This window comes from Streptococcus sp. Marseille-Q7087, from assembly GCF_965111935.1.
Window position 1 is genome coordinate 658260 of sequence record NZ_CBCOPJ010000001.1, and the last position, 109732, is coordinate 767991.

General features: G+C 37.1%; 141 protein-coding genes, 4 pseudogenes and 1 other annotated feature (1 of these 146 running past the window's edge). Of the genes and pseudogenes, 51 read left to right on the forward strand and 94 right to left on the reverse strand.

Annotated elements, in window-relative coordinates; genetic code table 11:
* The 16 genes from hemW to ACWPVF_RS03355 form a co-directional block, all read left to right on the forward strand.
* A protein-coding gene (gene hemW / locus ACWPVF_RS03280) for a radical SAM family heme chaperone HemW (protein WP_454384669.1) crosses the window boundary here: on the forward strand, positions 1–568 show its 3' portion. The gene continues 563 nt to the left of window position 1, outside the view; the window shows 568 of its 1131 coding nt (coding positions 564–1131); its start codon lies beyond the left edge, outside the window; it ends in the stop codon at positions 566–568.
* A 4-nt stretch (positions 569–572) separates the two neighbouring features.
* Positions 573–1310, forward strand: coding sequence for an acyl-ACP thioesterase domain-containing protein (locus ACWPVF_RS03285; protein WP_454384671.1), 738 nt, complete (start codon positions 573–575; stop codon positions 1308–1310).
* Positions 1311–1320: 10 nt separating this feature from the next.
* Complete coding sequence (locus tag ACWPVF_RS03290; RefSeq protein ID WP_454384673.1) at positions 1321–2094, forward strand: TIGR01457 family HAD-type hydrolase; 774 nt, start codon at positions 1321–1323, stop codon at positions 2092–2094.
* The gene (locus tag ACWPVF_RS03295; RefSeq protein WP_045615610.1) at positions 2084–2707 is read left to right on the forward strand and encodes a TIGR01906 family membrane protein; all 624 of its coding nucleotides are present in this window, start codon (positions 2084–2086) and stop codon (positions 2705–2707) included. Before ACWPVF_RS03290 ends, ACWPVF_RS03295 begins: the two co-directional genes overlap by 11 nt.
* Before the next feature lie 146 nt (positions 2708–2853).
* Complete coding sequence (locus ACWPVF_RS03300) at positions 2854–3255, forward strand: Spx/MgsR family RNA polymerase-binding regulatory protein (protein ID WP_016466013.1); 402 nt, start codon at positions 2854–2856, stop codon at positions 3253–3255.
* Positions 3256–3534, forward strand: coding sequence for a UPF0223 family protein (locus ACWPVF_RS03305; RefSeq protein ID WP_045615617.1), 279 nt, complete (start codon positions 3256–3258; stop codon positions 3532–3534).
* Positions 3524–4291 carry an inositol monophosphatase family protein gene (locus tag ACWPVF_RS03310; protein ID WP_454384676.1) on the forward strand — a complete coding sequence of 256 codons (768 nt, stop codon included), beginning with the start codon at positions 3524–3526 and terminating at the stop codon, positions 4289–4291. Before ACWPVF_RS03305 ends, ACWPVF_RS03310 begins: the two co-directional genes overlap by 11 nt.
* A gap of 6 nt (positions 4292–4297) precedes the next feature.
* A complete protein-coding gene (locus ACWPVF_RS03315; RefSeq protein WP_454384678.1) occupies positions 4298–5611 on the forward strand; it encodes an RsmF rRNA methyltransferase first C-terminal domain-containing protein in 1314 nt (437 codons plus the stop codon).
* 110 nt (positions 5612–5721) lie between these two features.
* Complete coding sequence (locus tag ACWPVF_RS03320) at positions 5722–6600, forward strand: phosphate ABC transporter substrate-binding protein PstS (protein WP_454384679.1); 879 nt, start codon at positions 5722–5724, stop codon at positions 6598–6600.
* On the forward strand, positions 6600–7517 hold the full coding sequence (gene pstC / locus ACWPVF_RS03325) for a phosphate ABC transporter permease subunit PstC (protein WP_254726118.1): 918 nt from the start codon (positions 6600–6602) through the stop codon (positions 7515–7517). Before ACWPVF_RS03320 ends, pstC begins: the two co-directional genes overlap by 1 nt.
* Positions 7507–8391 (forward strand): phosphate ABC transporter permease PstA, encoded by an 885-nt coding sequence (gene pstA / locus ACWPVF_RS03330; RefSeq protein ID WP_006153485.1) that lies wholly within the window; start codon positions 7507–7509, stop codon positions 8389–8391. The genes pstC and pstA overlap by 11 nt, the downstream gene beginning before the upstream one ends.
* 10 nt (positions 8392–8401) lie before the next feature.
* Positions 8402–9205 (forward strand): phosphate ABC transporter ATP-binding protein PstB, encoded by an 804-nt coding sequence (pstB, locus tag ACWPVF_RS03335; RefSeq protein ID WP_049495489.1) that lies wholly within the window; start codon positions 8402–8404, stop codon positions 9203–9205.
* Positions 9206–9217: 12 nt separating this feature from the next.
* Positions 9218–9976, forward strand: coding sequence for a phosphate ABC transporter ATP-binding protein PstB (gene pstB, locus ACWPVF_RS03340; protein ID WP_454384682.1), 759 nt, complete (start codon positions 9218–9220; stop codon positions 9974–9976).
* Between the two features lie 10 nt (positions 9977–9986).
* Positions 9987–10640: a phosphate signaling complex protein PhoU gene (gene phoU, locus ACWPVF_RS03345; protein ID WP_004252561.1), complete on the forward strand. Its 654-nt coding sequence runs from the start codon at positions 9987–9989 to the stop codon at positions 10638–10640.
* A gap of 92 nt (positions 10641–10732) precedes the next feature.
* Positions 10733–11200 (forward strand): NUDIX hydrolase, encoded by a 468-nt coding sequence (locus tag ACWPVF_RS03350; RefSeq protein WP_454384684.1) that lies wholly within the window; start codon positions 10733–10735, stop codon positions 11198–11200.
* Between the two features lie 117 nt (positions 11201–11317).
* Entirely contained in the window at positions 11318–12133 is an 816-nt protein-coding gene (locus ACWPVF_RS03355; RefSeq protein WP_454384686.1) for an ABC transporter substrate-binding protein, read from the forward strand.
* 19 nt (positions 12134–12152) lie between these two features.
* Here ACWPVF_RS03355 and ACWPVF_RS03360 read toward each other — a convergent pair whose 3' ends face one another.
* The gene (locus ACWPVF_RS03360; protein ID WP_454384688.1) at positions 12153–13427 is read right to left on the reverse strand and encodes an aminotransferase-like domain-containing protein; all 1275 of its coding nucleotides are present in this window, start codon (positions 13425–13427) and stop codon (positions 12153–12155) included.
* Between the two features lie 375 nt (positions 13428–13802).
* On the opposite strand from ACWPVF_RS03360, the gene budA reads away from it, so the two are divergent.
* The 10 genes from budA to alaS all read left to right on the forward strand — a co-directional run bounded on the left by budA (position 13803) and on the right by alaS (position 24022).
* The gene (budA, locus tag ACWPVF_RS03365) at positions 13803–14531 is read left to right on the forward strand and encodes an acetolactate decarboxylase (RefSeq protein ID WP_454384690.1); all 729 of its coding nucleotides are present in this window, start codon (positions 13803–13805) and stop codon (positions 14529–14531) included.
* A 12-nt stretch (positions 14532–14543) separates the two neighbouring features.
* A complete protein-coding gene (locus ACWPVF_RS03370; protein ID WP_454384692.1) occupies positions 14544–15293 on the forward strand; it encodes a YhfC family intramembrane metalloprotease in 750 nt (249 codons plus the stop codon).
* A 119-nt stretch (positions 15294–15412) separates the two neighbouring features.
* Positions 15413–16318, forward strand: a complete 906-nt coding sequence (gene murB, locus ACWPVF_RS03375; protein ID WP_414253506.1) for a UDP-N-acetylmuramate dehydrogenase — start codon at positions 15413–15415, stop codon at positions 16316–16318.
* A 134-nt stretch (positions 16319–16452) separates the two neighbouring features.
* On the forward strand, positions 16453–17610 hold the full coding sequence (locus tag ACWPVF_RS03380) for an ABC transporter ATP-binding protein (RefSeq protein ID WP_414261662.1): 1158 nt from the start codon (positions 16453–16455) through the stop codon (positions 17608–17610).
* On the forward strand, positions 17591–18397 hold the full coding sequence (locus tag ACWPVF_RS03385) for an ABC transporter permease (RefSeq protein ID WP_000754116.1): 807 nt from the start codon (positions 17591–17593) through the stop codon (positions 18395–18397). The genes ACWPVF_RS03380 and ACWPVF_RS03385 overlap by 20 nt, the downstream gene beginning before the upstream one ends.
* Positions 18394–19167, forward strand: coding sequence for an ABC transporter permease (locus tag ACWPVF_RS03390; RefSeq protein WP_454384695.1), 774 nt, complete (start codon positions 18394–18396; stop codon positions 19165–19167). The genes ACWPVF_RS03385 and ACWPVF_RS03390 overlap by 4 nt, the downstream gene beginning before the upstream one ends.
* Positions 19164–20234, forward strand: a complete 1071-nt coding sequence (locus ACWPVF_RS03395) for an ABC transporter substrate-binding protein (protein ID WP_414261664.1) — start codon at positions 19164–19166, stop codon at positions 20232–20234. Before ACWPVF_RS03390 ends, ACWPVF_RS03395 begins: the two co-directional genes overlap by 4 nt.
* A 142-nt stretch (positions 20235–20376) precedes the next feature.
* Positions 20377–20640: a hypothetical protein gene (locus ACWPVF_RS03400; RefSeq protein WP_025170558.1), complete on the forward strand. Its 264-nt coding sequence runs from the start codon at positions 20377–20379 to the stop codon at positions 20638–20640.
* A 261-nt stretch (positions 20641–20901) separates the two neighbouring features.
* A complete protein-coding gene (locus ACWPVF_RS03405; RefSeq protein WP_414259289.1) occupies positions 20902–21387 on the forward strand; it encodes an LURP-one-related/scramblase family protein in 486 nt (161 codons plus the stop codon).
* Between the two features lie 16 nt (positions 21388–21403).
* Entirely contained in the window at positions 21404–24022 is a 2619-nt protein-coding gene (alaS, locus tag ACWPVF_RS03410) for an alanine--tRNA ligase (RefSeq protein ID WP_414259288.1), read from the forward strand.
* Between the two features lie 94 nt (positions 24023–24116).
* Here the strand turns inward: alaS and gdhA are convergent, their stop codons facing one another.
* Positions 24117–25463 carry an NADP-specific glutamate dehydrogenase gene (gdhA, locus tag ACWPVF_RS03415; protein ID WP_454384698.1) on the reverse strand — a complete coding sequence of 449 codons (1347 nt, stop codon included), beginning with the start codon at positions 25461–25463 and terminating at the stop codon, positions 24117–24119.
* Between the two features lie 228 nt (positions 25464–25691).
* On the opposite strand from gdhA, the gene ACWPVF_RS03420 reads away from it, so the two are divergent.
* The 6 genes from ACWPVF_RS03420 (at position 25692) to ACWPVF_RS03445 (ending at position 30770) form a co-directional block, all read left to right on the forward strand.
* Positions 25692–26627, forward strand: coding sequence for a dihydroorotate oxidase (locus tag ACWPVF_RS03420; RefSeq protein ID WP_454384700.1), 936 nt, complete (start codon positions 25692–25694; stop codon positions 26625–26627).
* A gap of 32 nt (positions 26628–26659) precedes the next feature.
* A complete protein-coding gene (gene holA, locus ACWPVF_RS03425) occupies positions 26660–27697 on the forward strand; it encodes a DNA polymerase III subunit delta (RefSeq protein WP_454384702.1) in 1038 nt (345 codons plus the stop codon).
* Between the two features lie 69 nt (positions 27698–27766).
* Entirely contained in the window at positions 27767–28372 is a 606-nt protein-coding gene (gene sodA, locus ACWPVF_RS03430) for a superoxide dismutase SodA (protein ID WP_126419845.1), read from the forward strand.
* Between the two features lie 151 nt (positions 28373–28523).
* Entirely contained in the window at positions 28524–29432 is a 909-nt protein-coding gene (locus ACWPVF_RS03435; RefSeq protein ID WP_454384705.1) for a LysR family transcriptional regulator, read from the forward strand.
* Positions 29429–29890, forward strand: a complete 462-nt coding sequence (lspA, locus tag ACWPVF_RS03440) for a signal peptidase II (RefSeq protein WP_454384707.1) — start codon at positions 29429–29431, stop codon at positions 29888–29890. The genes ACWPVF_RS03435 and lspA overlap by 4 nt, the downstream gene beginning before the upstream one ends.
* A complete protein-coding gene (locus ACWPVF_RS03445) occupies positions 29880–30770 on the forward strand; it encodes an RluA family pseudouridine synthase (RefSeq protein ID WP_454384709.1) in 891 nt (296 codons plus the stop codon). The genes lspA and ACWPVF_RS03445 overlap by 11 nt, the downstream gene beginning before the upstream one ends.
* Before the next feature lie 27 nt (positions 30771–30797).
* Here ACWPVF_RS03445 and ffh read toward each other — a convergent pair whose 3' ends face one another.
* From ffh to ACWPVF_RS03460, 3 genes are read right to left on the reverse strand one after another with little or no spacing between them, the layout of a single operon-like run.
* Positions 30798–32363 (reverse strand): signal recognition particle protein, encoded by a 1566-nt coding sequence (gene ffh / locus ACWPVF_RS03450; protein ID WP_454384711.1) that lies wholly within the window; start codon positions 32361–32363, stop codon positions 30798–30800.
* A gap of 17 nt (positions 32364–32380) precedes the next feature.
* The gene (locus ACWPVF_RS03455) at positions 32381–32596 is read right to left on the reverse strand and encodes a 2-oxoglutarate:acceptor oxidoreductase (protein ID WP_454384713.1); all 216 of its coding nucleotides are present in this window, start codon (positions 32594–32596) and stop codon (positions 32381–32383) included.
* A 2-nt stretch (positions 32597–32598) separates the two neighbouring features.
* Positions 32599–32931, reverse strand: a complete 333-nt coding sequence (locus ACWPVF_RS03460; protein WP_263393722.1) for a putative DNA-binding protein — start codon at positions 32929–32931, stop codon at positions 32599–32601.
* Between the two features lie 153 nt (positions 32932–33084).
* Between ACWPVF_RS03460 and rnc the strand changes: the two genes are divergently transcribed.
* From rnc to ftsY, 6 genes are all read left to right on the forward strand, one after another.
* The gene (rnc, locus tag ACWPVF_RS03465; protein ID WP_454384715.1) at positions 33085–33783 is read left to right on the forward strand and encodes a ribonuclease III; all 699 of its coding nucleotides are present in this window, start codon (positions 33085–33087) and stop codon (positions 33781–33783) included.
* Positions 33774–37313, forward strand: coding sequence for a chromosome segregation protein SMC (smc, locus tag ACWPVF_RS03470; RefSeq protein ID WP_454384717.1), 3540 nt, complete (start codon positions 33774–33776; stop codon positions 37311–37313). Before rnc ends, smc begins: the two co-directional genes overlap by 10 nt.
* A gap of 88 nt (positions 37314–37401) precedes the next feature.
* Positions 37402–38061 (forward strand): trimeric intracellular cation channel family protein, encoded by a 660-nt coding sequence (locus ACWPVF_RS03475; protein WP_454384719.1) that lies wholly within the window; start codon positions 37402–37404, stop codon positions 38059–38061.
* Between the two features lie 114 nt (positions 38062–38175).
* A complete protein-coding gene (locus ACWPVF_RS03480) occupies positions 38176–38967 on the forward strand; it encodes a Cof-type HAD-IIB family hydrolase (protein WP_454384721.1) in 792 nt (263 codons plus the stop codon).
* A complete protein-coding gene (locus ACWPVF_RS03485) occupies positions 38967–39785 on the forward strand; it encodes a Cof-type HAD-IIB family hydrolase (RefSeq protein ID WP_454384723.1) in 819 nt (272 codons plus the stop codon). The genes ACWPVF_RS03480 and ACWPVF_RS03485 overlap by 1 nt, the downstream gene beginning before the upstream one ends.
* 3 nt (positions 39786–39788) lie before the next feature.
* Positions 39789–41240, forward strand: coding sequence for a signal recognition particle-docking protein FtsY (gene ftsY / locus ACWPVF_RS03490; protein WP_454384725.1), 1452 nt, complete (start codon positions 39789–39791; stop codon positions 41238–41240).
* A 397-nt stretch (positions 41241–41637) separates the two neighbouring features.
* Here the strand turns inward: ftsY and ACWPVF_RS03495 are convergent, their stop codons facing one another.
* From ACWPVF_RS03495 to ACWPVF_RS03900, 82 genes and pseudogenes are all read right to left on the reverse strand, one after another.
* A complete protein-coding gene (locus ACWPVF_RS03495; RefSeq protein ID WP_454384727.1) occupies positions 41638–42138 on the reverse strand; it encodes an SMI1/KNR4 family protein in 501 nt (166 codons plus the stop codon).
* A 52-nt stretch (positions 42139–42190) separates the two neighbouring features.
* Complete coding sequence (locus ACWPVF_RS03500) at positions 42191–42538, reverse strand: HNH endonuclease (protein ID WP_454384729.1); 348 nt, start codon at positions 42536–42538, stop codon at positions 42191–42193.
* Between the two features lie 7 nt (positions 42539–42545).
* Positions 42546–42809: an RHS repeat-associated core domain-containing protein gene (locus ACWPVF_RS03505; protein WP_454385787.1), complete on the reverse strand. Its 264-nt coding sequence runs from the start codon at positions 42807–42809 to the stop codon at positions 42546–42548.
* A 105-nt stretch (positions 42810–42914) separates the two neighbouring features.
* Positions 42915–43364, reverse strand: coding sequence for a hypothetical protein (locus ACWPVF_RS03510; protein WP_371443935.1), 450 nt, complete (start codon positions 43362–43364; stop codon positions 42915–42917).
* Positions 43365–43592: 228 nt separating this feature from the next.
* On the reverse strand, positions 43593–43916 hold the full coding sequence (locus tag ACWPVF_RS03515; RefSeq protein ID WP_454384731.1) for a hypothetical protein: 324 nt from the start codon (positions 43914–43916) through the stop codon (positions 43593–43595).
* Between the two features lie 294 nt (positions 43917–44210).
* Positions 44211–44636 (reverse strand): hypothetical protein, encoded by a 426-nt coding sequence (locus ACWPVF_RS03520; protein ID WP_454384733.1) that lies wholly within the window; start codon positions 44634–44636, stop codon positions 44211–44213.
* Positions 44637–44684: 48 nt separating this feature from the next.
* On the reverse strand, positions 44685–45002 hold the full coding sequence (locus tag ACWPVF_RS03525; protein WP_454384735.1) for a hypothetical protein: 318 nt from the start codon (positions 45000–45002) through the stop codon (positions 44685–44687).
* Between the two features lie 175 nt (positions 45003–45177).
* Positions 45178–45366 carry an RHS repeat-associated core domain-containing protein gene (locus ACWPVF_RS03530; RefSeq protein ID WP_454384737.1) on the reverse strand — a complete coding sequence of 63 codons (189 nt, stop codon included), beginning with the start codon at positions 45364–45366 and terminating at the stop codon, positions 45178–45180.
* A gap of 278 nt (positions 45367–45644) precedes the next feature.
* A complete protein-coding gene (locus ACWPVF_RS03535; RefSeq protein ID WP_454384739.1) occupies positions 45645–46160 on the reverse strand; it encodes an SMI1/KNR4 family protein in 516 nt (171 codons plus the stop codon).
* 212 nt (positions 46161–46372) lie between these two features.
* The gene (locus ACWPVF_RS03540; RefSeq protein WP_454384741.1) at positions 46373–47140 is read right to left on the reverse strand and encodes a hypothetical protein; all 768 of its coding nucleotides are present in this window, start codon (positions 47138–47140) and stop codon (positions 46373–46375) included.
* 57 nt (positions 47141–47197) lie between these two features.
* Entirely contained in the window at positions 47198–47584 is a 387-nt protein-coding gene (locus ACWPVF_RS03545; RefSeq protein ID WP_454384743.1) for an ankyrin repeat domain-containing protein, read from the reverse strand.
* Between the two features lie 506 nt (positions 47585–48090).
* Entirely contained in the window at positions 48091–48345 is a 255-nt protein-coding gene (locus ACWPVF_RS03550) for an Imm15 family immunity protein (RefSeq protein ID WP_454384745.1), read from the reverse strand.
* Positions 48345–48872, reverse strand: coding sequence for an RHS repeat domain-containing protein (locus tag ACWPVF_RS03555; RefSeq protein WP_454384747.1), 528 nt, complete (start codon positions 48870–48872; stop codon positions 48345–48347). The genes ACWPVF_RS03550 and ACWPVF_RS03555 overlap by 1 nt, the downstream gene beginning before the upstream one ends.
* A gap of 355 nt (positions 48873–49227) precedes the next feature.
* The gene (locus ACWPVF_RS03560; protein WP_125336293.1) at positions 49228–49809 is read right to left on the reverse strand and encodes an Imm26 family immunity protein; all 582 of its coding nucleotides are present in this window, start codon (positions 49807–49809) and stop codon (positions 49228–49230) included.
* A 493-nt stretch (positions 49810–50302) separates the two neighbouring features.
* Positions 50303–50620, reverse strand: coding sequence for a hypothetical protein (locus tag ACWPVF_RS03565; protein WP_454384749.1), 318 nt, complete (start codon positions 50618–50620; stop codon positions 50303–50305).
* A gap of 71 nt (positions 50621–50691) precedes the next feature.
* Entirely contained in the window at positions 50692–51168 is a 477-nt protein-coding gene (locus ACWPVF_RS03570) for a hypothetical protein (protein ID WP_454384751.1), read from the reverse strand.
* A gap of 343 nt (positions 51169–51511) precedes the next feature.
* Positions 51512–51901, reverse strand: coding sequence for an ankyrin repeat domain-containing protein (locus tag ACWPVF_RS03575; protein ID WP_454384753.1), 390 nt, complete (start codon positions 51899–51901; stop codon positions 51512–51514).
* A gap of 229 nt (positions 51902–52130) precedes the next feature.
* Positions 52131–52502 carry an RHS repeat domain-containing protein gene (locus ACWPVF_RS03580; RefSeq protein WP_454384755.1) on the reverse strand — a complete coding sequence of 124 codons (372 nt, stop codon included), beginning with the start codon at positions 52500–52502 and terminating at the stop codon, positions 52131–52133.
* A 144-nt stretch (positions 52503–52646) separates the two neighbouring features.
* Positions 52647–53147, reverse strand: a complete 501-nt coding sequence (locus ACWPVF_RS03585) for an SMI1/KNR4 family protein (protein WP_454384757.1) — start codon at positions 53145–53147, stop codon at positions 52647–52649.
* Positions 53148–53206: 59 nt separating this feature from the next.
* Positions 53207–53611 (reverse strand): NTF2 fold immunity protein, encoded by a 405-nt coding sequence (locus ACWPVF_RS03590; RefSeq protein ID WP_454384758.1) that lies wholly within the window; start codon positions 53609–53611, stop codon positions 53207–53209.
* 23 nt (positions 53612–53634) lie between these two features.
* Entirely contained in the window at positions 53635–54219 is a 585-nt protein-coding gene (locus ACWPVF_RS03595; protein ID WP_454384760.1) for a hypothetical protein, read from the reverse strand.
* Between the two features lie 133 nt (positions 54220–54352).
* Positions 54353–54676, reverse strand: a complete 324-nt coding sequence (locus ACWPVF_RS03600; RefSeq protein WP_454384762.1) for a sel1 repeat family protein — start codon at positions 54674–54676, stop codon at positions 54353–54355.
* Positions 54677–54700: 24 nt separating this feature from the next.
* Positions 54701–55000 (reverse strand): hypothetical protein, encoded by a 300-nt coding sequence (locus ACWPVF_RS03605; protein ID WP_454384764.1) that lies wholly within the window; start codon positions 54998–55000, stop codon positions 54701–54703.
* A gap of 83 nt (positions 55001–55083) precedes the next feature.
* Positions 55084–55473 (reverse strand): RHS repeat-associated core domain-containing protein, encoded by a 390-nt coding sequence (locus tag ACWPVF_RS03610; RefSeq protein WP_454384766.1) that lies wholly within the window; start codon positions 55471–55473, stop codon positions 55084–55086.
* Positions 55474–55698: 225 nt separating this feature from the next.
* The gene (locus ACWPVF_RS03615) at positions 55699–55998 is read right to left on the reverse strand and encodes a hypothetical protein (protein WP_045615733.1); all 300 of its coding nucleotides are present in this window, start codon (positions 55996–55998) and stop codon (positions 55699–55701) included.
* Between the two features lie 269 nt (positions 55999–56267).
* Positions 56268–56702, reverse strand: coding sequence for an SMI1/KNR4 family protein (locus ACWPVF_RS03620; RefSeq protein ID WP_045615735.1), 435 nt, complete (start codon positions 56700–56702; stop codon positions 56268–56270).
* Positions 56703–56734: 32 nt separating this feature from the next.
* Positions 56735–56860, reverse strand: coding sequence for an HNH/ENDO VII family nuclease (locus ACWPVF_RS03625; protein ID WP_414280115.1), 126 nt, complete (start codon positions 56858–56860; stop codon positions 56735–56737).
* Between the two features lie 213 nt (positions 56861–57073).
* The gene (locus ACWPVF_RS03630; RefSeq protein ID WP_347228230.1) at positions 57074–57334 is read right to left on the reverse strand and encodes an RHS repeat-associated core domain-containing protein; all 261 of its coding nucleotides are present in this window, start codon (positions 57332–57334) and stop codon (positions 57074–57076) included.
* 43 nt (positions 57335–57377) lie between these two features.
* A complete protein-coding gene (locus ACWPVF_RS03635) occupies positions 57378–57953 on the reverse strand; it encodes a hypothetical protein (protein WP_045615736.1) in 576 nt (191 codons plus the stop codon).
* A 2-nt stretch (positions 57954–57955) separates the two neighbouring features.
* Positions 57956–58129: a hypothetical protein gene (locus tag ACWPVF_RS03640; RefSeq protein WP_198921337.1), complete on the reverse strand. Its 174-nt coding sequence runs from the start codon at positions 58127–58129 to the stop codon at positions 57956–57958.
* Positions 58130–58359: 230 nt separating this feature from the next.
* Positions 58360–58842 (reverse strand): SMI1/KNR4 family protein, encoded by a 483-nt coding sequence (locus tag ACWPVF_RS03645; protein ID WP_454384770.1) that lies wholly within the window; start codon positions 58840–58842, stop codon positions 58360–58362.
* A 73-nt stretch (positions 58843–58915) separates the two neighbouring features.
* Positions 58916–59269, reverse strand: a complete 354-nt coding sequence (locus ACWPVF_RS03650) for a hypothetical protein (RefSeq protein ID WP_045615737.1) — start codon at positions 59267–59269, stop codon at positions 58916–58918.
* A 191-nt stretch (positions 59270–59460) separates the two neighbouring features.
* A pseudogene (locus ACWPVF_RS03655) lies at positions 59461–59813 on the reverse strand (type II toxin-antitoxin system RelE/ParE family toxin).
* Positions 59803–60086: pseudogene (relB, locus tag ACWPVF_RS03660) on the reverse strand (type II toxin-antitoxin system RelB/ParD family antitoxin). The pseudogenes ACWPVF_RS03655 and relB overlap by 11 nt, the downstream one beginning before the upstream one ends.
* 604 nt (positions 60087–60690) lie before the next feature.
* A complete protein-coding gene (locus ACWPVF_RS03665; protein ID WP_241767288.1) occupies positions 60691–61227 on the reverse strand; it encodes a hypothetical protein in 537 nt (178 codons plus the stop codon).
* 244 nt (positions 61228–61471) lie between these two features.
* On the reverse strand, positions 61472–62050 hold the full coding sequence (locus ACWPVF_RS03670; RefSeq protein ID WP_454384772.1) for an RHS repeat domain-containing protein: 579 nt from the start codon (positions 62048–62050) through the stop codon (positions 61472–61474).
* 210 nt (positions 62051–62260) lie between these two features.
* Positions 62261–62509, reverse strand: coding sequence for a hypothetical protein (locus tag ACWPVF_RS03675; protein ID WP_454384774.1), 249 nt, complete (start codon positions 62507–62509; stop codon positions 62261–62263).
* A 242-nt stretch (positions 62510–62751) separates the two neighbouring features.
* Entirely contained in the window at positions 62752–63045 is a 294-nt protein-coding gene (locus tag ACWPVF_RS03680) for a hypothetical protein (protein WP_454384776.1), read from the reverse strand.
* Positions 63046–63121: 76 nt separating this feature from the next.
* Positions 63122–63685, reverse strand: coding sequence for a DUF4303 domain-containing protein (locus ACWPVF_RS03685; protein ID WP_454384778.1), 564 nt, complete (start codon positions 63683–63685; stop codon positions 63122–63124).
* Positions 63686–63825: 140 nt separating this feature from the next.
* The gene (locus ACWPVF_RS03690; protein WP_454384780.1) at positions 63826–64233 is read right to left on the reverse strand and encodes a cytochrome C biogenesis protein; all 408 of its coding nucleotides are present in this window, start codon (positions 64231–64233) and stop codon (positions 63826–63828) included.
* Positions 64220–64918, reverse strand: coding sequence for a hypothetical protein (locus ACWPVF_RS03695; protein WP_454384782.1), 699 nt, complete (start codon positions 64916–64918; stop codon positions 64220–64222). Before ACWPVF_RS03695 ends, ACWPVF_RS03690 begins: the two co-directional genes overlap by 14 nt.
* Positions 64919–65103: 185 nt before the next feature.
* Positions 65104–65523: a DUF4304 domain-containing protein gene (locus tag ACWPVF_RS03700; protein ID WP_125336271.1), complete on the reverse strand. Its 420-nt coding sequence runs from the start codon at positions 65521–65523 to the stop codon at positions 65104–65106.
* Between the two features lie 46 nt (positions 65524–65569).
* A complete protein-coding gene (locus ACWPVF_RS03705) occupies positions 65570–66250 on the reverse strand; it encodes an RHS repeat-associated core domain-containing protein (RefSeq protein WP_454384784.1) in 681 nt (226 codons plus the stop codon).
* 56 nt (positions 66251–66306) lie between these two features.
* Entirely contained in the window at positions 66307–66735 is a 429-nt protein-coding gene (locus tag ACWPVF_RS03710; protein ID WP_049512641.1) for an SMI1/KNR4 family protein, read from the reverse strand.
* Positions 66736–66945: 210 nt separating this feature from the next.
* A complete protein-coding gene (locus ACWPVF_RS03715; RefSeq protein ID WP_221761793.1) occupies positions 66946–67089 on the reverse strand; it encodes an RHS domain-containing protein in 144 nt (47 codons plus the stop codon).
* 71 nt (positions 67090–67160) lie between these two features.
* Positions 67161–67742, reverse strand: a complete 582-nt coding sequence (locus ACWPVF_RS03720; RefSeq protein WP_125336269.1) for a hypothetical protein — start codon at positions 67740–67742, stop codon at positions 67161–67163.
* 25 nt (positions 67743–67767) lie between these two features.
* Positions 67768–67929 (reverse strand): hypothetical protein, encoded by a 162-nt coding sequence (locus ACWPVF_RS03725; RefSeq protein WP_414298008.1) that lies wholly within the window; start codon positions 67927–67929, stop codon positions 67768–67770.
* Positions 67930–67984: 55 nt separating this feature from the next.
* Positions 67985–68449 (reverse strand): hypothetical protein, encoded by a 465-nt coding sequence (locus ACWPVF_RS03730; RefSeq protein ID WP_454384787.1) that lies wholly within the window; start codon positions 68447–68449, stop codon positions 67985–67987.
* Positions 68450–68460: 11 nt separating this feature from the next.
* Positions 68461–68709: an RHS domain-containing protein gene (locus ACWPVF_RS03735; RefSeq protein ID WP_454384788.1), complete on the reverse strand. Its 249-nt coding sequence runs from the start codon at positions 68707–68709 to the stop codon at positions 68461–68463.
* Between the two features lie 313 nt (positions 68710–69022).
* Entirely contained in the window at positions 69023–69562 is a 540-nt protein-coding gene (locus ACWPVF_RS03740; RefSeq protein ID WP_454384790.1) for a hypothetical protein, read from the reverse strand.
* Positions 69563–69689: 127 nt separating this feature from the next.
* Positions 69690–70022, reverse strand: a complete 333-nt coding sequence (locus ACWPVF_RS03745; protein WP_454384792.1) for a DNA polymerase III — start codon at positions 70020–70022, stop codon at positions 69690–69692.
* 164 nt (positions 70023–70186) lie between these two features.
* The gene (locus ACWPVF_RS03750; RefSeq protein ID WP_454384794.1) at positions 70187–70642 is read right to left on the reverse strand and encodes a hypothetical protein; all 456 of its coding nucleotides are present in this window, start codon (positions 70640–70642) and stop codon (positions 70187–70189) included.
* Positions 70643–70656: 14 nt separating this feature from the next.
* Positions 70657–71124 carry an AHH domain-containing protein gene (locus ACWPVF_RS03755; RefSeq protein ID WP_454384796.1) on the reverse strand — a complete coding sequence of 156 codons (468 nt, stop codon included), beginning with the start codon at positions 71122–71124 and terminating at the stop codon, positions 70657–70659.
* Positions 71075–71233, reverse strand: a complete 159-nt coding sequence (locus ACWPVF_RS03760) for an RHS repeat-associated core domain-containing protein (protein ID WP_454385789.1) — start codon at positions 71231–71233, stop codon at positions 71075–71077. The genes ACWPVF_RS03755 and ACWPVF_RS03760 overlap by 50 nt, the downstream gene beginning before the upstream one ends.
* Before the next feature lie 204 nt (positions 71234–71437).
* Entirely contained in the window at positions 71438–71770 is a 333-nt protein-coding gene (locus ACWPVF_RS03765) for a hypothetical protein (RefSeq protein WP_045615764.1), read from the reverse strand.
* A 48-nt stretch (positions 71771–71818) separates the two neighbouring features.
* A complete protein-coding gene (locus ACWPVF_RS03770; RefSeq protein ID WP_454384798.1) occupies positions 71819–72364 on the reverse strand; it encodes a cation:proton antiporter in 546 nt (181 codons plus the stop codon).
* Positions 72365–72890: 526 nt separating this feature from the next.
* Positions 72891–73322 (reverse strand): glycohydrolase toxin TNT-related protein, encoded by a 432-nt coding sequence (locus ACWPVF_RS03775; RefSeq protein WP_454384800.1) that lies wholly within the window; start codon positions 73320–73322, stop codon positions 72891–72893.
* Positions 73323–73335: 13 nt separating this feature from the next.
* Positions 73336–73794, reverse strand: a complete 459-nt coding sequence (locus ACWPVF_RS03780; RefSeq protein ID WP_454384802.1) for an RHS repeat-associated core domain-containing protein — start codon at positions 73792–73794, stop codon at positions 73336–73338.
* Between the two features lie 162 nt (positions 73795–73956).
* Complete coding sequence (locus ACWPVF_RS03785; protein ID WP_454384804.1) at positions 73957–74409, reverse strand: hypothetical protein; 453 nt, start codon at positions 74407–74409, stop codon at positions 73957–73959.
* Between the two features lie 108 nt (positions 74410–74517).
* Positions 74518–74976 (reverse strand): RHS repeat-associated core domain-containing protein, encoded by a 459-nt coding sequence (locus tag ACWPVF_RS03790; protein ID WP_454384806.1) that lies wholly within the window; start codon positions 74974–74976, stop codon positions 74518–74520.
* Between the two features lie 344 nt (positions 74977–75320).
* Positions 75321–75749, reverse strand: a complete 429-nt coding sequence (locus ACWPVF_RS03795; protein ID WP_454384808.1) for a hypothetical protein — start codon at positions 75747–75749, stop codon at positions 75321–75323.
* 200 nt (positions 75750–75949) lie between these two features.
* Positions 75950–76135, reverse strand: a complete 186-nt coding sequence (locus ACWPVF_RS03800; protein WP_454384809.1) for a hypothetical protein — start codon at positions 76133–76135, stop codon at positions 75950–75952.
* 48 nt (positions 76136–76183) lie between these two features.
* Positions 76184–76288: a hypothetical protein gene (locus ACWPVF_RS03805; protein WP_454384811.1), complete on the reverse strand. Its 105-nt coding sequence runs from the start codon at positions 76286–76288 to the stop codon at positions 76184–76186.
* 154 nt (positions 76289–76442) lie between these two features.
* The gene (locus ACWPVF_RS03810) at positions 76443–77294 is read right to left on the reverse strand and encodes a hypothetical protein (RefSeq protein WP_414307847.1); all 852 of its coding nucleotides are present in this window, start codon (positions 77292–77294) and stop codon (positions 76443–76445) included.
* Positions 77295–77541: 247 nt separating this feature from the next.
* Positions 77542–77745, reverse strand: coding sequence for a DUF4926 domain-containing protein (locus tag ACWPVF_RS03815; protein WP_045615779.1), 204 nt, complete (start codon positions 77743–77745; stop codon positions 77542–77544).
* Between the two features lie 45 nt (positions 77746–77790).
* Positions 77791–78193 (reverse strand): annotated as a pseudogene (locus ACWPVF_RS03820) (DUF6883 domain-containing protein).
* Positions 78162–78326, reverse strand: coding sequence for an RHS repeat-associated core domain-containing protein (locus ACWPVF_RS03825; protein ID WP_454385791.1), 165 nt, complete (start codon positions 78324–78326; stop codon positions 78162–78164). Before ACWPVF_RS03825 ends, ACWPVF_RS03820 begins: the two are co-directional and overlap by 32 nt.
* Before the next feature lie 41 nt (positions 78327–78367).
* Positions 78368–79075 (reverse strand): DUF2750 domain-containing protein, encoded by a 708-nt coding sequence (locus ACWPVF_RS03830; protein ID WP_454384813.1) that lies wholly within the window; start codon positions 79073–79075, stop codon positions 78368–78370.
* 509 nt (positions 79076–79584) lie between these two features.
* Complete coding sequence (locus ACWPVF_RS03835) at positions 79585–80001, reverse strand: CTP synthase (RefSeq protein ID WP_454384815.1); 417 nt, start codon at positions 79999–80001, stop codon at positions 79585–79587.
* 312 nt (positions 80002–80313) lie between these two features.
* On the reverse strand, positions 80314–80985 hold the full coding sequence (locus ACWPVF_RS03840; RefSeq protein WP_454384817.1) for a growth inhibitor PemK: 672 nt from the start codon (positions 80983–80985) through the stop codon (positions 80314–80316).
* A 406-nt stretch (positions 80986–81391) separates the two neighbouring features.
* A complete protein-coding gene (locus ACWPVF_RS03845; protein WP_140814188.1) occupies positions 81392–81667 on the reverse strand; it encodes a hypothetical protein in 276 nt (91 codons plus the stop codon).
* Between the two features lie 2 nt (positions 81668–81669).
* Positions 81670–81798, reverse strand: a complete 129-nt coding sequence (locus tag ACWPVF_RS03850) for a hypothetical protein (RefSeq protein WP_454384820.1) — start codon at positions 81796–81798, stop codon at positions 81670–81672.
* Positions 81791–82129, reverse strand: coding sequence for an RHS domain-containing protein (locus ACWPVF_RS03855; protein WP_454384822.1), 339 nt, complete (start codon positions 82127–82129; stop codon positions 81791–81793). The genes ACWPVF_RS03850 and ACWPVF_RS03855 overlap by 8 nt, the downstream gene beginning before the upstream one ends.
* Before the next feature lie 102 nt (positions 82130–82231).
* Positions 82232–82717 carry an SMI1/KNR4 family protein gene (locus tag ACWPVF_RS03860; RefSeq protein WP_454384824.1) on the reverse strand — a complete coding sequence of 162 codons (486 nt, stop codon included), beginning with the start codon at positions 82715–82717 and terminating at the stop codon, positions 82232–82234.
* A gap of 44 nt (positions 82718–82761) precedes the next feature.
* The gene (locus tag ACWPVF_RS03865; protein WP_275112240.1) at positions 82762–83034 is read right to left on the reverse strand and encodes an HNH endonuclease; all 273 of its coding nucleotides are present in this window, start codon (positions 83032–83034) and stop codon (positions 82762–82764) included.
* A 44-nt stretch (positions 83035–83078) separates the two neighbouring features.
* Positions 83079–83297 (reverse strand): annotated as a pseudogene (locus ACWPVF_RS03870) (RHS repeat domain-containing protein); the annotation flags it as partial.
* Between the two features lie 105 nt (positions 83298–83402).
* Positions 83403–83807 (reverse strand): immunity 22 family protein, encoded by a 405-nt coding sequence (locus ACWPVF_RS03875; RefSeq protein WP_045615792.1) that lies wholly within the window; start codon positions 83805–83807, stop codon positions 83403–83405.
* Positions 83808–83983: 176 nt separating this feature from the next.
* Positions 83984–84667 (reverse strand): hypothetical protein, encoded by a 684-nt coding sequence (locus ACWPVF_RS03880; RefSeq protein WP_140814184.1) that lies wholly within the window; start codon positions 84665–84667, stop codon positions 83984–83986.
* Positions 84668–84683: 16 nt separating this feature from the next.
* A complete protein-coding gene (locus ACWPVF_RS03885; protein WP_454384826.1) occupies positions 84684–85328 on the reverse strand; it encodes an Imm43 family immunity protein in 645 nt (214 codons plus the stop codon).
* Between the two features lie 131 nt (positions 85329–85459).
* Positions 85460–86926 carry a glucose-6-phosphate dehydrogenase gene (gene zwf / locus ACWPVF_RS03890; RefSeq protein WP_414307833.1) on the reverse strand — a complete coding sequence of 489 codons (1467 nt, stop codon included), beginning with the start codon at positions 86924–86926 and terminating at the stop codon, positions 85460–85462.
* A 149-nt stretch (positions 86927–87075) separates the two neighbouring features.
* Positions 87076–87816 (reverse strand): amino acid ABC transporter ATP-binding protein, encoded by a 741-nt coding sequence (locus ACWPVF_RS03895; protein WP_454384829.1) that lies wholly within the window; start codon positions 87814–87816, stop codon positions 87076–87078.
* A complete protein-coding gene (locus ACWPVF_RS03900; protein WP_454384831.1) occupies positions 87816–89261 on the reverse strand; it encodes an amino acid ABC transporter substrate-binding protein/permease in 1446 nt (481 codons plus the stop codon). The genes ACWPVF_RS03895 and ACWPVF_RS03900 overlap by 1 nt, the downstream gene beginning before the upstream one ends.
* Before the next feature lie 177 nt (positions 89262–89438).
* Between ACWPVF_RS03900 and ACWPVF_RS03905 the strand changes: the two genes are divergently transcribed.
* The 5 genes from ACWPVF_RS03905 to ACWPVF_RS03925 all read left to right on the forward strand — a co-directional run bounded on the left by ACWPVF_RS03905 (position 89439) and on the right by ACWPVF_RS03925 (position 94804).
* Positions 89439–90065 (forward strand): hypothetical protein, encoded by a 627-nt coding sequence (locus ACWPVF_RS03905; RefSeq protein WP_454384833.1) that lies wholly within the window; start codon positions 89439–89441, stop codon positions 90063–90065.
* Positions 90055–92043 (forward strand): excinuclease ABC subunit UvrB, encoded by a 1989-nt coding sequence (gene uvrB / locus ACWPVF_RS03910; protein ID WP_414307830.1) that lies wholly within the window; start codon positions 90055–90057, stop codon positions 92041–92043. The genes ACWPVF_RS03905 and uvrB overlap by 11 nt, the downstream gene beginning before the upstream one ends.
* A 42-nt stretch (positions 92044–92085) precedes the next feature.
* Positions 92086–92955 carry a hypothetical protein gene (locus ACWPVF_RS03915; RefSeq protein ID WP_414307829.1) on the forward strand — a complete coding sequence of 290 codons (870 nt, stop codon included), beginning with the start codon at positions 92086–92088 and terminating at the stop codon, positions 92953–92955.
* Positions 92956–93882: 927 nt separating this feature from the next.
* Positions 93883–94317 carry a hypothetical protein gene (locus ACWPVF_RS03920; protein ID WP_414307828.1) on the forward strand — a complete coding sequence of 145 codons (435 nt, stop codon included), beginning with the start codon at positions 93883–93885 and terminating at the stop codon, positions 94315–94317.
* Between the two features lie 19 nt (positions 94318–94336).
* Positions 94337–94804 (forward strand): 8-oxo-dGTP diphosphatase, encoded by a 468-nt coding sequence (locus ACWPVF_RS03925; RefSeq protein WP_070889441.1) that lies wholly within the window; start codon positions 94337–94339, stop codon positions 94802–94804.
* On the opposite strand, the gene ACWPVF_RS03930 is transcribed toward ACWPVF_RS03925, so the two are convergent.
* Together ACWPVF_RS03930 and ACWPVF_RS03935 are read right to left on the reverse strand one after the other, a co-directional pair.
* Positions 94801–95316, reverse strand: coding sequence for a transcription repressor NadR (locus ACWPVF_RS03930; RefSeq protein ID WP_414307827.1), 516 nt, complete (start codon positions 95314–95316; stop codon positions 94801–94803). The two genes, ACWPVF_RS03925 and ACWPVF_RS03930, sit on opposite strands and share 4 nt — an antisense overlap.
* An 11-nt stretch (positions 95317–95327) precedes the next feature.
* Positions 95328–95855, reverse strand: coding sequence for an ECF transporter S component (locus ACWPVF_RS03935; protein WP_454384836.1), 528 nt, complete (start codon positions 95853–95855; stop codon positions 95328–95330).
* Between the two features lie 693 nt (positions 95856–96548).
* Positions 96549–96684, forward strand: a sequence feature (ribosomal protein L10 leader region).
* Between the two features lie 38 nt (positions 96685–96722).
* Here ACWPVF_RS03935 and rplJ point away from each other — a divergent pair.
* The 5 genes from rplJ (at position 96723) to ACWPVF_RS03960 (ending at position 101512) form a co-directional block, all read left to right on the forward strand.
* Positions 96723–97223 carry a 50S ribosomal protein L10 gene (gene rplJ, locus ACWPVF_RS03940; protein ID WP_001287271.1) on the forward strand — a complete coding sequence of 167 codons (501 nt, stop codon included), beginning with the start codon at positions 96723–96725 and terminating at the stop codon, positions 97221–97223.
* A 75-nt stretch (positions 97224–97298) separates the two neighbouring features.
* Positions 97299–97667 carry a 50S ribosomal protein L7/L12 gene (gene rplL, locus ACWPVF_RS03945; protein WP_048716072.1) on the forward strand — a complete coding sequence of 123 codons (369 nt, stop codon included), beginning with the start codon at positions 97299–97301 and terminating at the stop codon, positions 97665–97667.
* Positions 97668–98064: 397 nt separating this feature from the next.
* Positions 98065–98982, forward strand: coding sequence for a glycine--tRNA ligase subunit alpha (gene glyQ, locus ACWPVF_RS03950; protein ID WP_414307825.1), 918 nt, complete (start codon positions 98065–98067; stop codon positions 98980–98982).
* A gap of 206 nt (positions 98983–99188) precedes the next feature.
* Positions 99189–101225, forward strand: a complete 2037-nt coding sequence (glyS, locus tag ACWPVF_RS03955; protein WP_454384839.1) for a glycine--tRNA ligase subunit beta — start codon at positions 99189–99191, stop codon at positions 101223–101225.
* A 29-nt stretch (positions 101226–101254) separates the two neighbouring features.
* Positions 101255–101512 (forward strand): DUF896 family protein, encoded by a 258-nt coding sequence (locus tag ACWPVF_RS03960; RefSeq protein WP_016465955.1) that lies wholly within the window; start codon positions 101255–101257, stop codon positions 101510–101512.
* 85 nt (positions 101513–101597) lie between these two features.
* On the opposite strand, the gene ACWPVF_RS03965 is transcribed toward ACWPVF_RS03960, so the two are convergent.
* Genes ACWPVF_RS03965 through ACWPVF_RS03975 form a run of 3 tightly spaced genes read right to left on the reverse strand, consistent with a single transcriptional unit; the run spans position 101598 to position 104420 of the window.
* A complete protein-coding gene (locus ACWPVF_RS03965) occupies positions 101598–102842 on the reverse strand; it encodes an NAD(P)H-dependent oxidoreductase (protein WP_045615823.1) in 1245 nt (414 codons plus the stop codon).
* Between the two features lie 17 nt (positions 102843–102859).
* Positions 102860–103465, reverse strand: coding sequence for an NADPH-dependent FMN reductase (locus tag ACWPVF_RS03970; RefSeq protein ID WP_045615826.1), 606 nt, complete (start codon positions 103463–103465; stop codon positions 102860–102862).
* Positions 103466–103499: 34 nt separating this feature from the next.
* Positions 103500–104420, reverse strand: coding sequence for an FAD:protein FMN transferase (locus ACWPVF_RS03975; protein WP_414307823.1), 921 nt, complete (start codon positions 104418–104420; stop codon positions 103500–103502).
* A gap of 315 nt (positions 104421–104735) precedes the next feature.
* Here ACWPVF_RS03975 and nox point away from each other — a divergent pair, with 315 nt between their 5' ends.
* Positions 104736–106115: a H2O-forming NADH oxidase gene (nox, locus tag ACWPVF_RS03980; protein ID WP_414307822.1), complete on the forward strand. Its 1380-nt coding sequence runs from the start codon at positions 104736–104738 to the stop codon at positions 106113–106115.
* Positions 106116–106168: 53 nt separating this feature from the next.
* Here the strand turns inward: nox and ACWPVF_RS03985 are convergent, their stop codons facing one another.
* Both ACWPVF_RS03985 and ACWPVF_RS03990 read right to left on the reverse strand, forming a co-directional pair.
* Complete coding sequence (locus ACWPVF_RS03985) at positions 106169–107035, reverse strand: YitT family protein (RefSeq protein ID WP_414307821.1); 867 nt, start codon at positions 107033–107035, stop codon at positions 106169–106171.
* 62 nt (positions 107036–107097) lie between these two features.
* The gene (locus ACWPVF_RS03990) at positions 107098–108750 is read right to left on the reverse strand and encodes an Rqc2 family fibronectin-binding protein (RefSeq protein ID WP_414307820.1); all 1653 of its coding nucleotides are present in this window, start codon (positions 108748–108750) and stop codon (positions 107098–107100) included.
* Positions 108751–108854: 104 nt separating this feature from the next.
* On the opposite strand from ACWPVF_RS03990, the gene ybeY reads away from it, so the two are divergent.
* Together ybeY and ACWPVF_RS04000 are read left to right on the forward strand one after the other, a co-directional pair.
* Positions 108855–109352 (forward strand): rRNA maturation RNase YbeY, encoded by a 498-nt coding sequence (gene ybeY / locus ACWPVF_RS03995; protein WP_414307819.1) that lies wholly within the window; start codon positions 108855–108857, stop codon positions 109350–109352.
* Complete coding sequence (locus ACWPVF_RS04000) at positions 109333–109728, forward strand: diacylglycerol kinase family protein (RefSeq protein ID WP_045615840.1); 396 nt, start codon at positions 109333–109335, stop codon at positions 109726–109728. Before ybeY ends, ACWPVF_RS04000 begins: the two co-directional genes overlap by 20 nt.
* Positions 109729–109732 lie beyond the last annotated feature (4 nt).

The following is a 109732-nucleotide window of genomic DNA, read 5'->3' on the forward strand; positions in this document are numbered from 1 at the left end:
TAGTTTGATTTTGGAAAATCATACGGTCTTTATGAATCGCATGCGGCGTGGAAAGTTACCACTTCCTAAAGAAGAAGTAGAAGCTGAGATGTTCGAATATATCATTGCTGCATTAGAGCGTGCTGGTTTTGAGCATTATGAAATTTCAAATTTTTCAAAACCTGGCTTTGAAAGTCGTCACAATCTTATGTACTGGGACAATGCTGAGTATTATGGTATAGGTGCAGGTGCGTCTGGCTATATAAACGGTGTTCGCTATAAAAACCATGGGCCTATCCGCCATTATCTAAAGGCAGTAGAAGAAGGGAATGCTCGTTTTAACGAAGAACACCTGAGTCAAAGGGAGCAAATGGAAGAAGAGATGTTTCTTGGTCTTCGCAAGAAATCCGGAGTTTCCATTGCACGCTTTGAAGAAAAATTCGAACGGTCTTTCCAAGAACTTTATGGGGATATCGTCAAAGACTTGATTCAACAAGGTCTCATGCAGATTGATGGCGATCGTGTTCGGATGACTAAGAGAGGTCTCTTCTTAGGTGATACAGTAGCAGAACGATTTATATTGGAGTAAAATTATGGGCTTAACTTATCAAATGAAGATGAAAATTCCTTTTGATATGGCTGACATGAATGGTCATATCAAACTACCAGACGTTATCTTGTTGTCATTACAGGTATCAGGGATGCAGTCAATTGATCTGGGAGTGAGCGACAAGGATGTTTTAGAACAGTATAATCTAGTCTGGATTATCACAGATTATGATATCGATGTGGTACGCTTACCTCAATTTGCTGAGGAAATCACAATTGAAACGGAAGCCTTGACTTACAATCGTCTATTTTGTTACCGCCGCTTTACCATTTACGATGAAGCTGGTCAAGAAATTATTCACATGGTAGCTACCTTTGTCCTTATGGATCGTGAGAGTCGTAAGGTTCACCCTGTAGAACCAGAAATTGTCGCACCTTATCAATCTGAGTTTTCTAAGAAATTGGTCCGTGGACCAAAATACACAGAGTTACAAGACGCGATTAGCAAGGACTACCACGTTCGTTTTTATGACTTGGATATGAATGGTCACGTCAATAACAGCAAATATCTGGACTGGGTTTTTGAAGTTATGGGGGCAGATTTTCTGACCAATCATATTCCTAAAAAAATCAACCTCAAATATGTCAAGGAAGTTCGACCAGGTGGTATGATCAGCTCTAGTTATGAATTGAATGGACTGGAAAGCAATCACCAAGTTACAAGTGATGGCGACATCAATGCTCAGGCAAAAATAACTTGGCAAGAAATTAACAAAGATTAGAAGGAAATGTATGACTTATAAAGGCTATTTGATAGATTTAGACGGAACAATCTATAAGGGGAAAGATAGAATCCCAGCAGGTGAAGCTTTTGTTCATGAATTGCAAAAAAGAGAGATTCCTTATCTCTTTGTGACAAATAATACCACTCGTACACCTGAAAGTGTTCAGGAGATGTTAGCCAATCAGTTTAATATCGACACACCTGTATCGACAATTTATACTGCAACCTTAGCGACTATTGATTACATGAATGATTTGGGGCTTGAAAAGACAGTTTATGTGATTGGAGAAGCAGGGCTCAAGGAAGCGATACAAGCAGCTGGTTATGTTGAAGATAAAGAAAATCCTGCCTATGTGGTTGTAGGTTTGGACTGGCAAGTTGACTATGAAAAATTTGCTACTGCAACCCTAGCTATCCATAAAGGTGCTCATTTTATCGGCACCAATCCAGATTTAAATATTCCAACAGAACGTGGACTTTTACCTGGTGCTGGTTCACTGATTACTCTTCTTGAAGCAGCAACTCGCGTAAAACCAGTTTATATTGGAAAACCAAACGCGATTATTATGGATAAGGCTGTTGAACACCTAGGATTTGAACGCCAAGAAATTGTCATGGTGGGGGATAATTATCTTACTGATATTCGCGCTGGTATTGACAATGGGATCCCTAGCCTTTTGGTGACGACAGGATTTACAAAACCTGAAGAAGTAGCGGATTTACCAATCGCCCCAACCCATGTCCTCTCAAGTCTAGCGGAGTGGAATTTCGATGAAAACTAAGTTAACTTTTGGAGGAAGTCTCCTTTTCCTCCTTTCGCTTTCTATTTTATTGACCATTTATCTAGCTTGGTTGGTTTACCCTCTGGAAATTTCTTGGTTACACCTAACCAGTCGTGTTCCTTTCCAACCTCAGACAATCCAGCATAACTTTAATGTTTTGATGGATTATTTGACCAATCCATTGAATCAAGCATTGAAAATGCCAGATTTTCCTTCTTCTGCTTCAGGCATCCATCATTTTGCAGTTGTCAAGGGGCTCTTTCACCTAGCCCAAGGAGTAGCGATAGTTACCCTACCGATTTTCTATCTTTTTTGGAAGGAAGTCATTCAGAAAGGTTTTCTGTCTCTATATCGCAGAGGCCTCTTGATTATGCTGTCTCTACCTCTGGTTCTTGCTTTAGTTGGTATTTTCATTGGATTTGAACAATTCTTTACTTTATTTCATCAAATCCTTTTTGTGGGAGATGATACTTGGCTTTTTGATCCAGCAAAAGATCCAGTCATTCTCATCCTACCAGAGGACTTTTTTCTTCATGCCTTTCTTTTATTTTTCTGCTTGTATGAATTGATTTTTGGATTTATGTACCTTAAAAGTCGAAAAATAGGCAATTAAAAGAATAAATGCATAAAAATGTTTTAAAAGAATGTGCGAAAAACCTATTTTTCTTGAAAAAATAGGTTTTTTTACGGAAATAACTAGTCAAGCGCTTTAATTTTTTGTATAATAGAGTGAGAAAAGTATGCAAAGAAGAGAATAGCATGATTACACTATTTTTATCACCAAGTTGTACATCATGTCGTAAGGCAAAGGCTTGGCTAGATAATCATAAGGTGCCTTTCCAAGAGCACAATATTATGACCAGTCCTTTATCAAGAAAAGAGTTGCAACACATTCTTTCCTTGACCGAAAACGGTACCGATGACATCATTTCAACTCGTTCAAAAATTTTCCAAAAGTTAAATATCGATGTGGAAAGTATCTCGGTGACGGAGTTGCTTAGTTTAATTGAGCAGTACCCTAGTCTTTTGCGTCGTCCTATTATCATTGATGATAAACGTATGCAGATTGGCTTTAATGAAGATGAAATTCGTGCGTTTCTTCCTCGTAGTTATCGTAAGCAAGAATTGAAAGAAGCTACATTGAGAGCTGGTATTAATTAGATGAATAAACAGTATAGTTACCCACTAGATTTGTCGTGGAGCACTGAAGAACTTGCTTCAGTGCTTTCTTTTTTTAATGATGTTGAAGCTGCCTATGAAACTAAGGTAGAAGCAAAAAGACTTTTAGATTCCTACAAGGTATTCAAGTCAGTCGTTCCAAGTAAGAGTGAAGAAAAACGTTTGGGACGTGAATTTGAATCAGTGAGTGGATATTCTTTCTACCGTGCAGTCCAATTGGCAAAAGAAAAAGGAGAAGGGAAGATTTCACTTGGAAAATAAATTTACATTTGCCAAAGAAATTGTCAGGGAAGCTGGGGAATACATTCTCCAGCATATGAAAGAAGATCTCCATGTTGAGAGAAAGTCTTCCCCTACAGATTTGGTAACTAAGTTAGATAAAGAAGTTCAAGACTTACTTATTAAAAAAATCCGTTCTCGCTATCCAGATGATCTATTTTGTGCAGAAGAAGGCTGCATGCGTGCAGCAGTAGGACAAGATTCTGTATGGATTATTGATCCTATTGATGGAACAAACAACTTCGTAGCACAAGGTGAAGATTTTGCCGTTATGCTGGCCTATTTTGAGGAAGGTGTTGGTAAGTTTGGTATTATTTATGATGTCATGAAAGGTGATTGTTACCATGGTGGAGGAGACTTCCCGCCCTGTCGCAATGACGAACCTTTGCCACTCTTTAAAAAGAAACCCTTGAGAGAATTTTTGGTAGCTGGTAATTCTGGAATGTTAGCGACTAACGAATGGGGCTTAGCGGATTTGGGAAACGCTGCACTTGGGACACGAGTTTATGGCAGCGCCGCTATTAGTTTTGCCAAGGTGCTATCAGGTCGACTTTTAACCTATATCACTTATTTACAACCTTGGGATTATGCGGCTGCAAGTATCCTAGGTGAGAGTTTGGGTTATAAGGTTTTTACGATTGCTGGTGAGGAAGTCGATTTTCAAACACGACAGGCCGTTATGATGTTGCCAGTCGAGATGAAAGATGAGATTCAATCCTATATCTATGAAAGGAAATAAATCTACATGCAATTTCCAGATGGATTTGTAAAAAAATACGAAACAATATTGGGAGATGAGGCAAGAGCTTTTCTTGCCTCTTTTGATGATGAGGCTGTTTCTGCTTTTCGTGTCAATCCCTTAAAAGAAAGTCAAGTTTCTTTTTCAGACGCTATTACAAATACACCTTGGGGCTACTATGGTAAGGTTTCTGGAAAGTCTCCAGAGCATGTAACTGGTCTGGTCTATTCCCAAGAACCGGCTGCACAAATGGTGGCGCAAGTAGCTCAGCCAAGTCCTGGCATGAAGGTCTTGGATTTGGCAGCAGCACCTGGTGGTAAATCGACACAATTGGCAGCCTATCTAGCAGGTGAGGGGCTCCTCGTTTCCAATGAAATTTCAAGTAAGCGAGCAAAAATACTGGTTGAAAATATGGAACGTTTTGGTGCGACAAATGTTGTTATAACCAATGAATCTGCAGACCGTTTAGCCAAGGTTTTTAAAGGCTATTTTGACCTGATCGTTTTAGATGCACCTTGCTCAGGAGAAGGGATGTTTCGTAAACAACCTGATGCCATGGACTATTGGAGTGAAGAATACCCAAGACAGTGTGCTAGCCTACAACGTGAGATTTTAGAAGATGCGGTTACCATGTTGGCTGATGGTGGTCGTTTGGTTTATTCTACCTGTACATGGGCTCCAGAAGAAAATGAAGAAATCATTAGCTGGCTCATGGATAATTATGACTTTGAACTCATTCCAGTAGAACATATAAATGGTATGTCACAAGGAATCAACCAAGCTGAGACAGCTAGAATGTACCCTCATCACTTTAAGGGAGAAGGTCAGTTCGTGGCCCATCTTCAGTTTAAAGGTCAAAACAAGGCTGGGAAGTTCAAACCTTCTAAATCAAACCTATCTCATGAACAGATTTCCTTATGGCAGGATTTTGAGAAGAAACATCTGAAAGAAAAACTGACCGGTGTTCTACAAGTTTTCGGTGACCAGCTTTATCTCTTGCCAGAAGTCTTACCAGATTTGGGTAAGCTTAAGATTGCTCGTAATGGTCTTCATCTCGGGACTTTTAAGAAGAAACGTTTTGAACCAAGCTTTGCACTTGGATTAGCTTTAAAACCAAGCCAAGTCAAACAATCAATTGAAATTCATCAAGAAGACTTCGTTAAATACGTGGCCGGTGAGACAGTTCAATCGTCTGAAACTCTGCCAAATGGTTGGTACCAAGTTTTGGTTGGAGGGAATGGTCTGGGCTTTGCTAAAGTGACCGGAAATACTCTAAAGAATTATTTCCCTAAGGGCTTGAGGTTTAAGGTAAAAAACTAGTCAAAATCAGTATTCTATGTTATAGTGGAAGTATGGATTTTTCGTGAAAAACATTAGAAAATAAGGGCGAAAATCCGGGTTATTCATCATTATTTTCAAGGAGACAAATAGTGAAAAAATTTAAAAAACTCACCATTTCTCTTGCAACTCTTTTACTTGCTGGTTCGCTAGCAGGGTGTGCAAGTTGGATTGACCGTGGGGAGTCTATGACGGCTGTCGGGTCAACTGCCCTTCAACCTTTAGTTGAGGCAGCTGCTGATGAATTTTCGTCAGCTCACATCGGTAAAACAGTCAATGTTCAAGGTGGTGGATCTGGTACAGGTCTGTCTCAGGTTCAATCAGGAGCAGTAGATGTTGGGAACTCTGATGTATTTGCTGAGGAGAAAGACGGGATTGATGCTTCTGCCTTGGTGGATCATAAGGTTGCTGTTGCAGGCCTAGCTGTCATTATCAATAAAGAAGTAGATGTCGATAATCTAACGACAGACCAGCTCCGACAAATCTTTACAGGAGAAATTACCAACTGGAAAGAAGTTGGTGGGAAAGATCTAGCTATTTCAATTATCAACCGTGCGGCGAGTTCAGGTTCTCGTGCGACCTTTGACAGTGTGATTATGAATGGTCAGTCAGCGGTGCAAAGTCAGGAACAAGATTCAAACGGTATGGTCAAATCAATCGTTTCTCAAACACCTGGGGCTATTTCCTACCTAGCATTTGCATATGTTGATGATTCAGTTGGAACAATCAAACTCAATGGCTATGAACCGACTTCAGAGAATGTAACTACTAATAATTGGCCTTTGTGGTCTTATGAACACATGTATACACTTGGTGAGCCAAATGAATTGGTTGCCGAATTCTTAAACTTTGTCCTTTCAGACGAAGTTCAGAACGGAATCGTTAAAGGAATGGGCTATATTTCTGTTAAAGAAATGAAGGTCGAAAAAGATGCTGCAGGCACTGTGACAGTGCTAGAAGGGAGTCAATAATGAATCAAGAAGAATTATCTAAAAAATTGCTCTCTCCGTCAAAGAACTCTCGTCTTGAGAAATTAGGAAAAGGACTAACATTTGCCTGCCTTTCTTTGATTGTCATCATCGTTGCTATGATTTTGATCTTTGTAGCCCAAAAAGGCTTGTCCACTTTCTTTGTTAATGGTGTGAATATCTTTGATTTTCTTTTTGGTGCAACTTGGAATCCGTCAGGTAAACAATTTGGTGCCCTTCCAATGATTTTAGGTTCCTTTATTGTTACTATCCTGTCAGCTCTTATTGCAACACCATTTGCCATTGGTGCAGCAGTCTTTATGACAGAAGTATCACCAAAAGGGGCAAAGATTTTGCAACCTGCTATTGAACTCCTAGTTGGGATTCCTTCAGTAGTTTATGGATTTATCGGTTTGCAGGTCGTCGTACCTTTTGTACGTAGTGTCTTTGGTGGAACGGGTTTTGGTATTTTATCAGGAATTTTCGTTCTCTTTGTTATGATTTTGCCGACTGTAACCTTCATGACAACAGATAGCCTACGTGCGGTTCCTCGTCACTACCGTGAAGCAAGTTTAGCCATGGGAGCGACTCGCTGGCAAACCATCTGGCGTGTAACCTTGAAGGCTGCTCGTTCAGGTATTTTTACGGCAGTAGTATTTGGAATGGCGCGTGCCTTTGGTGAAGCCCTTGCGATTCAGATGGTTGTCGGAAACTCAGCAGTTATCCCAACTTCATTGACGACACCAGCAGCGACTTTGACATCTGTTTTGACCATGGGAATCGGAAATACAGTTATGGGAACTGTTGATAATAATGTTCTTTGGTCACTGGCTCTAGTGTTGCTCTTGATGAGTTTGGCCTTTAACAGTGTCATTAAATTGATTACGAAAGAAAGAGGAAAGAAAAACTATGCACGCTAAGAAATTAGATAAACTTGCAACAGCTGTCCTCTATACCATCGCAGGAATCATTGTGACCATTCTAGCTTCCTTGATTCTCTATATCTTGGTTCGAGGCTTACCTCATGTTTCTTGGTCCTTCTTGACTGGAAAATCATCTTCTTACCAAGCAGGTGGAGGTATTGGAATTCAGCTTTATAATTCCTTCTTCCTTTTGGTCATTACCTTATTCATTTCTGTACCATTATCCATGGGGGCTGGAATTTACTTGGCTGAGTATGCCAAAAAAGGTCGTGTTACCAACTTCGTACGTACCTGTATTGAGATCTTGTCTTCTCTACCATCCGTAGTTGTGGGACTCTTTGGTTACCTCATCTTTGTAGTCCAGTTCGAGTATGGATTTTCTATTATTTCAGGTGCCTTGGCTTTGACGGTCTTTAACCTTCCACAGATGACTCGTAATGTTGAAGACAGTTTGAAGCACGTTCACCATACGCAACGTGAAGCTGGTTTGGCGCTTGGACTCTCTCGTTGGGAAACTGTGCTTCATGTCGTTATCCCAGAAGCTCTTCCTGGTATTGTAACGGGTATCGTGCTTGCATCAGGTCGTATCTTTGGTGAAGCAGCTGCCCTTATCTATACGGCAGGTCAATCCGCACCAGCTCTTGATTGGTCTAACTGGAACGTCCTAAGTGTATCTAGTCCTATCTCTATCTTCCGTCAAGCAGAAACCTTGGCTGTTCATATCTGGAAAGTCAACAGTGAAGGAACTATTCCTGATGGAACTCTTGTTTCAGCAGGTTCTGCAGCGGTGCTCCTCATCTTTATTTTAATCTTTAACTTTGGAGCACGTAAACTCGGAAGCTATCTACATAAGAAATTAACCGCAGCCTAAAGGAGAAGCCATGTCAAAATATAATTGGGATGAAAGGCATATCATTACTTTTCCAGAAGAAAAAGTGGCCCTCTCTACGAAGGATTTACACGTTTACTACGGTAAGAATGAATCCATCAAGGGCGTGGATATGCAATTCGAAAAAAATAAAATTACGGCCTTGATCGGACCGTCAGGTTCTGGGAAATCAACCTACCTACGCAGTCTCAACCGTATGAATGATACCATTGATATTGCTAAGGTTACAGGACAAATTCTCTATCAGGGAATTGACGTTAACCGTCCTGAAATCAATGTTTATGAAATGCGTAAACATATCGGAATGGTGTTCCAACGTCCAAACCCATTTGCTAAATCAATCTACCGCAACATCACCTTTGCACACGAACGTGCAGGTGTTAAGGATAAGAAAGTCCTTGATGAAATTGTAGAAACCTCACTTCGTCAGGCTGCCCTCTGGGATCAGGTCAAAGATGACCTTCATAAGTCGGCCTTGACCCTTTCAGGTGGTCAACAGCAACGTCTCTGTATTGCTCGTGCTATTTCTGTAAAACCAGATATTCTCTTGATGGATGAGCCTGCCTCAGCCTTGGATCCGATTGCGACAGCTCAGCTTGAGGAAACTATGTTGGAGTTGAAGAAGGACTTTACCATCATCATCGTGACCCACAGTATGCAGCAGGCTGCGCGTGCAAGTGACTACACTGGATTTTTCTACTTGGGAGATTTAATTGAGTACGATAAAACGTCAAATATTTTCCAAAATGCCAAGCTACAGTCAACAAACGATTATGTAACTGGACACTTTGGTTAGAAAGGAAACAGTATGATAGAACCGATTTTACAGGTCAAAGACCTGTCTGTTTATTACAACAAAAAGAAGGCCTTGAATAGTGTTTCCTTATCTTTCCAACCCAAGGAAATTACAGCTCTTATCGGTCCCTCTGGATCTGGGAAATCAACACTTCTAAAGGCTATTAACCGAATGGGTGACCTTAATCCTGAAGTGACGACAACTGGATCAGTGGTTTACAACGGCCACAATATTTATAGCCCTCGTACCGATACAGTTGAATTACGTAAGGAAATCGGAATGGTTTTCCAACAACCCAATCCATTCCCCATGTCTATCTACGAAAATGTTGTCTATGGACTAAGGATTAATGGGGAGAAAGATAAGCAAGTCTTGGACGAAGCTGTAGAGAAAGCCTTAACCCGTGCTTCAATCTGGGATGAGGTCAAGGACCGCTTGCATGATTCTGCAATTGGTCTGTCTGGTGGACAACAACAACGTGTTTGTGTAGCCCGTGTTTTGGCGACTAGTCCAAAGATTATCCTCTTGGATGAGCCGACCTCAGCCTTAGACCCTATCTCGGCTGGAAAAATTGAAGAAACCCTATATAGCCTTAAGGACAAGTACACCATGCTATTGGTTACTCGTTCCATGCAGCAAGCATCTCGAATCTCTGATAAAACAGGCTTTTTCCTCAATGGAGATTTGATTGAATTTAACGATACCAAGGAAATGTTCCTCTATCCACAACATAAGGAAACAGAAGATTACATTTCAGGTAAATTTGGATAAGGAGAAAAAGATGTTACGATCTCAATTTGAAGAAGATTTAGAGAAATTGCACAACCAATTCTACGCCATGGGACAAGAAGTTCTTTCCCAAATCAATCGTACTGTACGTGCTTTTGTCACCCATGACCGTGACTTGGCTAAAGAAGTCATTGAGCAAGACGCAGAAGTCAATGAATACGAATTGAAACTTGAAAAGAAATCATTTGAAATTATTGCCCTTCAACAGCCGGTATCACAAGATTTACGTACAGTTCTAACAGTTCTAAAGGCTGTTTCAGACTTGGAACGTATGGGAGACCACGCTGTATCCATTGCTGAGGCAACCATTCGTATGAAGGGTGAACAACGCATCCCAGCAGTTGAAGAAGAAATCAAAAAGATGGGACGTGATGTTAAAGATTTCGTGGAAACAACCCTTGAACTTTACCTTAACGGATCAGTGGATAAGGCATACGAAGTTGCAACCATGGATGAAAAAATTAACCATTATTTCGAAAATATTCGTGACCTTGCAACTGAAGAAATCAGAAAAAATCCAGATGCTATTGTCACAGGACGTGATTACTTCCAAGTGATTTCATACTTGGAGCGCATCGGTGACTATGCAAAAAATATCTGTGAATGGGTCGTTTACTTTGAAACAGGTAAGATTGTCGAATTGTAAAATATTTAGAAGATAATAATTATTGTGAAAGCTTACTTTTTAATATAGTAAGCTTTCATTGTATCGATAGTTTTCTTTGCCAGGGGTGAATAATGAACTATATACAGAGTATAAGAAAAAAAGTTGGAAAAGATAAAATTATTTTAAATTTTACTTGTGGAATTTTAAGTCAGTCAGGAAAAATATTATTACAAAAACGAGCAGACAAAGGAACTTGGGGTTTACCAGGTGGTGCTATTGAATTAGGTGAATCGGCTGTAGAAGCATTAGTTCGAGAGTTTTATGAAGAAACTGGAATCGAAGTGAGAGCGGAAAAACTTTTAAATGTTTATACTAAATATTCAGATAGTTATCCAAATGGTGATGAGGCACAAGTTCTTACAATTTTGTATTTAGTTTCATCTGAAAATTCTATTTCTACAAATTTTTTTTCAAGTGATGAAACTTTAGAATTAGGATTTTTTGATCATATGGACATACAAAATATTGCAATTGTAAACCAGCAACATCAAGATATGATAAATGATTTTTTTGAAAATAGATTTCCAATAGATAGATAAATTAACCAATAAATTTTTATTTTTGTAAATACAATTTATAAAAATGCAAGAAAAAGTTTGACAAGTATTTTTAAATAGGGTATAATTATACAAAATTAACAGAGAGGTTGTTTATTTATGAAATTTAAAAAATGGATATTTGTTTTATGTAGTTTTCTTGCAAGTTTCTTTTTAGTAGCTTGTCAATCATCTAGCTCAAGTTCACAGTCTGCAGTAGAGGCAATCAAACAAAAAGGGAAATTGGTGGTTGCAACTAGCCCAGACTATGCACCATTTGAGTTTCAAGCACTTGTAGATGGTAAGAACCAAGTCGTAGGTGCTGATATTGATATGGCCCAAGCAATCGCTGATGAACTTGGAGTGAAATTGGAAGTTTCAAGCATGAGTTTTGATAATGTCTTGACTAGTCTTCAAACAGGAAAAGCAGATTTGTCAATTGCAGGAATCAGTGCAACTGAAGAAAGAAAAGAAGTCTTTGATTTCTCAATTCCTTACTATGAAAATAAAATTAGCTTCCTAATCAGAAAAACTGATCTTGAAAAATACAAAGATTTGGATTCTCTAGCAAGTGCAAATATTGCAGCTCAAAAAGGAACTGTCCCTGAATCTATGGTTAAAGAGCAACTTCCTAAAGCGCAGTTGACTTCATTGACAAATATGGGGGAAGCTGTTAATGAACTCCAATCAGGTAAGGTTGATGCTGTTCATATGGACGAGCCAGTAGCCCTAAGCTATGCAACGAAGAATTCTGACTTGGCTGTTGCAACAGTAAGCTTGACTATGAAAGAAGGCGAAGCAAATGCAGTTGCTATTAAAAAAGGCAATTCAGATTTGAAGGAAGTAGTAGATAAGGTCATCCAAAAATTGAAAGATGACGGTACTTATCAAACATATCTTGAAAAAGCTGCCAAGCTAACAGAAGTAGAACAATAAAAAATAACAGAGTTGGTTTTTAATCCAGCTCTGTTTTTAAGTAGTTTAGTGTTGCTTCAAGATTTTCTAAAGGAACCTTAGCAAATTGATAAGGACAAGTTTCAATGTAGGATGATTCGAAAAAGTCAAGATTTAAAGGACTGTGTTTGAGACTTGCAATCTTAGGATAGTCTCTAAGATCAAGTAGGACCCCATCATGGAGAGGATAGTTTGGCAGAGAAATGGGATAAGCTTTTAAAAGCTTATGAATGAAATCTTGATTTTTTTCTTGCAGTACCAATCTTGCTAATCTGTTTTTTTCAAAAAGCTGACTATCAATATAGAGAGACAAGGCCTTTTGCATGATAAGGTTGTTATCATAGTCCAGAATATTTTTATAGGCCACAAAAGCATCTTTAATAGCATTTGGAAGTATGAGAGCAGTGATTCGAAGTGCGGGGAAGATACTCGTAGAAAAAGATTTGATATAAATGACCAAATCATGCTGGTCCAGATAATGAAAGGTTTGTCCCATTTTAGGATCCAAGTCACCTAGATAGTCATCTTCAACGATATAGATTTGATATTTTGCAGCCAAATCAAGGATAGCAAGTTTTTCCTCTTCAGAATAGGAATGCCCCAGAGGATAGTGGAAACGGGGAATAGTATAGAAAAACTTAATCTTTCCACTCTTAAACTGTTTCTCAAGTTCGTTTAGGTCAATACCGTCCACCCGACGTTCAATGGTTTGATAGGGAATGTTTTGAGCTAGTAGCAGTTGATTCATCCGATGATAGGTCGGTTGTTCAACCAGTATTTCCTGAGCTTGACCTGGAAAATAAATCTGAGAAAGAATAAACAGTGCTTGCTGGGTTCCAGATGTCATGACTAACTGGTCTGCCTTACTATAAATCGCTTGATCAAAAAGTAATGTCTGAACAGATTTTCGTAATTCTTCTAAGCCCTCTTGGTTTTCATAGTAGTTGTAGAGATAATTTTCTCGTCCAATCAAGCTTTCATTGACGCAAAGCCGAAAATCATCATAGGCAGCCACATGTTCATCATTAACGGAGATAATGAGGTCTTCGTGACTGGTTTGTTGTTCCAATACATAATAACCACTTTGAGGTTTGGAGTAGATGTATTTCTCGTATCGAAGTTCCATGAGTGCACGCTGAATGGTGTCTTTACTACAGTGGAAATCTTGACTGAGTCTTCGAATAGATGGCAGGCGACTTCCTGTTGCAAATCTACCTGATTCTATCTCATTTTTTAGATAGTGCACGACTTGTTCGTACTTGCTTTCTTGCTTCATCCCAGACCTCTCATGATTTTGTTACATTGTACCTTTTTTTTAGAAGTTTGGCAATGTTATACTCTTCGAAAATCTCTTCAAACCGCGTCAAGTTCGCCTTGCCGTATGTATATGTTACTGACTTCGTCAGTTCTATCCACAACCTCAAAACAGTGTTTTGAGCTGACTTCGTCAGTTCTATCCATAACTTCAAAACAGTGTTTTGAGCTGACTTCGTCAGTTCCATCTACAACCTCAAAGCAGTGCTTTGAGCAATCTGCGGCTAGTTTCCTAGTTTGAACTTTGATTTTCATTAAGTATTAAAAGGCAGTCGAGCATTCAATTCTAATCAGAAATGTGATATACTTAGTAAGTAAATTTTCAAAGAAGAGTGAGATGATAAAGGTGCAAGAACCAGTTAAATTATTCCAATACAATACTTTGGGAGCCTTGATGGCTGGACTTTACGGTGGAACTATGACAGTTGGTGAGTTACTTGAACATGGAGATTTAGGGCTAGGAACCCTAGATTCTATCGACGGGGAATTGATTGTCTTAGATGGAAAGGCTTATCAAGCTAAGGGGTCAGGTGAAAAACCTGAGATTGTAGAAGTTTCACCAGATGCACTGATCCCTTATGCGGCAGTTGTACCCCACCAGGCAGAAGTTATTTTCCGCCAACGTTTTGAAATGACTGATAAGGAACTAGAAAAACGTATTGAATCCTACTATGATGGAGAAAACCTTTTCCGTTCGATTAAGATTCATGGTGACTTTAAACATATGCATGTTCGCATGATACCAAAATCGACAAGCGAAACGAAGTTTGCTGAGGTTGCGACTCATCAGCCTGAATATAGTTGCGAAAATATCTCTGGGACTATCGTTGGATTCTGGACACCTGAAATTTTCCATGGTGTCAGTGTCGCAGGCTATCATTTGCATTTTATTTCAGATGACCTAACCTTTGGTGGTCACGTTATGGACTTTGTCATCAAGGAGGGAATCGTAGAGGTTGGAGCTGTCGATCAGTTGGATCAACGTTTCCCTGTCCAGGATCGTCAGTACCTCTTTGCTAAGTTCAATGTTGATGAGATGAAAAAAGATATCGATCAGGCTGAATAAAAGGAGAAAAGTATGAAAATTCATGTAATAATCACAATGATAGCTTTATTTGTAATTCTCATAGCTGCCATTTGGTTCTCAAAAAAGAAGTACAAGATTAACCTTTCAGTTTTAGGTCTTGGGGCAGTGGCATTCTTTGTTTCTTCTCAAGTCTTGGAGAAAATCGTTCACCTTTTGGTGCTTCATCCACAAAAAGATGGAACCATTTCGCTTATGCAGGAGCAACCTTTTTTATATGTCCTTTATGGAATTGCTATGGCAGCTCTCTTTGAAGAAACAGCTCGCCTTGTCTTCTTTAAATGGTTGGAGAAGAAGAGAAACTTAGAAGATTCGGATGCCCTCGCCTATGGACTTGGTCATGGTGGCTTGGAGTTGCTCTACCTCGGAATGGGAAGTTTGATTAGTCTTTTGATCCTCCTTTCATTATTAGAGTCTCCAAATCCCGATGTAGCAAATCTCCTTCCAAAAACTACACTTGAAACAGTCCAATCTCTATCTGGATGGCAGGTTTATTTACTCGGTGTTGAGCGTGTGCTTGCTCTTGTTATGCAAATTGGTCTCTCTTTCTGGGTTTATCAAGCAGTCCGTCAAAAAAATTGGATTTATCTAGTAGCTGCCTATGGTCTACATGCCCTCTTTGATCTGGCTCCAAGTCTATCTCAGGTTGGTTGGATTTCAAATCCGCTTCTTGTTGAAGGATTGTTAGCAGTGGAAGTTGTTCTATTTGTATACTTTACAAAAACTATCTTGTATAAAAAATAATCATGCAAAAGAGGTCTGACCTCTTTTTTACTTGTGTGAATAAAAAAGCTTTTTCAAATCGTCGAAAAAAATCGCTAAAAATGGTATAATGGAATGAATTTTATAAAAGGATAAGAAAGATGACTGTATTAGATAAATTAAAAGAAACATTAGAAGGAATTGATATTCGATTCGATGAGCCATTGAAAACTTATACCTATACCAAAGTCGGAGGGAAGGCAGATTACTTAGCTTTTCCTCGCAATCACTATGAGATGGCCCGTGTGGTTAAGTTCGCTAATCAAGAAAATATCCCATGGATGGTTCTTGGAAATGCCAGTAATATTATCGTCCGAGAAGGCGGAATTCGTGGCTTTGTCATTATGTGTGATAAGCTCAATAATGTTTCAGTCGATGGTTACACCATTGAAGCAGAAGCGGGAGCTAACTTGATTGAAACCACTCGAATTGCTCTTCGTCATAGTTTGACAGGATTTGAGTTTGCCTGTGGAATTCCAGGAAGCGTCGGTGGAGCTGTCTTTATGAACGCTGGTGCTTATGGAGGTGAGATTGCTCATATTTTGCAGTCTTGCAAAGTATTGACCAAGGATGGAGAAATCGAGACTTTATCAGCCAAGGACTTAGCCTTTGGTTACCGTCATTCAGCTATTCAAGATTCTGGAGCAGTAGTCTTATCAGCTAAATTTGCACTATCTCCAGGTAATTATGAGACTATTAATCAAGAAATGGAACGTTTGACCCACCTTCGAGAACTCAAACAACCATTGGAATATCCTTCTTGTGGTTCTGTCTTTAAACGTCCAGTTGGGCATTTTGCAGGACAATTGATTTCAGAAGCTGGTTTGAAGGGCTACCGTATCGGTGGTGTCGAAGTCTCAGAAAAACATGCAGGCTTTATGATTAATGTAGCCGATGGGACAGCTCGAGATTATGAAGACTTAATTGAGTCTGTCATTGAAAAAGTTAAAGAACATTCTGGTGTTACCCTTGAGCGAGAGGTTCGTATCTTGGGTGAACACGAATAACATTATTATTAAACATTATACAAAGATTGGGATTTTATCGCTAGATATGGTTTGGGTCAATTCCTTACAGTCATTGCTAGCATTTTACAAGGTCCCAATCTGTTAATTTACGAAGAAAAAGGAATTTAGAGGAATTGAAAAAACCAATTATCGAATTCAGAAACGTTTCTAAAGTTTTTGAAGATAGTGACACTAAGGTTCTCAAGGATATTAACTTTGAGTTGGAAGAAGGAAAATTTTATACACTGCTAGGAGCTTCTGGTTCAGGAAAATCAACCATCCTAAATATCATTGCAGGTTTGCTAGACGCAACGACGGGTGATATTTTGCTGGATGGCGTAAGAATCAATGATATCCCTACCAATAAGCGCGATGTTCACACGGTCTTCCAATCTTACGCCTTGTTCCCGCACATGAATGTCTTTGAAAATGTTGCCTTTCCATTGCGATTGCGAAAGGTCGATAAAAAAGAAATCGAACAACGTGTCTTAGAAGTTCTCAAGATGGTACAGCTTGAAGGCTACGAAAAACGTTCTATCCGTAGGTTATCTGGAGGCCAACGCCAGCGTGTAGCTATTGCGCGTGCGATCATCAACCAACCTCGATTGGTCCTATTAGACGAACCTTTATCAGCCTTGGACTTAAAGTTGCGAACAGACATGCAGTACGAACTGCGTGAACTGCAACAACGATTGGGCATTACCTTTGTCTTTGTTACCCACGATCAGGAAGAAGCCTTGGCCATGAGCGACTGGATTTTCGTTATGAATGACGGTGAAATCGTTCAGTCTGGTACACCAGTTGATATCTACGATGAGCCTATCAACCACTTTGTTGCTACCTTTATCGGTGAATCAAACATCTTGCCAGGAACCATGATCGAGGACTACTTGGTCGAGTTCAATGGCAAACGATTTGAAGCGGTCGATGGTGGTATGAAGCCAAATGAACCAGTCGAAGTCGTGATTCGTCCAGAGGACTTGCGCATCACTCTTCCTGAAGAAGGGAAACTTCAAGTTAAGGTTGATACGCAGCTCTTCCGTGGAGTTCACTATGAGATTATCGCCTATGACGAGCTTGGCAATGAATGGATGATTCACTCGACTCGTAAGGCCATCGTTGGTGAGGAAATCGGTCTGGACTTTGAACCAGAAGACATCCACATCATGCGTCTCAATGAAACAGAAGAAGAGTTCGATGCTCGTATCGAAGAATACGTAGAAATCGAAGAGCAAGAAGCAGGTTTGATTAACGCTATCGAGGAGGAGAGAGATGAAGAAAACAACCTCTAAACTCTTTGTAGTGCCCTACATGCTTTGGATTGCACTCTTTGTATTGGCACCCCTGGTCTTGATTTTTGGACAATCATTTTTCAACATCGAAGGCCAGTTTAGTTTAGAAAACTATAAATCCTATTTTGCGTCACAAAACTTAACCTATCTCAAAATGAGCTTCAACTCTGTTCTTTATGCAGGGATTGTGACTCTAGTGACACTCTTGATTAGCTATCCAACAGCCCTCTTTTTGACTCGTCTCAAACACCGTCAACTCTGGCTCATGCTGATCATCTTACCAACTTGGATCAACCTACTGCTCAAGGCTTATGCCTTTATCGGAATTTTTGGTCAAAATGGCTCTATTAATCAATTCCTAGAATTTATCGGAATCGGTTCTCAGCAGTTGCTATTTACAGATTTCTCATTTATCTTTGTCGCAAGCTACATCGAGCTTCCATTTATGATTTTACCTATCTTCAACGTTTTGGATGATATGGATAATAATCTCATTAATGCTAGCTATGACCTCGGTGCAACTAAGTGGGAAACCTTCCGCCATGTCATCTTCCCTCTGTCAATGAATGGGGTAAGAAGTGGGGTTCAATCTGTCTTTATCCCAAGTTTGAGTCTCTTCATGTTAACACGTTTGATTGGGGGGAACCGAGTGATTACCTTGGGGACTGCCATTGAACAGAACTTCTTGACCAATGACAACTATGGTATGGGGTCAACTATCGGTGTTGTTCTTATCCTGACCATGTTTATCACCATGTGGGTGACTAAGGAAAGGAGAGAACGATGAAAAAATTATCAAATCTTTACCTAGCCTTTGTCTTTATCGTCCTTTATTTACCAATCTTTTACCTGATTGGATATGCCTTCAATGCCGGGGATGATATGAATAGCTTTACAGGCTTTAGTTTGACTCACTTCGAGACGATGTTTGGTGATGGAAGGCTCATGCTTATCTTGGTTCAAACCTTTTTACTAGCCTTTCTATCAGCCTTGATTGCGACAGTGATTGGTACCTTTGGTGCCATTTACATTTATCAATCACGTAAAAAGTACCAAGAAGCCTTTCTATCTCTCAATAACATTTTGATGGTTGCGCCCGACGTTATGATTGGTGCCAGCTTCTTGATTCTCTTTACCCAACTCAAGTTTTCACTTGGTTTTCTGACGGTACTTTCCAGTCACGTAGCCTTCTCGATTCCAATCGTAGTGCTCATGGTCTTGCCTCGATTGAAAGAGATGAATGGAGATATGATTCATGCGGCCTATGACCTTGGAGCTAGTCAGTTCCAAATGTTCAAGGAAATTATGCTTCCTTACCTGACGCCGTCTATCATCGCAGGCTACTTTATGGCTTTCACTTATTCACTAGATGACTTTGCCGTGACCTTCTTTGTAACGGGGAATGGTTTTTCAACCTTGTCAGTCGAGATTTACTCTCGGGCTCGTAAGGGAATTTCGCTAGAAATCAATGCTCTTTCAGCCTTGGTCTTTCTCTTTAGTATTATCCTAGTAGTTGGATATTACTTCATTTCACGTGAGAAGGAGGAGAAAGCATGAAACGACTCTATTCATTTTTAGCAGGAATTTTAGCCATTATCCTTGTCTTGTGGGGAATTTCCTATCATCTTGATAGTAAAATCAATAGTCGGGATAGCCAAAAATTGGTTATCTACAACTGGGGAGACTATATCGACCCTGAACTTCTGGAGAAATTTACAGAAGAAACAGGAATCCAAGTTCAGTACGAAACCTTTGACTCTAACGAAGCCATGTACACCAAAATCAAGCAGGGCGGGACAACCTATGATATTGCCATCCCAAGTGAGTACATGATTAATAAGATGAAGGACGAAGACCTCTTGGTTCCATTAGATTATAGTAAGATTGAGGGAATTGAGAATATTGGTCCAGAATTTCTCAACCAGTCCTTTGACCCAAACAATCAGTACTCTATCCCATACTTCTGGGGAACTTTGGGAATTGTCTACAATGAAACCATGGTGGAAGAAGCGCCTGAACATTGGGATGACCTCTGGAACCCAGAATACAAGGATTCGATTATGCTCTTTGATGGGGCGCGTGAAGTGCTTGGTTTAGGTCTTAACTCACTAGGCTATAGTCTTAACTCAAAAGATCCTCAACAACTATCACAAACGGTCGATAAACTCTATGAGGTAACTCCTAATATCAAGGCAATTGTAGCCGATGAGATGAAGGGTTACATGATTCAGAATAATGCTGCTATCGGTGTGACTTTCTCAGGAGAAGCCAGTCAGATGTTGGAAAAGAATCCTAACCTCAAATATGTCGTGCCGACAGAAGCAAGCAATCTCTGGTTTGACAACATGGTTATTCCTAAAACTGTCAAGAACCAAGATGCAGCTTATGCCTTCATCAACTTCATGTTGAAGCCTGAAAATGCTCTCAAGAATGCAGAGTATGTTGGCTATTCAACACCAAACAATGCTGCTAAGGAAATGCTCCCAGAGGAGACAAAAGAGGATAAATCCTTCTATCCAGATGCAGATACAATGAAACACCTCGAAGTTTATGAAAAATTTGACCATAAATGGACAGGAATCTATAGCGACCTCTTCCTACAATTTAAGATGTATCGGAAGTAGGAGTAAATAAACTAAAAACGAATCAATCAAGCTGGTTCGTTTTTTGAATAGTTGTATAGCTATTTATTTTTACTATCCTATTTGCTTATTTTATTTCCTAGTAGTATACTAATCTTATCATAATAGAAAGCGGTAACAAATCATGAAAATGTCTACTTTTTTCAAAAAAAGTTACTGGCCAACCTTTTTGATTGTTGACCAAACAATTATACTATTCCATTTAAAGGATGGCTTGGATCGGCAATATCTAACAACTGATTCCATACATTTGGTGATAGGGTTCTTTATATTTGCAAATATTTTCGTAGCTATCTTTAGCAATTCGAAAATGTGGGATAAAAGTTGGGATAAAAAGAGTGATAGCAGTAAGAAAAAATATATCCTGAAAAAGTCATCAGGGATATAGGGAGTTGGTTATTTAAATGAGGATTATTCCCAGTTGACGCAAGCTTAAAAAAACGTTATAATAAGAGAGTTGAGAATTGATTTTCTCTCCATCTTAGACCAGAGAAATGGCGGTGCTGCGAGCCATCTAAGATAGAAAATCATGCTACTCAATCTAACAATTGCATAAGAACGAAAGAATGACAAGTTCATTGAATGAAGGTGGTACCGCGGTTTTTCGCCCTTCGTGATATGGATTTGTCTTTTATTTTTGGAGGTGTTTATGAGAACATTTCTTGTCAAACAGAAATTTCGCCTAGGTGGTGAACGTTTTGATATCAAGGATGAAATGGGCAATGTCGCCTATCAGGTTGAAGGTTCATTTTTTAAGATTCCTAAAACTTTTACCATCTATGATGTTGCTGGTGAACAGGTCAGTGAGATTAGTAAGGAAGTCTTAACTTTCCTACCTCGTTTTGAAATTCAACTGAGTAACGGCGATAGTTTTTATATCCGGAAGAAGTTGACTTTCTTTAGAGATAAGTATGAATTTGACAACCTAGGTCTTCGCATTGAGGGGAATATCTGGGATTTAAACTTTAAACTTCTGGATGACCGTGATCAAGTGATTGCGGAAATCGCCAAGGAACTTTTCCATTTAACCTCTACCTATACCGTAACAGTCTACGACGAATCTTATGCTGACCTAGTCATTTCCCTCTGTGTCGCTATCGACTATGTGGAAATGCTAGAAAGAGACTCAAATTAGTAAAAAGGAGATATAAATGAAACAATTATCTAGTGCACAAGTCCGCCAAATGTGGCTTGATTTCTGGGCGACCAAAGGCCACTCTGTAGAACCATCAGTTAGCTTGGTTCCAGTAAACGACCCAACCCTTTTGTGGATTAACTCAGGGGTTGCCACTCTTAAAAAATACTTTGACGGGACTATCATTCCTGAAAACCCACGGATTACCAATGCGCAAAAGGCTATCCGTACCAACGATATTGAAAACGTAGGGAAGACGGCGCGTCACCATACCATGTTTGAAATGTTGGGAAACTTCTCAATTGGGGATTACTTCCGTGACGAAGCCATTACTTGGGCTTATGAACTTTTGACAAGTCCTGAATGGTTTGACTTCCCAGCTGAAAAACTTTACATGACCTACTACCCAGCTGATACAGATTCTTACAACCGCTGGATTGAAGTGGGCGTGGATCCAAGTCACTTGATTCCAATCGAAGACAACTTCTGGGAAATTGGTGCTGGACCTTCTGGACCAGATACAGAAATTTTCTTTGACCGTGGGGAAGCTTTTGACCCAGAAAATATCGGTATTCGACTTCTCGCAGAAGATATCGAAAACGACCGTTACATCGAAATCTGGAACATCGTCTTGTCACAATTTAACGCTGACCCAGCTGTACCTCGTAGCGAATACAAGGAATTGCCACACAAGAACATTGATACGGGCGCTGGTTTGGAGCGTTTGGTAGCTGTTATCCAAGGTGCTAAGACCAACTTTGAAACAGACCTATTTATGCCTATCATTCGCGAAGTTGAGAAGTTATCTGGTAAGGTCTACGACCAGGATGGCGACAACATGAGCTTTAAGGTCATCGCGGACCATATTCGTTCATTGTCATTTGCTATCGGTGATGGTGCTCTTCCTGGAAATGAAGGTCGTGGTTATGTCCTTCGTCGTCTTCTACGTCGTGCCTCTATGCATGGTCAAAAATTGGGTATCAATGAGCCTTTCCTTTACAAACTAGTTCCAACTGTTGGTAAGATCATGGAAAGCTACTACCCAGAAGTTCTTGAAAAACGTGACTTTATTGAAAAAATCGTTAAGAGCGAGGAAGAGTCATTTGCCCGTACTCTTCACTCAGGTCAGCACTTTGCAGAAACTATCGTAGCAGACTTGAAAGAAAAAGGTCAAACGGTTATCGATGGTCAAGATGTCTTCAAACTCTACGATACTTATGGATTCCCAGTAGAACTGACAGAAGAAATCGCTGAAGAAGCTGGAATGACAGTTGATCGTGAAGGTTTTGAAGCAGCCATGAAGGAACAACAAGAACGTGCGCGTGCGTCTGCTGTCAAAGGTGGTTCTATGGGTATGCAAAATGAAACCCTTCAAAACATTACAGTTGAAAGTGTCTTTAACTATAATGCTAGTCAATTGCCTTCTAAGTTGGTTTCTATCGTAGCGGACAATGCAGAAGTAGAAGCTGTATCTGAAGGTACTGCATCACTTATCTTTGCAGAAACTCCATTCTACGCTGAAATGGGTGGACAGGTTGCGGACCATGGTCAAATCTTGGATGCTGCAGGAAACGTCGTAGCGACGGTGACAGATGTTCAAAAAGCACCAAATGGACAAGCACTCCATACCGTTGAAGTTCTTGCGTCACTTGCCTTGAACCAAGAATACACCTTGGCTATCGATACTAATCGTCGTCATCGTGTCATGAAGAATCACACAGCAACTCACTTGCTCCATGCGGCCCTTCACAATATCCTTGGCCATCATGCTACTCAAGCAGGATCTCTTAACGAAGTAGAATTCCTCCGTTTTGACTTTACTCACTTCCAAGCGGTGACTCCTGAAGAATTGCGTGCTATTGAGCAACAAGTCAATGAGAAGATTTGGGAAGCCATCGCAGTGGAAACAGTTGAGACTGATATTGACACAGCAAAAGAAATGGGAGCTATGGCCCTCTTTGGTGAGAAATACGGTAAGGAAGTTCGCGTAGTCACTATCGGGGACTACTCTGTTGAGCTCTGTGGTGGTACCCACGTAGGTAACACTTCTGAAATCGGTCTTTTCAAGATTGTCAAAGAAGAAGGGATCGGATCAGGAACTCGTCGTATCTTGGCAGTGACTGGTAAGGAAGCCTTTGAAGCTTATCGTGATCAAGAAGATGCACTGAAAGCAGTCGCAGCAACCTTGAAAGCCCCTCAACTCAAGGAAGTACCTCACAAGGTTGAAGGACTTCAAGAACAACTCCGTCAATTGCAAAAAGAAAATGCAGAATTGAAGGAAAAAGCAGCAGCAGCGGCAGCAGGCGATGTCTTCAAGAATGTTCAAGAAGCAAACGGACACCGTTACATTGCTAGCCAAGTTTCTGTTTCAGATGCAGGTGCCCTTCGTACCTTTGCCGATAACTGGAAACAAAAAGACTACTCTGATGTGCTTGTTCTTGTCGCAGCCATCGGTGACAAGGTCAACGTCCTTGTTGCTAGCAAGACAAAAGATGTGCATGCAGGTAACTTGGTTAAAGAATTGGCTCCAATCGTCGATGGACGTGGTGGTGGTAAACCAGACATGGCCATGGCAGGAGGAAGCAACCAAGCGAAAATCCAAGAATTATTGGATGCCGTAGCAGGTAAATTGTAAGAAAATAAAGATCTATCCAGTAGGGTAGGTCTTTTTCAATGTATAAGAAAAAACTCCTCACACGAGATGTGAGGAGTTATGTAGTTACTAGGAATTAAACAATCCCTTGTGCAACCATAGCGTTTGCTACATTTTCAAAGGCTGCAATGTTTGCACCTGCAAGGTAGTCAGTACCAAGACCGTAAGTTTCTGCAGTTATTTTAGCAGTATTGAAGATGTTCGTCATGATATCTTTCAAACGACCGTCAACTTCTTCACGTGTCCATGAAAGGCGAAGGCTGTTTTGGCTCATTTCAAGAGCTGATACAGCTACACCACCAGCATTGGCAGCTTTGGCAGGTCCGTAAAGGATTCCATTTTCCTTGTAGACTTTGATAGCTTCAAGGTCACTTGGCATGTTAGCTCCTTCAGATACACAGATAACTCCTTGAGCAACCAAGCGTTTCGCAGCCTCACCATTGATCTCATTTTGAGTCGCACATGGAAGAGCGATATCATAGTTTCCAGTGTAAGTCCATACAGAACCTTCGTGGTATGTAGCAGTTGGTTTTTCTGCAGCATACTCAGTCAAACGAGCACGACGTTTCTCTTTAACGTCTGTAAGAAGGTCGAAGTCGATACCATTTTCATCGATGACATAACCGTTTGAGTCAGAGACTGAGATAACAGTTGCACCAAGTTCAGTTGCTTTTTGAAGAGCGTATTGGGCAACGTTACCAGAACCTGAAATCACAACTTTCTTACCAGCAAAGCTGTTTCCGTTAGCTTTAAGCATTTCTTCAGTGTAGTAAACCAAACCGTAACCAGTTGCTTCTGGACGAATCAAGCTACCACCAAATCCAAGAGGTTTACCAGTCAAGACACCAGCATCAAATTGGTTGAGGCGTTTGTACTGTCCGTAAAGGTAACCAATCTCACGTCCACCTACACCGATATCACCAGCAGGTACGTCAAGAGATGGTCCGATGTATTTTTGCAATTCAGTCATGAAGCTTTGGCAGAAGCGCATCACTTCAGCATCAGTTTTGCCTTTAGGATCGAAGTCTGATCCACCTTTACCTCCACCGATTGGAAGTCCAGTCAAAACGTTTTTAAAGATTTGTTCGAATCCGAGGAATTTCAAGATTCCTTGGTTAACAGTTGGGTGGAAACGAAGTCCGCCTTTGTATGGTCCAACAGCTGAGTTGAATTGAACACGGTAACCACGGTTAACTTGAACTTTCCCATCACGGTCAACCCAAGGAACACGGAAAGAAATTACTCGCTCTGGCTCAGTGATACGTGTCAAGATATTTTCTTCAATATACTCAGGGTGTTTTTCAAAGACAGGCTCCAAAGTGCTGAAGAATTCTTCAACCGCCTGGAGAAATTCAGCCTCATGCCCGTTACGAGCTTTTACAGTTTCAAACACGCTTTGGATATATTCTTTAGCAGATGTCATATCGTTCTCCTTTTTGTTGTCATATTTTATTACATGAGACATTATAGCAGAAAAATTTTTCACTGTAAAGGAAAAAACACAAATTTTCTAAAAATTCTTTCAATTTAGCAACAGCTCTATTTTTCAGCTAAAAAAGCTAACATTTTTATAAGGTCAGTTTTATTAAAAAGGTCCTATCAAAGTATGGTATAATAGTAGAGATATAAAGGAATCTGGAGGAATAGAATCATGGTATCAACTAAAACACAGATTGCTGGTTTTGAATTTGATAATTGCTTGATGAATGCAGCAGGAGTAGCCTGTATGACAGTTGAGGAATTGGAAGGTGTTAAAAACTCAGCAGCAGGAACCTTTATCACAAAAACAGCAACCTTGGAATTTCGTCAGGGAAATCCTGAACCACGTTATCAAGATGTTCCACTAGGTTCTATTAACTCGATGGGTCTCCCAAATAATGGGTTAGATTATTATTTGAACTATCTATTAGAGTTACAAGAAAAAGAACCAAACCGTACTTTCTTTCTGTCTTTAGTTGGAATGTCTCCACATGAAACTCATACTATTTTGCAAAGGGTGCAAGAGAGTGATTTTCGTGGTCTAACTGAACTTAATCTCTCATGTCCAAATGTTCCAGGTAAGCCACAGATTGCCTATGACTTTGAAACTACAGATCGTATCTTATTAGAAGTCTTTGAGTATTTTACAAAACCTCTAGGAATTAAACTTCCACCTTATTTTGATATTGTACATTTTGATCAAGCAGCAGCTATTTTTAACAAATATCCACTCAAGTTTGTCAATTGTGTCAACTCTATCGGAAATGGTCTTTATATTCAAGATGAGTCGGTCGTGATTCGCCCTAAAAACGGTTTTGGTGGGATCGGTGGAGAATACATCAAACCTACTGCCCTTGCTAATGTCCATGCTTTCTATCAACGCTTAAATCCAGAAATCCAAATCATCGGAACTGGTGGTGTGCTTACAGGACGTGATGCCTTTGAACATATTTTATGTGGTGCCAGCATGGTACAAGTAGGAACTACTCTTCATAAAGAAGGAGTAGGTGCTTTTGAGCGTATTACCAAGGAACTAAAAGAAATTATGGTGGAAAAAGGTTATCAAAGCCTAGATGATTTCCGTGGTAAATTGAATTATATTGATTAAACAGAAGCTATACTATAAAGAAAGGAGAATAGATGCTAGCCATAGAAGAAAGCCGAAAGCTATCCCTATCAAATTTACCTAGTTTGACCCTGTTTACAGGGGCTGATCAAGGACAGTACGACATCATGAAAACTCAGGTTCTAAAGCAAATCGGCTACGATCCTGCAGATTTGAATTTTGCTTATTTTGACATGAAAGAAGTAGACTACAAAAGCTTGGAACTAGAGTTGGTCAGTCTTCCTTTCTTTGCGGATGAAAAAATTGTTATTTTAGATCATTTTGTCGATATAACGACAGCTAAAAAACGCTATCTAACTGATGATGAGCTTAAGTCTTTTGAAGACTATCTGGAAAATCCTTTACCTTCAAGCAAATTAGTAATCTTTGCTGAAGGGAAGTTGGATAGTAAGAGACGTTTGGTCAAATTGCTCAAGCGGGATGCGACAGTTTTTGAAGCCATCGAGCCAAAAGAGCAAGAAATACGAGCTTATTTTCAAAAGTGGGCTCAGGAATTAGGACTGACTTTTGCTGGAAAGTCTTTCGAACAGTTGCTTATCAAATCAGGTTTTCAATTCAATGAAATTCAGAAAAATCTACTCTTCTTACAATCTTACAAGGATAATGGTGACATTACAGAAGAAGACATTGTTGAAGCTATACCAAAGACTTTGCAGGATAATATCTTTGATCTAACCCAGTTGATTTTAGGGAAGAAGATCGATCAGGCGCGTGATTTAGTGAAGGATTTGACCTTGCAGGGAGAAGATGAGATTAAACTGATTGCCATAATGCTGGGGCAGTTCAGACTCTACACACAGGTTAAAATTTTGCAAGAGTCTGGTCAGACAGAATCTCAGATGGTCAGCAGTTTAGGTCACTATCTTGGTCGCAATCCTAATCCTTACCAAATCAAATTTGCCCTTCGTGACACACGAGCTTTGTCCTTGAATTTCTTACAGGATTCTATCCGTTATCTTATTCAAGCAGATTATCAAATTAAGACTGGTGTTTACGAAAAAGGCTACCTGTTTGAGAAGGCTTTGTTGCAAATTGCAAGCCAGTCAAATTGAGCAAATAACTTGAAAAAATAGGTTGTTTGCGTTATCATTTTTATATAAAAAGAAAAAGAGGTATTACAGATGGCTATTATCTTACCAGATCTTCCATACGCTTACGATGCATTGGAACCATACATTGATGCTGAAACAATGCACTTGCACCATGACAAACACCACCAAACATACGTAAACAACGCAAACGCAGCTCTTGAAAAACACCCTGAAATTGGTGAAGACCTCGAAGCATTGCTTGCTGACGTAGAGTCTATCCCAGCTGATATTCGTCAAGCGCTTATCAACAACGGTGGTGGACACTTGAACCACGCTCTTTTCTGGGAATTGATGACTCCTGAAAAGACAGCTCCTTCAGCAGAACTTGCAGCTGCCATTGATGAAACTTTCGGTTCATTCGAAGAATTCCAAGCAGCTTTCACTGCAGCAGCAACGACTCGTTTCGGTTCTGGATGGGCATGGTTGGTTGTTAACCAAGAAGGTAAACTTGAAGTGACTTCAACTGCAAACCAAGACACACCAATCTCAGAAGGTAAGAAACCAATCTTGGGCTTGGACGTTTGGGAACATGCTTACTACGTGAAATACCGCAACGTTCGTCCTGACTACATCAAAGCTTTCTTCTCAGTGATTAACTGGAATAAAGTAGACGAGCTTTACGCAGCAGCTAAATAATAGTAACACTAACACCTTTTGGTTAGAATTTTATCTACCTTAAAAGGTGTTTTTTGTTTGCTTTGATTAGAAGTATCTGCCTCATGATTTTCCTTTGTTGGATAGGCTTTATTTATGGTATAATGATAAGATAGAAATCGAAGGAGAAATCATGAATATTCAACAATTACGCTACGTTGTAGCTATTGCTAATAGTGGTACTTTTCGTGAAGCAGCTGAGAAGATGTACGTTAGCCAACCGAGTCTATCTATTTCTGTAAGAGACCTAGAAAAAGAACTTGGCTTCAAGATTTTTCGCAGAACCAGTTCTGGAACTTTCCTTACTCGTCGCGGTATGGAATTTTATGAAAAGGCACAAGAGTTGGTCAAAGGATTTGATGTTTTTCAGAACCAGTATGCCAATCCTGAAGAGGAAAAGGATGAGTTTTCAATAGCCAGCCAGCACTATGATTTCTTGCCACCAACCATTACAGCTTTTTCGCAACAATACCCTGAATATAAAAATTTCCGTATTTTTGAATCTACAACTGTTCAAATCTTGGATGAAGTAGCCCAAGGACATAGTGAGATTGGGATTATTTACCTCAATAATCAAAACCAAAAGGGAATCATGCAACGGGTTGAAAAGTTAGGACTTGAAGTAATTGAATTGATTCCTTTCCAAACGCATATCTATCTGCGTGAAGGGCATCCTTTAGCCAAGAAAAAAGAGTTGGTCATGGAGGATTTGGCTGATTTACCAACAGTTCGATTCACGCAGGAAAAGGATGAGTATCTTTATTACTCAGAGAACTTTGTGGATACAAGTGCCAGCTCTCAGATGTTTAACGTAACAGATCGCGCTACTTTAAATGGAATTCTTGAAAGAACAAATGCTTATGCGACTGGTTCTGGATTCTTAGATAGCGATAGCGTTAACGGGATCACCGTTATTCCACTAAATGATAATCTCAATAATCGTATGGTTTATGTGAAACGTGAGGAAGTAGACTTGAGTCCAGCGGGAACCTTATTTGTAGAGGTCATGCAAGAGTATTTTGATCAGAAGAGGAAAGCATGAAAAAAAGAGGAATAGTAGCAGGGATTATAGTGGCCTTAATCGTGTTAGATCAACTGGTAAAGTCTTATGTCGTTCAGAATATTGCTCTTGGTGAAATCAAATCATGGATCCCAAATCTAGTTAGTTTAACCTATCTGCAAAATAGAGGCGCTGCCTTTTCTATGCTTCAAGATCAACAGTGGTTTTTTGCGGTTATAACACTAGTAGTTATGGTGGGAGCTATTTGGTATTTGCATAAGCATATAGAGGATTCCCTCTGGACAGTCTTTGGATTGATTCTGATTATTGCAGGTGGTTTGGGAAACTTCATTGATCGCATTAGCCAAGGATTTGTCGTGGATATGTTCCACTTAGACTTTATCAATTTTGCCATTTTTAATGTGGCTGATAGTTATCTGACAGTAGGGGTCGTTGTGTTATTGCTTGCAATGCTAAAAGAGGAAATGAATGGAAATTAAAATTGAAACAGGTGGACTACGTTTAGATAAGGCTTTGTCAGATTTGACAGAATTGTCTCGTAGTCTCGCCAATGAACAAATCAAGTCAGGTCAAGTCTTGGTCAACGGCCAGGTCAAGAAAGCCAAGTATACGGTCCAAGAGGGGGATGTTATCACCTATCAAATTCCCGAACCAGAGGTTTTGGAGTATGTAGCTGAAGATATTCCTTTAGAAATCATTTATCAAGATGAGGATGTAGCAGTAGTTAATAAACCTCAAGGAATGGTCGTTCATCCAAGTGCTGGGCACACATCTGGTACCTTGGTTAATGCCCTTATGTATCATATCAAGGACCTATCAGGCATTAATGGTGTATTGCGTCCAGGGATTGTCCATCGTATTGATAAGGATACTTCAGGTCTCTTGATGATTGCTAAAAACGATGAAGCACACTTAGCACTAGCTCAAGAATTGAAGGACAAGAAGTCTCTTCGTAAATATTGGGCTATTGTTCACGGTAATCTCCCAAATGACCGAGGAGTCATCGAGGCACCAATCGGACGTAGCGAAAAAGACCGCAAGAAACAAGCTGTTACCGCTAAAGGGAAACCAGCAGTGACACGTTTCCAAGTCTTGGAACGCTTTGGTGATTATACATTGTTGGAATTACAACTGGAAACAGGGCGGACTCATCAAATTCGTGTCCATATGGCATACATCGGTCATCCTGTTGCTGGAGATGAGGTTTATGGACCTCGTAAAACTCTAAAGGGACATGGGCAATTTCTCCATGCCAAGACACTTGGTTTTACCCATCCAAGAACTGGTGAAACCATGGAATTTACTTCCGATATTCCAGCTATCTTTAAAGAGACTTTGGAGAAACTTCGAAATAACTAAACAAAAAAGGACTCAACTGAGTCCTTTTTATTTGCGTTTTTTCTTAGCTTTTTTCATTTTGTTAGCCATGCGTTTCATTGATTGTTTCATAGCAAATTCACCGATTTTACCTTTGAGGCCTCCACCGAGCATCTGGCTCATATCAGGCATACCAGCTCCTCCGAGAGCAGACATATCCGGCATACCACCTTGTCCCATCATACCTTCAAGGGCTGACATATCCATGCCACCAGGCATGTTTTTAGGAAGGTTGTTAGGGTTGATGCCCATCTGTTTCATCATCTTGTTCATGTCACCAGACATGACACCTTGCATGAGTTGTTTGGCTTGGTTAAAGTCCTTGATAAATTTGTTGACTTCGATGAAGGTGTTACCAGAACCAGCAGCGATACGACGCCGACGACTTGGACTGAGCAAATCAGGATTTTCACGTTCTTCCGGAGTCATAGAAGATACGATGGCGCGTTTGCGAGCAATTTGTTTTTCGTCCACCTTCATATTTTGGACGGCAGGGTTATTGGCCATACCAGGAATCATCTTGAGCAAATCTTCCATTGGCCCCATATTTTGTACCTGATCCAACTGATCAATGAAATCGTTGAAATCAAAGGTGTTTTCACGCATTTTTTCAGCCATTTCAAGGGCTTTTTGCTCATCGTATTCTTGGGAAGCTTTCTCAATCAGAGTCAGCATATCTCCCATACCGAGAATACGGCTAGCCATACGGTCTGGGTGGAAAGTTTCAATATCGGTAATCTTTTCACCAGTACCAGTGAACTTGATTGGTTTACCAGTGATATGGCGAACAGAAAGGGCAGCACCACCACGAGTATCCCCATCAATCTTAGTAAGGATAACCCCAGTAACTTCTAATTGTGCGTTGAATTCACGTGCAACGTTGGCAGCTTCCTGACCAATCATGGCATCGATGACCAAGAGAATTTCATTTGGTTGAGCCAAGGCTTTAACATCACGAAGCTCATTCATGAGAAGCTCGTCGATCTGTAAACGACCGGCTGTATCAATCAAGACATAGTCGTTATGGTTGGCTTTAGCTTGCTCCAAACCTTGGCGAACAATCTCAACTGCAGGCACTTCAGTCCCAAGAGCAAAGACAGGAACATCAATTTGTTGTCCCAGTGTTTTGAGCTGGTCAATAGCAGCAGGACGATAGATGTCGGCCGCAATCATTAAAGGACGAGCATCCTCTTCCTTTTTGAGTTTGTTAGCGAGCTTTCCGGCGAAGGTTGTTTTACCAGCACCCTGCAAACCGACCATCATGATAATGGTTGGGATTTTTGGAGACTTAATAATCTCAGCTGTATCAGAACCAAGAACTTCCGTCAACTCTTCATTAACAATCTTGATGATTTGTTGAGCAGGATTAAGGGTATCAATGACTTCGTGCCCAATCGCGCGTTCACGAATTTTTTTGATAAAGTCCTTAACCACTGGCAAAGCAACGTCGGCTTCTAAAAGAGCCAGACGAATTTCCTTGGTTGCTTCTTGAATATCACTCTCTGTGATTTTTCCTTTTTTACGTAGATTTTTAAAGACGTTCTGCAAACGTTCTGTTAAATTTTCAAATGCCATATTTTTCTCCTATTTACTCAATTCAGTGGAAATCGTCCGAAATGTTGCAAACACTCTAGTTCTTCGGGTGTGACTTCTTTCATGATTTCATTTGGATATCCCCAACAGCTAAAACCTATTTGCATAGCTTTGGAGATATCATTGGGCGAGATAATCTGTAGTCGAGTAGGAAATGGTTCCTCTGCGGCTAATAGTTTGCAAGGTATTCCTTGATAAATAACTAGACTGTCCATGATTACTCCCGATTGTCAATACTTGTTAAAATCTCTAGTTGCTCTTGCAAAAAAGCATCTTCTGGATAACGCTCCAAAATCTGATCAAAAATCTGACTGCGAACAATGTAGTCAGAGTACATATGAAGCTTCATTTCATAATCTTCCAGTATTTTTTCTGTACGTTTGATATTGTCATAAACAGCCTGGCGACTAACGCCGAATTCTTCAGCGATTTCAGCCAAACTATAGTCATCTGCATAGTAGAGTTCGATATAGTTCATCTGCTTATCAGTCAAAAGGGCTGCATAAAATTCAAACAGAGCATTCATTCGATTGGTTTTTTCAATTTCCATAAGATTTATTATACCAAAAAATAGCCTGAACTGCTAGTAATGGATTGATTTTAGAGATAAGTGAGAAAAAGTCGTTTTAATGGTTATTTTCTGACTATGAATCCTTTTTTTGGTATAATGGAGTGTATTATAATGTTTTAGAAAGAGGTTCTTATGAAAGAATTAGAAACCGTGTTAGAGCAACGTTTTGATCTTGTTTTTTCAGATAAACAATTACTTGAAACAGCTTTTACTCACACTAGTTATGCCAATGAGCACCGCCTCTTAAAAATTTCACACAATGAACGCTTGGAATTTTTAGGAGACGCTGTTCTGCAATTATTGATTTCCGAATATCTGTACAAGAAATATCCAAAAAAACCAGAAGGTGATTTATCTAAACTTCGTGCTATGATTGTCCGTGAGGAGAGTTTGGCTGGTTTTGCCCGTGATTGTCAGTTTGATCAGTTTATAAAGCTTGGTAAAGGAGAAGAAAAATCAGGTGGCCGCAATCGTGATACCATCTTGGGCGATGCCTTTGAAGCCTTTTTGGGTGCCCTCCTTTTAGATAAAGATTTGCTTACGGTAAAAAACTTTATCTACCAGGTAATGATTCCTAAGGTCGAAGCTGGTGATTTTGAAATGATTAAAGATTACAAGACTCACCTCCAGGAATTGCTTCAAGTAAATGGGGACGTTGATATTCGTTATCAGGTGATTTCGGAAAATGGACCTGCGCATGATAAGATGTTTGAGGTGGAAGTCCTTGTTGAAGGGAAAAGTCTTGGAACTGGTCAAGGACGTTCAAAAAAATTAGCAGAGCAGGAAGCCGCAAAAAATGCAGTTGAGGAAGGGCTGGATTCATGTATTTAAAGGAAATTGAGATTCAGGGGTTTAAGTCCTTTGCTGACAAGACCAAGGTTGTATTTGACCAGGGGGTTACAGCAGTTGTAGGACCTAATGGTTCTGGAAAATCAAACATCACGGAAAGTCTGCGTTGGGCACTTGGTGAATCTAGTGTAAAAAGTTTACGTGGTGGCAAGATGCCTGATGTCATCTTTGCAGGAACAGAAAGTAGAAAACCTTTAAACTATGCTTCTGTGGTTGTTACCCTAGATAACCAGGACGGCTTTATCAAGGATGCAGGCCAGGAAATTAAGGTAGAGCGCCATATCTATCGTACAGGAGATAGCGAGTACAAGATTGACGGAAAAAAAGTCCGTCTTCGTGATATTCATGATCTTTTCTTAGATACTGGTCTTGGGCGCGATTCCTTCTCTATTATTTCCCAAGGGAAGGTCGAAGAAATCTTTAACTCTAAGCCTGAGGAACGTCGCGCTATCTTTGAAGAAGCTGCCGGAGTCTTGAAGTATAAGACTCGTCGCAAGGAGACGGAAAGCAAGCTCCAACAAACTCAAGACAATCTAGACCGTTTGGAAGATATCATTTATGAGCTAGACAATCAAATCAAGCCCTTAGAAAAGCAAGCAGCAACAGCTCGTAAATTTATAGAATTAGATGGTCAGCGTAAGGCAATCTACTTGGACGTTTTGGTTGCACAAATTCAAGCCAATAAGGCAGAATTGGATCTAACTGAAGAAGAATTAAACCAAGTTCAAGAACTTTTGACGAGCTACTATCAGAAACGTGAAGAGTTAGAAGAAGAAAATCAAACACTCAAAAAGAAACGTCATGATTTGCAAGCTGAAATGTCAAAAGACCAGTCCACACTGATGGATTTGACTGGTCTAATCAGTGATTTAGAACGGAAATTGGCCTTGTCTAAACTGGAGACAGAGCAGGTTGCTCTCAATCAACAAGAGGCTCAAGCTCGTTTAGCTAGTTTGGATGAAAAGAGAAATGCTCTTATTCAAGAGAAGGAAGAAAAAGGAGCAAATCTCAGTCAGTTAGAAGAAAATCTAGCTCTCAATACGAAAGAACTAAATCGTTTAGAAGCTGAGTTGTTAGCTTTTTCTGATGATCCTGATCAGATGATTGAGCAACTGCGTGAGCGCTTTGTTGCTTTCTTGCAGGAAGAAGCAGATGTTTCTAACCAGTTGACACGGATTGAAAATGATCTTGAAAATAGTCGCCAACAGACTCAAAAGCAAGAAGAACAATTAGAATCCTTGAAGGAACAATTGGCTTCTGCCAAGTCCAAGGCTAGTGAGCAAGAGCTTGCCCTTAAATCAGCTAAAGAAGAAGTACAAAGCTTACTTGCTGACTATCAAACCAGTGCTAAAGAAGAAGAAGCACAAAAACAGGCTTATCAACATCAACAAAATCAACTTTTTGACCGTTTGGATAGCCTGAAAAACAAACAGGCCAAGGCACAAAGTCTGGAAAACATTCTTAAAAATCATAGTAATTTCTATGCAGGTGTTAAGAGTGTTCTACAAGAAAAAAATCGCTTGGGTGGTATTATCGGAGCAGTCAGTGAACATTTAACCTTTGATGTTCGTTATCAGACAGCTCTTGATATTGCGCTTGGTGCAAGTAGCCAACACATCATCGTTGAAAATGAACAGGCAGCGACTAAAGCTATCGATTTCCTTAAGCGAAATCGAGCTGGTCGTGCGACTTTTCTACCTTTGACAACTATTAAGGCTCGTAGTATTTCTGGTCAGAATCAAGATGTGATTGCCTCAAGTCCAGGTTTTCTTGGTATGGCAGATGAACTGGTTACCTTTGATGCCAAGCTTGAAGCAATCTTTAAAAACTTGCTAGCTACAACAGCTATCTTTGATACAGTTGAGCATGCACGTGATGCAGCTCGCAAGGTGCGCTATCAAGTTCGGATGGTAACACTAGATGGTACAGAACTACGAACTGGTGGTTCTTATGCTGGTGGTGCCAATCGTCAAAATAACAGCATTTTCATTAAACCTGAATTGGAGCAGTTGCAAAAAGAGATTGCTCAAGAAGAAAAGCTCCTTCGTCAGGAAGAAGAAAATCTGAAGTCAGTTCAAGAAGCCTTGAATACTCTCAGTCAAACTTTGGAGACTATTAAGTCCCAAGGGGAGCAAGCTCGTATAGAAGAGCAAGGTTTATATCTGGCCTATCAACAAACTAGCCAGCAGGTCGAAGAACTTGAGACACTCTTGAAACTTCAGGAGCAAGAATTAACGAATCTCAGAGGTGGAGATTGGCAAACTGAAAAAGAAAAATGCCAAGAACGTCTCACAGTTATTGCAACTGAAAAGCAAAAGCTGGAATCTGAAATTGAAGAAATTAAGTCCAATAAAAATGCGATTCAGGAACGTTACCAAAACTTACAGGAAAAACTGTCCCAAGAACGTCTTCATAAGACAGAAATGATAGGACAAAAACGTTACGAAGTTGCGGATATTGAGCGTATCAACAAAGAGCTTGAATATCTTGATATAGAGCAAGAAGAGATTGAACGTCTTTTGCAAGAAAAGGTAGACAATCTTGAAAAGGTTGATACGGAACTTTTGACCAAGCAGGAAGCAGAAGCCAAGAGTCAAAAGGAAGAAATTCAACAAGGATTGATTCGTAAGCAGTTTGAACTGGATGACATTGAAGGCCAATTGGATGATATTGCCAGTCATTTAGAACAAGCTCGTCAGCAAAATGAAGAATTGATTCGTAAGCAAACACGTGCGGAAGCGACCAAAGAAAAAATTACGGACCGCCTTCGTTATCTTCAAGGTCAACTGACTGAAGAATATCAGATTAGCTATACGGAAGCTTTAGAAAAAGCGAATCAGTTGGAAGATTTAGCAATCGCTGAACAAAAGGTTAAGGATTTGGAAAAATCCATTCGTTCACTTGGTCCGGTCAATTTGGATGCCATTGAACAGTTTGATGAAGTGCATGAACGTTTGGAATTCTTGAATAGTCAGCGAGATGACATTCTTTGTGCTAAGAATTTGCTTCTTGAAACCATTACAGAGATGAACGATGAAGTGAAAGAACGCTTTAAGTCAACCTTCGAAGCTATTCGTGAGTCCTTTAAAGTGACCTTCAAGCAGATGTTTGGTGGTGGTCAAGCAGACCTAATCCTGACAGAAGGAGATTTATTGACTGCAGGTGTCGAAATCTCTGTGCAACCACCAGGTAAGAAAATCCAATCCCTCAACCTCATGAGTGGTGGGGAGAAAGCCTTGTCAGCTCTAGCTTTGCTCTTCTCAATCATTCGTGTTAAGACTATTCCATTTGTAATTTTGGATGAGGTAGAAGCTGCACTTGACGAAGCAAACGTTAAACGCTTTGGTGATTATCTCAATCGATTTGATAAAGACAGCCAGTTTATCGTCGTTACCCACCGTAAGGGTACAATGGCAGCAGCAGACTCTATCTATGGGGTGACCATGCAAGAATCTGGTGTATCAAAGATTGTCTCTGTAAAACTAAAAGATTTAGAGAATATGGATGCTTAGTTAGTGCTCGTTACAAACTTTCAAGCTAAGCATTTAGAATGACCTTTAAGAAGTCAGAAGGGTTACAAAAATAATTTGAGGAGCTTATATGGATTTTGATCTATTCCTAATGGTTTGTAATTATATTGGGACAATAGCTTTTGCTGCGTCAGGAGCCATCAAAGGATTTGGTAAACGTTTAGACATTTTTGGGATTAGTTTATTGGCAATTGTAACGGCAGTAGGCGGAGGGATTTTGAGAGATTCTATTATCAGTCGTTTTCCCTCCGCTCTCGCAGATCCTGGACCGATTTATGTCTCGATCTTTGTAGCGGTTATCATGTATATCTTTGTGACTTCCAAACAAGCCAATACTAGTCATGAAAAAAAATTCTATAAGTGGTTGAGAGAAGCTTATCTCATCTTTGACTCGATTGGGTTGATTATCTTCTCTCTAATCGGGGCAACAGCTTTAGCTGATAGTAAATTGAATTTAATGTCTGCTGGGATTTTGGCTTGTTTAACAGGGGCAGGTGGTGGTATTATCCGAGACCTCCTGATCAATGAAGTTCCAAGTGTTCTAAAAGAAGATATCTATGCCCTTCTATCTTTTGTAATTGGCGTTATTTATTACTGGTTGGCCTTTGTCCTCCATTTTCCAAGAATTACTGCCTTTATCATTCTCTCAATTGTCGGTTTTGTGATTCGACTCTGTATTATTAAGTTTAAGCTCTCTTTGCCAAATATGGATAAGAGAACTTTGAACTAAGGAATAAACGAAACTTATTTTATATAGGCGTCTAATCTCGTATGGATTAGGCGCTATTTACTTTTTCTATGGTATAATAGAAGATAGATTTACTACTGGAGAATAGAAGGATTTATGATTAAACTAGTCGCAACTGATATGGACGGGACTTTTCTAGATGAAGCTGGCCAATTTGATATGGAGCGTTTAAAAGCTCTCCTTTCATCATACAAAGAGAGAGGTATCTATTTTGCTGTAGCATCAGGGCGTGGTCTTTTGTCCTTAGAGAAACATTTTGCGGATGTCAAAGATGAGATTATTTTTATCGCTGAAAATGGGAGTCTCGTTCGTTTTCATGGAGAGGACCTTTATGAAGCAACCATGCCTCGTGATTTTTACCTATCAACATTTGAAAAACTAAAGACTTCACCATATTTTGATGAGAAGAAGATGCTTTTGACTGGTAAAGAGGCTTGTTATGTGCTTGATACGGTGGATGAAACCTATCTTATGTTTAGCCATCATTATAATGAAAATATCAAAAAAGTAGCCAGTCTCGAAGATATTACCGATGAGATTTTCAAATTCACAACGAACTTTACTGAAGAGACAGTAGAAGCCGGAGAAGCTTGGGTCAATGAACATGTGCCTGGTGTTAAGGCTATGACTACAGGGTTTGAATCAATCGATATTGTTCTAGACCATGTTGACAAGGGAGTCGCTATTGTCGAATTGGCTAAGAAATTAAATCTGGATATGGATCAAGTGATGGCTTTTGGTGATAACCTCAACGACCTTCACATGATGCAAGTGGTTGGGCACCCAGTCGCACCTGAAAATGCTCGTCCAGAGATTTTAGAACTTGCTGAAACAGTTATTGGACACCACAAGGACCAATCAGTTATTGCTTATATGGAGGAATTGTAATGGCAGATATTAAATTAATTGCTTTGGACTTAGATGGAACCTTGCTGACGACAGACAAGAAATTAACTGATCGTACCAAGGCAACTTTGAAGGCTGCGCGTGAACAAGGGGTCAAGGTAGTTCTAACAACTGGACGTCCTCTCAAAGCTATGGATTTCTTCCTCAAAGAGCTTGGTACAGATGGTCATGATGACGAATATACTATCACCTTTAATGGTGGATTGGTTCAGAAAAATACAGGTGAAATTCTTGATAAGACAGTCTTTTCCATCGATGATGTGAGCCGTATTTATGAAGAAACTGAAAAACTAAATATTCCCTTAGATGCTATTTCTGAAGGCATCGTTTATCAGATTCAATCTGACCAGGAAAGTTTATATGCTCAGTTTAATCCTGCTTTAACCTTTATTCCAACCGCCTTTGAAGATTTGTCTAGTCAGATTACTTACAATAAATGTGTCACTGCCTTTCCTCAGGAACCTTTGGATGCAGCTATTCAGAAGATTTCTCCTGAATTGTTTGACAAATATGAAATTTTTAAATCACGTGAACTCTTGCTAGAATGGTCACCAAAGAATGTTCATAAAGCGACAGGACTAGCTAAGTTGATTGAGCATTTAGGGATTGATCGAAGTCAAGTGATGGCTTGTGGAGATGAAGCCAATGACCTATCGATGATTGAATGGGCAGGTCTTGGTGTAGCTATGCAAAATGCTGTTCCTGAAGTTAAAGCAGTTGCAAATGTGGTAACACCTATGTCCAATGACGAGAAAGCAGTCGCCTGGGCTATTGAAAAATATGTACTGAAGGAGAATTAAAGTATGGGATTATTTGACCGTTTATTTGGGAAAATAGAAGAACCAAAAATTGAAGATGTCGTTAAAGAAGCTTTGGAAAACTTGGATCTGACAGAACCTGGCGACGAAGTTACAGAATCTGTAAGCAAGGAAGCTGAAGAGGAAAATACTGAAGAAATCGACCAAAGTTCAGAATTTGAGGAAACTTATTCTAAAGAAGCTAGTGAGTCGGAAGAACCAGTAGCAGAAACTACTACAGAAACAGTTGAACCAATAGCAACTCCTCAGGAAGAAATTCAACTTGAAGAAGAAACTGAATGTCATTGTTGTCAGGAAGAGTCAGAGTCAACAGAAATTGAAGAAACTAAAGAAAGCGCTCAAGAGGTAGCAGAGTTTGTTGCAGAAAAATCTGAGTCACCAGTCGAAGAAGTACCTTCAAGTGATAGTGGCGAGGAAGAATCTGATCAAGTTCAACCAGACGAAACGGAAGCAGACACTTCTGAAGAAGTGGAAGAAGATGTAGTAATCGAAGAAATTTCTCAAGTTCAAGAGACTGTACAGGAAAAATATGACCGTAGTCTCAAGAAAACTCGTACGGGATTTGGTGCTCGTTTGAATGCCTTCTTTGCTAACTTCCGCTCTGTTGATGAAGAATTCTTCGAAGAACTAGAAGAACTGCTTATCATGAGTGACGTTGGTGTTCAGGTAGCTTCAAATCTTACTGAAGAATTGCGTTACGAAGTCAAGCTTGAAAATGCCAAGAAACCTGATGCCCTTCGTCGTGTCATCATCGAAAAATTGGTAGAGTTGTATGAGAAGGATGGCAACTACAACGAAAGTATTAATTTCCAAGATGGTTTGACAGTTATGCTCTTTGTAGGTGTGAATGGTGTCGGAAAAACAACATCTATTGGTAAGCTTGCTCACCGTTACAAACTAGCTGGCAAGAAAGTCATGCTGGTTGCTGCAGATACCTTCCGTGCTGGTGCAGTTGCTCAATTAGCTGAATGGGGACGTCGTGTGGATGTTCCAGTGGTTACAGGACCAGAAAAAGCTGATCCAGCCAGTGTTGTCTTTGATGGGATGGAACGAGCAGTAGCAGAAGGTGTTGATATTCTCATGATTGATACAGCTGGCCGTTTACAAAACAAGGAAAACTTGATGGCAGAGTTGGAAAAAATTGGTCGCATCATTAAACGTGTCGTTCCAGAAGCTCCGCATGAAACCTTCCTAGCTCTGGATGCCTCAACAGGTCAAAACGCTCTTGTACAAGCCAAAGAGTTTTCAAAAATTACGCCTGTTACAGGAATTGTCTTAACCAAGATTGATGGAACTGCCCGAGGTGGTGTTGTTCTGGCTATCCGTGAAGAACTCAATATTCCTGTTAAGTTGATTGGATTTGGCGAAAAAATCGATGATATCGGTGAGTTTAACTCTGAAAACTTTATGAAGGGCCTTCTAGAAGGTTTGATATAAAAGAAAATCCTGCAAGAATTCTTGCAGGATTGTTTTTGATTATTCTAAACGACCATCTTTACGATAGGAGATATCTGGTTGGCGGCTTTGTCGTAGACATAGTGGCGGTTGAACAGATCGTCTGAAAACAGTAACCGAGTGCGTACTACCCACCTCCTATGTCAGGACTGAAGGTTTTACAGCTTGCTGGTTGTGCTCAATCATGATGTGATTACGGTAGGCAACACCACGCAGATGTTTGCCGCTGCGGTCGTAAACGATAGTGAGAAGTTGAATTGTTAAAGAAGGGGAAAGACCGTCTGATAAGGCTTAGGATAGTGTTTTCAGACGGCATGGTGTGATTTTTGTTAGATTTGCTAAATAATAAATATTTTTAAAATTGGTTATTCAAAATTTTTTAAATTTCCTCTAGTTTTTCTTTCATCAAGTTTTCTAGCCAGTCTTCAAATTTTTCAAATTCAGTATCCTCTTCCCACTCTTCAGGAGGAATATCAGGAAAAAAAACACCAAAATTTTCATTTTCTTTTGTAAGAAGGAAACCAGCTTGATCGCCAGTTCTTGGAGTGGAAATAGTAATTAAGATATTAGGGAATAAATTACAATCAGTTCCTTCAAAAACTTGTTGTGACCAATCATAAAGCTCTTTAGGAGCTAAAAAATCGAATCCAGGTAGTAACTCATCTTGAAACAAAGTACAAGATCCTACTGTTAGAAGAAATTCTCTATATATTCTAGGGAATGTGACCTTATATTTTTTTTCAAAATCATTTATCTCATCTAAAGAAACATCATATCTTTTTTTAAAAATAAAATTTGATTTTCCATAATTAATTAAGTTTCCATTACTAGATTTGATTAAATCTTGTATATCTACAAGAATTTTTTTGAAATTATCCATAAATTAATATCCTTCATTCAATTTTTATATCTATTATCTAGGAACAATCTAGTTAATTATTCCTGTTGAGGGTGCTATTTGGCAAATGTGTTCGTAAGGCAGCCCCAGTACCGTGTATAGTTCCAGTATGAGGGTGTTTCACAGGAGCGAGATTCCACCATGTATTTGAACCACCATTTTTAAGTGGAATTATATGATGAGGAGTGGCTCCTGCAGGCCATGTATGCCCTGTTCCAAGTTCCCACTTTCGTATTAAGCTTTTTTGTCTTCGAGAAAAGTTTCTACGCATCATGCGATTTTGTTGGACGCTTCTTTGTTTTGCACTAGGTAGTTTATCCTTAATCAAACATTTTTGTCTTTGACTAACAGGAATCAGTGACCACTTATCAACATCATCCATAATATCATCATACTGGAATAATTCTTCTAAGCTTCTTATTCCGTTTTCTCTTCAAACCTAATGGACCAAACCAAGCATTTGTATTAGAAGCAAAACTATACAAATTGTTCCCACCTAATAGTAAGATAGGATCCTGGTTCACAAACCGACCCGCTTCAGGCTCGTAGTATCTGAAGAAGTTGTAATGAAGCCCCGTCTCACGGTCGTCATACTGGTTCTGCAGGCGGAAGGGGTGGTATGCGCTATCCGTTACCTTGGTTTCCTCTTTCAGACGACCTTACTGGAACATTGGGTATCAACTCACCCTAGGACGACTATTTGAATTCCTGTTTAATCAAAATTAATTAATTAATTAATATTAAATGTATAATTAAATTTATTTATCAAATGCGGTTGGATCAAAAACAGAGATATATTTTATATTCATTTTGATAGCTTCTTCGAACGGAGGGTCATCTTCAGAAACTTCCAGTGCAATTCCTTCAATAATTTTTGAAAAAAAAGCTTCTTCACATTCATCGTAATAGAAACCTAAATTAGAATTTAAGATATCATTAATGGGCATTCCTATTTTAATAGTTCTGAATTTGCCTTGATATCCTTCTAATGCAGAAATTTTATAAATTTCTCCTGAAGTAATATCTACGTTAATTTCAATTGGAATATCAGTAAATATATATCTGCATGAATAAACATTAGTTTGAAAAAATTTTAATTTTCCATTTAACATATTTTTATTAATGATACTGGAGTAATTTTTAATATTGTCTTTTAATCTGATTCCCCCTAAACTCTTCGCGGGGATAATTTCATCATAAATATTCATAATCAACCTTTCGTATTATTCTGAAGGAAATCTTTGTGTTTCACCTTTACCAGAAGATATTTTCCAATAAGGTGCTCCCTCATAATGCCTAGGGCTCCCTGGGTGGTATTGAATGTAACGAACAGTAAATTCATTACCTCGTGAATTTTATTCTCTTAATGTAAATCTTTTATTGCCTCCACGAATTATACGCATTACGTCTTGCTGTATAGTTTTTTCATTTGAGGATCAAATTTGTTGTGAAACATCAAAGTTTGTATCTAACCCATCTATATATTTCTCAAAATCAAGGTGATATAGTTTTTTTAAATTTCTAATCCAGATGACAAATTCAAAGAAAATATTGATGTTTTCATCCGTTATTTCAAATATCCCATTGTCTTGATGGGAGTCTTGGATAGCTGAAATAATTCTTTTAAATATTTCTTCATTTTTTATAATTTCCTCAATAGGTAACTTTTGTAATCTATTAATAAAAAATAACTCATCTTCAATACTTAAAATAGAAGGTAAGTTTTCTAATTTTTCATTTAGTTTGAAAATAGAATTCATATGATTTCCTCGTTAGTATGGCGAATTTTTTAAAGGCATGTGAGCTCCATTAGGCTCCAATTTAAATAGTCCCTGTCGTACTGCGCATCGCTCCAGTCGGTTTCGGACAGGCCGTTTTGTTCGTTCTCTTCCTTGCTCGGTACCCTCCATTGGTGTTAGGGGATAAGTCGGCCGTTTTCGTTATGGTCGAAGCAGGTAAGAATGGGAAAGGTCGACTGAAAAGCGGAAACTGCGTGCGTGCGTTCCGCACATACCCTATGTCAGGATTGGAGGTCTCATGAGGGCTACTGTTTGCTATTTATCATATATTTCCAAATTTTCTAATTCACCTTCATAAGTTATTTGGGCAGATATTTCCATATCAGGAAGAAACGAACCAGAATAGTATATAAATACTAAATCATCAAAATATGCTGTAATATTGATAATCATTAAATCATTTGCTAATTCTTTATTATCGAATTCTGTTGGTTCATAATCACTTTGCTCATAACAAGCTTGATTAATCTCTATTGAAATGTCTCTTATTAAATTATCAATGTTTATTCCTTTAAAAAAGTTCTCTACCCTATCAAGGATTGGATAAATTTGGCTTTCTCTTTGTATATCTCCTGATTCATTATCAATAAAAATGGGTATATCATACGGTTGCCTATCACTAGGCAATAAAGATATTAAAGCAGTAGCTTTACCGTCATTAATTTTTAAATTTTTAATCATGGATTAAATCCTTTCTAGGGTTGAAATTTAGAAAATAATTCGTATTAATCAACATTTCGACGATTTTCGTCTACGAGTAATCAAATTATAAATAAAAGCTTTTATCTTACTTCCTGCTTTTTCTGTTTGTAGAACCTTACCATCTGGCATTCGTTTCCATTTATAGGTTTTCCTAGTATTTGTTGCACGATATTCGGCATTTACTCCTTTCTCTCCCACAAAATCCCTAATAGCTGGTTGACATCCAGGTCTACATGGGTTTAATTCTCCTTTCATCTTTATGGTATCCCCTGGCCGTACCATGTCTTTAATATCTGCTAGAAACTTTCTTTCTGTATGGGTCTGAAGTGCTTGTTGTTGATTCAAACGACGAGTTCCCACTCCATTACCACTCGTATAAGAATTAGAAAAAATTGTTTTCTATCTCTAATAAGCTCCCCAAACATGGAATGTGCCAATCCCAACGGGTCAACCCAAGTCTGTGTACTTGGCGCAAACGAATAAAGATTTTCCCCACCCAACAACCCAATCGGATCATGATTCACAAACCGCCCGCCTCAGGCTCGTAATACCGCATCAGGTTGTAATGCAGCCCGGTCTCTTCATCATAATACTGGTTCTGCAACCGGAACGGCTGGTGCGCATTCGGGTAAACCCGCTCATCCTTTTTCAGACGGCCCCAGGCGGTGTATTCGCCGTACCATAAGAGATTACCATGGATGTCGGTCATCTCACGCGGGATGCAGATTTGGTAGCAGTGGAAGTAGTGGGTTTGTTGTCAGCTTTCGCCGTCTTCGGTTGTCCAGTCGTGGACTTGCGCCAAGGAGTCGTAGCTGTCGGGATCGGTGTAGATATAGGTATATTTGCCGTCCCAAACGAATCCGGTTTCCTCTTCGAGGTCGTCTGAAAAGCAGAACCCGTGTGCGTGCATACCGCAAACACCCTACATCGGGACTGGAGGTTTTGTGCAGGCTACGGTTTACTTAATAAATTTATTGAATATTCCAATTAAAAATACTTAAATGGATAAACATTAAACAAATTATTACTTATACTATTTACTGAATATATAAACTCAGTTTTTATATTATCCGTAAGTGTCTCTCCTTCATCTAATAGGTGTTCTAAATCTCGGTATAAGAAAGCCAACTGGATAAATTGTGAGAAACCTATCCCTAAATTTGTAAATCCAGATTTGGTATATTCTCCAGTATCATGATTATAATGAAAAATGGCATTATCTATTTTATTTAGAAACCATCCATCTCCCTGTCCTCCTTGTCCAATACTCCAAAAACACCTTGATATTTCGGGATAATTACACTCTAGGTATCTATTTTCATTTAAAGCCTCTTCATAATTAAAAAGAGAAATATCAGGTATTATTTCTACTTCCTGATACTTAGCAATAAATAACAAATAGTTATTATCCAGTTTAGGAAGTTTATCTAACTTTTTAATTTCTACTTTACGCTTAATACATATATTAAAAAAATCCTCGGGAAATAATTTTGATTTGAACATAAAAGTATACTCCATAAATTTTTTGCTTAATAGAAAGATATTTCCTTCAATACCATATCGTTAATATTTTTTCATTCTTCTCACTGCTTTTGAATGTAATGGCAAAATTCCTTCAAAAGCAAAGTTCGTTTCACCCTCCAAAAATTTCAAACCATGTATCGGATTGACCGGCCGGTCGGTCGCCACCCACCGCGCCCTTAAAGGCCGGGAAGTTATAAATAGAGTTGGATAGTACTTGTTATTTTTTTTTGTGTTTCGACACTAATTTCCTGGTTAAAATTTTGGATTAATTTTAAAAAATCAATAATTAATTTGATTTGAGTAGTGTTAAATATCGTACTTTGGTTTCTTAGGGCAATATATAAAAATTCAACAACGTAACCATATAAATGAAATTTAGATAAATTAGAAAAAATATATTTTAAACAGCAAGGAGTAAAATATAATAAAGCCTTATTAGTATAAGCTTGCCACTCTAGTGATTCAAGTATTGAGAGAAAATCATCGTATGTTATCTCAATCCAAGTTTTAGTAGATAGTTGCATTATAGAAAATATATAAAAGTTATCACTATCATCAAAACTTATGATATTGTTTTTATCAACTTTGAAAATTGGAAAAGTAGTCCTAATTTTTTCCTCTAGATAATTTCGTTCTTGTATATAGTTTACCTCCGTAAGAAATTTTTCAAATTCACAATATACTCCTAAGTCTTTGACAAACTTTGAAATATATTCTAAAAAATCATAAATTATATTGATTTCATCTTTGGTTAAAGATTGCAGTAAATCAAATAGTTCACTTACTTCTCCTTGGGATATGTTAGAATAATAGCTAAATAAATCTATGAAACTATCATTATCCATACTAGGGTTTTCTATTGAGCTTAGTAAAAGTGTATTTAAATGTAAGGCATTTTCATTTTTTTGTTTATCTGACATTTGATTTTTAATTAATAGAATTAGATTGTTTTTTTTCATGTCTTACTTTCTACATTTTAAGGTATGGCACCATTTGATAGATTTATAATCTATTTTTTATTTACGCTTTTTAAAATCATTTAATAGTTTTACTATCTTCTCTTTATTTTCGCTGGATGAGTTAATTGCAATTCTAACGGCATTTTCTCCAAATTCATTTTGTATATTTTTATCAGATCCATTATCAAGGAGTATTTTCACCATTTCTATATTTCCAAACATGCATGCATAATGTAGGGGTGTATATCCTAAGTCCCCTTTAAGATCGATCAATGCTCCATTTTGAAGAAATACAAGAGCATCATTTAAAGAATTATTTCTGGCAGCAATATGCAAAACTGTATCATCCATACCTCCTACTTGATTTATATCTTCAATAGTGTCACCCAAAAAATCAGGATGCGTTTCATATTTTTTTAAAATACATAACAATTCTTTTTTCATTAACAATACCTATAGTTGTAAGTTGATAAATTTAATATCTTGATCTTATTTATTACACGTAACGCAATTTTCTTTATGCTCTTTTTTAGATTGTTTAATCTGTTTTTACGTTCTTGTATTTTTTAAGCATGACCGTCCTGGCCGTATTCATAGGCGGTTTTGGCTTAGATTGTTACGGAATAAATATTTCAGACGACCTTAATGTATGCGTTAGGAGAAGGCTAATTCTATTTACGCTTGTTTTAAATATCCTTCTTTTTTAATAAAAATATCCTAAAAATTTCATGGCCAAAACCGTCATCAAATTTAGAGTAAACAATGTTAAAAATTTCTTTATAATTAAAATCAGATGAATATTCATGTAACCATGGGAAATTTTCTAAATTTAAATCTGGATAATTTTTAAATGTATTTTCATATTTCGACTTATAAATGCATATGTTAGGTATATAAAAACTATATAGATTATGTAATTCAGAACTTATGTCTGGGTATGTTACACATATTTATAAATCGTTATCTTTCAGAATATCTTTTGCCATTAAATTTATATTATTAATGTAAAATATTGCAGTATTTAAAAAGAACAAATTCAACTGTTTTGGGGATAGTATTTTCAAAAATGGTTTTTCTCTTCCAGTTCTAGTAATCAAAGGAATTTCTTCAAATTCAACAGGATGTTTAAGTAATTTAAATATTTCATCATACTGATATGATTTTTCAGTTTTTGCTAACTTTGTTAATAGTTTTAAGTATTCCATTATGTATTCCATCCTTTTGGAGTGCCTCCAATTTCTTTTAAAAATGTTTCTGGAGTATGCCCTTTTAAAATATTAGGATTTTCCATTACCTCATCAATATTTTTAATTGGTCCCTTACCTTTTTTTAGTGTTTTTTTGGCTTTTTCACCGCATTTTCCAATGCACTGCTTAATAACCTTTCTCCCTTTTGCAATCAGTTTACCTATTCCTAAAATAATAGCTCCACCAATGCGAATCACTAATCCCCAAAATAATCCATAAGGATCAATCCATCTCTGTGCATTGGGTGTTGATCCATATAAATTATCTCCTCCGCCTAGTCCAATTGGATCCTGATTGATGAATCTGCCATATTCTGGCTCATAATACCTGAAGAAGTTGTAATGCAACCCCGTCTCGCGGTCGGCATACTGGTTCTGCAGGCGGAAGGGTTGGTGCGCCGTTCCCATTACGTTCGTTTCGCTCTTCAGTTTACCCCAACCGTGATAATCTCCGAACCAAACCAGGTTGCCTTCGCCATCGGTCATCTCTCTTGGGATGCCGATTTGGTCGCAGTGGAAGTAGTGGGTTTGTTGGCGGCTTTCTTGAAGATTTCGGCTTTAACCAGTTGGTCATGCAGGTCGTAGAAATAGTTCTGCACTTCGTCGTCGGTCAGTTCGCGGTGGATCAGGTTGCCGAAGTGGTCGTAGTAATAGGTCGTGCCGTTGTAGGTTTTCAGGCGGTCGTCCGGGACGGTAGGGCTATTGTTGTCGGACAGGATATTGTGCGCGGGGTCGAAGTAGCCTGCACTTTTTCAGGTAATCCGAAGAGACTGAGGTCATTTGAACAGAAACCGCGTGCTACGTTAGGACTGAAGGTTTTGTGCGGGCTACGGCTTGCTTTTCACGCTTTTAAATTCCGGTGGTGAATTTTTTGAAACTCATCCGAAATAAAATCTCCAAATTCTGCAAATGATTCAATAGGTAAATTAAAAATTTCTGGTTTACGACGAATAAGAAAACTTAAAATATGATAATGACTATTGGGTGTTTCAAGCAATTCAATGCTCTTGAGTATTTTTTGCCTAGCATCCTCTTCATCTATTTCTTGCTCGATGGAAAAGTCTGCATTGTGAGCCAATCCCATAGCAGGATTAATAGAAGTAATTTCACTTGGGGTTGGATCTTGGTAATCAGGATCTTGAGCAATTATCCGCCAGTCTGACTCTAGCTTTGATTCAAATAGGGTATGACAGTCTAAAACGGTTTTGAATAGAATTGGGTAATTCCCAGCATTTTTATAATCGAATGGCTCAACTGGGCTTGAAGTAAACAAATCAAAAATTCCTACAGTGGCACCAAGCTTATTTTTAGCGATTATTCTACCGTAACCGAATAATTTATCAGCTATTTTAAAACAAAATAAATCACCATTCTTAAGATATCTATATAAAGTTCTATTTTTTTCCCAATTAAAGATTTTCATAATACTTTTCCTTTTCTATAGCATAGAATGTTAAATTATTGGAAGATTTTTACAACCATTTTTGAGAATATGGTCTCTTCCCGCAACCATTACTTTTTGTCTTTTGGCATCACGGATCTTATTCTCAACAAATGAATGATATTTATTTCCTCTGGTTTTAGTATTTTTAGGATTAAAATTACTTTCCTGACTTTTTTAAGTTTTTTCCTGTCAGTGTTCCATATTGTCGAATACAGCCTTCCTCATATTCACGGACGGTTTCGTAATCCAAATCGCTATATAATTCTATTAAGCGTTCTGTTCCAATTAATCTTCCTGATTACCTGTGTTGTTTTGCACGCGTTTTTATATTATCCGTAATACCGATATAACAAGGTTTACTATCCCCAGATCTATACAATCCATAAACAGAATATTTTTAAATCCCAATGGACCTAACCTACGACTAGTGTTTGTTATGTTTGAGCCACAATCTATGTTTGTTAAGAGGAGTTTATTGTCCTTGACCAAGAATTTCCTCTCCAATTATTGAATCTAACTCTAGCCATGCATCTTCAAGTTGATTAACAATAGAAGATTCATTTTTATTTGGATCGTCTTTTAAATTGAGATACCAAATATGTGTTAATTTCGGTATTTCATATAAAATAGACGCTAGTCTTTTTTCAATTAGATTATGATTATGAGTATAATACTTTATTTCATTTAAAATTTTTAATAATTCTTGATAGTCCTTTACATCGAATTCAAGATCCATTCTGACCTTATAAATAAAACTATTATTTTCAAGTTTTTCTAATAATTCTTCCATGGTAAACTCCTTTAAGTTATACAAAGCAAAGAATTGCTTCTGCTGGAATAGTTTATTTATTTTTAAAATAGTTAAGCATTCATTCCAATAGAAATAGATAACACATCTTCCTCATTGTCGAGTAGAGATATATCGATAACTTTATCTATTTTATGACTAAAGAATTTTAAACAATAAAAATTAGGTTTGTTTATTAATTCTAGCCAATTGCTAATATTTTTTATTTTGATAATAAACAAGGGGAATACTTCTATTGGTATTTTAGCCGAATCATTTATTCCTCCATAAAAGTATACATAAGCAATGTCATTTTCCTCTGGTGCAAAAAAATTTAATAGTTCATTTTTTATCGATAAACTAAAATTTTCCTTTGATAATTCTATATTTCTATAGGGGGGAAAAGTACGATTTATTATTTCACATGAGAGTGGATATGGAATGATTTTTTCAGAATCTGAAATTAAATTATTTAAAAAATGAATTTCTTTCATTTTTTTCATTAAATGATTCTGTTTTAAAGTAAAGATCTTATTTTCTAAAGTTGTCATGATATTATTTCCTATGTTGTACGGTTACATTATTTTTGTATTACTCCCAAGAAAATGTACGATTCCCATTATTTCTTTTTTGAATAAGATTTCCATCCATTTTGGAAGTAGTGGGTTTGTTGGCGGCTTTCGCCGTCTGCGGTTGTCCAATTGCGGACTTTCGCCAAGGGTTCGTAGGAATCCGGGTCGGTGTAGAGATAGGTATACCTGCCGTCCGGTTGGACTTCCTGCAAGAGGTGGCTGTCGTCCCAAACAAATCCGGTTTCTTCTTCGAGGCCGTCTGAAACTTCTTCGTTTTTCAGACGGCCTTAATGTTTTATCAGGTTTCTACTAAATATGTAACTTATTGTTTGTAATATCTCATTAGGTTTCTAATTTCTTTAGATTTCTTTTTATCGTGATATTCTTCAGATGTATAATGTTTTGCATCATATCCAAACTCATTTTTTATATTTGTTTTAGCTCCATTTTTTAAAAGAATTTCAATAATATTAAGATTTCCATGAAGACAAGCATTTTGAATAGGAGTGAAATTTAATTCACCTTGTTGATTGACATTTGCTCCGTTTTCTATTAATAGAATAACATCTTTTTTAGATTGGGAATTAACTGCTAAATTTAATAATGTTTCTCCCATAGATCCTAAGTCATGTACGGAGGTTATAGGACTATGATTCAAAAAACTAGGGTAATCCTGATATTTTAAAAAAAGATTTTTCAAAGAATTATTCATAATTTACTCTCATAAAGAATTTATTTAGTACATTCAGATTTTGCTTTTTCTTTTAAAGCATCTAGCCTATTTTTCCAACCATTTATTTTGATTGTATGTCTCCCGGGTTGCCATTTTCTATCCCAATTAGTATATAACTCGATACATCTTTTGGCATGATTCATTTGCGCACTTAGAGTTGCGCATATAGACGCTTGAGGTGGTACTGGAGTATCACAAAACCTTTTCGCTAGTTGATATTCTTGATCATGTTTATCAGGTTTATTATTTTTTTATTTGCTTTGTTAAACAATTGTTGTAACTTTGCAAAAACTCTAAAGGGATTTAATCCTAGAAAATCTACCCAATTTACGATACTAAATGCATAAGTATAAAAATTTGTACCTCCTAAATATTTAATAGGATCCTGATTCACAAACCGCCCGACGTTCGGCTCATAATACCTGAAGAAGTTGTAATGCAGTCCCGTTTCACGGTCGGCATACTGGTTCTGCAGGCGGAAGGGTTGGTGAGCAGTTCTGAATATGTTGGTTTCATTCTTCAGTATGCCCCAACCGTAATAATTGCCGAACCAAACTAGATTGCCATCCTTATCGGTCATCTCTCTCGGAATGCCGATTTGGTCGCAGTGGAAGTAGTGGGTTTGTTGTCAGCTTTCGCCGTCTTCGTTGGTCCAGTTGTGTACCTGTGCGTACCTCACATGCCCTATGTCAGGATTGGAAGTTTCATGCGGGCTACAACTTACTCATTCATCTTCATAAGCATCACCATAGCTTTGAAAAGAAGAATCTAACCAAAACCATTCTTTTTCATTGGAAACCAATTTCTCCAGTAGTTCTGTAAATGACTTAGCAATAATGGGAGACTCATCAGGTGTAGCATGAGTTTCTATAAAACTATCATAACAAAAACCAAATCTTTTTTCATTTAAGTCTATACTGATATATTGACTGAGCTCTTGTGAAGATGCAATCATGAACCAATCATTACTGATATCATCTGCCAACTCCTCCCAAATAACATCATCAGCTGGATATAGAATTTGGTTTGTTGGTTGCAATTCTGAAAGTGAACTGATTCTTATCTCACAAGAAGTATCAATATTGAGAATAGCATATTCATAATTTTCATAAAAGAATTCTAAATCTTTTGGCAAAGAAAAAGCAAATTCTGGTTTTGATACTGCTTTCAAAAATTGATGGCTACTTTTTTGTTCTAATTTTTCAATTAATTCTTTGATTTTCATAAAATTCTCCTTAGGACTGAGAGTTTTTGTTCAGGCTACGTCTTGCTAATTACTTTAATTTAGATATGGATAGAATACCATTTCCCATCATAACTATCAAATTCTTTTACATTATCTAATTTCCAGAGACCTGCCTGTTTTTTGAATTTATAAAGTCTTTGCGCTTCCATTCCAGCGTACAGCACAGCACTTTTTACAGTTATAGAGCTACCTTTTTCTTCTATTTCAATGATTTTCTCGTTATTTGGATTGAATGTCGGAGGGTAGTTAATAGTCATACATTCTAACTTTCCCATTTTTCTTGGTTTATCTGTTAGGTATTTATCGTATATTTCCTTTAGTGTTTGTTTCAATATCTCATCAGGAATATCTGTGCCTGCGTCAATATACTTATTAGCATTGTCTTCCCATTTATACATTTCCATCAGAAAACTATTTAATATAGTTTCAATACTTTCATTCATAATTTAATCCTTTTTAGTTTTGTTTAAGTTGTTTGTACGAAGAATAATCCACCAGATAGATCTCGATTTATAAAAATATATCCGATGTTCTCAGTTAGATAAAAAATTTCATTTACTTTTTCAGGTAGATCCATTCCTAAGATTTGACCTATGAAAATATATTTTTCTAGAAAATCATCACTCTCTTGCTGTAAATATTCAGGTTGTCCTCCTAAAAAACTCATTTCATTTATATTCTCAATAGGATTAATTGGATAAAATTTATTCAGTTTAAACTTGAACTGATTTTTATCTCCGACGATAACTTTCGTGTATCCTTGAATAGCATCGTCAATTTCAGTAATGTAGTCAAGAAAATAATTTTCTTTATCATAATAAGAAAAAACGTAAATTGCTTTATCTTTATATTCCTTCCCCTGAAGATCTGTTTTAAATTGAGGTGCAATAGTTAATAAATTCTCAATTGGTATGAAAGCGATCAATGCTAACTCATGACCATCTGGCGATATCACTTTATTTGAATAGTCTAAATCTAGCCCAACTAATATATTATTTATATTGGGTTTACTATCTAAAAAGTTAAAATTAACGTATCCATTTTTGTTCATTTAAATTCTCCTAAAAATTTAAGGACATTTCTTACCTGCTTTTTTCAATTTTCTAAGAAATTTCTTGGTTTCTTTTCTTAATCCTCCTCCAGAAGTTTTAGGTTTGTAACGATAATCCGCTAAATCTTATTAATTAATTGATATTTATCAATATTTTTAATTCGTCTGGTAGTTTGGCACCATTTCTATATGCCTTTTTAGCCCAAAATATGGCTTTTTCTTTATTGCCTTGCGTGAAAAATAAATCGGCTAAATTGGATTGGGCAATTGGATGTCCATTATTTGCCGCTATCTCTAGCCATTTAAATTCCAAATCTTGATCTAAAGATACAAACATATGGTATTGATATAATTTGAATGCTGAGTTTTTATCTCCATTAGTGGCCTTCTTTTCGAGAATTTGAATTTCTTCATCTGAAATCCAATAAGTACTACCTGTTGATATAAAGTTAGTCATTTTAAATTTCTTTCCGGATGTTGTTTACATGATATTAAAGGGGTTAATAACAAAAATAAAATTAAGAAATTTTTTAGTATTTCCATAGTTAGCATGTTCCTTACTTATTTTTTTACTTTGAGGAGTAAAGCTTCTCATGGTGACTGGTTTTCTTGTATCTTGCGAGCGATCAGCCTTCATTCCCATCGGTGTTAATTTCGCGTTACTTGGAAACCAAAGATATTCATTTGATGCTTTAACTGTAGTATTTAATTCATTAGCAAGTTGTTGTCCAAGAGGGTTTGCTTCTTTTCCTGTATTACAGGATAAAATCTCAACCGTCATACCTGATTTATAGTTAGGATTTTTTTAAATTCTCGCTGCTAATTTTTTAGCATCTAATCTTTCACCTGTTGCCCCATCTACCATCAATGAAGGCTTACCATGCCTCCTACTTGGAAAGTATTCGGTTTATTGGCAACTTTTTGAGTGTAAGAGTGTATGTCTTCATTACTTGGGAATAAATTCATATTAACTCCAGCTAAACCTAACCAATCGATCCATACTTGGGTATTAGGCGCAAACCAATACAGATTATCCCCACCCATCAACCCAATCGGATCCTGATTCACAAACCGACCCGCATCAGGCTCATAGTACCTGAAGAAGTTGTAATGCAGTCCCGTTTCAAGGTCGGCATATTGGTTTTGCAGGCGGAACAGCTGGTATACGCTATCCGTTACCCTGGTTTCCTCTTTCAGACAGCCCCAAGCGTAATAATCCCAAAACCAAACTAGATTACCGTACTTATCGGTCATCTCATGCTGGATGCCGATTTGGTTGCAGTGGAAGTAGTGGGTTTGTTGGCCGCTTTCTTGAAGATTTCAGCTTTAACCAGTTGGTCATGCAGGTCGTAGAAATAGTTCTGCACTTCGTCGCCGGTCAGTTAGCGGTGGATGAGGTTGCCGAGGTCGTCGTAGTAGTAACTTGTGCCGTTGTAGGTTTTCAGACGGTTGTATTAAACGGTTGGGCTAACGAGTTATTTAATCAAATTTATTTTCAAATCGCATAAAAAAACATCCCTTATATATATTTAATGAAAGAATATTATCATTATTTTCAATAATATATATTTTTTCATATAGAAAATTTGGAAAATCGGCCAATACATCTGTAACTGCACTATCTATTGCTTCATACTCATCATCTGTCAGTGGTGAATCAATATATACATAAAGAGTAAATAATTCTTCAGTCATATCAAATGCAATAAGTCTGACTTTGTTACAAATTGCTCCAAGAAAAGCCGTTTGCATACTTAAAATAATTTCTTTTCTTTTCATAACTAATTCCTCAAATAAAATTATGTGCATTCTTTAAAGAGTATTTATTACCATGTTGGTCCGGTTGTGTACCTGTGCCAAGGGTTCGTAGCTGTCGGGATTGATGTAGATATAGGTACATCTGCCGTCTTGGTGGACTTCTTGCAGTAGATAGCTGCCGTCCCAAACGAATCGGGTTTCCCCTTCGAGGCCGTCTGAAAAATAGAAACCGAGTACGTACCCCACACACTTTACATCGAAATTTGAAGTTTCATGCGGGCTACGGCTTGCTATTCACTCCACAATGTTTCTTTAAATAAACTATCAAGGGATTCATATAATATTTCCATTTCTGATGAATCATGATAATAAATAAAAATATGTCCCTGTTGATCCATTAAAATGGGATTGCCTGAACCATCATCTGATATTGCATAAAGTTTATTCATTGGTTGTTCATGTAATTCTAAAAGTTTTCGAAATCCCTGAGTTAATTCGATAACTGTTTCTTTTCCAATTAATGTTGAATTATGAAAAGCATGGATATCCAAACCAGCGCTTGCGCCACCGAATTTTTTAATAAATTCAATGTAATCATCGTGAAATTTTATTCTTAAAATATTTTCAGCATGTTTAATTTCCTCACTACTAGCGGGTATCCCATTAAGCTCAGGGTAATCTTGAAAATATTTAATAAGTGAATTCATTGTTTCTTGGCTAATCATTTAATACCTCTTCTTGATAATTCTTTTAAAGCTTAATCGTACCAGAACTCGTGCTTCCATTGATTAAATTCATCTCTTTTGTCAACACCGCCTTTATTTCCTAATGGATGCAAAGCCTTGGAATTTTCGCGATGACAGCGTTCAGGCATGGCAATAATAGGACCTTGGCTTTGTTATTTATAGTGGTGAAGAATAATTGTATTTACCTTTTTGTCAACAGGAGACTTATCAAAGGGTCTTTTGTTTTAAATAGGCAGGATTTTTTACTTGAGAGTCTGATAAATGTTGTAGTCCTGTATATCCTATAACAGACAAAGTTAGTCCTGTAGAGCTTGTAAAGGGTATAGGTATTCTATTCAGACCAAATAAATCTAGCCAATTAAATCATAAGATGCAAAAAAGTAAAGATTCTCTCCACCCAACAACCCAATCGGATCCTGCTTCACAAACCGACCCTCATCAGGATCGTAATACCTGAAGAAGTTGTAATGCAACCCTGTCTCACGGTCGGCATATTGGTTTTGCAGCCGGAATCGACTTCGGCAAACAGCAACCGTGCGCCGAAGTCGGGAGAGGCGATTGGTAGTGGACGTCTGAAAAACAAAAAACACGTGCGTGCGTTCCGTTCGCACTCTACATCGGAATTGTAGGTTTCATTGGCTACAGCTTGCTCATTTATAGAGACTGGATTAATTCTATATATCTGTCTGTTTTTTTATCCCAAAAAATGTACAAATAAGTAGTATCATGCTTCAACTTCGATATATCTAACTGCCCTAGAAACATTGCGGGAATATTATCAATGATAGGCCAATCAGGCTCCTGTAACCATTTGGGATGTTTATCCATGCAAATGAAATGTTCCTTGATAATCTTTTTAAAAGTGGTCACCGTCTTAGGTTTGTATTTATCATACAAGGAATTTAAATAACTCATATCAGCTGGTATCCAGATAGGAATAGCCTCAAAAATCAAATCAAAAATTTTTTCTGTCGTTGAATTCGAAGAGTACGAGATATGCTTGTAATCTAAAATTTCCCTGAAAATATCCATCAAATTTAACTTTGCATCAAGAGATGTCAAATCCTGACTAATTAAATATTCATAAGTGGAATTACTATTCATATAAGGTTTAGCTTTAGTATTTTCCAACAGGGAAATTAATTCTTGATTGGAAGACAACGCCATTTCCAATTCTTCAGTTGATAATTTTTCTTCCACAAAATTCTTTAAAATTTCTATTGCTTTCATAGCTAATCTCCTAGATTTCTATAAGGGCCAAGCGCTGCATGTTGTTCTCTAGTTACTTCTCTCAAATTAAAAGGACTATGCCTATCTGCAAGACCTAAGCGTTGCGGTACATGATGATGCAACTCCATGGGATTTCCATTTGCATCTAAAGGAGCACTTCCGTAATCGTAGCGCACCAGTTCCTTGCCGTTGAAGGTGACGGAGGTGGGGCTGTGCACCGCTATCGGGGGAAGCGATTTGGCAGAGATCGTCTGAAAAACAGAAACCGCGTGCGTGCGTACCGCACACACCTACGTCAGCAATGAAGGTTTTGTCAGGGCTACGGCTTGCTATTTCAAGATTGAAGGCTTCATGCGAGCTACGGCTTGCTACGCTTACTATATATACACGACGCTACGCCAGTTTATTAATTATCAGGATTTTCTTCTAAATAATTTAAAAACTCCTCAAATGATTTCGCAATAACAATTGAATTTTTTTTAAAATTAGCTTCCCTTGATATATTTTCACTCCATACGTCCCTTACATAATAAATAATTTGCCAACTATTTTTTTCTAAACAGAGGTAATTAGCTCCCCAATCAAAAGCAAAAGGAATCAAAGTCCTAGGTAACTCATTAAGTTCCCATTCATTTATCGCTCTTCCTTCTAATGTAAAATCTGGATCATCCTCAAACTGCTTAGAATATTTCATTGGAATAAAGTCGCGAATTTCAATATAATCATAATCAATATCATCATTGACAAAACAAGAAAGATTGGGAGTACCTCCATTCCATTTGAAATAATGTGATTTGAATGAAGCTGGAAAAGATACTTCTAATTTTTTTTCAACTTCATTAAAATCGTTTTCAGATAAATTTTTATCGCAATCATAAAAATTAAGCATAACAACCTCCTTTAACAATATAACAAGCAGCAGTTTTTTTCTTTTTCCTTCCTTTTTTGGAGGGTTTTCCTACCTAAATGTTATTTTTATAAATTTTGATTAGATTTCCCATCTCATCATATTCATAAGCAAAATCCATCACTTTATTATCATTAATATATTTCTCAAATTTAATTAATTTTCCATCTTTATAAAACCCAATATAATAAGATATAGTCTCTTTGCTTTTTTGGATATTGTCTACCTTATCTAAATTGATTTCATCATACAATTTTGCAGGATGGTTATACTTAGGAAAAGTCATTCCTAAATAGTATCTAACAGTCAAATCATTATATTGAGTATTTTTTTTAAGTGGTTGTGACATTTTTAAAGCTCCTGTCAAAAGCAAAACAGTTCCAATCATTCCAATCAGTAACTTTTTCATTTTACTTGCTCCAATTTTAAACCGTATTTTACAAAGATATACTCTATAGTGTTTAAATCTTTATTAAATCACGTTTCTAGAGGGGATATAGCTGTAAAATATTACATATATACCGTGTTGTTAAACCAAGACGGTAGCAAAAAGGTACCAAAAATTAAGGTTTCGGAGCTTATAAACTTAAGAAAGTTGTCTCAAGTATTTGGCCTTTTTTTATTGTCTTTTTGTAACAAAGTGACGTAGTCACTTTTAGTGTGGAATAGGTGAGATAAAAAACAGTGTTTCGGTTTTGGTCAATGAAGTAAAGCAAAACATATTGGTCTATAATTTTTCCTCGTGAGGGATACTTGCTGTTAATTTTTACTCCGATTTTCTCATCAGCGTCAAATCATGCTTCAGGAAAAATCTCTAAACTTTTTAAGCTGTCTAAGATTTTAGCCACAGTATTTTTGGCGGATTGAGGGGAGAGAAGTACCGTAGCTATATAGTCGTGTATATTGTCGATAGCTTCCTCGACCTCTTTTGAAGCAATCACTTTATAAGCCATAACGTACCCTCATATCGTCTAGGGAAGTTCCTTCGTCTGCCTCGTATTCTCTCAAGGCACGCTCAGATTGGGCTTGTAATTCTTTAATTAACTGTTCTCTATGTAGATCTTCGGCCGTCTTAATAGGTAAATCTTGCTCCAGGACTATTTGCTCCACAAATAAAGAAATAGCATCTGTCATTGTCATGCCCTTTTCCTTGATAATTTTCGAGCTTGTTCCATAGTGGCTTCATTCAGTTTAAAATTGTATTGTTTCGATAAAGTTATAGCCATGATATAGCTCCGTTCGATACGTTATAGATTGATTATATATTAGATATAGATTTTAATCAAAAAAAAAAGTTCTGTTTGATGACAGAACTAAGTTATTTCAATAGACGTCGTAGTACTTTAGTTTACTGACGTACTGAGCGGTCAAGAAAGCATAATACAGAAAATGCAAGCATCCAACCAAAAAGTGTTTTTCTCATAGCGTTGCCTCATCACTAAATATATACCACAGCTTATTTTTTAGCTGCGATTTCCTCGACGGTCTTCTTTTTGAAAAATTCAATTTTTTCAATCGGAGTCATATTGCGATATGTTTTGATAAAATCACGATAAATCAGGTACTTTTTATCAGGATCAAGTAAGTCATTAAAGAGGTTAATAACTCCAGTTTTAAAGGTATCAATATCCTCAATAACAAGAAGAATATAAGGCGATTTTTTATATTAGATGGATGTTATAGTTATCCCTGAGATGAATTTTTTATAAGGACCTCTTGGAATGTGGGTTCTTATAAACCCACTCATCTTTTTTCAGACGCCCCCAGGCAGTGTATTCGCTGTACCATACCTGTGTTTTTGAAAATTCATGCAGGCTACGGCTTGCTGATTTATATAGGGTAGCTCAAAGATTTTATGAAATCATTTATTTCATCTTCATTAAAGCTATTTTCAAGATATTCTTTCTCATAAAAAATAAAATCTAATAAATATTTTCTTGAATAATCATCTAAATTATTTTTAATTTTCTCAATTAGCATAAAAAATTTATTGGGTTCTATTAATTTTGTTATTAGTACATTTAACTCAAAATCACAATTTTTGCTTAAAATATTTAGATTTTGAAAAATCAAATCAGCAATTTCCTGTTTTTGTAGGTCATTAAAGTTAAGTATAGATATTGCTCTCAGAAAATCAGAGATGCTTTGAACTACTATAAATTTATTATTGGATAATATATATTTAATAAATTTAAATTCATTCTCAGTAATTTCTATTTTATTTGGGAATATTTCTGATAATAAATACAATGCTCTACGTATTCTTTTAGATGGTAGCGAATCTAGTAGTATAATTATTTGACTGAAATCTTCTTGTTCTAAAGAAGATTCAATCATATTTTGTATATAAAAATCACTATTGCGCATAATTATCATGCTCCTATATCAATATTAAACTTCACATTGCTCCTACAAGACTTCCTCCTACCACAAAAGCACCACATACTCCCGCCGTTGAATATATACAAACACTAACTAGCACAACAGTTCCAACAAGGGCGATTGCTGTTAAAGCATCATTATTAGTAGATGTTTTGTCTTCAGTGGAGCAATTAGTGAATTTTGTTACGGGAGAAGAAGGAGGAGGTGGTTTGTCGCAACCATTATCTACTCACTCTTTTTCGGCTTTAGCTAGTTTACTATACGCAGCATTCAGTAGCTTTACATGACCTCGGACAGTATCTCTAAGAGCTTCTCCTGGACCAATTCGCCACGGTAAATTATTAGGATTACTCTCAAGTGCGGGAATACGTTTTACATATATTTCATATTTAAGATTTTCTATTTTAGCTGCAATTGATGCACATTTCTGAGCATTATATAAACCAAAAATATCAACCCATCCCTGCACGTTCGGCGCAAATTGATAAAGATTATTCTCACCCTTTAATTTGATCGGATCCTGATCCACAAACCGACCCACATCAGGATCGTAATACCTGAAGAAGTTGTAATGCAGTCCGGTCTCTTCATCGAAGTATTGGTTTTGCAAGCGGAAGGGTTGGTAAGCACTATCCGTTACCTTGGTTTCCTCTTTCAGACGCCCCCAGGCGGTGCATTCGCTGTACCACAACAGATTGGCGTCCTTATCGGTCATCTCACGTAGGATGCCGATTTGGTCGCAGTAGAAGTAGTGGGTTTGTTGGTGGTTTTCGCCTTCGGCATTGGTGTGGTTGTGTACTTCTGCCAAGGGTTCGTAGCTGTAGGGATCGGTGTAGATATAAGTATACCTGCCGTCCTAAACGAATCCAGTTTTCTCTTCGAGGCCGTCTGAAGCTTCTCCGTCTTTCAGACGACCTTTGTTTATCCTTCTGCCTAAGGCATCGTAGTGTACGCCCAAGTTTCTTTCGTACCGTCTTTCTTGAAGATTTTGGCTTTAACCAATTTGTTGAGGCTCGTCTCAATCTACAGCTTGCTTATTATTAATAATAGATTTTTTAGCTATATGTATTAGATCTTTATAATTTTCCATAAAAGGTTCTTCTAATGTGGATTCTAATAAGCAATCTAAGTCATATAATATTTTTTGCTCAGCTTCATCAATAATTTCATTATTTTCAACGAACTTAACAAGACATTCAAAAAAAACTAAGACTTCATAGTTGTTTAATTTAATAATATAATCGTTGGACTCTTTTTTAATTTCCATAATATTATAATGCTCCTCGAGAAACTACATTTTGTAAATGACTGGTAATGAGATTGTTAAAGAACCAATATTTCAGACGACCTTAAAGAGAATTGTGAGGTCGTCTGAAAAACAGAAACCGTGTACTTGCATACCGTACACACCCTACGTCGAGACTGAAGGTTTTATGAGGGCTACGGCTGTCTGAATTTTTATCTTACAGGATATTGCCGTCGGGTCGGCTGATATTAAATGTCAAATAATCATATTCTTGAATATAGAACCGTGTATTGATCTCCTAACTCCAACTTGAGTTTATTAAATAATTTTTCACCTTCGTATTTAAAAATATTTTCTTTCTCTATATTTTCAAATCCAGAGTTCAGAGGTTCATCTATATTTAAGGTTTTATCATATTTATGTGCCCACTCCAACAATTCTTCAGCAAGAGACTTTGATATTGGTAAAGAATATGGATCTATATTTCCAAAATTATCATCCTCCATACCCCATATGGGAAAACAGCCATAGTCAGGCATCAATTTAATTTTTTTCATTTTATCGTCCTATCTTATTATTCCACCTGCCGAATTTACACCGACAATAACCCCATTACTTCCAGTAGAAACCGCTCTACGGCTTGCTTTGAAATCTATTTTTGAACGTAAGAAATTTATCATATGAATTTAGTTGTTCAGCAGAATAATTTTCCATAATTTCAGCATTATCACTATCTACAATAGAAACAAAAAATATGACATTCTTTGTTTTTTTCTTATCTATATTTTCTATCGCTTTTTTAAATCCTTCTATAATTGAATCATATACTTCCGCCTGATATTGCTCAAAATTACCTTCTGATATTAATGTATTTGCATCATTAAGAATATTTTGAATCTCATTATTGAATACACTATCTATTTTCTCAGGAACCTCTCCAAGTCCTATTGCAAATTGAGGGTAATACCATTTAATAAAAGGCTGTTCTTCTTTTGGGTATTTTACTTTTTCTATTTCGTAGTGAGAAATAGTGTTAGCAGCCCAACCCAGATATGAACAATAGTCATCAATATATAATGTATAGGCAAAAACTTCATTAGAATTATATCTTTCTAATACAAATTTAAATGTCTCTGTAACTCCTTTAGATACATTCTGGATTAAATCTTGAATTATATAATTACTTAAAATACTCATTTTAATTTTCCTTTTATAAATTTTTGTTATCAATCAGTTTCTATGCATATTTACTACGTGATCCGTATTTTCCAAAAACCTTACCACCAATTCTAGTTAATTGTTTACTCATGTATCTATCTGTTTGAGCATTGTTATACTTAATTTCCTATTTTTTTTAAAATAACTAATATTTTTACCCAAAAGGGTGTTGTTAATCCCCAAATTCCTCCGAATATCAATCCTTCAAGGAGCATAAAATTCTCTCTTTTGATTTGAATAGCTAATCCCAGCAACATCCCAATTAACATTTGAAATATGGATAGATATTTAATATTTTTTCTTTCTAATTCTAAATGAAATAAAATAACTAGAAAGAAAGAGATAATCGGAAACACGACCAACTTAACTATCGTGTTATCCCCATAATAAGCCATCCATAACCAAATGAAAAACCAAGAAATTAAAATACTTATCCAATACTTTTGAATAAATTCTTTAAATTTAATTAATATGGAAGTTCTTTGGCTATGATGTTTACAGCATGGCCTTGAGTTATATTTGTTCATATAAAGTTAAATTCTTTTCTGTGCTTTTATATATATCTGTATAGAAATAAATTCTATTATCTTTTATCTCTTTCAGATAAACCAAGTCTTCGATACCCCCAATATACTCAATTGATAGATCATCTAAATTTAATGTTGCAAGCCTAAATCCAACAACGCAAAATCGTCTAATGAAAACTGGAATATATATTTTTCTATTGAAATACAACAAAGGCCCTCCAAACCCCTGTTCTTTAATAATAACTTGACCGTTAATGGATAGACTTCCAACTAAGGGAGAACCTTGATTTACTTCCATCAAATCAAGGTAACTGACTTCCCAATTGTCAAACAAAAATTTTTCTTGAAAGTCTAAAGGAGTTTCATTAAAAATTTTTAACTTAGACATTTTTATATTTTTTCTTGTCAAAGAATTGAAATCTTCTTCTAATTCTACAAGGAGTTTACCAACTTCATTATTAAATGGCCAAGAATCAATTACTATCCGAGACAATAAAAATTCTTTTCCTTTTTTTTGTTGAAAAATACTTTCTGAATTTAGATAATTCATCATGTCGTATAGTTCATTTTTTATAGAAATCAACTGCTGTTTATTTGTATAACTATATTCATCGCAATTATTAATCATTTTATCAATTTCGACTAAAACTATATTAATCTTTTTTATAAATTGCTCCTGATTCATTGTCTGATTAACCTTTCTAAGTCATTAATATATTTGTGTTTATCCGCCAAGAAAACCCAAACTTTGAGGTGCAGCATGTCGTACTGCGCATCGCGCCAATCCGTTTCGGGCGTTCTCTTCTTTGGATGGCACCTTCCATTGGTGCTGGGCGATGAGTTGGCCGTTTTGTTGGGTCTAGACCCAACCTACGCTTGCTGTTGCATTTTTATGTAGTTTTCGAATATTTCTATATTTGTTAGTTTTTTTATTTCGATTAAAAAATAGGTATCTAATAAATCAAGAAAATCAAAATAATTTTGTTTTTCTTTATTTTCATCAAAATTTATACCTTTAATTAAAAATGAGTGCTTAGGAAACAGATTCTCTAATCTTAAAATAAGATCCGCTCCCCAAGAAATTTCTTTTGGCGAAATATTAGGAGAAGTTTTTTTTGCATAAAGATTAAAGTAATATTGCTTAGAGTATTTACTTTTTTGAATATTAAACATACATTGAATATGACTATTATTATAGAAATAATTCGAGGTATTCAATTTTAAAAAATCATTTTTTTTTAAAATAGCTCTTAACTCTTTAAAAAATTTTTTCTCAAAATCAGCATTCATGTTGAATTTCTCCTTATTACACTTTAGATTTTAGGAAATTCTAGGTTTATGGTTTATAAAAATCAAGTATACCTTCCCATTTTCCTTTGCGAGAATCAGGGCCTTCACTATTAAGAACTCTCACATAGTTATTTAATTGTTTATTTCCCTTACATCTTCCTCTAAAACTACTTTCAAAGTCATATCCACCACCTAATGTAAGCGAATAATTTTTATGAGCTCTTTTCCAAACTTCAATTGCTGCTTTAACAACGGGATTCGCAGCTCCTTTTGCTAATCCTAGAAAGTCTACCCAAATTCGTACATTAGGCGCAAAAGCATACAAATTCTCTCCACCCAACAATCCAATCGGATCATGAGTAACAAACCGACCCGCATCAGGCTCGTAATACCTGAAGAAGTTGTAGTGCAGCCCAGTTTCAAGGTCGCAATACTGGTTTTGCAGGCGGAAGGATTGGTATGCGCTATCCGTTACCTTGGTTTCCTCTTTTAGACGACCCCAGCCGGTGTAGCTACCGAACCATAAGAGGTTACCGTCTTTATGGGTCATCTCTCTTGGGATGCCGATTTGGTCGCAGTGGAAGTAGTGGGTTTGTTGGCGGCTTTCGCCGTCTTCGTTGGTCCAATTGCGTACCTGCGCCAAGGGGTCGTAGCTGTCGGGATAGATGTAGATATAGTATATCTGCCGTCCAATTGGACTTCTTGTAGTAAATGACTGCCGTCCCAAACGAAGTGAGTTTCCTCTTCGAGGCCGTCTAAAATGGTTCGAGTTTAAACTGTTTGCTAAATTTGCTTTTTAAGAATTTTCTCTAAATAATCTGAAAAATTAGCTGCTAAAGTTAGCAATTCATCAGTGTCTTGATTGTAAATCATTACCGTTTTAGATGGGGAAATATAAATAGGATTTCCCCAGCCATCAGTGCCAATTATTAAATTACTTTTGCCATCTTTTAGATAATCGGAAAATTCTTTATTTAAATCAATAATTGTATCTTCCCCAAGAAATTCGGAATTATGTATTCCATATATTTGAGCATCCCTAACGACACACCCACCAAATCTCATTGTAAATTCTTTAAAATCCTCATCTAACTTAACATTAAGTGATTTCTCTACATTGAGGACCTCATCATCAGTTGTTGGCTTTCCTTGAGCGACTGGATTTTTTTGAAAGAAAGCAATTAACTGCTCTAAAACAAATTTGTTTAACATAAATACTCCTTATTAAACTAATAAGACTTACCTGCTTTTAGGTCTCTACGTCTTAACTCTTTTCTGGCTCTATATTTCCAATATTCTATACGGCAATTTCAAAAATCATGTCTGACACTGTCATTTCCTACACCTTTACCTTTTTGATTACCAATATGTTAGATAACTTTTACATTTATAGTGATTTTCGCAGCCGGTGTAGTTGCCGAACTACAACAAATTGCCGTCTTTATCGGTCATCTCTCTCGGGATGCCGATTTGGTCGCAGTGGAAGTAGTGGGTTTGTTGGCGGTTTTCGTAGTCTTCGCTGATGTGGTTTAGACAGGCGAAACCGCCTTCGTGCGTACCACACATGCCCTACGTCAGGATTGAAAGTTATATAATGACTACTGCTTGTTACTGATAAAAACTATATTATTGATCAATTAAGAATATTGCCAAAATCCAGCTATTACATCAATATTACCTTTCTTATCTTTTTCTTTATAATATATATATAATTTTCCATAATCAAACGGGTAATTACCATTAAGAAGATTATCTGGGTAATAATCTTCGTCTATACTCATCAAGTACAAATATCCATCTTCTTCTAGATTTTTATAAAAATAATCTTCTTCTTGAATTAGTTGCAATTCTCCTCCTACTGTTACTAAACCTGATAAATCATCACTATTTACTTTCCTATACGGTTCAAAATAAATCCTATTTAAGTCCATATTTGTAAATGAAGTAATTTTACTTTCCTCAGATTTTGGATGAGTAAAAACTTTTATTGAACAATTAGGATAGATATTATTATCAAGCATAATATCATGATTTTTAGGCAAGAAAATAGATAATATAAAATTAGTTTTTAATGGATGTTCAAAACATCCATAAAACATCATTTCTGAAATACAATCTTGTTTATCATCAAAATATTTAGGAATATTTCCTCCTATTCGATTAAGGCTAATCTCCTTAATCTCGTTCAAAATAACTTTTTCTTGAATAGCTTTAGTCATTTTTAATTCCTTTCTTGTATTAAACTTATAAGTTGTTTTTTCTAGCAAAATTTATTGCTGAAGCTCTTAAATTTGAAGCAAGTTTGGTTGCATAAGCACGAGCAGATGATTTTTCCCATCCTCTTCTTGACAAGCCTATATAGATTCCATATCTAGTTAAATTTGTATTTAACTCAATGTTATCCATTGCCGATTTTAGAAACCTAAGCTTATGTATTCGATTAACAAAATAATAAGTAGATTTAGGAATTATTTATTAACTGTTCGAGATAATCAATACTTCTGAATAAATAATGTTCACCTATTTGCTGTATCAAATTTGATGAGTCCCCAAATAATATTTTTTCTAAATACTTTTTTAGAATTATAAGCTCATCTTTTTTTAAGAGATTTAAAGCATGAGTGATGTTTTCTGCGATAGGTATATTTATAATAAATTCTTCTATATTTACTGGAATATCATCATTTCTAATGCCATTACTGATGCTATCAATAATTTTAGGCATTAAATAATTTATTCCTTCTGATGAAAAAAAGATGAATGGTACTAAATTATGTTCATCAATAATAATTTTCTCTATTGGGGTATATTCGTAATACTTAAATTCCTCTTTAAATTCCTCTATTTTATAGATGTTTTCTCGATAAAGATTTTTGAACAATCCTTTTTTAGGATAATCTCTGTAGGTAATTTTCAGGAAGGGCATATTTACCTCCATTATGTTAGATAACTTTTACATTTATAGTGATTTTTCCATGCGGTGTATTCGCCGTACCATAAGAGATTGCCGTCCTTATCAGTCATCTCTCTTGGGATACCGATTTGGTCGCAGTGGAAGTAGTGGGTTTGCTGGCGGCTCTCGCCGTCTTCGTTGGTCCAGTTGCGTACCTGTGCCAAAGGTTCGTAGCTGTCGTATTGTAAGTGTCGGTAACGACGGTCTGGTCTTTGCGGTAGTCGAACGTCCATTCTTCACCGAGGTTGTTGCTGCTTTTGAGCACTTTGCCGTCAATGTCGTAACGGTCGTATTCGTAGCAGGATACCTGTCCGTCGGGCTGGCTGTGTTCGACCATGATGTGGTTGCGGTAGGCGAAACCGCGCAGTTTTTTGTCGTCACATCCGTAAACGGCAGTCAAATCGCCGTAGCCGCCGTAGTCGTGGAGATTTGATAGGAGGTCTTCTGAAAAACAGAAACCGCGTGCGTAAGTTCCGCACACACCCTACGTCAGGACTGAAGGTTTTGTGCGGGCTACGGCTTGCTATAACTTACTTACAGAATATTTCATGTTAGAGGAAGAAATTCTATCTTCAAATTATTACTCACAACTAATTCTTTGAATTTATCAGAAAAAGCCCAAATTAAATCATCATTTATATCTTTTGCACAAAATTCGAAGCCAGATATATTTTCAAAGAATACAGGTGGATAATCGATAAATTTCTCCCCATCTATTTCATAAAAATTTGATTTTTCCATATTTACCAATTCAGCAGTTAATTTAATTTTTCCAAGGAAAAATCTAAATTCATCATTCTTAATTCTAAGTTTAGCTGGAAAAAAATCTAATTCATTTTTTAATGTATCAGCCAACTTATTAATAAAAGTTTCAGAGAACAATAACATCTTAGGAATTGTTTGAATATAATCTGTTTTAGAAATATTTTTGGAGGTATATCCACTCTGAGCTATAAAAACTGCTTCATCTGTATAATTGCCTTTATTGTAATTAATAAATTCCACAATTTTTCTATCATCCTGTTTTAAGTCCGCATAAGCATCTACATTATCAACAGCAGAGTATATTTGATAAAGAGGCATCATTTTTTTCCTTTCTTCCTATTACTTTTAGAAATTGGTGCAGCATAAGTATATTTGTAAAATGTTTATTTAAAGAACAAATATTTCAGACAACCTTAATAAAATATTGAGGCCGTCTGAAAATATAAAATTACTTTTTCGCAGCACGAATTTTTTTCAACCCATTCTCCAAAATAGTAACTTTCTCGGGAGGAGTTCCCCTATCCAGAGCATTCCACCAGTTATTTACTGGTTTAACAAATAATTGGAATCCTTCATCAGTTACATTAGACTTTCTAATAACGATATTTTCTTTAATAGAACCGTCCTCATTAAAAGGATCAATACCTATTAGTAAATCATTTTTTTTAAGAAAATTCATTAATGTAATTGTTGATTTTATAATACCTTCTTTATAATCAATATCGTTACTTCTGTTCAATAATAGTTGGTGATCAAATAAAACTATATTATTTACTTCCATAAGATTCCTTTCTATTTCAATCGGATAATTTCAAATAATTCATCTGAAGGTGACGGAAGTGAGGCTGTGCGTCGCATTCGGGTTAGGCGGTTTGGCAGTGGTCGTCTGAAAACCTTGCATTGGATTCAATGCTTTATCTAGATGGCGATTATCATGTTTTTTATTTAAGCATAGTTTATTTTAAAAACAACAAGCTTCCCCTCAGGATATTTACCTTCCCATCCACAAGGCCAAAACCCTTTAAAATAAGCATCTTCTATCATATTCCAAATAGGATGATTTTTCTTATATTTGTTGTTTAAATAACAATTAAATAAATCGGCATCTATATCACTAAATAAACTATCTTTTAATCCCTCCTCTAAGTGCAAGGAATTCAATTTGTTTTCAATTGCAGGAACAGCATATTCATCCCAAAAATTGTCATCTTCATCTGTAGATAGCTTTAAAATTAGTGAGTTTGATTCACGCAAATCCGCCCAAACAGTCTCTAAATCATACTGCTGATATGCATATCTTTGTGCTACTGAAATATCTTGAATGATTTTCCATTGGCTGTTTTGATAATTACCTGATACTTCTAATAAATTATTTTTTATAAATCCTAATATTATATTCATAATGTTACTCCTTATTATGTTAAGCAATTAACCCAATCTTGTTTTGTTGTTGGTTTATATAAAGACATACTTCCTGACTTAAGTGCCTTATGAATTTTGGATTGTAATAATTGAATTTTTCTAGCCTTTTCTCTATCACATTTAGAATTTTTATCAATATAATCTACTATTTCCATAATTGCTTGGTTATATCCTCTATGATAGCCCTTATGTTTAGAACAGGTAGTTCCTTTAGATAGAGATTCCGGTAACATAATTCCGTTACCTTTTCCATTAAGTTTAAATAATCCTTGTTTTTCTAGGCGTTGTAACAGTGGAGAATTATTAAACACCTCTACCGGAATTTTATGATGTGCTTGACGACCAGACCGCCGAGTAGATTTAGTAATTGCTTCTCCCAACAGCTGAGAATTATTTTTTAGCCCCCAAACATCAACCCACTCCTGCGCCATTCGGCGCAAACCGATAAAAGTTAAATCCACCTTCCACTCCAATAGGATCCTGATTCATAAACCGCCCCGCATCAGTCTCATAATACCTGAAGAAGTTGTAGTGCAGCCCCGTTTCACGGTCGGCATATTGATTTTGCAGGCGGAAGGGTTGGTATGCGCTATCCGTTACCTTGGTTTCCTCTTTTAGACGACCTCAAAGAAGGGTTTGAGGTCGTCTAAATAGCGGAAACCGCGCGCAAATTCTACACACAAATCTACGTCAAGGATGGAAGTCTCATACAGGCTAAGGCTTTCTACTACTTGCTTACATAAAAATACGAGACCAATCATAGGTATATCTAGATTACAGTAAATCTATTATAGGTAATTCAAGAATATCTTTCGTTGTTAACTCTCCAATTTTCTTTTCAATAAAAGACAACTTCCTATTTTTCACTAATTTGTCATCATGGAACGCATATTCGTAGATTTTTCCATTTGTTTTATTATAGACATATCCATAATAATCATCCTGACCATCCTCATCTTCAACAAAATTCATAAAGAATACTTCATCGTCTTGCTTTAATCTCTCTATTAATGCACTGTATAAGTTTGGCACCTCATTTACTACAAAATTTGTACATTCTAAAACACTTTCCAGCAAAATTTTAGAAGTTAATTCCTCAGACTCCATAAACTCAACTCCTATCGTTCTAAATAGTCTACTCAGGCTTGCATCCATTTATCTATATTTCTTAATATCCTGTAAGGTAATTATACTATTTCTTAAATCATCTAAAAATAACAATTGAATTTCATATTCACGTTTTAAATTTTCGTCCTCTATTTTGCCATCTTCGGAGTATGGGAAATTCGCTAAAGCATCTTTCCAGTTAATTACGTTTTCAGCACTTGCAGCAAAGTAATAACTATCAGATGATTTTTGTTGTATACCTAGTAACATATTTCGAATCGAAGCTAATAATTCTATAGTTCCTTGTGTTTCTACCATATCATTTAATGGATCATCATCATCCCAATTTATTTCTTCTATAGCTTTTTGAGAGATTCCAATATTTATTTGGGAGAAATCATACCAACTAGCTTTTATGATAGCATCACAGAGTTGGTAGTTCACATTTGAATTAGTTATTTTAGTCATATTTTCAATTATTTTTTTCTCAATGATCAGTGCATTACAGCACCAAGCCGCAAACTTACATTTCTTTTGTGGATCCATTTGATCTAAAAGAGATTGTACTTTTTCAATATGTAATTCTATATTCATAACTCATCCTTTCGTTAATCATATACACCACCAGCACCGTCAACACTTTGTTATGGACAGATTGCGCCATTTCACTTAGTTTTGCATTTAACCCTAAAGGATCAATCCAACTTTGTGTATTGGGGGGAATTGATAGAAATTTTCTCCTCCTACCAAACCTATCACGTCTTGACTTACAAAACGTCCTGTTCGCTTTCGCCCTTGGCATTGGTGTGGTTGTGTACCTGCGTCAAGGGTTCATAACTGTCGTATTGTAGGCCTAGGTAATGGTTGCGGGGCAGCCATTGGGCGTTGTAGCTGTAGCTTGTGGTGTAACCAACAAGAGAGAAATTTGGTAGAGTTCGGCTGAAAGTAAGTTTTCAGACGAACTCTACATCAATCAGTAATGAAATTGTTAAAGAATTGATAGCTCAGACGCCTTCAAAGAAGATTTAGAGGTCGCCTAAAAAGTAGAAGCCGCGCGTATGTTCCGCACATACCCCATACCGAAATTAAAAGTTTCATACAGGCTACAGTTTGCTTTTTTTCATTCGAAAGAAAATTTTAACATTTTTGATAACCGATTTATAAAATATAGAATTGCCAAATGTTCATCTTGGTAACAATATTCTTCGGTTCTCAATCCTCTTTCAGAATAGAATATATGCCATTTTTTATTTTCTTCAACAATACATAATGATTCATCATTTACTTCATTGATTGAGTAACTATCTTCTGGTACTCCTTTATTTTTAAGATATGAATTCAATTCATTAATTTTTAACATTTTACTATTTTCACCTCTTCCAGATGCCCAGATTCTATATGATTTAACAGATTTTGGTAATTCATACTGTGTCCCTAATCCAATCTCTCCGAACAACGACATAATTTTACTTGCAGCTACATTATCAATTGGTTTCAGTACCTTATATATCGTATAAGGCTTTCGATTAGAACCAGGAGGTAAGGCTCTCATAGGGTATGGTGTTCTACTGGAGATACAGATTGTCTCCGCCTGAAAGCCCAATCGGATCCTGATTCACAAACCGACCCGCATCAGGCTCATAGTACCTGAGGAAGTTGTAATACAGTCCCGTTTCACGGTCGGCATACTGGTTCTGTAAGCGGAAGGGTCGGTATGCGCTATCCGTTACCTTGGTTTCCTCTTTCATACGACCCCAGCCGGTGTAGTTGCCGAACCACAAGAGATTGCCGTCCTTATCGGTCATCTCACGCGGGATGCCGATTTGGTCGCAGTGGAAGTAGTGGGTTTGTTGGCGTCTTTCGCGTCCGAGGGGGTCGCGTTCGCTGTCGCTGTGGTATACGAGTTCGCAGTTTTCGTCGAAACCGTATACTTCCGTCCGCCCCAATGCGTCGGTAACGACGGTATGGTCTTTGCGGTAGTCGAACGTCCATTCTTCGCCGAGGTTGTTGCTGCTCTTGAGCACTTTGCCGTTGTCGTCGTAGCAGAGGCGGATATGGCGACTGTTGCGGTCGAGTTGGGCGACCAGTTGGTAAATGCCGCAACCGGAAGCGACTTCGGCAAACAGCAGTCGTGCGCCGCCGTCGGGGGAGGCGATTTGGTAGAGGTCGTCTGAAAATATCGAATCTTACTTTTTGTTTTTTTTCTTAGGATTTAGTTCTTCTTTACGCTGCTTATAAAACTTCCAATATTTTTTGTCCTCGATACTGAATGGATAATATCCAGCATCGTTATAAGCTATATCGAAATATTTATAAGCATCATCATATTTTTCAATATCATAATAAAAAATACCGCCTAATAGATATGTTCCTGCATTAGTTGTTCCTAAATCGGCAACACTCAAAGCAATAGTCAGCCATTCCTCAGCCTGTTCATATTTTTGATGTTTATAATATGACTCAAATAAGGCAATCGTAACCATTGTAGTTGGATGCGCCCATTGAGTTACTGGCTTAGGTATTAGCTCAAATGCTTCTTTTAATAATTTTTCTTGTTCCGAAAAAGATTTATTATAAGCTTCGCAAACTAAATCATTAATTTTTGATTCCAATTCTGGATTAACTGCATCTAAATTCATAGCATACAACTCCTCAATTAAAATAAACAATGTTAAGTGTAGATTCTATAATATCAATGGCCATAATCAGATTTCTGCCTAGGCCCGATTCGTTTATCCATATCATACCTATGGAGTATCCCAAAATTGGGCAGAGCTAGGAATATCGCTTACACGTCTTAAATTACTAATCTGCTCAGCCGACATACCACGTAGCTCCTTAGATCTTAACATGCGCTGCATTACAGCCCTGCCAGTGGTACTCACTTTTGATGGCGTTTTACCTACTGTAGCTAACCTGTTACGAGAAAGTCCCAACGGATCAATCCAACTTTGAGCATTTACAGCAAACTGATAAAGGTTATCCCCTGCGCCCAACAACCCAATCGGATCCTGATTCACAAACCGCCCTGCCTCAGGCTCGTAGTATCTGAAGAAGTTGTAGTGCAACCCCGTTTCACGGTCGCAATACTGGTTTTGCAATCGGAAGGGTTGGTAAGCAGTTCCGGATGTGTTAGTTTCGCTCTTTAGTTTGCCCCAACCGTAATAATCGCCGAACCACAGCAAATTGCCATCCTTATCGGTCATCTCCCTCGGTATGCCGATTTGGTCGCAGCGGAAGTAGTGGGTTTGCTGGCAACTTTCGCGTCCTACGGTAATGCGGCCGTAGTCGTCGCAGTCGTAGCAATTTGGTAGAGGTCGTCTGAGAAACATAAACCGCATGCGTACGTTCCGTACATATCCTACGTCAGGAATGAAGGTTTTGTGCGGACTACTGCTTGCTAGACCCAACCTACGCCTGTTGTTAGTTTTGAATAAATTAATGAGCAATATAAAACGTCTAAATATTTGAAAGATTTAGATTTTAGAGTTTTTTTGTATTTAAAAAAAGGGGACCTTGTGGGGAAGGCTTGACCTAATTACGTTTATTTTTATGAGACCGAAAATTTAGAGATTCTTAAACCATCTAATTCAAATGTGAAAATAATAGAAACTCCTCCTTCTGTTTTTATCTCACACTCATGTTCCCAATCCTCCCTTGATACAAATTTCCATTTAATATCGGCAAAAAACAAATATTGTACAAATTTTTCAATAGTTAATTTCCTATTAATTTTATATTTTTTAGCAATAGTTACACCTTTGAAATAAGGATCTATTGATAGCAAACAAATAACTTCATCCCTAAAACCAATTTCTAATCCCTTCCAAAAAATAGAAAAACCATTTTCTATATTATCGTTATCGTATAACCATTTAGACGAATGTTTGAATTGTTTCCGCTTTTGAAAACTACTATATGACATACCCACAGACAGATCTTCAAATCTGCCTGTTTTTAAGAAAGATGTGATATCCATAATAACCTCATTAACATTTTCCTAAATTTTTCAATTCCTCTTTTAGCTATATCCTTTCTTCTAGTGCTACTTTTTGGGTCATTTAAATCACCTTCAAAATCAGTCAGCAACTTTCAATTTTTTTGAAGTAGCACTTTTCATATCACCAAAACATTTCCATACTAATTCTCCTTTATCATCTAAGGTTAAAAGGGCTTCTGTTACTTTTTATTTCCTACAAAAATATCAGCATGAGGTCCTTTTACACTAACATCCGAAAATCTATATGGTTGCATTTTTGAAGTTGCTTTTGAAGCAAGGAATAATGGGTTCACCCACGCCTTCGTATTCAGTTCAAAAGCATATAAATTCTCCCCACCTATTAACCCAATCGGTTCCTGATTCACAAACCGCCCTGCCTCAGGCTCGTAGTATCTGAAGAAGTTGTATTGCAATCAGAAGGGTTGGTGAGCAGTTCCGGATGTGTTAGTTTCGCTCTTTAGTTTGCCCCAACCGTAATAATCGCCGAACCACAGCAAATTGCCATCCTTATCGGTCATCTCCCTCGGTATGCCGATTTGGTTGCAGTGGAAGTAGTGGGTTTGTTGGCGGCTTTCGCCGTTTTCGTTGATGTGGTTTTGATAGGCGAAACCGCGTGCTACGTCAGGACTGAAGGTTTTGTGTGGGCTACGGTTTGCTATGGCTTACTTATGATTACCAGCTAGTAATAGGTCTATGCAAATTTGCCCAAAACTTTAATAATGATTGTTCAAAAAAACGAAATTCGGACAGATCTTTTTCTACAACTAGACCTAATTCTTTGAAAAGATATTTAGATTTCGTTCTCTCGATAACATCATATTGACTTAATAGTTCAGCAAACCCTTTTTTTGATGATATATCTATTTCATTATAGTATATTGCAAGCTCTACTTTCTTATCATTGAAAATTGTAACCTCAGTTAACTTTTCATTATCAAACCTTAGTACAAAATTGTTTATCTCTATAATATTTTTTACCTTCGGGATAACATTGTTTGATATGTCATATTTTTTTATAACATCTGATAGAGAACAATTTAATTCAAAATCGCCTACGCTCTTATAAGGAATAAATATTAATTTATCATGATTTAAAGTTGGGTTTTTAAGTTTACTTTTTTGAAAGTCTGAGTACTTTTTACCTTTATTATCATATAAATCTCTTATACTCTCATCGTAAATTAATATCTGCAGAAACAAATTATCCTTATAGTCAACATATAAAACTAAATTATATTTTGGAAAAAAATAAAAATAATTTTCTTCATCTGAAACTTCTATTAGAGGATCCTCCTCTTCTAAAAATTTTTCAAGATTTGAAAAGTTAATAACTTTTCCATTTAAGCAAAATTCATCACAATTCCTCAAGGAGGATACAGTAATCAATTCTGAATCAGATTGTGTCTTGTGTTTTCTATCAAACTCTAATGAATAATTAGGATTATTTAAAATAACATCATCAAAGTCAGCCTTTTTTTGACCCAATACAATCCCATTTAACGAATTATTTAATATTTTCAACATAATACATATCCTTTCCTGTATTTGTCTATGTCAATTAGCTTCTCAGCCATCAGGAAAAATGACCTCTAGATAGAATGCCATTACTAATGGTAATGAGATTGTTAAAGAACAAATATTTCAGACGACCTCGAAAAAGAATTGAGGTTGTCTGAAAGGCAGAAACAGCATGATTACCGCTCCCATGCTACGGCGGAATTGAAGGTTTCATGTAGGCTACGGCTTGCTTATAAGATTCATAAGAATAATATTATGTATCAAGAAATGGCATTAATTGTTCTGGCTTTAAAGTTAGTAGTGCGATTGTTTTTCCTTTAGTATCGCAGAATTCAACCTCATATGCTTCATAAGGATTTGAATAAACTTCTACAATAGCACCGATGTCTCCCTTTTGTAAATTAAAACCAGGAAGATCTTGTTGCAATTTGACTACTTCTAAAAGCGAATATTTCACTATAAACTCCTTAATAATTAACTATAAAACATATGTAATTGCCAATCATGGAATTGATTGTCCGCTATCGATTATCCAACCAGTTCTAACTGTGGCGGTCTGTCCAATTGGACCAGTCATTGGAATATCAACAGTATAGCGTTGCCCATGTTCATCACATTTACCTGGAGTTGCTGGGTTTTCACAAACACCTTGTTGATTTTTTTTAATCAACTCATCTACATTTGATTGATTAAATCCTAATGCAGATTGAAAAACCTTTGCTTTTTCCACCTACAGGGTGTTCTGTATTTAAGGCATATCCCGTGATTTTTCTGGGGTCAATGATAGCCTTATCTGCATTAGGTAATTTCGAATTAGAGCAAAGACCTAATAGATAAAGCCAATCTTGAGCATTTGGTGCAAACTCATACAGATTATCCCCCCACCAGCCGAATCGGATCTTGATTCACAAACCGACCCGCAACAGGCTCATAATACCTGAAGAAGTTGTAATGCAGTCCCGTCTCTTCATCGAAGTATTGGTTTTGCAGTCTGAACGGTTGATGCGAGTTATTGTAAACCCGCTCGTCCTTTCTCAGGCGACCTTACGGTTTGGTTAGATCTTGAACTGACTATTCGTTTAAAGATAAGGCAAATCTAAGGCCTCATCATAACTTTCATCTAAGATTTTATTGACTGAGGCAGCAAACTGAATAGCCTTCATATCAATAGTTTCAGGATTGTCAGGAATCGGAAAGACAGCTACACCTATATTATTTTCTATCAACCATGGTATTCCATCCTCTAAAAATTCTTCTATCTCAATTTCATAAATATCAGAATTCTTATCTTCAGAATTTGCCATAATTCTTGCGAATTCTAATTCAGGCCATATGGCTAAAGATGAATTTTTCTCATCTCCCCATAATATCCAATCTCCTTCTTCATCTGCTAAAACATATAGAACTCCAGAGTCAGCTATCCTTTTTAAAGTATGCTCACAACGTTCTTGACTGGACAAATTAAGAATTGCATTTATTGCTTTTTGTTGTAAAACCATCGACAAATAAGGTAAATCAAATTCTTCCTCATACCACTCATAAAAATAATCATTGATAATCTTAGCAAATTCAATTGGATCCAAAATAATAGTTTCTGTTTTTTCATCAATAGGAAAAATAGCTAATCTAATATTATTTTCAGACATTAAAGGAACGGTATCTTCTAAGAAGTTCTCTAGTTCCATTTCATCTATTCTCAATGCTTGAGGATTCCATTGGAGAGCTAACTCCGCAAACTCAGATTCTGGAAAAATCATTAGATATTCTTTTCCTTCATCATCTTGCAAACATATCTAGTCATCCTTTCCATTTAGTAGGTATAAAGTTTCAATACCAGATATAGTTTTAATAGAATAATCCAATCTTTCTTTAGCTGATAATTTAACAATTGAATCAATTGCTTGTTTTGGCAGGCCCATTATTTAAATCCTTTCTACTTTTGTGAATCTTTGTTTTTTGCTCAGATTTTCCACCACATTTTTTTGACCCAATACAATCCCATTTAACGAATTATTTGATATTTTCAACATAATATATATTCTTTCCTGTATTTGTCTATGTCAATTAGTTTCTCAGCTATCAGGAAAACGACCTCTAGATAGAATGCCATTACTAATGGTAATGAGATTTTAACGAACAAATAGTTCAGACGACCTCAAAGAAGATAGTGAGGTCGTCTGAAAAACAGAAACCGCGTGCGTAAGTTCCGCACACACCCTACGTCAGGACTGAAGGCATTGTGCAGGCTACGACTTACTTTTCATCGTAATTGGAAGTTTCATTGGCTACAGTTCGATTACACCTCGATAAAACATTCAAAAAAATCAAAGTGATTTTTATCGAATGCAATTAATAACTTGCCTTCAGGAATTTTTTTCCCTGTCATACCTCCTATGCAAATTCCGAGGTTCTTAAAAAGAATATATTTTTTTCCTTCAACAAATTCTGAATCGATGGCTTTAAGGTCTTCGATTGAATTTTTAAATATATCAATATCTCCTAATATGGGATTAGAATCTTTTAAGCAATATGCATAAACCAGTTTATCGTTTTCATAAACTAACTCACAAGCATTTCTATATTCCACCTTATTATTCATAATATTATCTTCAACCATTCTTACTGGTCTTCCATATTTTTCTTGTACTTCCTCAAGAGAAGTACCAAATACAAAATCACCAATTGATTCATATGGCTTAATCAAGTAGTTCATATTAACCCTTTCCAATATATTTACATTATTAAAATTAGGAACATTTACCAATAATTCTACGAAATCTTGTTGCCTGTTTCCTAGAAATAAATTTCTGCCGTTTAGTTTCTTGAATCATTCTCCCACATGGTTTTATATACGCCTTATATTCTATTTCAAAGGCAGCAGTATGATATAAAAACCCTTTCGTGCGCACATTTTTGACGAAATAAGATGAAGACCGTCTGAAAAACAGAAACCGCGTGCGTGCCACATACACCCTACGTCAGGATTAAAGGTTTTGTGCGAGCTACGACTTGTTACCAGGACTAATTATTGCATTATATGTTGTTTTAATTTTTGGTCAAAAGAATTTTCCAGGAAGATCAAATCATCCTTGCTAAACAATCCATTATCATTTTCTAATACTTTTTTATCAAATAATAAAATATTCTGTATTAAAGGATCATTTAGTGGTAATTCATTCTTATTTATAATATAAATAGCGGTTAACGCTTTAAAACGAAAAGCCTCTGGATAAAGTGATAAATATTTTAAAACTTCTTTGCTACCGGAATGGAAAGCCATAATGATTGGAATATGATTTTGCTGCAAATGCATTAATACATCTGGATAGATGTTTTTTACATCATTCTCAGATTCAGGTAATTTAATGGTATCTCCATAAGGAAATGAGGTAATAGGGGGAGCTTTAAAAAAATGCGCCTGCGAGATAGATGGTTGTACAAATACTGAATCATATGGATTTGACGATTTATCATAAGGAGGAACATTTTGGGAGAAAAAATTTCCCATTTCAGAATTGTATGCATATAGGTGAAGTATGACCCCCTCGAAAGTACGAGAATTGCTAAAGGATATTTCACCATAAACATATTTTCCTTTTTTAAATTTAATCCGATCTTTTAGAAAATTAGCATCAGGAATATTTAAATTATTTTTTAAATATTCAATAAGACCTTGAATAAATTCTTTACTTTTCATAATTATCCTTCTTAAAATCAATCTTTGAATACTAAAGTCATAAAGCGAGCAACACCTTTGGAGGGACCCACATCCGTTTGCTTATCCTTATTTTTTGTTGAAACCATATATGCAGCCTTCGGACATTTTCCCCCAGCATTGTGCGTTTTTTCAAATTGAATAGCCCTGATTTCTTTACACCTTTCGTTAATCGTCTGTATTATTTTTTACCTCAATAAAATAGATTTCCCCATCTTTCATTGCGACTATATCAGGCCGTATTCGTAGGTAAGATATAGAGTAAGAGTGAACGATAATGAGATTATTCAGACTACCTCGAAAAAGGATTGAGGCCGTCTGAGAATTGATTTTAGACGACCTTGATGTTTTGTTGGGGCTCGACCCAACCTATGGTCTAAAAAAGGTCTTAAAGAGGCTTGTTACCTTTAAATATATTAAATCTTGATAGATTAGCTCCTTTTGATTGAATATGTTTTATAGCTAATTCAAGTTCATTAAATTCATTAAATTCTTCTATCTCATAATCTTCAGCCTGATCCAATTTATTTTTTGGTACCGTATAGTAATATGTACAATAAGTTCCATTATTTTTCTTAATAGCAAATACTTGATAAACAACCTCTCCATCAATTTCAATAAGTTCATCATATCCTTTTGTTTGTAAATTAGTTAAATTTAACATATCTATTTTCCTATAATATCAATACGCACTTGTTTCCCATCCGGACGTCTAAGATTTATATGCGGATATTTTCCATGTCCTGTTCCTTGTGGATCATCATGTCCTTTACACCGTCCTGTTGCTTTATCCATAGCATAATTTTCCCTGATTCACATACCGACCCGCATTAGGCTCAGGCTCATAATACCTGAAGAAGTCGTAATGAAGCCCCGTTTCACGGTCGGCATACTGGTTCTGAAGGCGGAAGGGTTGGTAAGCACTGTCCGTTACTCGGGTTTCCTCTTTCAGACGGCCCCAACCAGTGTAGTTGCCGAACCACAGCAAATTACCGTCCTTATCGGTCAACTCCCTAGGGATACCGATTTGGTCGCAGTGGAAGTAGTGGGTTTGTTGTCGGCTTTCGCGTCCGAACGGGTCGCGTTCTACGGTAATGCGGCCGTAGCCGTCGTAGTCGTAGCGCACCAGTTCTTTTAGGTAGAGGTCGTCTGAAAAACAGAAACCGCGTGCATACTGTACATACTCTATGCAATGATTGAAGGTAAGATTTCAGCTAGCCACAGTTTACTAATATAATTTCTCAAGCAATTCTAAAAAATTATTTGCAATCACACCGACTTCTTCATCAATAGAATCAATATTATGATTAAAAAAACGAACTTTCCCATCTGAGGACAAAATAATACTATCTCCAGAAGGAGTGTTTGCAATTGGTAATCCATATTGCTGAAAATCGGAATATATATCAGTAATCGAATTAAGTTTATAATCAGACTTAAAAGACAAAAAATGATCAATAACTATCTTATTACCTTTTATTCTAACCTTTGATGGAACCCCTCCATTATTTCTAAGTAAAAAATCAACATAATCTGTATCAACTTTAAAACCTAATTTATCTTGAAATTCAATAATATCTTCGATGTTAGGGTTGATTGAATTATATGCTTTACTTAGACTTTGTAAAGTCCTCTTATCTGGCAAAATTCCATAATTTTTCATCTGCTGTATGTCATCTGGGCTCAAACCAAATTTTTTAAATTTAATATTCACTTTTAAATCACTCCTATTGCTTATTACTAACTTGGTTAAGTTATTTAACACTTCCCTTTTCTTTTTCTCTTCCGTGTTTGATGTTGGGCCGCACTGCCTGTATGTTTCACAGAGTTATGTATGTCTTCAGGAAGCAGTCTCATCACCCCTCCTGTATCATGATGCCAAACAAAACCTGGAGGAGCTTCTGCACCAAAAGGATTATTTTTTCCAAAAGCCAATATATTTGCTTTCTTAAAATCTTTATAATCACTAACGGGTTTACCAATATTAAAGTTTTTCACATAGTAACGACTAAAATCAGGTAATCCAAACATATTAAATGGCACACCATGAGGATATTTTCCTCCTAGTTTCCCACTTAAATGATACGTAGTACCAGCATAACTGGAATTAATAGGTTAATTTTAATGATGTGAGGTTTGGCAAATCGCAAGCCTAACCAATCCACCCAAGCCTGCATATTCGGAGCAAACGAATAAAGATTTTCCCCACCCAACAACCCAATCGGGTCCTGATCCACAAACCGACCCGCATCAGGCTCATAGTACCTGAAGAAGTTGTAATGCAGTCCGGTCTCTTCATCAAAGTATTAGTTTTGCAATCTGAACGTCTGATGGTCGTTCTTGTAAACGCGCTCGTTCTTTTTCAGACGGCCTTTATCCTGACTAATGTTTCACAATCACTAGCGATATTTTTTTCTAGGATCTTTAAACGTTCCTATAAATTTTAAGTCATTATAAAGTTTTTCTGGATCATCGGGTTTAAAAGTAGCGTTTGCATAATAATACAAAGAATTCCCTTCATTCACACCTTTTTCTTTAGATGCTCTTATAATTTCTTCTGTGGCTTTTTTCGAATGCGTACCAATTTCTTCAGCTAAAATTTCAATTGGAACAATCTCTCCGTTTTTGGTACGAAAAGCTACAAAAAAGTCTGAATCAATAAATGAAACCCCAAAATCTGCAAATGCTGGACATTGAGAATCTGAATCTTCCATTCCTTCAGTGTATTTATTAAATTCATCTAACGTCTTATTTGATGTTCCTATCCATACAGAAATCATATTTTTTGTATCTGAATCAAGCATTTTAATCGTCCTTTCTCAGTTATTGAAAATTTAATTTAAAATTTATTTCATTACAGAGGCCGTCTAATAAACCAAAAAAAACCGCGTGCGTGCGTACCGCTCACACCCCACGTCGGGATTTGAGGTTTTGCAGGCTACGGCTTGCTAAGTTGAAACTGAAGGTTTCATATTAATTATTAAGTATTTTGAATAAAGAAAATACCTGCTTGACTTCCAGATAGAAGTTTTTTCTTAATATTTTGGTCATAATAAAAATAACCAATACCATTCTGAAAAATATGTAACTTTTTATTTATATCTTCTTCTAATAATTGCAAGCAAAAACTAAACTTAGGAGAAGGATATATTATATCTTGTTCAAAATAAGGATTACCAAAAATTTTGGATACATCCAAGCCCATCCCTTTATCTTCAAAGAATAAATGTTCATCTTCATTGTATTTTGCATCAGCTTCTTTATCAACTTCATCAAGCCTTTCAAAAAATTTTCTTTCCAAAGAAATATTTCCTAAATCTTGATTGTTGATAGCTTGTTCCCTTTCATAAAGGATAGCGCAACTAAAACCATCATTTAGTAAAATCAAATCATCCTGACAATTAACAGTATATTTAGATGAAATAGAGTCTTTTACTCCTCCCAGTACATGCTCCTCTATAGAAATAAAAACAGAGATATAATAATTTCTACGAGGGAATACATTTTCAGGTAAAAAGTCAGAATAAAGAGTAAATAGATGCGTTTGATAGGCATCAGAATTTGGAACTTTAGGCCATAATTCTAACGGAATATGTTCAGCTCCTCCTCCAATATAACCAATACTATGTGGTGTTTTAGAAGAAGTAAAAAGTAATTTTGACATTTAAATTTCCTTTTTGCTATAATTCATCAAATCCAATAAATTCATAATAATTTTGCTCCTTCCATTCCTTCAAAGTATAAAGAAAAGGTAAGGAGAACATTTCCAATATTATTTCTTTTAAATTTTCTGACACCATAAATGCATCCATATACTTATACTTGGTAGACAGCAAAATATCCTTATCTGAATTAGTATATGCCTCCAGCGAAAAACCTTTTTCATCTCTTCCTAAATCTGGATAAACAATTTCATCCTCAATTTCCCAGCTAACTATTCTTACCAAATAATAGACTTCATTCGTCAATAGCTCACCTTTTGTATTGACAATAATTGCCTTGCTCATACCAAAATCATGATCAAACCCATATTTTTTTATAAATTCCAAAAAGCGCGCTGACATGATAAAGAAATCATTATATGGAAGAAAATCAAAAGTAACATCTCTTACTTTCTTTAAGCAGACATAAACCTTTTCAGGCATCGGAGGAATTTCTTGCCCCTTTACGAACCAACTCCATGGAAAGTCAAAATCAGGATGCGTTTTTTTAGGGTTAAATTCCTCTGATATCCCTAGGACTCCACTACTTACTCGTGGCAACCCCATTTTTCCTGCTTTATCCATACTTTGCAGAGCATATCCCCATACTAATAACTTTTTCATAATACCCTCTTAAGATAATCGTTTTGGTGAATTGGCAGATGAACATCCTCCAACAGATATGGACTTACTCAAACGTTTTTTCAATCTGTCCGATTTTGTCGTAGACGTAATGGAGGACGTCGCTTCTTTGGTTAGAGCTTTGTATCAGGTTGCCAAATCCATTTGGCTCCATATTTTTCTAGTAAATCAAAGCTAGCTTGAGGTCCCATGCTACCAGCCTTGTAGTCATGGAGTGGAGCACCATTTTCTGCCCAAAGTTTCTCAATACGGTCAATCAATTTCCATGATGCGCTCACTTCATCCCAGTGGCTAAAGTTGGTTGAATTATTGTTTAAAACATCATAGATCAGTTTTTCATATGGGTCTGGTGAAGCACCTGTAGCAGTCGCATCTGTTCGATAGTCAAGAGAATTCGGCGCAAGGCTAAACTCTTCCCCTACCTTTTTACCGTTAAGACTGAGAGAGAATCCTTCAGTTGGCTGGATGTAGATGGTAAGCACATTCGGTGCTAGTGGTTCTCCGAAAATAGAATCCATTTGCTTGAAGACAATGTTCACGTGTGTTCCTTTTTCTGTTAGGCGTTTACCTGTACGGAAGAAGAAAGGTACACCACGGAAGCGATCAGTATCTACAAAGAATGCACCTGAAGCAAATGTTTCTGTCATAGATTCAGGGTTGACATTTGGTTCGCTACGGTAAGAAATATATTTCATGCCATCGACTTTACCAGAACGATATTGGCCACGGATGAATTGTTCTTTGAGTTCCTCGTCTGTAGGTTGGTAAAGGTTCTTGAAGACCTTGATTTTCTCCGCACGAATGTCATCCTTGGTAAAGCTTGCGGGCTTATCCATAGCTAGGAGTGATAGAAGTTGTAGAGTATGGTTTTGAACCATATCACGAAGGGCACCAGACTCATCATAGTAGCCACCACGTTCCTCAACACCTAGACGCTCTGCAAAGGTTATCTGAACGTTATCAATGTGCTCACGATTCCAAACATTTTCAAAAATCATATTGGCAAAGCGGATGGCAAAAATACTTTGAATCATTTCTTTACCGAGATAGTGGTCGATACGATAGATTTGGTCTTCGTTAAAAGTAGCAAGGAGTTCTTCGTTTAGTTTGCTTGCAGTCTCATAATCTGTACCAAAAGGCTTCTCAACAATCAAACGTTCAAAGCCTTTACCGTCAACGATTTGCTCAGATTTGAGGTGTTTAGCAATGGTACCAAAAAATTGAGGTGCCATAGAGAGGAAAAAGAGCTTGTTGTGTTCAGTTTGATACTTTTCATTTAACTCAGCCTGAAGCTTACGTAATTCAATATAGTGCTCAGTGTCATTAACATCGTGACTTTGGTAGTAAAAATGACTAGCAAATGCTTGAGCCTCTTCTGCGCTATCTGCCAAGTCTAAGATAGATTCGACAACAACAGATTCGAAGTACTCTTTACTCCATGGTCTACGAGCAGTTCCAATAACAGCAAAATGATCAGATAGATTACCTGATTTGTAAAGTCTAAAAAGTGAAGGGTAGAGCTTGCGTTTAGCCAAATCTCCACTAGCACCGAAAATTGTTACAATAACTTTAGATGACATCTAGCTACCTAATTTCTATTTTGTTTCCTAGTCCAGCTAGGCATGGGAAAACCCCATTTTCATACCCTTTATTTTATCATAATTTTCTAAAAAATCCAAAATTCCAATACAAGTGAGAAAAAAACTGCAAGGGAAACCTTGCAGTTTTTTTAAGCGTTGAGGACCTTGTCCAAAAATTCTTTTAGACGAGGGTGTTGTGGGTTATCAAAGATTTGGTCAGGGGTTCCATCTTCTAGAAATTCACCGTCTGCAGTAAAGATAACACGATTGGCAACCTTACGAGCAAATCCCATCTCGTGAGTTACGATGATCATGGTCATGCCTTGCTCTGCCAATTCCTTCATAACGTTAAGAACGTCGCCAACCATTTCAGGGTCAAGGGCAGAAGTTGGCTCATCAAAGAGCATGATATCAGGGTTCATTGCTAAACCTCGAGCAATAGCCACACGTTGTTTTTGTCCACCAGACAAACTATCAGGATTAGCATTTGCCTTGTCAGCAAGTCCAACCTTTTCAAGAAGCTCCATGCCTAATTTTTCAGCTTCAGCCTTGGTTAACAACTTATGCTCGATAGGAGCGAAAGTGATATTTTCCAAGACAGTCATATGTGGAAAGAGATTAAAGTGCTGGAATACCATTCCTACATTTTCACGAACATGGTCCACGTTGGTTGCTTTGTCAGTCAAATCATAACCATTAACTGTGATATGACCTTTTGTCCCCTCTTCGAGGAGATTCAAGCTACGCAAGAAAGTTGACTTACCTGACCCAGAAGGACCGATGATACAAACAACATCTCCTTCATAGAATTTTGCTGAGATTCCTTTAAGGACTTTGTTTTTACCATATTGTTTATGTAAATTATCGACATCGATTTTTAATTTAGCCATTATTGAATCCTCTTTTCTAAGCGTTTTGCAAGTCTAGTAAGAAGAGTGATAATCACAAGATAGAAGACTGCGAGAATTGCATACATTTTGAAACTTTGGTAGTTACGAGCAATGATAATCTTACCAGTCTGGAAGAGTTCTACAAGACCGATCGCAGATACGATCGTTGTATCTTTCAATGCGATAACAAATTGGTTAACGAAGTTTGGAAGCATGAGTTTGGTTGCTTGAGGCAAGACAATCTTACGCATGGTTTTTCCATATGAAATACCAAGACTTCGACTAGCTTCCATTTGCCCAACAGGAACTGCCTTAATACCACCACGAACAATCTCAGCGATGTAGGCTGCTGAGTTTAGAGAGAGGGCGATTGTACCTGCGACAAAGTCGTTGATTGGGCTTTGTTGACCTGTAAGGGATTCGATAAAGTTAGGAATACCCCAGAAAATAAATGCTGCAAGAATCATCAATGGAATACCACGGATCACGTCAACAAAAATCTCTGAAATCAAACGAAGTGATTTATATGGGCTGACGCTAAACATACCAAAGATAATTCCGATGAAAATAGCAATTGCAAATGAAACAAGGGCTAAGGCAAGAGTAATTCCAAGGCCGCTAAGGAGTTGTTTGTAGTTGTTTTTTAACAATCCCCAAATAGTTGTTTCATCAGCAGTTGAAGTTGTTGTAGTAGAGTCGCTGGCTAGATACTTATCAAGAATCTTTTGGAATTCTCCATTTGCTTTAAGATTTGCAAGTCCTTTATTGAACTTCTCTAGCAATTCTGGATTGCTTCCTTTTTTAACTGCAAAGGCAGTTTCGCCAATTGGAGTACCTGCGATTGGTGTTTTTAACTTTTGTCCTTGACTGATAGAATATTTAATAACAGGTTCGTCATCCATAACGGCATCAATTGAACCAGTGTTTAAGCTATCATACATAGATGCAGCATCTGAAAAGGTCTTGATTTTGTAACCGTATTTGCTTTGATTCTCGTTTAAGAATGTTTGTGAAGCAGTACCATTTTTCACACCTACAGTCTTACCGTTCAAATCTTTGTAAGAAGAAATAGTACTTGATTCTTTAACACCAAGAATAGTATTTGCAGTATAGTAAGAATCAGAGAAATCAAAAGTTTCCTTACGAGCATCTGTAACTGACATACCCGCAATGATACCGTCTGCTTGTCCAGATTGAACTGCATTAATAGCTGCATCAAAACCAGGATTGGTAATCTCTACCTCAAAGCCTTGGTCTTCAGCGATAGCCTTGATTAGATCCATATCGATACCAGTGTATTGGTTGCTTGAGTCCTGGAAAACAAATGGTGCAAATGACGAGTCACTGGCAATGACATACTTGGTTTTCTCAGTATCAGCTTTTACTAGTCCTAATGAAAAAATAGGAAATAAAATAAGCAAACATGCTAGGATTTTTTTCTTCATGTGATGTCTCCTTTCAGGGTATTTTCAAATTATAGCAGAAAAAATTGAATCCGGCAAATTTTTTATACTTTAATGTAAGAAAATATAACATGAATAGAAGAGCGGTAGAAGAAAGAGAATCAGAAAGTATCTTCTTTTTATGGTAAAATAGAAGGAGTACTTAGAAAGGAAAAAAAGATGATTGTTAAGTTTGACAGAGGCCTGCTGAAGGTTCAAATTGCATGGGGTCTGTTTTATTCTCTCAGTTCATTGTGCTTGATTATTCCTTACCTTTTAAATGATTTTTGGTATGAGAATTATTTTGGTAAACTCTTTTTCCTTTTCTTTCTTCTGCTTCCACTATATACCGGTATTTCAGCGGTAGATGGAATTATGAATTTTAGAAAAACAAAAAAATTGATAGAAGTAGATGAGCAGACCTTCACCTATTATGGGAAACTTTTTGGCCGAAAAACCTTTGAAATTCCCTTATCTGATATCGACCTTGTCATGAAAGATTGGTCAAGTCCAATAGCCAATATCAAGCATTCATCATCCTTTCTTTATTTTTTGAAGCGGATTGAATACTTTTTATACCCCCAATTTGAATTGGATGATAAAAAAAGATATCGGGTTCTGATGATTCTATTCAAAGATAGTGTGACGGCTATCACATACGATAAAAAGCTTGGTTTTCAGTTGCCAAAGAAGCGTAAGTATGTTGAGAAGAACCAAATCATACGAATTGCCGTGGATAGAGGAGAGGTTTTCTCAGACCAAGAAATGAATGACTATATAAACGAAAGGAACGGTCATGATAGATAGAAAAGTAAATAACAAATTTAAACTCGTATCCAAATACCAACCCTCTGGGGATCAACCGCAGGCCATTGAGCAGTTAGTGGATAACATCGAGGGTGGTGAGAAGGCGCAAATCCTGATGGGAGCGACTGGTACAGGGAAAACCTATACCATGAGTCAAGTGATTGCGCAAGTTAATAAGCCAACCCTGGTCATTGCCCACAATAAGACACTGGCAGGCCAGCTCTATGGGGAGTTCAAAGAATTTTTCCCTGAAAATGCGGTTGAGTATTTCGTTTCTTACTATGATTACTACCAGCCAGAAGCTTATGTGCCGTCGAGCGATACCTATATCGAAAAAGATAGCTCGGTCAATGACGAGATTGATAAGCTTCGTCACTCGGCAACCTCAGCCCTATTAGAACGTAATGATGTGATCGTTGTGGCATCTGTTTCTTGTATCTATGGTTTAGGTTCTCCGAAGGAATATGCAGATAGCGTAGTAAGTTTGCGTCCAGGTCTTGAGATTTCTCGTGATAAACTGCTCAATGATTTAGTTGACATTCAGTTCGAGCGTAATGACATTGATTTCCAGCGGGGAAGATTCCGTGTGCGTGGGGATGTGGTGGAGATTTTCCCAGCCTCTCGGGATGAGCATGCCTTTCGGGTAGAGTTTTTCGGCGATGAGATCGATCGCATCCGTGAAGTCGAAGCTCTAACTGGTCAAGTTCTGGGCGAAGTGGATCATTTGGCGATTTTCCCAGCCACTCACTTTGTGACCAATGACGACCACATGGAGGTAGCAATTGCTAAGATTCAGGCTGAATTGGAGGAGCAGTTAGCTATCTTTGAAAAAGAAGGCAAACTCCTCGAAGCGCAACGCTTGAAACAACGGACAGAGTACGATATCGAGATGCTACGTGAGATGGGTTATACCAATGGTGTCGAAAACTACTCCCGTCACATGGATGGACGAAGCGAAGGAGAGCCTCCTTACACGCTTCTTGACTTCTTCCCTGATGATTTTTTGATTATGATAGATGAGAGTCATATGACCATGGGGCAAATTAAAGGGATGTATAATGGAGACCGTTCTCGTAAGGAAATGTTGGTGAATTATGGTTTCCGTTTACCTTCTGCCCTAGACAACCGTCCTCTTCGTCGGGAAGAGTTTGAAAGTCATGTTCACCAGATTGTCTATGTATCAGCGACACCTGGAGATTATGAGATGGAACAAACGGACACCGTGATTGAGCAAATCATTCGTCCAACAGGTCTTTTGGATCCAGAAGTGGAAGTGCGCCCAACGATGGGACAGATTGATGACTTGCTTGGTGAAATTAATGCTCGTGTTGAAAAGAACGAGCGTACCTTTATTACAACTTTGACCAAGAAAATGGCAGAAGACTTGACCGATTACTTCAAGGAAATGGGGATCAAAGTCAAATACATGCACTCGGATATCAAGACTTTAGAGCGGACAGAGATTATCCGAGATTTACGATTAGGTGTCTTTGATGTCTTAGTCGGGATTAACCTCCTTCGTGAAGGGATTGACGTACCTGAAGTAAGTTTAGTTGCTATTCTCGATGCTGACAAGGAAGGTTTCCTCCGTAATGAACGTGGTCTGATCCAAACTATTGGTCGTGCAGCCCGTAATAGTGAAGGGCATGTCATTATGTATGCTGATACTATGACTCAATCTATGCAAAAAGCCATCAATGAAACGGCTCGTCGTCGTAAGATTCAAATGGCCTATAATGAAGAGCATGGTATTGTTCCCCAAACCATCAAGAAGGAAATTCGTGACCTGATTTCTGTCACAAAAGCTGTGGCTAAGGAAGAGGATAAAGAAGTCGATATCAATAGCCTTAATAAACAAGAACGTAAAGAATTGGTCAAGAAACTGGAAAAACAAATGCAAGAAGCCGTCGAAGTGCTTGACTTCGAGTTGGCGGCGCAAATCCGTGATATGATGCTGGAAGTCAAGGCGTTGGATTAGGAGAAATGAATTTTAAATATGTTTAACTAGGAGAATTTAGTAATGAAAAAAGCATTAGTGTTGAATTTCAGTTTTATCGCGATTATCCTCTCAGCCTGTTTTATAAGTTTTATAGTCATTTTAGTAGTTATTTTTCATAATACTTTTTCTGGACCAAATCAAAAAGATATTGAAGTGGCAGCAAGCAGAACACTGAATTTATATGGTTTTAAAGGTGATGTGAAGGTTACGAAGTTTTCTAGACATAGATGGCCTTCTGAAGATTATGAAATTGAATATGATTACACTGAAGAGGTTAATGGTAGGAAAATCACTGTAAGTGACAGTCTAATTTATTTTCCTAAATCTCCAGGAAGATCTAAGCGGACGAGTGAAGAACTAGCTTACGATGGAACTACTAAAACGATGTTACGAGAATTCTCTGGGATAGCTGATCAATTACTCAATCAACATCCATACAGTGTGTCTAACAAAGAAAAGGTAGAGAGTTTTTTCAAGCAATATGAAAATCCCAATTTGGAATTCGTAAATAGTTACTGGAGTGTCGATGAGAGTGTCAAAAATATAGAAGAATATTACGCTCTTATAGAAAAGAATCGTAAAGATGGGAAAGCTTTTCAGGGGTTATATGATATTCCTATTGATGAATTTCTAGAAAAAGGAATTATTAAAGGAAGTATTAGATACAAAGACACGGTTTTAGAAGAGGGTGAAAAAGATTATTTTGATAGTGAAGGTGGACTGACAGAATTTATTTCAAATGGGATTGATAGTGCAGAGTTGCCAGGTGCCATTTATACTGTCTCTTACTACTATGGTGCTAAAGGTTATCGTTCAGGAAGCAGTGTCTCTTTAAAAATTCAGAATCATAAACTTATAAGTTACGAAAAAAACAGAACTGGTAGGTTTTAGCTGATAAAATTAAACTTATCAGATTGTATCTCAAAAATGAGATTATAATATAAATATCTTTGAACAGTTATTAACACGAAAGATTAAGAAACGATAAGTAAGAATGACAGTACACAGAAAACATCAAAAAAACACTATAAGCCAAATCAAAAAATAAGCTGGCTAGATAAAGTAAAATTGTGGTTTCTACTGCATTCAAAAATAGCTTTTCTATTAGATAGTAGTATATTTTTATTATCAGCTTTTGGGATAATCTATTTGTTACTTGGGACAACTCTTGTTCCAAAACCATATCAAAACCTCAATTGTGTCTTTCCACTTTATATGAATCTTATATTCTTAGTGCAAGCTTGATCATATTAATTTCGCAGCATATTGATAATAAAAAGAGAGAAGAAGAAAATGGGGAAAATCAACTCAAATGAAAAATCATAAAAGAAAATTAAAAAGGAAAAAGAAATTATCCAGGGTAGAGAAGTTCAATCTGTGGTTAGAATCTCACAAGCTATTGGCCTTTTTAGTGGATTTTATAGTTTTATTATCAATAACTGGACTAATAGGTATTGTTTTTCAAGTAATTATCCTTATACCAAGTCCTTATAATCATATGAACTACATGTTTCCGCTCTACTGTAATATACTTTTGATATTTGCTAGATTCTATGCTTACTATCTGAGAGAAATTTGTTCTACTAAGAAAAATTTTAAAGATTATCTGGAACCGTTTCTTTATGTCAATAGTTTCGGTTTTATAATTCACTTGACAATGGGAATTGGAACACCGACTCACCACCACGTTTTACCCTCCCTCTTATCCGTTGACCACCGCTATATTTGGTTCCCTATAGTAACCTATATGGTCTTTTTTACCGTATCTGCTTTAATGATTTTATTTATGAAATATATTGAAAAGAAAAGGAGTTAATCATGAGAAAACATCTAAATATATTTAGGATTCTTTACCTATTGTTCTTGGTATTTGCCCTAATTCATTTTGTCCTAGGTTTATTTGGTTTAGCTTTTACCCCAGTTTTGTGGAATATCTGGTTCTTTGGTCTCTGCTTAACCCTATTTATCCATCCATGGACTATCTTCTATAAATCTAGAATCTTTCAATGGCATCATTTGATTTTTCAAGCTCTCAGTGGTTTTTTTGCACTTTTAATCTGGTTGATGATATTCTTTTTCCTATCTTTCATTCCAGACTCATCGATTCCTGTCAGTATAGACTATCAAGTTAATACTAAAGACAAGGAGATAAGGATTAATAGAGGATCTTTTCTGGATGATATTCGAGAATATCACGACTGGATTAATCCCTTGATTATGAAGTCTAAAATTAAATATATGATAGAGAATTAAAGATTAGAAAGTGAGTCCTATGTCCCGAGCACAATTAACCATTCTTACCAATATTTGTATGATTGAAGATCTAGAAAAGCAGCGCGTGGTTATGCAGTATCGTTCACCCGAAAGCAACCATTGGTCTGGCTATGCCTTTCCAGGAGGCCATGTTGAAAATGGAGAGGCTTTTGCTGAATCTGTTATTCGTGAAATATACGAGGAAACAGGTCTGACAATCCAAAATCCTCAACTGGTCGGCATTAAAAATTGGCCACTAGATACAGGTGAGCGCTACATTGTCTTTTGTTACAAGGCGACTGAATTTACGGGTACTCTCCAGTCCTCTGAAGAAGGAGAAGTGTCCTGGGTACAAAAAGACCAGATTCCAAATTTGGAACTGGCCTATGATATGTTACCTTTGATGGAGATGATGGAATCTCCAGACAAGTCTGAATTTTTTTATCGTCACCGTACAGAAGACGGATGGGAAAAGGAAATATTCTAATCTTTGACTAAATAACCTAGCTGATCCAAGGCCTTCTCGATATAGAGGAGGTCTTGTTTGCTTTCAGCCTCAACCAAATGGTAGTGTATTCCATCTGTTAATTCTGATAGGGGGCGAAAATCTGAAGATTCAGCTTGGTTTAAAAAGTGTTCTACATCTCGTCTACAACTCAACTTAAGAAGGGTTTCGATTTCACCGTAGACAGGATGGTCGATAAGAATGTTTTGCACCCGACCGCCGTTATCAACGATAGCAAGTAGTTCTTGCTCCATATCTTCCTCTTTGTGTTTAACCTTAAAGAGTTTATGAACAAAAGGATTGGCTTTATTTTCTTTATAGATATACCCACGATTGGTTGATAGGATAGGAGCACCGTCTGCACGAAGCACAGCGATATCCTGGACAATGATCTGTCGAGTCACGTGAAAATATTCTGCTAAACTTTGGCCGTTCATTGGCTTTTGAGCTTCTTTTAAGAGTTGAATAAGCGCTTCTTTGCGGTCTTTAGTCATGTTTTACTTTCTTAACGGCGTTTTTTTAAGGCTTTATACACAGCCAGTGCCAAGTAATAGTCTATCATACTATGAATAATAGTTCCAAAACCAACTAATACAAAGAGAACATAGAACATATTTTTTAGGTCTGTTCCTGTACTAGCATAGAAGATAATACAAGCAAAGACTTCGGCAATAGCGTGTACTAAACCAAGTACAAAGTTAAAAATCAAGGAAGATTTCTTATTGTCTAAGGTTTGAGGATGTTTTTGAAGGTAGAAAGCTCCCAGGGTACCAAAGAAGATATGAGAAAAAGCTCGAAGTACGATAACAATCGGATAACCGGCTAGTAAGAATCCAATACTAGAAGCAACAATGACAAAAATAGCCATCCATGGCGAGAGAAACATAGCAATGAAGATGGCCACGTGACTTCCTAAAGTATAAGAAGCAGGGGGGATGACAATTTTGATGGGCATCACCAAAGGAATCAAAATAGCGATAGCGGTTAGCAATGCAGTTAAAGTCATGAATTGGGTTTTCTTTTGTGTATTCATAATAACTCCTTTTTATGTGTATATACAGTTGTATAGTACACTAAATATTTTTCCCCGTCAAGAGAGAAATTGAATTTTGAAGGAAAAATAGTTAAAATAAAGTAAAGTATCCTAGAAAGAGTAGAGAGGCAAGATGATAGATATTCTTTATCCAATTTTTGTCATTCATTTTATATCTAAGCAGAAAAAAACAGGAATCCAAGTATCAAAATTCACAACATTTACAGCCTATAGTTTTTTGATTATATCTTTAATTAGAATTGCATTTGGATCCTTAGGACTATTCCTTTTCTCGATTCCCATATTCGGTTTCCTCTATTTTGCAGTTATAGGTGAAATTCTTTTTCATATTAGCATCATTTACGGAATCATTTTACTTTTCTTGTCCTTAACGCTATTCCTAGACAGTCAAAAAAGTAACCAAGAACTTCTAATCATGGAACAAACTCCCTTTATCTTTTATCTATTAATGTTAAGTGTTCACGCACTCTTGATCTATTCTACATTAGTACCGATACTTTCTATTCACGATAAAATATAAATACTCTTTATCAATGACTTGTAGTGGAATATAAGAAACATCGAGACAGTATACATTATAATGAAGTGAATAGTCTATATGTTTCCTTTTAAAAAATTAAATTTTTTTAATAAAAGTGCTTGCTTTGAAATGACAGATATGATATACTTATAAACGGTTTGAAAAAACTGCCTAAGACAGTAGGGGAGCTCGACTCATAAATATCCTACCGAGGACAAAACGTATCATGTAAAAAGAAGCGTATTGTACTTTCGTGTCTAGGTTTGGGCGCGTTTTTCTTTTGGAAAAATTCCCCAAGCAAAATAATTACGGAGGTGAACACACTAATGAGTGAAGCAATTATTGCTAAGAAAGCGGAACTAGTTGACGTAGTGGCTGAGAAAATGAAAGCTGCTGCATCAATCGTCGTTGTAGACGCTCGTGGTTTGACAGTTGAACAAGATACAGTTCTTCGTCGTGAGCTTCGTGGAAGCGAAGTTGAGTATAAAGTTATTAAAAACTCAATCTTACGTCGTGCAGCTGAAAAAGCTGGTCTTGAAGATCTTGCATCTGTTTTTGTTGGACCATCTGCAGTAGCATTTTCTAATGAAGATGTTATCGCACCAGCGAAAATCTTGAACGACTTTGCTAAAAACGCTGAAGCACTTGAAATCAAAGGTGGTGCAATCGAAGGCGCTGTCGCATCTAAAGAAGAGATTATTGCTCTTGCAACTCTTCCAAACCGCGAAGGACTTCTTTCTATGCTCCTTTCTGTACTTCAAGCGCCAGTGCGCAACGTTGCTCTTGCAGTCAAAGCGGTTGCAGACAACAAAGAAGACGCAGCTTAATCTTAAGCTACGCAGCGTAGCCTAGCTACAAAAAATATAAAAAATAAAATATAAACTTATTTGGAGGAAATAACAATGGCATTGAACATTGAAAACATTATTGCTGAAATTAAAGAAGCTTCAATCCTTGAATTGAACGACCTTGTAAAAGCTATCGAAGAAGAATTTGGTGTAACTGCAGCTGCTCCTGTAGCTGTTGCTGCAGCTGGTGCTGCTGACGCTGGTGCTGCTAAAGATTCATTCGACGTTGAATTGACATCTGCAGGCGACAAGAAAGTCGGCGTTATCAAAGTTGTACGTGAAATCACTGGTCTTGGTCTTAAAGAAGCTAAAGAACTTGTTGATGGTGCACCAGGTGTCATCAAAGAAGGCGTTGCAGCTGCTGAAGCTGAAGAACTTAAAGCTAAATTGGAAGAAGCTGGAGCTTCAGTTACTCTTAAATAATAGAGCGACTACATTTGTAGCTTAAAAACATGATTAAACCGCTATTCTTAGGAGTAGCGGTTTTTCTTTTTGTTTAAATGGAGCTAAAGGTTTATTAAAATCTAATTGCTAATCATTTAGTAGAGATTTCTTATGTAAAAAATTTACTTTTTAATTCCTTTCTGTTATAATAGATGGCAAGAAAGAATATCTTATCAGTAGATCCTAAGCGAGCCTGTGGTAGTGGGAGTCAGGTGGTTAAGAGATAAGTGTGGCGCTTTTGGTATTTTAAAAAAAATAATGAAGTAATAAATTAGGGTGGAACCGCGTTTTTGACGCCCCTAGGTCGCAGACTTAGGAGCAAAGACTCGGTTCTTTTTGTATCCAAAGTCACAAGAATTAAAAAAAGGAGTAAAACATGTCCAAAAAACTAACCTTTCAAGAGATTATCTTGACTTTGCAACAATACTGGAATGACCAGGGTTGTATGCTCATGCAGGCTTATGACAACGAAAAGGGTGCAGGAACTATGAGTCCTTACACTTTCCTTCGTGCTATTGGTCCTGAGCCATGGAATGCAGCTTATGTAGAGCCATCACGTCGTCCAGCAGATGGTCGTTACGGGGAAAATCCAAACCGTCTTTACCAACACCACCAATTCCAAGTGGTTATGAAACCATCACCATCAAATATTCAGGAGCTCTATCTCGAGTCATTGGAAAAATTGGGGATCAATCCATTGGAACACGATATCCGCTTCGTTGAAGATAACTGGGAAAATCCATCAACTGGATCAGCTGGTCTTGGTTGGGAAGTATGGTTGGACGGTATGGAAATCACTCAGTTCACTTATTTCCAACAAGTCGGTGGCTTGGCAACTGGTCCTGTCACAGCTGAAGTTACTTATGGTTTAGAGCGTTTAGCTTCTTACATCCAAGAAGTAGATTCTGTTTATGATATTGAGTGGGCTCCAGGCGTAAAATACGGAGAAATCTTCCTTCAACCAGAATACGAGCATTCAAAATACAGCTTTGAAGTTTCAGATCAAGATATGTTGCTTGAAAACTTTGAGAAATTTGAAAAAGAAGCCGGACGTGCTTTGGAATTGGGCCTAGTTCACCCTGCCTATGACTACGTTTTGAAATGTTCACACACTTTCAACTTGCTAGACGCACGTGGTGCTGTTTCTGTTACAGAACGTGCTGGTTATATTGCCCGCATCCGTAACTTGGCTCGTTTCGTAGCCAAAACCTTCGTCGCAGAACGCAAGAAACTCGGTTACCCACTTCTCGACGAAGCTACACGCGCCAAACTCCTAGCAGAAGAGGAAGAATAAAGAGAGCGTATTAGATGGGATTGGCTGATAGAGCAATCCTACAGAACCAGTTGCCGCAGTGATAAAGGTATCGTTAGAGAAACTAACGATACCAGGCAAAATTGGAGACCTTAGGCTCCAATTTTAGCAATGAAACGACGAAGTCGGTTGCTTGCGTGCCAATCACATAAGGCAAACTGGAAAAAAGATATTTTCGGAGAAAAAACATGACAAAAAACTTATTAGTAGAACTTGGACTTGAAGAGTTGCCAGCCTACGTTGTCACACCAAGTGAAAAACAACTGGGTGAAAAAATGGCAGCTTTCTTGGATGAAAATCGCCTTTCATACGAAGGCATTCAAACCTTCTCAACTCCACGTCGCTTAGCTGTTCGAGTACTTGGTTTAGCAGACCAACAAACAGATTTGACTGAAGATTTCAAAGGACCTTCTAAGAAAATCGCCTTGGATGCAGATGGGAACTTTTCTAAAGCTGCTCAAGGATTCGTCCGTGGAAAAGACTTGACAGTGGATGATATTGAATTCCGTGAAATTAAAGGTGAAGAATATGTCTATGTGACCAAGCATGAAGCTGGAAAACCTGCTGAGGAAGTGTTGACAGGAATTCCAGAAGTATTGGCTAGCCTTAGCTTCCCAGTAAGTATGCACTGGGCAAATAATACCTTTGAATACATTCGTCCGGTCCATACGTTGACAGTTCTTTTGGATGATGTGGCACTCGATATGGATTTCTTAGATATTCATTCAGGAAGAGTTAGCCGTGGACATCGTTTCCTTGGACATGAAGTGGAAATTCGTCATGCTGATAGTTACGAAGAAGATTTGCGTAAAGTTTATGTCATTGCTGATAGCATTGAACGCGAAAATATGATTCGTGAACAAATCAAGGCTATTGAAGTAGAACAAGGTGTTCAAGTTCAGGTTGATGAGGGACTTTTAAATGAAGTTTTGAATCTGGTTGAATATCCAACTGCTTTTATTGGTAATTTTGACCCTAAATACCTAGAAGTTCCAGAAGAAGTTTTGGTTACTTCAATGGAAACTCATCAACGCTACTTTGTAGTCCGTGACCTTGAAGGGAATCTTAAACCAAACTTCATCTCAGTTCGTAATGGGAATGCTGAGCACTTAGAAAATGTTGTTCGAGGAAATGAGAAAGTCTTGGTGGCTCGTTTAGAAGATGGAGAATTCTTCTGGCGTGAAGACCAAAAATTGAAGATTGAAGATCTTGTAGCTAAATTATCTCATGTAACCTTCCATGAAAAGATTGGTTCATTACGTGAACACATGATCCGTACCGGGGAAATTGCTATTCTATTAGCAGAGAAAGCAGGTTTATCAGTTGATAAAACTGTTGATCTTGCTCGTGCTGCAGCTATTTATAAGTTTGATCTTTTGACTGGTATGGTTGGTGAGTTTGATGAACTTCAAGGAATCATGGGTGAGAAGTATGCTCTTCTTGCTGGTGAAAATCCGGCAGTAGCACAAGCTATCCGTGAACACTACCTTCCAGATTCTGCAGATGGTGCTCTTCCTGAGTCTAAAGTTGGAGCAATCCTTGCACTAGCTGATAAATTAGATACTCTCTTGTCCTTCTTCTCTGTTGGTTTGATTCCATCTGGTTCAAATGACCCTTATGCTCTTCGTCGAGCAACACAAGGGATTGTCCGTATCTTGGAAGACTTTGGCTGGAATATTCCAATGGACGAATTGATTGCTAGCCTTTATGCTTTATCATTTGATAGCCTAACTTACGATAATCAAGAAGAAGTGCTTAACTTCATCAAAGCTCGTGTTGATAAGATGATGGGGTCTACTGCAAAAGATATTAAGGAAGCTGTTCTAGCAAGCTCAAACTTTGTTGTTGCAGATATGATTGAAGCAGCAGAAGCACTGAAAGAAGCATCTCTAAATAGTGACTACAAACCAGCTGTTGAATCCTTATCTCGTGCCTTTAACCTAGCGGAAAAAGCAGAAGGTTCAGTCAAAGTTGATACTAGTCTCTTTGAAAATGAACAGGAAAAAGAACTAGCTCAAGCAGTAGAAAATCTAGAATTGAAAGGTTCAGCTAGTGATAAATTAACGCAATTATTTGCTCTTAGTCCTGTCATTGATGCATTCTTTGACAATACAATGGTTATGGCAGAGGATGTTGATGTTAAGAATAATCGCCTAGCTATTCTAACTGAACTTGTGAATAAAGCAAAAACTGTCGCTGCTTTTAATCTTCTTAATACAAAATAGAAATTAAAAAGTAGATTGGAGGTTCAAATATGACACCAGAAAAAATCGCTCGTATTAATGAGCTTGCTAAAAAGAAAAAAACAGAAGGTTTGACTGCAGAAGAGAAAGTAGAACAAGCCAAACTTCGTGAAGAATATATCGAAGGTTATCGTCGTGCGGTTCGTCACCACGTTGAAGGAATTAAAATCGTGGATGAGGAAGGAAACGACGTGACACCTGAAAAACTTCGTCAAGTACAACGCGAAAAGGGTTTGCATGGTCGCAGTCTTGATGACCCAAATTCATAAAGTAAATAAAACCTCGGTTAGTATAAGCTAACCGAGCTTTTTGTATTGAAAAAAGGAACCCAAAATGGTCCCTTTAGATTGGTTTTTAGTTACTTGCACCAGAAGTAGCATCAGCAGCTCCGTGGCCACCGTCACCATGTCCTCCAGCGTCAGATGCACCAGAAGTAGCATCTGTATCACCATGCCCTCCAGCAGGAGCAAATGGTCCGCTACCTCCTACCAAACGTTGACCAGTTTCTTTTAAGTACCAGTCAAGCCATGGTTGGAAGTTAAAGACGATTTCATTAATACCAGCATATGATCCATCTGGATAGTACATTGCTTGGTAGTTGTGAGTGTTGATAACACCTGCAGGTGAACCAGGAACGATTGTACGTACATATTCTTGGTTACCATTACGAAGTGTTCCGATAACCCATTCAACGTTTTTCATACGTGCTGGTGGAAGTGATCCGTGAACTGTTGACATACGGCTACCAGATTGAGATGGTACACGTTTCGCAAACATTGTGTCAGGATCTTGGTGAGCGTTGTTGTAGTAGAGGAATTGGTTGTTATCATCAGCATATGTCAATTCAAAAGGCATAGCTTTCAAGAACATATCAATTTGGTTAACTGTCAAGATACCATGGTCAAGTTTAACATATGTATCACCTGAAACAGCACCTGTGATTTCTGCAACTTTTTCTACCCAGTTTGGATCGTCTGGATCAACTTCTGTAATAGTTGTAGCGATTGGTTTGCCACAATCCAAGTCTTCTGGTTCAATTGGTTTTGGTTTTTTCAATTTAGAAACGACTCCTACGTATTTGACAAAGTTATCTAAGCAAGTTTCAAGGAATTTAACTGTTCCTTCGTTAATAATGTTTCCATTTGCGTCAAAAGCTTCTTTAGCTTTTCCAAGGAGGAATTCATTACCTGGCAATGTGTAGGCATTTACACCTGGTGCATCAAGAATTTTACGAAGGTGAACTTGAGCACGTGAAGTACCTTGGTCATAATATGAAGCACCCACAATCATAACTGGTTTGTTTTCAAATGGATGAACTTCAAATGAAAGCCATTCAAGAACAGATTTAAGTGAAGCAGAAATAGTGTGGTTGTGTTCAGGAGTTGCGATAATGACACCATCTGCACGAGTAATTTTATTGTACAACACTCGTAATTGGAAGCTTTCATCCCATTTTTCATCTTGGTTAAACATTGGAACTTCATCGATTTCCAAAACTTCTAGTTCAAATTTAATTTTAAACTGACGGCGGATGAATTCCAAGAGTTTGCGGTTATATGATTGATCGTAGTTTGATCCAACAAGTCCAACAAATTTCATTCTTTCGATCTCCTATCTTACAATTTTTCCCAATCAAAGTCTTCAGCATCCTTGCGAAGAAGTTCTTGTGCGTTACGCAATTTTTCAGTAACTTTAACAAAGATACGGAAGTCATCAAAGATGGCATCCAATTTCTTGATGACATCAAGATCCACCAAGTCACCATTCTGATCAAATGCTTGAAGAGAATGAGAAAGCAAGAATTCATCTGGGAGAACATTTGCTTTGATTTCAGGAGCATTTAGAATCTGACGAAGTTGCAATTGAGCACGTGAAGAACCAAGTGTACCGTATGAAGCACCTGTAATCATAACAGGTTTGTTCAAAAGTGGGAATACTCCATAGGAAATCCAAGCAAGAGCGCTCATAAGAACAGCTGGGATTGAGTGGTCATACTCAGGAGTACCGATAATAACACCATCAGCAGCTTCAATTTTAGCAACAATTTCACTAGCTTCGGCTGGAATTTGTTTGTCGGCTGGTTTGTTAAATACAGGTAGGTCTTTAATTTCTACCAATTCGATTTCAGCTTTATCTGCAAAGTGTTTTTGCATATATTGAAGCAGTTGGCGGTTTGTGGAACGTTTTGAGTTAGTTCCTACAATAGCAATTAGTTTTAGCATGAGCTTTCCTTTCTCTTTTTGCATTATTAATTATTTATCGTTGGATACCAGATGAACAAGCAATTCGTCCATCTTTGTCAATGAGGATGGCTTCGATACCATCAATGTTCTCGATTTGCCACATGATTGAAGCACTCCGTTCTCCGAACAAACGAGTCGTCCATATCTCACCGTCGACTGAGCGATCAGATATGATGGTTAAACTCGCTAGATCTGTTTCAATAGGATAGCCTGTATCACTGTCGAAAATGTGATGATAATCCTTGCCATCGATTTCAAGATGCCGTTCATAAATTCCAGAAGTAACAACAGATTTTCCAGTAATAGATAAGGTCATCAGGTGATTACCACGTGGGTGATTTGGATCTTGAATACCGATTTGCCAAGGCTGTCCATTTTTGGCTTGGTTATTACCAATGGTCAGGATATTTCCTCCTAGATTGATAAGAGCAGAGGTGACACCTTTTTCTCTCAGGAAAGCAGCAACCTTATCTGCACTATAGCCCTTCGCTAAACATCCTAAGTCGATTTTCATTCCTTTTTTTTCTAGGAAAACTGTGGAATGTATTGGATCGAGTTTGATATAACGAGGGTCTATCAATGGTAGAACAGAAGATATCTCTTCAGGACTAGCAACCTTTGCGTCGGAAAAACCAATACGCCAGGTTTGAACCAAAGGACCGATACTGATATTGAGATGACTACCAGGCGCTAGACTATGTTCTAAACCTAAAGAAATCAGCTCAAACAAATCAGGGTGAACCTTAACCGGGGCAATTCCTGCCTGATAGTTAACTTCCATCAATTCTGATGCAGTACTATTCGCATTAAAGCGAAATTCAAGTTCCTTTAGCAATTTAAAAGCTTGACGGAGAAGTTCGTCCGCATGTTCATGTACTAAGGAAATAGTAATCGTAGTTCCCATTAATCGCTCAGATGATGAACTGAGAGGCAAAGAATCAACCCCCTTCAAATTGATTGGAAAGAGCTTAAATCAAAAATTAAAAGCAATTTAAAGATTTATATTTCATTTCCATATATATAGAATATCATAAAGTCAGCGTTTTCACAAATTATTTTTTACAAAAAGTCAAGAAATATGCTTATAAGGTTTGTGAATTATAAAAAGAATTGGGAATTAATGAAAATAAATTAATATAAAATAAGAAAATGTATGAAAAAATATCAATCCGGTCAAATATCTTGTAAACGTTCACAGATAATGATATACTTGAAAGGTAAATAAAAAATAAAAGGTAGGATTTATCTTATGAGTAAAATCGTAGTTGTGGGTGCTAACCACGCTGGAACTGCATGTATCAACACAATGTTGGATAATTTTGGAAACGAAAACGAAATTGTTGTTTTTGACCAAAACTCAAACATTTCATTCCTTGGATGCGGAATGGCACTTTGGATTGGTGAACAAATCGACGGTCCAGAAGGTCTCTTCTACTCAGATAAAGAAAAATTGGAAGCAAAAGGTGCTAAAGTTTACATGAACTCACCAGTTCTTTCAATCGACTATGATAATAAAGTTGTGACTGCAGAAGTAGAAGGTAAAGAACACAAAGAATCATACGAAAAATTGATTTTTGCTACTGGTTCAACTCCAATCTTGCCACCAATCGAAGGTGTAGAGATTGTTAAGGGTAACCGCGAATTTAAAGCAACTCTTGAAAATGTACAATTCGTTAAATTGTACCAAAACGCTGAAGAAGTTATCAACAAACTTGAAGACAAGAGCCAACACCTTGAGCGTATCGCCGTTGTTGGTGGTGGTTACATCGGTGTTGAACTTGCTGAAGCTTTCGAACGTCTTGGAAAAGAAGTTGTCCTTGTTGATATCGTGGACACTGTTTTGAACGGATACTATGACAAAGACTTCACTCAAATGATGGCGAAAAACTTGGAAGACCACAACATCCGTTTGGCACTTGGTCAAACTGTTAAAGCTATCCAAGGTGACGGTAAAGTAGAACGCTTGGTAACTGACAAAGAAACATTTGATGTGGATATGGTTGTCCTTGCGGTTGGTTTCCGTCCAAACACAGCTCTTGCTGATGGTAAGATTGAACTTTTCCGTAATGGTGCCTTCCTTGTAGACAAGAAACAAGAAACATCAATCCCAGGTGTATACGCTGTTGGTGACTGTGCGACTGTTTATGACAACGCTCGTAAAGACACTAGCTACATCGCTCTTGCATCAAATGCGGTACGTACTGGTATCGTAGGTGCTTATAACGCTTGTGGACATGAGCTTGAAGGAATCGGTGTTCAAGGATCAAATGGTATCTCTATCTATGGTCTTCACATGGTTTCAACTGGTTTGACTCTTGAAAAAGCAAAAGCAGCAGGATACAATGCTGTTGAAACAGGCTTCAACGATCTTCAAAAACCAGAATTTATCAAACATGACAACCATGAAGTTGCTATTAAGATTGTCTTTGATAAAGACAGCCGTGAAATCCTTGGTGCGCAAATGGTATCTCGTGATTCTGCAATCTCAATGGCTATCCACATGTTCTCACTTGCTATCCAAGAACATGTAACAATTGACAAATTGGCATTGACTGACCTATTCTTCTTGCCACACTTCAACAAACCATACAACTACATCACAATGGCTGCTCTTACAGCTGAAAAATAATTTGATGAATAGTCAAAAAAAGTAACTTCAATTTTGAAGTTACTTTTTTATATTTAAAATGATGAAATTTCATCTCGCGATGGGTAAGTGAATCCTTCTCCAAGAATTTCATGGGCTTCTGTGATAGTGATAAAGGCCATAGGGTCAATCGTGTGAATCATTTCTTTCATCTTCACAATTTCATTTCTTGCGACGATACAGTAGATAATCTTTAAATCTTTTTGGCTATAATAGCCTTGCCCTGAGATGAAAGTAACACCACGGCCAAGTTCTTCATTGATTTTATCTGCTAACTCCATTGGTTTTTGAGTGATAATCATAAAACCTTTTCCAGCATAACCTCCCTCACCAATTATGTCAATGACTCTTGAGATAATAAAGTCAAACAAAAGAGTGTAGGTTACGAGACGTAGGTCTTGGAATATGATTAAAATCAGCATAAGAATTAGAAAATCAAGACCAAAAAGTAATTTTCCGATCGAAATATGGGTGTATTTGTTAAGAATACGCGCGACAATATCAGTCCCACCCGTTGTCCCGCCTGCGTTGAAAATAACACCGAGACCAACTCCTAGGAGGACACCAGCAACTAAAGCTACAACAACCAAATCTCCCTCAAGGTTAAACTGGAGAGGAATCTTCTCGAAGATAGCCAACCAGACAGATACAGAGAGGGTTCCAAGAAGACTAGAGTAGAGGGATCTTATTCCGAATATTTTCCAAGCTAGTAGGAAGAGAGGGATATTAATCAAGATATTCATTAGCGAAATAGGGATTTTAAAAAGATAGTAAGTTATCAAGGTTATCCCCGTTGCTCCACCTTCGAATAAATGATGTGGAACAACAAAATATGTGAGTCCGAAGGCGAAGATAGCAGCTCCGAATATGATAGTTATTGTTGATTTAATATGCCGTAGCATAGAGCTCCCTCCTATTTTTGTACAAAAATGAAGTAGTAAGAGTTGGACTATAAGAATTTATTTTACAGTTTCATGGAATGAATTTTCTCAGAATCAGGTGTGACACGAAGCGTTTTTTGACCAGTATAAGTCACGAATCCTGGTTTTCCGCCAGTTGGTTTATTAAGCTTTTTAACCTCAATCATGTCCACTTGAACGAGATTTGAGAGGCGTCCTTTCGAATAGTAGGCTGCAAGTTCTGCAGCATCTGTCTTGACTTCGTCAGAAGGATTCAGATTTCCTGATATGACAACGTGGCTTCCAGGAATATCTTTAGCATGGAACCAAAGTTCCTCTTTTCGTGCTATTTTAAAGGTTAACTCTTCGTTTTGAAGATTGTTTCGTCCAACGAGAATAATGGTTTTACCATCACTAGCCAGATACTTCTCAGGTTTTTTCCGCTTCTGGATTTTCTCCCGTTGACGTCTTCTGATGAATCCAGTTTGGATTAATTCCTCACGAATTTCAGCAATCTCATCTAGTCCAGCCTGGTTAAGTACCGTTTCTACACTTTCCAGATATAGAATAGTAGCCTTGGTTTCTTCGATTAGTTCTGTCAAATATTTGACAGCCTCTTTTAACTTTTGATAACGCTTGAAGTATTTTTGAGCATTTTGATTGGGTGTTAAAGCCTTATCAAGAGCGATAGTGATGGGCTGATTGGTGTAATAATTATCTAAGACGACTTGGTCTTGATCATTTGGAACCTGATGAAGGAAAGTTGTTAGCAATTCTCCTTTTTGTCTGAATTCCTCCGCATTTTCGGTAGCCTGCAACTCTTTTTTTTGCTTTTTCAGTTTTTGACGATTTTTTTGTAGTTCATTTTCAACTCGTCGAATAAGTTCACTAGCCTGCTGTTTCACACGGTCACGCTCAGCCTTGTCTTTGTAAAAAACATCAAGAAGTTGTGATAGGCTAGAAAAATGTTCCTCTATTTTATTCGAAAAAGGAACACAAGAAAAAGACTTATCTGTTAGGCAAGGTTTAGTTTCTTGTTTAAAAAAGTTACGGAAATTAGAAAGTTTATCATTAACTAATAAATTTTCCAATTCATTCGCCGTATCACGACCTAGTCCTTGAAACAGACTTTGAATGTTTCTCGCTGTTAATTCCTGTGTTTGGAGAATTTCAAAGAGTTTTTCATCCCTGATGGTAAAGGGGTTTCGAGCCTCTGTACTTGGAGGAGCTATATAAGTAGCACCGGGCAGGAGAGTACGGTAACTATTTTGAGAAAAACCGATATGCTTAATAACTTCAAGAATTTTGTGATTACTCTTATCGACAAGGAGAATATTACTATGTTTTCCCATAATTTCAATAATAAGTGTGGCCTGAATATTGTCCCCAATCTCATTCTTGTTAGAAACGGTGATTTCAACAATTCTGTCGTTTTCAATCTGCTCGATAGACTCGATAACAGCACCCTGTAAATATTTCCTTAAAACCATGATAAAGGTAGAAGGTTGAGCAGGGTTTTCAAAGGTCGTTTCTGTCAACTGGATGCGTCCAAAAACAGGATGAGCAGAAAGGAGCAGACGATGACTTTGGCGATTGCTACGGATTTGTAAGACCAATTCTTGATCAAAAGGTTGATTAATTTTTTGAATGCGACCGTTTAGTAGTTCAGCTCGCAATTCCTCAACCATGTGGTGTAAAAAAAATCCATCAAATGACATGGTTCTCTCCTTATGAATGTATTCCATAGTATTATATCAAAAAGGTAGAATAAAATCATAGAAATATGGTATAATAAAGCCAAGTAAAGAGAATCGAGAAACACATGTTTATTGAAATAGTAGATGAAACTGGTCAGGTTTCTGAAGAAATTTTAAAGCAAACACAAGAAATTTTGGAATTTGCTGCTAAAAAAATTGGAAAAGAAGACAAGGAGATGGCAGTCACTTTTGTGACCAATGAACGCAGTCATGAACTCAATCTAGAGTTTCGTGATACTGATCGTCCAACAGATGTCATCAGCCTTGAATATAAGCCTGAAATAGAAATTGCTTTTGATGAGGAAGATTTGGCAGAAGACCCTGATTTAGCAGAAATGATGTCAGAATTTGATGCTTATATCGGTGAGCTATTCATTTCAATTGACAAAGCTAAAGAGCAGGCTGAGGAGTATGGCCATAGCTTCGAACGTGAAATGGGTTTTCTAGCGGTTCATGGATTTTTACATATTAACGGTTATGATCACTACACTCCGGAAGAAGAAGCGGAGATGTTCGGTTTACAAGAAGAAATTTTAACAGCCTATGGACTCACAAGACAATAAACGAAAATGGAAAAATCGGGACTTGCTATCAAGTCTTGACTTTGCCCTAACAGGTATTTTTACTGCCTTCCAAGAAGAGCGTAATATGAGAAAGCATGCAGTAACATCACTTTTGGTTGTTCTTGCAGGCTTTGTTTTTCAGGTTTCAAAAATTGAATGGTTATTTCTCCTATTAAGCATATTTTTAGTAATTGCTTTTGAGATTTTAAATTCTGCTATTGAAAATGTAGTGGATTTGGCTAGCCATTATCACTTCGATATGCTTGCAAAGAAGGCTAAAGACATGGCTGCAGGTGCAGTTCTTGTTGTGTCCTTATTTGCAGCAGTGACTGGACTTATCATTTTCATCCCTAGGATTTGGGATATCCTATTTTAAACAC

Excerpts from the sequence above, each read along its gene's own strand:
- ACWPVF_RS03285 (WP_454384671.1), top strand. The coding sequence starts at position 573 with ATGGGCTTAACTTATCAAATGAAGATGAAAATTCCTTTTGATATGGCT.
- ACWPVF_RS03290 (WP_454384673.1), top strand. The coding sequence starts at position 1,321 with ATGACTTATAAAGGCTATTTGATAGATTTAGACGGAACAATCTATAAG.
- ACWPVF_RS03295 (WP_045615610.1), top strand. The coding sequence starts at position 2,084 with ATGAAAACTAAGTTAACTTTTGGAGGAAGTCTCCTTTTCCTCCTTTCG.
- ACWPVF_RS03300 (WP_016466013.1), top strand. The coding sequence starts at position 2,854 with ATGATTACACTATTTTTATCACCAAGTTGTACATCATGTCGTAAGGCA.
- ACWPVF_RS03305 (WP_045615617.1), top strand. The coding sequence starts at position 3,256 with ATGAATAAACAGTATAGTTACCCACTAGATTTGTCGTGGAGCACTGAA.
- ACWPVF_RS03315 (WP_454384678.1), top strand. The coding sequence starts at position 4,298 with ATGCAATTTCCAGATGGATTTGTAAAAAAATACGAAACAATATTGGGA.
- pstC (WP_254726118.1), top strand. The coding sequence starts at position 6,600 with ATGAATCAAGAAGAATTATCTAAAAAATTGCTCTCTCCGTCAAAGAAC.
- pstA (WP_006153485.1), top strand. The coding sequence starts at position 7,507 with ATGCACGCTAAGAAATTAGATAAACTTGCAACAGCTGTCCTCTATACC.
- pstB (WP_049495489.1), top strand. The coding sequence starts at position 8,402 with ATGTCAAAATATAATTGGGATGAAAGGCATATCATTACTTTTCCAGAA.
- pstB (WP_454384682.1), top strand. The coding sequence starts at position 9,218 with ATGATAGAACCGATTTTACAGGTCAAAGACCTGTCTGTTTATTACAAC.
- phoU (WP_004252561.1), top strand. The coding sequence starts at position 9,987 with ATGTTACGATCTCAATTTGAAGAAGATTTAGAGAAATTGCACAACCAA.
- ACWPVF_RS03350 (WP_454384684.1), top strand. The coding sequence starts at position 10,733 with ATGAACTATATACAGAGTATAAGAAAAAAAGTTGGAAAAGATAAAATT.
- ACWPVF_RS03355 (WP_454384686.1), top strand. The coding sequence starts at position 11,318 with ATGAAATTTAAAAAATGGATATTTGTTTTATGTAGTTTTCTTGCAAGT.
- ACWPVF_RS03360 (WP_454384688.1), bottom strand. The coding sequence starts at position 13,427 with ATGAAGCAAGAAAGCAAGTACGAACAAGTCGTGCACTATCTAAAAAAT.
- budA (WP_454384690.1), top strand. The coding sequence starts at position 13,803 with ATGATAAAGGTGCAAGAACCAGTTAAATTATTCCAATACAATACTTTG.
- ACWPVF_RS03370 (WP_454384692.1), top strand. The coding sequence starts at position 14,544 with ATGAAAATTCATGTAATAATCACAATGATAGCTTTATTTGTAATTCTC.
- murB (WP_414253506.1), top strand. The coding sequence starts at position 15,413 with ATGACTGTATTAGATAAATTAAAAGAAACATTAGAAGGAATTGATATT.
- ACWPVF_RS03385 (WP_000754116.1), top strand. The coding sequence starts at position 17,591 with ATGAAGAAAACAACCTCTAAACTCTTTGTAGTGCCCTACATGCTTTGG.
- ACWPVF_RS03390 (WP_454384695.1), top strand. The coding sequence starts at position 18,394 with ATGAAAAAATTATCAAATCTTTACCTAGCCTTTGTCTTTATCGTCCTT.
- ACWPVF_RS03395 (WP_414261664.1), top strand. The coding sequence starts at position 19,164 with ATGAAACGACTCTATTCATTTTTAGCAGGAATTTTAGCCATTATCCTT.
- ACWPVF_RS03400 (WP_025170558.1), top strand. The coding sequence starts at position 20,377 with ATGAAAATGTCTACTTTTTTCAAAAAAAGTTACTGGCCAACCTTTTTG.
- ACWPVF_RS03405 (WP_414259289.1), top strand. The coding sequence starts at position 20,902 with ATGAGAACATTTCTTGTCAAACAGAAATTTCGCCTAGGTGGTGAACGT.
- alaS (WP_414259288.1), top strand. The coding sequence starts at position 21,404 with ATGAAACAATTATCTAGTGCACAAGTCCGCCAAATGTGGCTTGATTTC.
- gdhA (WP_454384698.1), bottom strand. The coding sequence starts at position 25,463 with ATGACATCTGCTAAAGAATATATCCAAAGCGTGTTTGAAACTGTAAAA.
- ACWPVF_RS03420 (WP_454384700.1), top strand. The coding sequence starts at position 25,692 with ATGGTATCAACTAAAACACAGATTGCTGGTTTTGAATTTGATAATTGC.
- holA (WP_454384702.1), top strand. The coding sequence starts at position 26,660 with ATGCTAGCCATAGAAGAAAGCCGAAAGCTATCCCTATCAAATTTACCT.
- sodA (WP_126419845.1), top strand. The coding sequence starts at position 27,767 with ATGGCTATTATCTTACCAGATCTTCCATACGCTTACGATGCATTGGAA.
- ACWPVF_RS03435 (WP_454384705.1), top strand. The coding sequence starts at position 28,524 with ATGAATATTCAACAATTACGCTACGTTGTAGCTATTGCTAATAGTGGT.
- lspA (WP_454384707.1), top strand. The coding sequence starts at position 29,429 with ATGAAAAAAAGAGGAATAGTAGCAGGGATTATAGTGGCCTTAATCGTG.
- ACWPVF_RS03445 (WP_454384709.1), top strand. The coding sequence starts at position 29,880 with ATGGAAATTAAAATTGAAACAGGTGGACTACGTTTAGATAAGGCTTTG.
- ffh (WP_454384711.1), bottom strand. The coding sequence starts at position 32,363 with ATGGCATTTGAAAATTTAACAGAACGTTTGCAGAACGTCTTTAAAAAT.
- ACWPVF_RS03455 (WP_454384713.1), bottom strand. The coding sequence starts at position 32,596 with ATGGACAGTCTAGTTATTTATCAAGGAATACCTTGCAAACTATTAGCC.
- ACWPVF_RS03460 (WP_263393722.1), bottom strand. The coding sequence starts at position 32,931 with ATGGAAATTGAAAAAACCAATCGAATGAATGCTCTGTTTGAATTTTAT.
- rnc (WP_454384715.1), top strand. The coding sequence starts at position 33,085 with ATGAAAGAATTAGAAACCGTGTTAGAGCAACGTTTTGATCTTGTTTTT.
- smc (WP_454384717.1), top strand. The coding sequence starts at position 33,774 with ATGTATTTAAAGGAAATTGAGATTCAGGGGTTTAAGTCCTTTGCTGAC.
- ACWPVF_RS03475 (WP_454384719.1), top strand. The coding sequence starts at position 37,402 with ATGGATTTTGATCTATTCCTAATGGTTTGTAATTATATTGGGACAATA.
- ACWPVF_RS03480 (WP_454384721.1), top strand. The coding sequence starts at position 38,176 with ATGATTAAACTAGTCGCAACTGATATGGACGGGACTTTTCTAGATGAA.
- ACWPVF_RS03485 (WP_454384723.1), top strand. The coding sequence starts at position 38,967 with ATGGCAGATATTAAATTAATTGCTTTGGACTTAGATGGAACCTTGCTG.
- ftsY (WP_454384725.1), top strand. The coding sequence starts at position 39,789 with ATGGGATTATTTGACCGTTTATTTGGGAAAATAGAAGAACCAAAAATT.
- ACWPVF_RS03495 (WP_454384727.1), bottom strand. The coding sequence starts at position 42,138 with ATGGATAATTTCAAAAAAATTCTTGTAGATATACAAGATTTAATCAAA.
- ACWPVF_RS03500 (WP_454384729.1), bottom strand. The coding sequence starts at position 42,538 with ATGGATGATGTTGATAAGTGGTCACTGATTCCTGTTAGTCAAAGACAA.
- ACWPVF_RS03510 (WP_371443935.1), bottom strand. The coding sequence starts at position 43,364 with ATGAATATTTATGATGAAATTATCCCCGCGAAGAGTTTAGGGGGAATC.
- ACWPVF_RS03515 (WP_454384731.1), bottom strand. The coding sequence starts at position 43,916 with ATGAATTCTATTTTCAAACTAAATGAAAAATTAGAAAACTTACCTTCT.
- ACWPVF_RS03520 (WP_454384733.1), bottom strand. The coding sequence starts at position 44,636 with ATGATTAAAAATTTAAAAATTAATGACGGTAAAGCTACTGCTTTAATA.
- ACWPVF_RS03530 (WP_454384737.1), bottom strand. The coding sequence starts at position 45,366 with ATGACCGACATCCATGGTAATCTCTTATGGTACGGCGAATACACCGCC.
- ACWPVF_RS03535 (WP_454384739.1), bottom strand. The coding sequence starts at position 46,160 with ATGTTCAAATCAAAATTATTTCCCGAGGATTTTTTTAATATATGTATT.
- ACWPVF_RS03540 (WP_454384741.1), bottom strand. The coding sequence starts at position 47,140 with ATGAAAAAAAACAATCTAATTCTATTAATTAAAAATCAAATGTCAGAT.
- ACWPVF_RS03545 (WP_454384743.1), bottom strand. The coding sequence starts at position 47,584 with ATGAAAAAAGAATTGTTATGTATTTTAAAAAAATATGAAACGCATCCT.
- ACWPVF_RS03550 (WP_454384745.1), bottom strand. The coding sequence starts at position 48,345 with ATGGAATACTTAAAACTATTAACAAAGTTAGCAAAAACTGAAAAATCA.
- ACWPVF_RS03555 (WP_454384747.1), bottom strand. The coding sequence starts at position 48,872 with ATGACCGATGGCGAAGGCAACCTGGTTTGGTTCGGAGATTATCACGGT.
- ACWPVF_RS03560 (WP_125336293.1), bottom strand. The coding sequence starts at position 49,809 with ATGAAAATCTTTAATTGGGAAAAAAATAGAACTTTATATAGATATCTT.
- ACWPVF_RS03565 (WP_454384749.1), bottom strand. The coding sequence starts at position 50,620 with ATGGAAGAATTATTAGAAAAACTTGAAAATAATAGTTTTATTTATAAG.
- ACWPVF_RS03570 (WP_454384751.1), bottom strand. The coding sequence starts at position 51,168 with ATGACAACTTTAGAAAATAAGATCTTTACTTTAAAACAGAATCATTTA.
- ACWPVF_RS03575 (WP_454384753.1), bottom strand. The coding sequence starts at position 51,901 with ATGAATAATTCTTTGAAAAATCTTTTTTTAAAATATCAGGATTACCCT.
- ACWPVF_RS03580 (WP_454384755.1), bottom strand. The coding sequence starts at position 52,502 with ATGACCGATAAGGATGGCAATCTAGTTTGGTTCGGCAATTATTACGGT.
- ACWPVF_RS03585 (WP_454384757.1), bottom strand. The coding sequence starts at position 53,147 with ATGAAAATCAAAGAATTAATTGAAAAATTAGAACAAAAAAGTAGCCAT.
- ACWPVF_RS03590 (WP_454384758.1), bottom strand. The coding sequence starts at position 53,611 with ATGAATGAAAGTATTGAAACTATATTAAATAGTTTTCTGATGGAAATG.
- ACWPVF_RS03595 (WP_454384760.1), bottom strand. The coding sequence starts at position 54,219 with ATGAACAAAAATGGATACGTTAATTTTAACTTTTTAGATAGTAAACCC.
- ACWPVF_RS03600 (WP_454384762.1), bottom strand. The coding sequence starts at position 54,676 with ATGACTAACTTTATATCAACAGGTAGTACTTATTGGATTTCAGATGAA.
- ACWPVF_RS03605 (WP_454384764.1), bottom strand. The coding sequence starts at position 55,000 with ATGACGGTTGAGATTTTATCCTGTAATACAGGAAAAGAAGCAAACCCT.
- ACWPVF_RS03610 (WP_454384766.1), bottom strand. The coding sequence starts at position 55,473 with ATGACCGATAAGTACGGTAATCTAGTTTGGTTTTGGGATTATTACGCT.
- ACWPVF_RS03615 (WP_045615733.1), bottom strand. The coding sequence starts at position 55,998 with ATGAAAAGAAAAGAAATTATTTTAAGTATGCAAACGGCTTTTCTTGGA.
- ACWPVF_RS03620 (WP_045615735.1), bottom strand. The coding sequence starts at position 56,702 with ATGATTAGCCAAGAAACAATGAATTCACTTATTAAATATTTTCAAGAT.
- ACWPVF_RS03635 (WP_045615736.1), bottom strand. The coding sequence starts at position 57,953 with ATGAAAGCAATAGAAATTTTAAAGAATTTTGTGGAAGAAAAATTATCA.
- ACWPVF_RS03645 (WP_454384770.1), bottom strand. The coding sequence starts at position 58,842 with ATGCTTAATTTTTATGATTGCGATAAAAATTTATCTGAAAACGATTTT.
- ACWPVF_RS03650 (WP_045615737.1), bottom strand. The coding sequence starts at position 59,269 with ATGAAAAAGTTACTGATTGGAATGATTGGAACTGTTTTGCTTTTGACA.
- ACWPVF_RS03665 (WP_241767288.1), bottom strand. The coding sequence starts at position 61,227 with ATGCGCAATAGTGATTTTTATATACAAAATATGATTGAATCTTCTTTA.
- ACWPVF_RS03675 (WP_454384774.1), bottom strand. The coding sequence starts at position 62,509 with ATGGAAATTAAAAAAGAGTCCAACGATTATATTATTAAATTAAACAAC.
- ACWPVF_RS03680 (WP_454384776.1), bottom strand. The coding sequence starts at position 63,045 with ATGAAAAAAATTAAATTGATGCCTGACTATGGCTGTTTTCCCATATGG.
- ACWPVF_RS03685 (WP_454384778.1), bottom strand. The coding sequence starts at position 63,685 with ATGAGTATTTTAAGTAATTATATAATTCAAGATTTAATCCAGAATGTA.
- ACWPVF_RS03690 (WP_454384780.1), bottom strand. The coding sequence starts at position 64,233 with ATGAACAAATATAACTCAAGGCCATGCTGTAAACATCATAGCCAAAGA.
- ACWPVF_RS03695 (WP_454384782.1), bottom strand. The coding sequence starts at position 64,918 with ATGAATCAGGAGCAATTTATAAAAAAGATTAATATAGTTTTAGTCGAA.
- ACWPVF_RS03700 (WP_125336271.1), bottom strand. The coding sequence starts at position 65,523 with ATGAATGCTGATTTTGAGAAAAAATTTTTTAAAGAGTTAAGAGCTATT.
- ACWPVF_RS03710 (WP_049512641.1), bottom strand. The coding sequence starts at position 66,735 with ATGTTAAACAAATTTGTTTTAGAGCAGTTAATTGCTTTCTTTCAAAAA.
- ACWPVF_RS03715 (WP_221761793.1), bottom strand. The coding sequence starts at position 67,089 with ATGTGTGGTACGCACGAAGGCGGTTTCGCCTGTCTAAACCACATCAGC.
- ACWPVF_RS03720 (WP_125336269.1), bottom strand. The coding sequence starts at position 67,742 with ATGACTAAAGCTATTCAAGAAAAAGTTATTTTGAACGAGATTAAGGAG.
- ACWPVF_RS03725 (WP_414298008.1), bottom strand. The coding sequence starts at position 67,929 with ATGGATAACATTGAGTTAAATACAAATTTAACTAGATATGGAATCTAT.
- ACWPVF_RS03730 (WP_454384787.1), bottom strand. The coding sequence starts at position 68,449 with ATGCCCTTCCTGAAAATTACCTACAGAGATTATCCTAAAAAAGGATTG.
- ACWPVF_RS03735 (WP_454384788.1), bottom strand. The coding sequence starts at position 68,709 with ATGGACGTTCGACTACCGCAAAGACCAGACCGTCGTTACCGACACTTA.
- ACWPVF_RS03740 (WP_454384790.1), bottom strand. The coding sequence starts at position 69,562 with ATGATGCCTCTTTATCAAATATACTCTGCTGTTGATAATGTAGATGCT.
- ACWPVF_RS03745 (WP_454384792.1), bottom strand. The coding sequence starts at position 70,022 with ATGGAAGTAAATAATATAGTTTTATTTGATCACCAACTATTATTGAAC.
- ACWPVF_RS03750 (WP_454384794.1), bottom strand. The coding sequence starts at position 70,642 with ATGAATATAATATTAGGATTTATAAAAAATAATTTATTAGAAGTATCA.
- ACWPVF_RS03765 (WP_045615764.1), bottom strand. The coding sequence starts at position 71,770 with ATGGAGTCTGAGGAATTAACTTCTAAAATTTTGCTGGAAAGTGTTTTA.
- ACWPVF_RS03770 (WP_454384798.1), bottom strand. The coding sequence starts at position 72,364 with ATGAATATAGAATTACATATTGAAAAAGTACAATCTCTTTTAGATCAA.
- ACWPVF_RS03775 (WP_454384800.1), bottom strand. The coding sequence starts at position 73,322 with ATGAGAGCCTTACCTCCTGGTTCTAATCGAAAGCCTTATACGATATAT.
- ACWPVF_RS03785 (WP_454384804.1), bottom strand. The coding sequence starts at position 74,409 with ATGAATTTAGATGCAGTTAATCCAGAATTGGAATCAAAAATTAATGAT.
- ACWPVF_RS03790 (WP_454384806.1), bottom strand. The coding sequence starts at position 74,976 with ATGACCGATAAGGATGGCAATTTGCTGTGGTTCGGCGATTATTACGGT.
- ACWPVF_RS03795 (WP_454384808.1), bottom strand. The coding sequence starts at position 75,749 with ATGGATATCACATCTTTCTTAAAAACAGGCAGATTTGAAGATCTGTCT.
- ACWPVF_RS03805 (WP_454384811.1), bottom strand. The coding sequence starts at position 76,288 with ATGACCGATAAGGATGGCAATTTGCTGTGGTTCGGCGATTATTACGGT.
- ACWPVF_RS03810 (WP_414307847.1), bottom strand. The coding sequence starts at position 77,294 with ATGTTGAAAATATTAAATAATTCGTTAAATGGGATTGTATTGGGTCAA.
- ACWPVF_RS03835 (WP_454384815.1), bottom strand. The coding sequence starts at position 80,001 with ATGAACTACTTGATTAAGCCATATGAATCAATTGGTGATTTTGTATTT.
- ACWPVF_RS03840 (WP_454384817.1), bottom strand. The coding sequence starts at position 80,985 with ATGAAAAGTAAAGAATTTATTCAAGGTCTTATTGAATATTTAAAAAAT.
- ACWPVF_RS03845 (WP_140814188.1), bottom strand. The coding sequence starts at position 81,667 with ATGTTAAATTTAACTAATTTACAAACAAAAGGATATGATGAACTTATT.
- ACWPVF_RS03850 (WP_454384820.1), bottom strand. The coding sequence starts at position 81,798 with ATGGATAAAGCAACAGGACGGTGTAAAGGACATGATGATCCACAAGGA.
- ACWPVF_RS03865 (WP_275112240.1), bottom strand. The coding sequence starts at position 83,034 with ATGTTTGGATTACCTGATTTTAGTCGTTACTATGTGAAAAACTTTAAT.
- ACWPVF_RS03875 (WP_045615792.1), bottom strand. The coding sequence starts at position 83,807 with ATGCTTGATTCAGATACAAAAAATATGATTTCTGTATGGATAGGAACA.
- ACWPVF_RS03880 (WP_140814184.1), bottom strand. The coding sequence starts at position 84,667 with ATGTCAAAATTACTTTTTACTTCTTCTAAAACACCACATAGTATTGGT.
- ACWPVF_RS03885 (WP_454384826.1), bottom strand. The coding sequence starts at position 85,328 with ATGAAAAAGTTATTAGTATGGGGATATGCTCTGCAAAGTATGGATAAA.
- zwf (WP_414307833.1), bottom strand. The coding sequence starts at position 86,926 with ATGTCATCTAAAGTTATTGTAACAATTTTCGGTGCTAGTGGAGATTTG.
- ACWPVF_RS03895 (WP_454384829.1), bottom strand. The coding sequence starts at position 87,816 with ATGGCTAAATTAAAAATCGATGTCGATAATTTACATAAACAATATGGT.
- ACWPVF_RS03900 (WP_454384831.1), bottom strand. The coding sequence starts at position 89,261 with ATGAAGAAAAAAATCCTAGCATGTTTGCTTATTTTATTTCCTATTTTT.
- ACWPVF_RS03905 (WP_454384833.1), top strand. The coding sequence starts at position 89,439 with ATGATTGTTAAGTTTGACAGAGGCCTGCTGAAGGTTCAAATTGCATGG.
- uvrB (WP_414307830.1), top strand. The coding sequence starts at position 90,055 with ATGATAGATAGAAAAGTAAATAACAAATTTAAACTCGTATCCAAATAC.
- ACWPVF_RS03915 (WP_414307829.1), top strand. The coding sequence starts at position 92,086 with ATGAAAAAAGCATTAGTGTTGAATTTCAGTTTTATCGCGATTATCCTC.
- ACWPVF_RS03920 (WP_414307828.1), top strand. The coding sequence starts at position 93,883 with ATGAGAAAACATCTAAATATATTTAGGATTCTTTACCTATTGTTCTTG.
- ACWPVF_RS03925 (WP_070889441.1), top strand. The coding sequence starts at position 94,337 with ATGTCCCGAGCACAATTAACCATTCTTACCAATATTTGTATGATTGAA.
- ACWPVF_RS03930 (WP_414307827.1), bottom strand. The coding sequence starts at position 95,316 with ATGACTAAAGACCGCAAAGAAGCGCTTATTCAACTCTTAAAAGAAGCT.
- ACWPVF_RS03935 (WP_454384836.1), bottom strand. The coding sequence starts at position 95,855 with ATGAATACACAAAAGAAAACCCAATTCATGACTTTAACTGCATTGCTA.
- rplJ (WP_001287271.1), top strand. The coding sequence starts at position 96,723 with ATGAGTGAAGCAATTATTGCTAAGAAAGCGGAACTAGTTGACGTAGTG.
- rplL (WP_048716072.1), top strand. The coding sequence starts at position 97,299 with ATGGCATTGAACATTGAAAACATTATTGCTGAAATTAAAGAAGCTTCA.
- glyQ (WP_414307825.1), top strand. The coding sequence starts at position 98,065 with ATGTCCAAAAAACTAACCTTTCAAGAGATTATCTTGACTTTGCAACAA.
- glyS (WP_454384839.1), top strand. The coding sequence starts at position 99,189 with ATGACAAAAAACTTATTAGTAGAACTTGGACTTGAAGAGTTGCCAGCC.
- ACWPVF_RS03960 (WP_016465955.1), top strand. The coding sequence starts at position 101,255 with ATGACACCAGAAAAAATCGCTCGTATTAATGAGCTTGCTAAAAAGAAA.
- ACWPVF_RS03965 (WP_045615823.1), bottom strand. The coding sequence starts at position 102,842 with ATGAAATTTGTTGGACTTGTTGGATCAAACTACGATCAATCATATAAC.
- ACWPVF_RS03970 (WP_045615826.1), bottom strand. The coding sequence starts at position 103,465 with ATGCTAAAACTAATTGCTATTGTAGGAACTAACTCAAAACGTTCCACA.
- nox (WP_414307822.1), top strand. The coding sequence starts at position 104,736 with ATGAGTAAAATCGTAGTTGTGGGTGCTAACCACGCTGGAACTGCATGT.
- ACWPVF_RS03985 (WP_414307821.1), bottom strand. The coding sequence starts at position 107,035 with ATGCTACGGCATATTAAATCAACAATAACTATCATATTCGGAGCTGCT.
- ACWPVF_RS03990 (WP_414307820.1), bottom strand. The coding sequence starts at position 108,750 with ATGTCATTTGATGGATTTTTTTTACACCACATGGTTGAGGAATTGCGA.
- ybeY (WP_414307819.1), top strand. The coding sequence starts at position 108,855 with ATGTTTATTGAAATAGTAGATGAAACTGGTCAGGTTTCTGAAGAAATT.
- ACWPVF_RS04000 (WP_045615840.1), top strand. The coding sequence starts at position 109,333 with ATGGACTCACAAGACAATAAACGAAAATGGAAAAATCGGGACTTGCTA.